94 protein-coding genes and 2 tRNA genes (2 of these 96 running past the window's edge) are annotated in these 115343 nt (G+C 60.5%); 54 read left to right on the top strand and 42 right to left on the bottom strand.

What is annotated here, in order from left to right:
• Window positions 1–4, bottom strand: the beginning of a protein-coding gene (locus QRX40_RS00895; protein WP_313835686.1) for a nucleotide pyrophosphohydrolase. The gene continues 329 nt to the left of window position 1, outside the view; the window shows 4 of its 333 coding nt (coding positions 1–4); its start codon is at window positions 2–4; the stop codon falls past the left edge of the window.
• On the opposite strand from QRX40_RS00895, the gene QRX40_RS00890 reads away from it, so the two are divergent.
• From QRX40_RS00890 to QRX40_RS00870, 5 genes are all read left to right on the top strand, one after another.
• Window positions 1–2221 carry the 3' portion of a DUF2075 domain-containing protein gene (locus tag QRX40_RS00890; RefSeq protein ID WP_313835685.1) on the top strand. Its footprint begins 41 nt before the window's first position, so the window shows 2221 of its 2262 coding nt (coding positions 42–2262); its start codon lies beyond the left edge, outside the window; it ends in the stop codon at window positions 2219–2221. The two genes, QRX40_RS00895 and QRX40_RS00890, sit on opposite strands and share 45 nt — an antisense overlap.
• A 105-nt stretch (window positions 2222–2326) precedes the next feature.
• The gene (locus tag QRX40_RS00885; protein ID WP_313835683.1) at window positions 2327–3271 is read left to right on the top strand and encodes a nucleoside hydrolase; all 945 of its coding nucleotides are present in this window, start codon (window positions 2327–2329) and stop codon (window positions 3269–3271) included.
• Window positions 3272–3363: 92 nt separating this feature from the next.
• On the top strand, window positions 3364–4725 hold the full coding sequence (locus QRX40_RS00880; protein WP_313836337.1) for an MFS transporter: 1362 nt from the start codon (window positions 3364–3366) through the stop codon (window positions 4723–4725).
• A 243-nt stretch (window positions 4726–4968) separates the two neighbouring features.
• Window positions 4969–6150: an SLC13 family permease gene (locus QRX40_RS00875; RefSeq protein ID WP_313835681.1), complete on the top strand. Its 1182-nt coding sequence runs from the start codon at window positions 4969–4971 to the stop codon at window positions 6148–6150.
• Window positions 6151–6286: 136 nt separating this feature from the next.
• The gene (locus QRX40_RS00870; protein WP_313835680.1) at window positions 6287–7456 is read left to right on the top strand and encodes an MFS transporter; all 1170 of its coding nucleotides are present in this window, start codon (window positions 6287–6289) and stop codon (window positions 7454–7456) included.
• Window positions 7457–7502: 46 nt separating this feature from the next.
• Here QRX40_RS00870 and QRX40_RS00865 read toward each other — a convergent pair whose 3' ends face one another.
• From QRX40_RS00865 to QRX40_RS00855, 3 genes are read right to left on the bottom strand one after another with little or no spacing between them, the layout of a single operon-like run.
• Window positions 7503–8108 carry a DNA-3-methyladenine glycosylase gene (locus tag QRX40_RS00865; protein WP_313835679.1) on the bottom strand — a complete coding sequence of 202 codons (606 nt, stop codon included), beginning with the start codon at window positions 8106–8108 and terminating at the stop codon, window positions 7503–7505.
• The gene (fdxA, locus tag QRX40_RS00860; RefSeq protein WP_313835678.1) at window positions 8105–8491 is read right to left on the bottom strand and encodes a ferredoxin; all 387 of its coding nucleotides are present in this window, start codon (window positions 8489–8491) and stop codon (window positions 8105–8107) included. The genes QRX40_RS00865 and fdxA overlap by 4 nt, the downstream gene beginning before the upstream one ends.
• Complete coding sequence (locus tag QRX40_RS00855) at window positions 8488–9240, bottom strand: helix-turn-helix domain-containing protein (protein ID WP_313835676.1); 753 nt, start codon at window positions 9238–9240, stop codon at window positions 8488–8490. Before QRX40_RS00855 ends, fdxA begins: the two co-directional genes overlap by 4 nt.
• Window positions 9241–9298: 58 nt before the next feature.
• On the opposite strand from QRX40_RS00855, the gene QRX40_RS00850 reads away from it, so the two are divergent.
• The gene (locus QRX40_RS00850; RefSeq protein ID WP_313835674.1) at window positions 9299–11962 is read left to right on the top strand and encodes a multicopper oxidase domain-containing protein; all 2664 of its coding nucleotides are present in this window, start codon (window positions 9299–9301) and stop codon (window positions 11960–11962) included.
• A 123-nt stretch (window positions 11963–12085) separates the two neighbouring features.
• On the opposite strand, the gene QRX40_RS08720 is transcribed toward QRX40_RS00850, so the two are convergent.
• Window positions 12086–12286, bottom strand: coding sequence for an NINE protein (locus tag QRX40_RS08720; RefSeq protein WP_396184240.1), 201 nt, complete (start codon window positions 12284–12286; stop codon window positions 12086–12088).
• 810 nt (window positions 12287–13096) lie between these two features.
• On the opposite strand from QRX40_RS08720, the gene QRX40_RS00845 reads away from it, so the two are divergent.
• Window positions 13097–14647: a hypothetical protein gene (locus tag QRX40_RS00845; protein ID WP_313835673.1), complete on the top strand. Its 1551-nt coding sequence runs from the start codon at window positions 13097–13099 to the stop codon at window positions 14645–14647.
• Window positions 14648–14668: 21 nt separating this feature from the next.
• A complete protein-coding gene (locus tag QRX40_RS00840; protein ID WP_313835672.1) occupies window positions 14669–15289 on the top strand; it encodes an NUDIX hydrolase in 621 nt (206 codons plus the stop codon).
• A gap of 213 nt (window positions 15290–15502) precedes the next feature.
• On the opposite strand, the gene QRX40_RS00835 is transcribed toward QRX40_RS00840, so the two are convergent.
• Window positions 15503–15579, bottom strand: a tRNA-Arg gene (locus QRX40_RS00835).
• A gap of 38 nt (window positions 15580–15617) precedes the next feature.
• Window positions 15618–17498 (bottom strand): 1-deoxy-D-xylulose-5-phosphate synthase, encoded by a 1881-nt coding sequence (locus QRX40_RS00830; protein ID WP_313835671.1) that lies wholly within the window; start codon window positions 17496–17498, stop codon window positions 15618–15620.
• A gap of 181 nt (window positions 17499–17679) precedes the next feature.
• Here QRX40_RS00830 and purE point away from each other — a divergent pair, with 181 nt between their 5' ends.
• The 3 genes from purE to QRX40_RS00815 all read left to right on the top strand — a co-directional run bounded on the left by purE (window position 17680) and on the right by QRX40_RS00815 (window position 19849).
• Window positions 17680–18186, top strand: coding sequence for a 5-(carboxyamino)imidazole ribonucleotide mutase (gene purE / locus QRX40_RS00825; RefSeq protein WP_313835669.1), 507 nt, complete (start codon window positions 17680–17682; stop codon window positions 18184–18186).
• Window positions 18170–19336 carry a 5-(carboxyamino)imidazole ribonucleotide synthase gene (gene purK, locus QRX40_RS00820; protein WP_313835667.1) on the top strand — a complete coding sequence of 389 codons (1167 nt, stop codon included), beginning with the start codon at window positions 18170–18172 and terminating at the stop codon, window positions 19334–19336. Before purE ends, purK begins: the two co-directional genes overlap by 17 nt.
• A 69-nt stretch (window positions 19337–19405) precedes the next feature.
• Window positions 19406–19849, top strand: coding sequence for a Fur family transcriptional regulator (locus QRX40_RS00815; RefSeq protein ID WP_198199983.1), 444 nt, complete (start codon window positions 19406–19408; stop codon window positions 19847–19849).
• Here the strand turns inward: QRX40_RS00815 and QRX40_RS00810 are convergent.
• A complete protein-coding gene (locus tag QRX40_RS00810) occupies window positions 19821–22430 on the bottom strand; it encodes a DUF2156 domain-containing protein (RefSeq protein WP_313835666.1) in 2610 nt (869 codons plus the stop codon). The genes QRX40_RS00815 and QRX40_RS00810 overlap by 29 nt on opposite strands.
• A gap of 54 nt (window positions 22431–22484) precedes the next feature.
• On the bottom strand, window positions 22485–23849 hold the full coding sequence (locus QRX40_RS00805; RefSeq protein ID WP_313835664.1) for an alpha/beta hydrolase-fold protein: 1365 nt from the start codon (window positions 23847–23849) through the stop codon (window positions 22485–22487).
• A gap of 220 nt (window positions 23850–24069) precedes the next feature.
• Between QRX40_RS00805 and QRX40_RS00800 the strand changes: the two genes are divergently transcribed.
• Both QRX40_RS00800 and QRX40_RS00795 read left to right on the top strand, forming a co-directional pair.
• On the top strand, window positions 24070–24990 hold the full coding sequence (locus QRX40_RS00800) for a metal ABC transporter solute-binding protein, Zn/Mn family (RefSeq protein WP_313835662.1): 921 nt from the start codon (window positions 24070–24072) through the stop codon (window positions 24988–24990).
• A 125-nt stretch (window positions 24991–25115) separates the two neighbouring features.
• On the top strand, window positions 25116–27293 hold the full coding sequence (locus QRX40_RS00795; protein WP_313835661.1) for a sulfatase-like hydrolase/transferase: 2178 nt from the start codon (window positions 25116–25118) through the stop codon (window positions 27291–27293).
• Here the strand turns inward: QRX40_RS00795 and purD are convergent.
• The 6 genes from purD to purT all read right to left on the bottom strand — a co-directional run bounded on the left by purD (window position 27290) and on the right by purT (window position 37194).
• Window positions 27290–28561 (bottom strand): phosphoribosylamine--glycine ligase, encoded by a 1272-nt coding sequence (gene purD / locus QRX40_RS00790; RefSeq protein WP_313835660.1) that lies wholly within the window; start codon window positions 28559–28561, stop codon window positions 27290–27292. The two genes, QRX40_RS00795 and purD, sit on opposite strands and share 4 nt — an antisense overlap.
• 15 nt (window positions 28562–28576) lie before the next feature.
• Window positions 28577–29629 carry a phosphoribosylformylglycinamidine cyclo-ligase gene (gene purM / locus QRX40_RS00785; RefSeq protein ID WP_313835659.1) on the bottom strand — a complete coding sequence of 351 codons (1053 nt, stop codon included), beginning with the start codon at window positions 29627–29629 and terminating at the stop codon, window positions 28577–28579.
• Between the two features lie 45 nt (window positions 29630–29674).
• Entirely contained in the window at window positions 29675–31180 is a 1506-nt protein-coding gene (purF, locus tag QRX40_RS00780) for an amidophosphoribosyltransferase (protein WP_045924674.1), read from the bottom strand.
• Window positions 31181–31197: 17 nt separating this feature from the next.
• Window positions 31198–34977, bottom strand: coding sequence for a phosphoribosylformylglycinamidine synthase (locus tag QRX40_RS00775; RefSeq protein WP_313835657.1), 3780 nt, complete (start codon window positions 34975–34977; stop codon window positions 31198–31200).
• A gap of 79 nt (window positions 34978–35056) precedes the next feature.
• Window positions 35057–35809 (bottom strand): phosphoribosylaminoimidazolesuccinocarboxamide synthase, encoded by a 753-nt coding sequence (gene purC / locus QRX40_RS00770; RefSeq protein WP_045924672.1) that lies wholly within the window; start codon window positions 35807–35809, stop codon window positions 35057–35059.
• Between the two features lie 77 nt (window positions 35810–35886).
• Window positions 35887–37194 carry a formate-dependent phosphoribosylglycinamide formyltransferase gene (gene purT, locus QRX40_RS00765; RefSeq protein ID WP_396184079.1) on the bottom strand — a complete coding sequence of 436 codons (1308 nt, stop codon included), beginning with the start codon at window positions 37192–37194 and terminating at the stop codon, window positions 35887–35889.
• A gap of 135 nt (window positions 37195–37329) precedes the next feature.
• Between purT and QRX40_RS00760 the strand changes: the two genes are divergently transcribed.
• The 5 genes from QRX40_RS00760 (at window position 37330) to QRX40_RS00740 (ending at window position 42119) form a co-directional block, all read left to right on the top strand.
• On the top strand, window positions 37330–38382 hold the full coding sequence (locus QRX40_RS00760; protein WP_313835652.1) for an ATP-binding cassette domain-containing protein: 1053 nt from the start codon (window positions 37330–37332) through the stop codon (window positions 38380–38382).
• Window positions 38379–39059: a methionine ABC transporter permease gene (locus tag QRX40_RS00755; RefSeq protein ID WP_045924669.1), complete on the top strand. Its 681-nt coding sequence runs from the start codon at window positions 38379–38381 to the stop codon at window positions 39057–39059. Before QRX40_RS00760 ends, QRX40_RS00755 begins: the two co-directional genes overlap by 4 nt.
• Before the next feature lie 25 nt (window positions 39060–39084).
• The gene (locus QRX40_RS00750; protein WP_313835649.1) at window positions 39085–39966 is read left to right on the top strand and encodes a MetQ/NlpA family ABC transporter substrate-binding protein; all 882 of its coding nucleotides are present in this window, start codon (window positions 39085–39087) and stop codon (window positions 39964–39966) included.
• 33 nt (window positions 39967–39999) lie between these two features.
• Entirely contained in the window at window positions 40000–40863 is an 864-nt protein-coding gene (locus QRX40_RS00745) for a MetQ/NlpA family ABC transporter substrate-binding protein (protein ID WP_313835647.1), read from the top strand.
• Window positions 40864–40940: 77 nt separating this feature from the next.
• Entirely contained in the window at window positions 40941–42119 is a 1179-nt protein-coding gene (locus QRX40_RS00740; protein WP_313835645.1) for a glycosyltransferase, read from the top strand.
• Between the two features lie 6 nt (window positions 42120–42125).
• On the opposite strand, the gene QRX40_RS00735 is transcribed toward QRX40_RS00740, so the two are convergent.
• Together QRX40_RS00735 and QRX40_RS00730 are read right to left on the bottom strand one after the other, a co-directional pair.
• Entirely contained in the window at window positions 42126–42902 is a 777-nt protein-coding gene (locus tag QRX40_RS00735) for an ABC transporter permease (RefSeq protein ID WP_313835644.1), read from the bottom strand.
• On the bottom strand, window positions 42899–43831 hold the full coding sequence (locus tag QRX40_RS00730) for an ABC transporter ATP-binding protein (protein WP_313835642.1): 933 nt from the start codon (window positions 43829–43831) through the stop codon (window positions 42899–42901). Before QRX40_RS00730 ends, QRX40_RS00735 begins: the two co-directional genes overlap by 4 nt.
• 157 nt (window positions 43832–43988) lie before the next feature.
• Here QRX40_RS00730 and QRX40_RS00725 point away from each other — a divergent pair, with 157 nt between their 5' ends.
• Window positions 43989–44681, top strand: coding sequence for a response regulator transcription factor (locus QRX40_RS00725; protein WP_313835640.1), 693 nt, complete (start codon window positions 43989–43991; stop codon window positions 44679–44681).
• Between the two features lie 110 nt (window positions 44682–44791).
• Complete coding sequence (locus QRX40_RS00720; RefSeq protein ID WP_313835638.1) at window positions 44792–45637, top strand: HAMP domain-containing sensor histidine kinase; 846 nt, start codon at window positions 44792–44794, stop codon at window positions 45635–45637.
• 190 nt (window positions 45638–45827) lie between these two features.
• On the opposite strand, the gene QRX40_RS00715 is transcribed toward QRX40_RS00720, so the two are convergent.
• From QRX40_RS00715 to QRX40_RS00670, 10 genes are all read right to left on the bottom strand, one after another.
• Window positions 45828–46877 (bottom strand): NAD(P)-dependent alcohol dehydrogenase, encoded by a 1050-nt coding sequence (locus tag QRX40_RS00715; RefSeq protein WP_101432632.1) that lies wholly within the window; start codon window positions 46875–46877, stop codon window positions 45828–45830.
• 267 nt (window positions 46878–47144) lie between these two features.
• A complete protein-coding gene (locus QRX40_RS00710; RefSeq protein ID WP_313835635.1) occupies window positions 47145–48170 on the bottom strand; it encodes an aminotransferase class I/II-fold pyridoxal phosphate-dependent enzyme in 1026 nt (341 codons plus the stop codon).
• Between the two features lie 81 nt (window positions 48171–48251).
• Window positions 48252–49661 (bottom strand): NAD(P)(+) transhydrogenase (Re/Si-specific) subunit beta, encoded by a 1410-nt coding sequence (locus QRX40_RS00705; RefSeq protein WP_313835633.1) that lies wholly within the window; start codon window positions 49659–49661, stop codon window positions 48252–48254.
• Entirely contained in the window at window positions 49658–50026 is a 369-nt protein-coding gene (locus tag QRX40_RS00700) for an NAD(P) transhydrogenase subunit alpha (protein WP_045924660.1), read from the bottom strand. Before QRX40_RS00700 ends, QRX40_RS00705 begins: the two co-directional genes overlap by 4 nt.
• A complete protein-coding gene (locus QRX40_RS00695; protein ID WP_313835630.1) occupies window positions 50023–51213 on the bottom strand; it encodes an NAD(P) transhydrogenase subunit alpha in 1191 nt (396 codons plus the stop codon). Before QRX40_RS00695 ends, QRX40_RS00700 begins: the two co-directional genes overlap by 4 nt.
• Window positions 51214–51770: 557 nt before the next feature.
• Entirely contained in the window at window positions 51771–52676 is a 906-nt protein-coding gene (locus QRX40_RS00690) for a hypothetical protein (RefSeq protein ID WP_313835628.1), read from the bottom strand.
• Window positions 52677–53311: 635 nt separating this feature from the next.
• Complete coding sequence (locus tag QRX40_RS00685) at window positions 53312–54730, bottom strand: hypothetical protein (protein ID WP_313835626.1); 1419 nt, start codon at window positions 54728–54730, stop codon at window positions 53312–53314.
• A 334-nt stretch (window positions 54731–55064) separates the two neighbouring features.
• Window positions 55065–55137: transfer RNA gene (locus tag QRX40_RS00680), tRNA-His, on the bottom strand.
• Between the two features lie 576 nt (window positions 55138–55713).
• Window positions 55714–56298 (bottom strand): DNA-deoxyinosine glycosylase, encoded by a 585-nt coding sequence (locus tag QRX40_RS00675; protein ID WP_313835624.1) that lies wholly within the window; start codon window positions 56296–56298, stop codon window positions 55714–55716.
• Window positions 56295–57293 (bottom strand): YwiC-like family protein, encoded by a 999-nt coding sequence (locus QRX40_RS00670; RefSeq protein WP_313835622.1) that lies wholly within the window; start codon window positions 57291–57293, stop codon window positions 56295–56297. The genes QRX40_RS00675 and QRX40_RS00670 overlap by 4 nt, the downstream gene beginning before the upstream one ends.
• Window positions 57294–57405: 112 nt before the next feature.
• Between QRX40_RS00670 and QRX40_RS00665 the strand changes: the two genes are divergently transcribed.
• The 10 genes from QRX40_RS00665 to gmk all read left to right on the top strand — a co-directional run bounded on the left by QRX40_RS00665 (window position 57406) and on the right by gmk (window position 69750).
• Complete coding sequence (locus QRX40_RS00665) at window positions 57406–57774, top strand: DUF488 domain-containing protein (RefSeq protein ID WP_045925111.1); 369 nt, start codon at window positions 57406–57408, stop codon at window positions 57772–57774.
• 540 nt (window positions 57775–58314) lie between these two features.
• Window positions 58315–58686, top strand: coding sequence for a 30S ribosomal protein S12 (rpsL, locus tag QRX40_RS00660; RefSeq protein ID WP_015022141.1), 372 nt, complete (start codon window positions 58315–58317; stop codon window positions 58684–58686).
• A gap of 3 nt (window positions 58687–58689) precedes the next feature.
• Window positions 58690–59160 carry a 30S ribosomal protein S7 gene (rpsG, locus tag QRX40_RS00655; RefSeq protein WP_015022140.1) on the top strand — a complete coding sequence of 157 codons (471 nt, stop codon included), beginning with the start codon at window positions 58690–58692 and terminating at the stop codon, window positions 59158–59160.
• Window positions 59161–59186: 26 nt separating this feature from the next.
• Entirely contained in the window at window positions 59187–61313 is a 2127-nt protein-coding gene (fusA, locus tag QRX40_RS00650; protein WP_045924656.1) for an elongation factor G, read from the top strand.
• Window positions 61314–61508: 195 nt separating this feature from the next.
• Window positions 61509–62708: an elongation factor Tu gene (gene tuf / locus QRX40_RS00645; protein WP_015022138.1), complete on the top strand. Its 1200-nt coding sequence runs from the start codon at window positions 61509–61511 to the stop codon at window positions 62706–62708.
• 236 nt (window positions 62709–62944) lie between these two features.
• On the top strand, window positions 62945–63508 hold the full coding sequence (efp, locus tag QRX40_RS00640; protein ID WP_045935559.1) for an elongation factor P: 564 nt from the start codon (window positions 62945–62947) through the stop codon (window positions 63506–63508).
• Window positions 63509–63530: 22 nt separating this feature from the next.
• Window positions 63531–64235 carry a transcription antitermination factor NusB gene (nusB, locus tag QRX40_RS00635; RefSeq protein ID WP_313835616.1) on the top strand — a complete coding sequence of 235 codons (705 nt, stop codon included), beginning with the start codon at window positions 63531–63533 and terminating at the stop codon, window positions 64233–64235.
• A gap of 196 nt (window positions 64236–64431) precedes the next feature.
• Window positions 64432–65661 carry a glutamine-hydrolyzing carbamoyl-phosphate synthase small subunit gene (gene carA / locus QRX40_RS00630; RefSeq protein ID WP_313835614.1) on the top strand — a complete coding sequence of 410 codons (1230 nt, stop codon included), beginning with the start codon at window positions 64432–64434 and terminating at the stop codon, window positions 65659–65661.
• The gene (gene carB, locus QRX40_RS00625) at window positions 65654–69028 is read left to right on the top strand and encodes a carbamoyl-phosphate synthase large subunit (protein ID WP_313835613.1); all 3375 of its coding nucleotides are present in this window, start codon (window positions 65654–65656) and stop codon (window positions 69026–69028) included. Before carA ends, carB begins: the two co-directional genes overlap by 8 nt.
• Before the next feature lie 98 nt (window positions 69029–69126).
• Complete coding sequence (gene gmk, locus QRX40_RS00620) at window positions 69127–69750, top strand: guanylate kinase (RefSeq protein ID WP_306222257.1); 624 nt, start codon at window positions 69127–69129, stop codon at window positions 69748–69750.
• Window positions 69751–69826: 76 nt separating this feature from the next.
• Here the strand turns inward: gmk and ilvD are convergent, their stop codons facing one another.
• Window positions 69827–71686 (bottom strand): dihydroxy-acid dehydratase, encoded by a 1860-nt coding sequence (ilvD, locus tag QRX40_RS00615; protein WP_313835611.1) that lies wholly within the window; start codon window positions 71684–71686, stop codon window positions 69827–69829.
• Between the two features lie 178 nt (window positions 71687–71864).
• Here ilvD and rpoZ point away from each other — a divergent pair, with 178 nt between their 5' ends.
• From rpoZ to QRX40_RS00565, 10 genes are all read left to right on the top strand, one after another.
• Window positions 71865–72149, top strand: coding sequence for a DNA-directed RNA polymerase subunit omega (gene rpoZ, locus QRX40_RS00610; RefSeq protein ID WP_015022131.1), 285 nt, complete (start codon window positions 71865–71867; stop codon window positions 72147–72149).
• Between the two features lie 61 nt (window positions 72150–72210).
• On the top strand, window positions 72211–73431 hold the full coding sequence (gene metK, locus QRX40_RS00605; RefSeq protein WP_313835609.1) for a methionine adenosyltransferase: 1221 nt from the start codon (window positions 72211–72213) through the stop codon (window positions 73429–73431).
• Between the two features lie 92 nt (window positions 73432–73523).
• Window positions 73524–75827 (top strand): primosomal protein N', encoded by a 2304-nt coding sequence (locus tag QRX40_RS00600; protein WP_313835607.1) that lies wholly within the window; start codon window positions 73524–73526, stop codon window positions 75825–75827.
• Between the two features lie 101 nt (window positions 75828–75928).
• Entirely contained in the window at window positions 75929–76633 is a 705-nt protein-coding gene (locus QRX40_RS00595; protein WP_313835605.1) for an HAD family phosphatase, read from the top strand.
• Window positions 76634–76678: 45 nt separating this feature from the next.
• Entirely contained in the window at window positions 76679–77653 is a 975-nt protein-coding gene (fmt, locus tag QRX40_RS00590) for a methionyl-tRNA formyltransferase (protein WP_313835604.1), read from the top strand.
• Between the two features lie 65 nt (window positions 77654–77718).
• A complete protein-coding gene (gene arc / locus QRX40_RS00585; RefSeq protein WP_313835602.1) occupies window positions 77719–79269 on the top strand; it encodes a proteasome ATPase in 1551 nt (516 codons plus the stop codon).
• Window positions 79266–80774 (top strand): depupylase/deamidase Dop, encoded by a 1509-nt coding sequence (dop, locus tag QRX40_RS00580; RefSeq protein ID WP_313835600.1) that lies wholly within the window; start codon window positions 79266–79268, stop codon window positions 80772–80774. Before arc ends, dop begins: the two co-directional genes overlap by 4 nt.
• Before the next feature lie 90 nt (window positions 80775–80864).
• The gene (locus QRX40_RS00575; RefSeq protein ID WP_045924645.1) at window positions 80865–81701 is read left to right on the top strand and encodes an inositol monophosphatase family protein; all 837 of its coding nucleotides are present in this window, start codon (window positions 80865–80867) and stop codon (window positions 81699–81701) included.
• 24 nt (window positions 81702–81725) lie between these two features.
• The gene (locus QRX40_RS00570; RefSeq protein WP_144085749.1) at window positions 81726–81929 is read left to right on the top strand and encodes a ubiquitin-like protein Pup; all 204 of its coding nucleotides are present in this window, start codon (window positions 81726–81728) and stop codon (window positions 81927–81929) included.
• Between the two features lie 3 nt (window positions 81930–81932).
• Window positions 81933–83360: a proteasome accessory factor PafA2 family protein gene (locus QRX40_RS00565; protein ID WP_313835598.1), complete on the top strand. Its 1428-nt coding sequence runs from the start codon at window positions 81933–81935 to the stop codon at window positions 83358–83360.
• A 100-nt stretch (window positions 83361–83460) separates the two neighbouring features.
• Here QRX40_RS00565 and QRX40_RS00560 read toward each other — a convergent pair whose 3' ends face one another.
• The 12 genes from QRX40_RS00560 to QRX40_RS00505 form a co-directional block, all read right to left on the bottom strand.
• Complete coding sequence (locus QRX40_RS00560; protein WP_015022121.1) at window positions 83461–83748, bottom strand: HU family DNA-binding protein; 288 nt, start codon at window positions 83746–83748, stop codon at window positions 83461–83463.
• Window positions 83749–83917: 169 nt separating this feature from the next.
• Window positions 83918–86389 (bottom strand): lysylphosphatidylglycerol synthase transmembrane domain-containing protein, encoded by a 2472-nt coding sequence (locus QRX40_RS00555; protein WP_313835597.1) that lies wholly within the window; start codon window positions 86387–86389, stop codon window positions 83918–83920.
• 2 nt (window positions 86390–86391) lie between these two features.
• Window positions 86392–87837, bottom strand: a complete 1446-nt coding sequence (purB, locus tag QRX40_RS00550; protein ID WP_313835596.1) for an adenylosuccinate lyase — start codon at window positions 87835–87837, stop codon at window positions 86392–86394.
• Window positions 87838–87909: 72 nt separating this feature from the next.
• Window positions 87910–89337 (bottom strand): alpha/beta hydrolase, encoded by a 1428-nt coding sequence (locus QRX40_RS00545; protein WP_313835594.1) that lies wholly within the window; start codon window positions 89335–89337, stop codon window positions 87910–87912.
• A complete protein-coding gene (locus tag QRX40_RS00540; protein ID WP_101432606.1) occupies window positions 89334–89663 on the bottom strand; it encodes a hypothetical protein in 330 nt (109 codons plus the stop codon). Before QRX40_RS00540 ends, QRX40_RS00545 begins: the two co-directional genes overlap by 4 nt.
• A gap of 127 nt (window positions 89664–89790) precedes the next feature.
• A complete protein-coding gene (locus tag QRX40_RS00535; protein ID WP_313835591.1) occupies window positions 89791–90324 on the bottom strand; it encodes a DUF6466 family protein in 534 nt (177 codons plus the stop codon).
• Window positions 90321–91349 carry a VWA domain-containing protein gene (locus QRX40_RS00530; protein ID WP_313835589.1) on the bottom strand — a complete coding sequence of 343 codons (1029 nt, stop codon included), beginning with the start codon at window positions 91347–91349 and terminating at the stop codon, window positions 90321–90323. Before QRX40_RS00530 ends, QRX40_RS00535 begins: the two co-directional genes overlap by 4 nt.
• On the bottom strand, window positions 91346–92422 hold the full coding sequence (locus QRX40_RS00525; protein ID WP_313835588.1) for a VWA domain-containing protein: 1077 nt from the start codon (window positions 92420–92422) through the stop codon (window positions 91346–91348). The genes QRX40_RS00530 and QRX40_RS00525 overlap by 4 nt, the downstream gene beginning before the upstream one ends.
• Entirely contained in the window at window positions 92419–92952 is a 534-nt protein-coding gene (locus QRX40_RS00520) for a hypothetical protein (RefSeq protein ID WP_313835586.1), read from the bottom strand. Before QRX40_RS00520 ends, QRX40_RS00525 begins: the two co-directional genes overlap by 4 nt.
• The gene (locus QRX40_RS00515) at window positions 92949–93881 is read right to left on the bottom strand and encodes a DUF58 domain-containing protein (protein WP_313835585.1); all 933 of its coding nucleotides are present in this window, start codon (window positions 93879–93881) and stop codon (window positions 92949–92951) included. The genes QRX40_RS00520 and QRX40_RS00515 overlap by 4 nt, the downstream gene beginning before the upstream one ends.
• A complete protein-coding gene (locus QRX40_RS00510) occupies window positions 93878–94933 on the bottom strand; it encodes a MoxR family ATPase (RefSeq protein ID WP_045925106.1) in 1056 nt (351 codons plus the stop codon). The genes QRX40_RS00515 and QRX40_RS00510 overlap by 4 nt, the downstream gene beginning before the upstream one ends.
• A gap of 45 nt (window positions 94934–94978) precedes the next feature.
• Window positions 94979–95767, bottom strand: a complete 789-nt coding sequence (locus QRX40_RS00505) for a uracil-DNA glycosylase (protein ID WP_231575791.1) — start codon at window positions 95765–95767, stop codon at window positions 94979–94981.
• A gap of 149 nt (window positions 95768–95916) precedes the next feature.
• Between QRX40_RS00505 and QRX40_RS00500 the strand changes: the two genes are divergently transcribed.
• The 3 genes from QRX40_RS00500 (at window position 95917) to groL (ending at window position 98874) form a co-directional block, all read left to right on the top strand.
• The gene (locus QRX40_RS00500) at window positions 95917–96561 is read left to right on the top strand and encodes a LytR C-terminal domain-containing protein (RefSeq protein ID WP_313835580.1); all 645 of its coding nucleotides are present in this window, start codon (window positions 95917–95919) and stop codon (window positions 96559–96561) included.
• Between the two features lie 169 nt (window positions 96562–96730).
• Window positions 96731–96934 (top strand): cold-shock protein, encoded by a 204-nt coding sequence (locus QRX40_RS00495; RefSeq protein WP_045924634.1) that lies wholly within the window; start codon window positions 96731–96733, stop codon window positions 96932–96934.
• 320 nt (window positions 96935–97254) lie between these two features.
• Complete coding sequence (groL, locus tag QRX40_RS00490; RefSeq protein WP_101432598.1) at window positions 97255–98874, top strand: chaperonin GroEL; 1620 nt, start codon at window positions 97255–97257, stop codon at window positions 98872–98874.
• 203 nt (window positions 98875–99077) lie between these two features.
• Here the strand turns inward: groL and QRX40_RS00485 are convergent, their stop codons facing one another.
• Window positions 99078–99371 carry a WXG100 family type VII secretion target gene (locus QRX40_RS00485; protein WP_313835577.1) on the bottom strand — a complete coding sequence of 98 codons (294 nt, stop codon included), beginning with the start codon at window positions 99369–99371 and terminating at the stop codon, window positions 99078–99080.
• Window positions 99372–99440: 69 nt separating this feature from the next.
• Between QRX40_RS00485 and QRX40_RS00480 the strand changes: the two genes are divergently transcribed.
• From QRX40_RS00480 to QRX40_RS00455, 6 genes are all read left to right on the top strand, one after another.
• Window positions 99441–100232: a TPM domain-containing protein gene (locus QRX40_RS00480; RefSeq protein ID WP_313835575.1), complete on the top strand. Its 792-nt coding sequence runs from the start codon at window positions 99441–99443 to the stop codon at window positions 100230–100232.
• Between the two features lie 4 nt (window positions 100233–100236).
• Window positions 100237–100995: a response regulator transcription factor gene (locus tag QRX40_RS00475; protein ID WP_306221060.1), complete on the top strand. Its 759-nt coding sequence runs from the start codon at window positions 100237–100239 to the stop codon at window positions 100993–100995.
• Window positions 100996–101014: 19 nt separating this feature from the next.
• Window positions 101015–102919, top strand: a complete 1905-nt coding sequence (locus QRX40_RS00470) for a HAMP domain-containing sensor histidine kinase (RefSeq protein WP_313835571.1) — start codon at window positions 101015–101017, stop codon at window positions 102917–102919.
• 86 nt (window positions 102920–103005) lie between these two features.
• Window positions 103006–103395 carry a cold-shock protein gene (locus QRX40_RS00465; RefSeq protein ID WP_015022102.1) on the top strand — a complete coding sequence of 130 codons (390 nt, stop codon included), beginning with the start codon at window positions 103006–103008 and terminating at the stop codon, window positions 103393–103395.
• 68 nt (window positions 103396–103463) lie between these two features.
• On the top strand, window positions 103464–104483 hold the full coding sequence (locus tag QRX40_RS00460; protein ID WP_313835567.1) for a DUF3027 domain-containing protein: 1020 nt from the start codon (window positions 103464–103466) through the stop codon (window positions 104481–104483).
• Window positions 104484–104585: 102 nt separating this feature from the next.
• On the top strand, window positions 104586–107228 hold the full coding sequence (locus QRX40_RS00455; protein ID WP_313835565.1) for an ATP-dependent Clp protease ATP-binding subunit: 2643 nt from the start codon (window positions 104586–104588) through the stop codon (window positions 107226–107228).
• A 183-nt stretch (window positions 107229–107411) separates the two neighbouring features.
• On the opposite strand, the gene iolD is transcribed toward QRX40_RS00455, so the two are convergent.
• The gene (gene iolD / locus QRX40_RS00450; protein WP_313835563.1) at window positions 107412–109286 is read right to left on the bottom strand and encodes a 3D-(3,5/4)-trihydroxycyclohexane-1,2-dione acylhydrolase (decyclizing); all 1875 of its coding nucleotides are present in this window, start codon (window positions 109284–109286) and stop codon (window positions 107412–107414) included.
• A gap of 255 nt (window positions 109287–109541) precedes the next feature.
• On the opposite strand from iolD, the gene QRX40_RS00445 reads away from it, so the two are divergent.
• The 5 genes from QRX40_RS00445 (at window position 109542) to QRX40_RS00425 (ending at window position 115320) form a co-directional block, all read left to right on the top strand.
• On the top strand, window positions 109542–111002 hold the full coding sequence (locus QRX40_RS00445) for an NAD-dependent succinate-semialdehyde dehydrogenase (RefSeq protein WP_313835562.1): 1461 nt from the start codon (window positions 109542–109544) through the stop codon (window positions 111000–111002).
• A gap of 170 nt (window positions 111003–111172) precedes the next feature.
• A complete protein-coding gene (locus QRX40_RS00440) occupies window positions 111173–112006 on the top strand; it encodes a helix-turn-helix domain-containing protein (RefSeq protein ID WP_313835560.1) in 834 nt (277 codons plus the stop codon).
• Window positions 111987–112787: an IclR family transcriptional regulator gene (locus QRX40_RS00435; RefSeq protein ID WP_313835558.1), complete on the top strand. Its 801-nt coding sequence runs from the start codon at window positions 111987–111989 to the stop codon at window positions 112785–112787. The genes QRX40_RS00440 and QRX40_RS00435 overlap by 20 nt, the downstream gene beginning before the upstream one ends.
• Window positions 112788–113038: 251 nt before the next feature.
• Window positions 113039–114466: a sugar porter family MFS transporter gene (locus QRX40_RS00430; protein ID WP_313835557.1), complete on the top strand. Its 1428-nt coding sequence runs from the start codon at window positions 113039–113041 to the stop codon at window positions 114464–114466.
• Between the two features lie 68 nt (window positions 114467–114534).
• A complete protein-coding gene (locus tag QRX40_RS00425) occupies window positions 114535–115320 on the top strand; it encodes a TIM barrel protein (protein ID WP_046323111.1) in 786 nt (261 codons plus the stop codon).
• Window positions 115321–115343: the final 23 nt, after the last annotated feature.

Raw genomic sequence — 115343 nt, 5'->3', positions numbered from 1 at the left:
TCATGATTTCGAGCCTATCAGTCGGCCCTCCTGCATTCAGATTGGTGTGGGTTCGTGGCATAGTGAAACCATGGATTCATCAAGCGCGCCGCAGCCTGTGGTGATGACGCTGCCCTATGGCGATTTCAGCGATGAGGATTTTTCCAAGGCTATTGCAGAGTACAAGCAGGCGAAAGTTGTTGGCAGTCAGGGCAGTAAGGTGGAGGGGAGGCTGCTTGAGGAGCTGTTCCTACGCTATCCCACTGTATATATTGTCTCTGCCGACGAAAGGGACAGCGGCAAGAAGCATGGCGGTGGACCTCCTTATGTGGTTTACGTCGGGGAAACCAACGACATTCGTTCTCGAACCAGGCAGCACATTGAGCTGGACCCACGGACCCGGACGGATTGGGAACGCCTGGTGCGATTCATGCGCAATCATCAGGACAGGGTTTGTCAATACATCATCGGCGATCGCCACTTCAATAAGTCCTTGACCTTGGATATGGAAAATCGGCTGATGGGGTATATGCAGAGCGTCGACGCGGTCAAACTGGTTATGAACCGTAGAACCAACGCTCAGGACATGTACTACACCAGCGATGAATTCGACAGCATCTTTTCCAAGGCTTGGCAGACTCTGCATGAAATGGAGCCCGATCTGTTCCCGGAAGAGAAGGCTATTCTGGACTCTGCCCTGTTCAAAGCCTCTCCCTTCCGCAAACTCACCGACGAACAACGGCGGGCTGAAGAGGCTGTTCTGCATGTGTTGGAGTCAGTGATCATTCAAAACCCCAGCGAGGGTTTCCACTCTATGACAGAATCGATAGGCCCGGTTCAGATCAACAATAAAGCCCATACCCAGGTCATTGTCGTTCAGGGTATGTCAGGCACTGGCAAGACCGTTTTGCTCAGTCATCTCTTCTATCAAATATGTGCTAGATATGGCATCTATGGAAACTTGAACGACAAGGACGATAACCATTCGTCAAAGGCCAGGCAGCGTTCCTACATTATTGTCAACCAGACCGAGCAGGCTAATGTCTACAACCAGATGGCTCTGAAGCTGGGATTGCAGAAGAAACGCGGTCAGTGTGTGGTTGGGGCTGTCCAGTTCATCAACCGGTTCAGCAAGCACACCAATCGAAATGGCCGGTCCACAGGCAGGGCAGCTGACCCCATGAATAGCGTAGATGCCAAGGCAGATGTCGTGCTGATTGACGAGGCGCACCTGCTGCTGACGCAAGGGTCGCAGAGCTACTCCGGAAGCAACCAGCTCTACGACATACTACGGCGGGCAAAAGTAGCCATCGTGGTCTTCGATCCCGAACAAGTCTTGCGTGGGTCTCAGTTCGTGGATGCCCAGGAAAGTCGGCTTCTGGGATTGACTGGTTCTGAGCATGATAAGACCTTCTCGCAACCTATGCTCATCCACGAAAAGTCACGGGACGGTCAGGCGCACGAGGATACCTTCCAGGTCAGTCATGTTCGTTTGGATCAACAGATGCGTATTCAGGCTGACCCTGCAACCTGCGCCTGGCTGGATCGGATGACAGCCAAAGATGGTGTCATTGAACCACTGCATCCGGATCCTTGGGAGCATCCTTATGAGATTAAGGTTTTTGATTCGCCCAAGGATTTAAGGGAGTTTATTCGTTATAAAGACAGGGAGCAAAGGGGAGAGGGCTCCTTGGGCCTTTGCCGACTCCTGGCCACCTATGACTGGCCTTACAGCAGCAAGAAGCACCCGGATCCACTGGATTCCTCCCGTCACTGGCAGGTTGTACTGCGCCAAGGGGATTCAGGCCAGTGGGTGTGGGCCGAAGAGGGTCAGGAAGGGGATGGTGAATTCGCCATGCCTTGGAATTACGAGCTATATGAGGCCCAGGGAAACTCTGCTGCAAATCACCGGATTGCCTGGGCCGAGCTGCCCTTCACCATCGATGAGGTGGGCTCCATATTCACCATCCAAGGTTTTGACCTCAACTACGCGGGGGTCATCATTGGACCATCAGTCACTTATAGGAATGGAAAGATCAAATTCGAACCGAAGTTCAGTTGCAACACACTGGCGACTAATCATCGGTCGGAGCCAGAGATGAATCCTGTGGATAACCTTCGTCATGAGTTCAATGTGTTGCTCAAACGAGGGGTGCACGGATTGGGGCTATTCGCAGTCGATCCCGAGCTTCGGAATCGACTGGCCTGGGCAGTGGGTGGGTTCGCCAGCGTCCAGGACTGACCAGCTTAACGCGCCTACAGGGGTTGAATGCCGATCAGGGGTATCATGTCCTGGGCCATGATCCATGGCCCAGGACATATTCATGAGAAAGGCGCAGGCGAGTATATGACGACGCGCAAGATCATCCTGGACTGCGATCCAGGTCATGACGATGCGGTGGCTATCCTTCTGGCAGTAGGCGATCCGCGGATCGACCTGATCGGAGTGACTACGGTTGGCGGCAACCAGAGTCTGGACAAGGTTACCTACAACGCGAGGGCTGTGCTGGAAAAGGCTCATGCGCGCCAGGTGCCGGTCCATGCCGGATGTGATAGGCCCTTGGTGCGTCCTCAGGAAGTAGCCGCCTCCATCCATGGCCAGACGGGTCTGGACGGGGTCGAGCTCCCCGAGCCTACCCGGCCCCTGGATCCTGGCCACGCTGTCGATTGGATCATCGAGACCATCATGCGCGAGGAGCCGGGCACGGTGACCCTGGTTCCCACAGGACCCCTGACCAACATCGCTATGGCCGTTCGCAAGGAACCCCGCATTGTCGATCGCGTTCAAGAGGTTGTGCTCATGGGTGGCGGCTACCATGTGGGCAACTGGAGCGCTGTTGCTGAATTCAACATCAAGGTGGATCCCGAGGCCGCGCATATCGTCTTCAACGAGCCCTGGCCGGTCACCATGGTGGGGCTGGATCTGACTCATCAGGCCCTGTGCACCCCGGAGGTCCAGCAGCGCATTGAGGGCATCGGCACTGATCTGGCCCATTTCGTCAGCGGGTTGATGGACTTCTTCCGCAAGTCCTACCAGGACAACCAGGACTTCGTGGATCCGCCTGTGCATGATCCCTGCACTGTGGCCTATCTGATCGACCCCTCTATTGTGAGCACCCGTCGTTGCCCGGTTGATGTGGAGCTGCGCGGGGACCTGACCTGCGGGATGACCGTGGCCGATCTGCGCGGCCCTGAGCCCTCTGCTGAGGACTGCCACACCCAGGTGGCTGTCAAGCTGGACTTCCAGGGATTCTGGGACCTGGTGGTCAAGGCCATCACCGCGATTGGATGAAATCAATGAAGACTTCGAACGCAGCCGCACCCAAGACCGACAAGCCCGCTGCCACGACCGCTGGTGGCTCTGGTGCTTCTATTGTCGCCTTGATGACGGCCCTGATGGCCGCCGTCTTCGCCTTCCAGCTCAACGCCTCCATGCTCTCGCCGGCCCTAACGACCATGGAAACCGAGCTCAATGCCAGCAGCTCCAGCATTGGTCTGACACAAACGGTGTTCTTCACCTCCTGTGCCGTCTTCTCCCTCTTCCTGCCTCGGCTGGGCGATTTGGCCGGCCGCAAGAAGGTGCTGCTGGGTATGCTGAGCCTGACGGCGCTGGGATGCGTGGTCTCCGCTCTGGCTCCCAATGTGACGATGCTGATGATTGGGCGCGTCATTCAAGGAGTGGCCGGTCCGGTCGTACCCATGACCCTGATCATGCTGCATGCCGAAGTGACCGATGAGGCCCGCTACGCCAAGCTCATGGCCGTTTTGACGGCGGTCAACGGCGGCATCGGAGGCGTGGATGCCATCCTAGGCGGTTGGCTGGCCGGCACCTTCGGCTTCCGGTCGGTCTTCTGGTTCATGGTGGCCATTGCAGTGATTGCTGTCCTCCTAGTAGCAGTTTTCGCCCGCGAGAGCTATGCAGACGATCGTCCCCGCATGGACTGGGCCGGCGTGGTCTTCCTCTGCATAGCCTTCCTGGCGGCCTACCTGGCTATCAACGAGGTCGAGAAGCTGGCTCAGGCGCGCTGGATCCTGGTGGTCGTCGAGATCCTGGTTGCTGCGGTCTTCTTCATGATCTTCTGGAAAGTCGAAAGCACCACGTCGGCACCCATGGTCACTACCACCTATCTCAAGCAGCGGCGCACCTGGGGCCTTCTGCTGACGACTCTGACCACCATGGTCGGCGTCTTCGCCATCATGAACGGGATCGTTCCGGCGCTTGCTCAGGATGGCGAGGTCGGCGTCGGCTTGAAGGCCAGCATCGTCTCCTTTGCGACGCTGACCCCATATGCCCTGGTCGGTCTGGTCTTTGGCCCTGTGGCTGGGATGCTGGCCTCGCGCTTCGGCTATCTCAAGGTTCTGAGAGTCGGTCAGCTTGTCAGCGTTCTGGGACTGGTCTTTGGCATCTACGTCTGCCTGGTTCCCAGCATCTGGAGCCTGGTGGCGCTCTCCCTGATCCTGGGCGTCTCCTATGCGGGGACAGCCAACATTATGCTCAATGGGCTGGGCGTGGTTCTGTCTCCTGCGGACAACACCGGCTATCTGCCGGGACTCAACGCCGGAGCCTTCAACCTGGGCTCAGGCCTGAGCTATGCGGTCCTCTATGCATGCATGAGCGGCTTGGCGGCATCCGGCGGAGCCCGTACTGGATACATTGCGGCTATGATCGGCGGCGGCGTGCTGGTGCTGATCGCCCTGGCTCTGTCCTATCTGATTCCCGATCCGGAACGAATGAATGACAAGTAATATTCCGGTCTGATAGGGGTCCTGCGGATGTACTGATTCGCAGGACCCCTTTCCATGTCTCATAGGCATCCGACTCTATGCGTATCCGACAAGGGTCAAAAGTCGGGACTAGACAGGCCAGCAGCCAGTAGCGCCGAGTGTCCCGACCTTGGGCTTAGTGGCGGAAAATAGCGCCAGGAGAGTTCCTGTAAGCCGTGGGCGGGCGCGTAAACTAAGTGAGGAATTCGTTCGCCGGAGGTGACCATGCAACATCGGGTGATCGGACTGCTGAAGAACGAAACCGTCCTGGTCGTCGCGGCAGTCATCGCTCTCGTATCCTGCATCCTCATTCCTCCCGACCGGCAGTATATTGGCTACATCCACGTCAATACCCTTACCCAGTTGGGATCCCTCATGATGGTGGTCTGCGGATTTCAGCGCATCGGGGTCTTCCATGCCATTGGTGCCGGCCTGCTGAGTCGTGTCCGCTCGGTGCGGGGCCTGGCCTTGGTGCTGGTTTCCCTGCCTTTCTTCTCCAGCATGTTCATCACGAACGATGTAGCCCTGGTCACCTTCGTGCCCTTCGCCATTGCTGTTCTCATCATGGCCGGCCTGGAAAACCATGCCCTGCTGATTGTCACTCTGATGACCCTGGGTGCCAATGTGGGCAGCATGCTGACGCCCATCGGCAATGCTCACAACTTATACCTCAAGGCCCGATCCGAGATGCCTGCCGGGGAGTTCCTCCTCCTCATGGCACCTTACGCTTTGGTCGCAGCCCTGATGCTCTTCCTGTGCTGCTGGTTCGTCTTCAGGAATCAGCATCTGAATAAGTTCGAGGGCATGGATGCGCAAGAGATCCGCCGCAGCATACTAGCGCCCAGGGAGGAGGGGATACAGCCTCAGGTCAAGGAGATGCAGCAGTCCAGCGGATGGCGCATCACCGTCTACCTCCTGCTCTTTCTTGTCTGCCTGCTTGGTGTGGCCAAGCTGATTCCCCAGTGGGCCATGGTTCTGGTGGTGGCGGTGACCTTTCTGATCTGCGACAGGCGGGTCTTTCTGCATGTGGATTGGGGACTGCTCCTGACCTTCGTGGCTTTCTTCATCTTTATAGGCAATGCCAGACGGATCCCCCAGCTCTACAGCCTGGTCAGCAGCCTGGTCAATATCCACCCTTTGATTACCTCGGTCCTGTGCAGCCAGGTCATCAGTAATGTGCCCACAGCCCTGCTGGTCTCAGGTTTTTCGACAGCCTGGCGCCCGATCATTCTGGGTACCAACCTGGGCGGGCTCGGCACCCTGGTTGCTTCGATGGCCTCGCTGATTTCCTACAAGGCTGTGGTCAAGCAGTATCCGGGCAAGAAAGGCGATTACCTGAAAATCTATACCGCTTTTAATCTGCTCTTCCTCGTCGTGTTGGTTGGCATGGCCCTGCTGCTGGAGTAGACTACCCCCATCAACCAGGAATGGTGCCGCTGATATTGAGAGGGAGGCAGCAACGGTGGAACCGGACCCGTGCGCGTCTAAGCCTAAGAACACAGGGATACTGACCAGACGGAATCTTGGGATTCTGCTCGGAATCATGGCCTTGGCCATCATGTCGCGGTTTGACTCCATCATCTCTCCTTCCGTTGCAGCCATCCAGGCATCTTTTCCTCATGCTGATCCCTCCACCGTTGAATCAGTGGTCTCTATCGGCTCTTCGGCAGCCATCGTTTCGGCTCTTTTATTTGGCCAACTCTTGACCACAGTGAGGTTCAGAACTGCTGCCTGCATCAGCTGTCTGTGTATTGCCCTGGGTGGTTTGATGCCCTTGGTTGTGCATAGCAGCGTAAGCCAGCTTCTCCTTTTTGCTTTGGTTGTCGGGTTTGGCGTGGGCATCGCCACTACAGTTCTCCCCAGCCTGTCGGCCAGGTTCTTCCGCGGGAAGCAGCTGGCTGCGCTGATGGGGTTGGTCCTGGCTGTTCAGGATGGCTCTTCCATGCTGGTCCTTGCCCTGGGCGGTGTTCTGGCCAAGGGAGGTTGGCTGCACAACTATTGGCTCTATTTTCTGGCCTTGCCTGCCTTGGTCTTGGTCATCTTCATGGTCCCCGGAGTCGGTGCCGTCGAGGAGGAGTCGGAAAAGGCCGTAAGATCTGAGGCATCGTCTTCTTCTCAAAAAAGCGGACAATGCTGGTGGGCTACCATTTCCTGTATCCTCATCGGGTTCCTGAGCATTTTCCTGGTCGCGGTCCTGTACAACAAGCTCGCTGTCTACATAGCTAAATACGGTTTGGGTGGCACCAGCGCAGCCGGGGTGGCCCTGATGTTCAACACGGGTTCCTCGGTCGTGATCGGGCTTGGCATCAACGGCATCAAGCGGATTTGCCGGCAATGGACCATTCCGGCCGCCTTCCTTCTGATGGCCCTGGGCGCCCTGCTTTTCCTGACCACCCGCTCCTTCCCGCTGGTTTGTTTATCGGCATTTCTGATTGGGTCGGGCAGTGCCATCAATATGGCCACCTGCCCCTTCCTCCTGTCCAACCTGACTCCGCCCAGACGCTATCCGCTGGTCATGGGGGTCTTTTCGGCCACCACCAGCCTCGGTTTTACGGCATCTACCTGGGCCTTCAAGGCTTTCTCAAAAATGTTTGGACTGGATCCGGTAACAGGCAGTTTCATAGGCATGCTGATCATCGCTTTGCTGGCTGCTGTCATGCTTGCGCTTGTTCGTTTCCAGAGCTGTGTCGAATCCCGCTACATTGAGCAATAAGCCACCCTTGAGGCTGTAGAAGTCAGAAGTGAAGGATTCTGCCCTTTCATTGCGACAGGTAGGGGTTGCCGGTGATGACAAACCTTCGTAGGGCCCCTTTGGCGTGGGATATGCCTATTCGAGGGGTTGCCGTGATGGTCTCGTCCTGGGCCAGCCCCGCGGTCGCCAGGCGTATGGGTGGTTTTCTAAGATCGTGGCCATAGTTGTGCTTGTCAATGTCCAATGCCTGGCAGAGCTTGGCGGGACCGTTGGTCAGCTCCCGGTCCGGGTGACGGCCGTGTCTGTGATTGCGCAGAAGGCCCAGACCCTGCACTGGCTGGCAGGCTCGAATCAGCACCCCGGCGCCGAATCCGTCCTCCTGGCAGGAGATGTTCAGGCAGTAGTGCATTCCATAGGTGAAGTAGACGTACATGTGTCCGCTGGGGCCGAAGAGGGCAGCGTTGCGCGCCGACCGGCCGTGATAGGCATGGCTGGCCGGATCATTCTGATCGTAGGCTTCGGTTTCCACGATCCGAACCCTGGCCTGTTCGCCTTCCGGATCGTAGTCCCGAATGATCAGGCAGCCCAGAAGCAGGCGGGCGGCCTGATCCACAGGGCGGTCCAGAAAGTCCGGGAAGGCCAGATGATCGTCCTGGCTTGAACCGGCTTTCATTCCGCCTGGTCCTTGCGGACCCAGACCGCGCGCTGGCCGCGTGATTCGGGCTGAACGCAGACGAAGCTATCCTGGTGGGGCAGGGCGGCGACCTGTGGATGGTCGTGATCGTAGGGTCCCTGGGCCTGGGCGCCGCCGGCATCACCGACCTGGGCAAAGAAGTCCTCGGAGGCATCCTTGAACCAGGTCCATTCCTCTGGCAGGTCTTCTTCATAGAAGATCGCCTCCACAGGGCAGACCGGCTCGCAGGCGCCGCAGTCGATGCATTCGTTGGGGTTGATATACAGGTTCCTGGGGCCCTCGTAGATGCAATCCACCGGGCACTCATCTACGCAGGCCTTGTCCTTGACGTCCACGCAAGGTTGGGCAATCACGTAGGTCATTGCTTTGCTCTCCTTTTTGATTGGTTGTCCGCTTTTGCTGCTTTCAGGAAGCATCCCTTTGGCGACGACAGAGGTTCCAGCGATACCCGGGCTCTTTTATTCCTGGCCGCTTTGCTGCTCCCTTCCACGATTCCTTGGACCATCCCCAGATGGATCGTGCAGATAATGGGATGGGCGTTGACACTGTCCAAGAAGGGGCATGCGGTCAGAAACAGGCTCGATGAATCCGGTTCTGCCATAACCGGAGCAAAACCCAGGGTGGCCAGAGTGTTCAACAGCGTCTGTGACATGCTCGAGGACACGTCCTTCTCGGCATTCGCCCCGCTTTGTCTGGCCAGGGTACGACCCCAGACCTGACCTGCTTTCAGCGCAGCCCTATCTCTGCTGTCAGCATCGGGACAAGCAGTTTCCAGTGCGGAGCAGAGCGAGGAGATCATATCCTCCCTGGCATGGTTTGTGGATATAGGGGAGTAGATGACAGACGGTCTGCCTCGACCGGCCGATCGACCTTCCCTGTCTCTTGTCTGACGGACAGCCTCGCCCTGTTCGACCAGGCGTTCAAGATGGAAACGAGCGGTCGTCGGATGGATGCCGAAGGCTGCTCCGATCTGCTGCGCAGTTAGGCCTGCACCGGTCTGTTCGGCTGCCGTATGCAGATGATCCAAAATTGCAGAGCGGATCTCCTCCCCGCTTCTGCGCCCAGAGGGGGCATGGATCCCTTGCTTAGAGGGTTGAATTTTCTGACTCATCGATTAAATTGTATAACTATCCAATCAATTATCAACCCAGGATAAGGCGGACAGACCCATGCAGGATGACCCAAAGATGCGCAAGTCCGGCGGCAGGACGGCCTTGCCCAGGTCCAGGATGGCCCTCCTCATCGGCGCAGGTCTGGCTGCATTGCTTGGCCTTGTTGCGGCGCTGATTCGCGCGGATCTGATTCACCCTTCAGGCAGGGTGCCGCTGGCTGACCTGCACGGCGGGCTCATGGTCTATGGGTTTTTGGGCGCAGCCATTGGCCTGGAGAGGGCAGTGGCCTACCGCAGCGGCGGATCCAGCAAACCCTCCTGGGGATTTTTTGCTCCTGCCTTGGGCTTGCTGGGGTCTCTGCTCTGCCTGCTGTCGTTGATGGTTTCAAGCCATGGTGATGCCCCAGCATGGGTCAGGGTGGAGCTTTTTGGCGGCATTCCGTGGACTTTGTCCATGTTGGTCCTTACAGCCATGTACTTGGCCATCTGGCGTCGGCAGCCTTCTGCAGAGGTGCTCATACAGGTCCTCGGATCCCTGGTTGGTCTGGTCGGAGCTGCTGCATGGGTTGCAGGGTTGGACGCCTCGGTTCTGGCCCCAACCTGGCTCTTCTTTCTTATTCTGACCATCGTGGGGGAACGGGTGGAGCTGGCCAGGGCGGTCTTTTCGGATATTCGTCTTGAATCGGGAATCCTGGGTCTGAGCCTCCTGACAGTCCTGATGCTGCCGATCCAAGCCATGGCGCCTTCGGTCGGCTATCCGCTTCTGGGGCTGTCGCTGGGACTGCTCCTCCTGGTCATGGCCAGTCATGATGTGGCCAAGGGCACCTTCCGTCATGGCGGTCTGCCAGGATTCATGGGCACCTGCATGCTGTCGGCCTACGCCTGGGGACTTCTGGCTGCCCTTATCTGGATGGCGGCGCCCTTGGATTCCAGCACCTACTGGGGGGATATGGCGCTACATGCCTTGGCTATCGGATTCATCATGACCATGGTCATCGCCCATGTCTGCATGATCGTCCCCTCGGTCATTCGCAGGCCCCTGCCCTTTCACCCGCTCCTCTGGGTTGCCTGGGCGCTTATGCAGGTTGGCTTGCTGATCAGGCTCCTTGGAACCATCCGGCTCTACACGCCCTTATGGAAGGCGGGGAACCTGCTGAATGTCCTGGGAATCCTCTCCATGATGCTGACCGTGGTGTACCTGGCCGCTCGCGGCAAACAGGTCCTGGCATCCAAACGCTACCGTCGTCGCCAGCCTGAGGGCTCGCAAAACGAACAAGTGGGAACCCTGGCCCTAAGAACAGATCTCGTTGCCACTTCCGCTACCGTGCTGGTCCTGGTGGCTGCCATGGTCTTGATGGTCCTGCGGCCGACGCTGGCTGTCTCGGTCGGGGCGGCACCTAGTGCCGGAGGCGTCCAGGAGGCATCGCCAATGAGCGTCCAGCCGACGGGTCACACCAGCAGAGCAACGATCAAGGTAAAAGGGATGGCCTTTGTGCCGGATACCATCACCATCGATGCAGGAGACCGGCTGATTGTAGATTTTAGGAACACCGGAGATCAGCGGCACGACTTGGTTTTCGCCAATGGCAAGAGCACAGGGTCAGTTCCGGTAGGCCAGAGCGTCTCGGTCGACGTGGGGGTCCTAGGCGGGGACACATTGGGATGGTGCTCGCTGGCAGGACACCGCCAGATGGGCATGGAGCTCAAGATCAAAGCCAGGGGTGGAATCGTTGCCGGGCAAGGACGGTCCTCAGCTGGCAAGGTGGCCCTAAGCCATGTCCCATCAGCCGCCAAGCTCAAGTCTCAGGCTGAGAAGAGCGACCCCGCCAAGGCCGCTCTTCCGCCACTGGATGATCAGGGGAGGGCTGGAACCAGAAAATACACACTGGATATCAAGGAACGCAAGGAAAAGGTGGCTGCGGGGCTTGAGCGCACAGTCTGGAGCTTCGACGACGCGAACGATTCGCGGGATAGTGGATCGCGCCCTTTGGCTCAGGGTCCGGTGTTAAGGGGCCGTGTGGGAGACACTTTTGAAGTCACCATCAGGAACAAGGGAAGCATGAGCCATTCCATCGACTTTCATGCCGGTCCGGCCGTCCCTCAGACCATGATGCGCAATATTGAGCCGGGCAAGGAGCTCCTGTACACCTTCACCGCTGATCGGGCTGGCATTTGGATGTACCACTGCAGCAGCGACCCCATGTCAAACCACATAGCCAACGGCATGTATGGGGCTGTGGTTGTCGATGACGGCACGCTGCCGCCCGTGGCTGCTGAATATGTTCTGGTCCAGTCCGAAATTTATCTGGGGTCCAATGAAGGGGCTGCCGATGCGGAAAAGGTAGCGGCCATGAACCCGGATATTATGACCTTCAACGGACGGGCCTTTCAATATGACGCTCATCCCCTCAAGCTGGAAAAGGGGCAAAGGGTCCGCATCTGGGTTCTGGACGCCGGACCCAACCAGCCGCTGTCCTTCCACATTGTGGGAACCCAGTTCGATACGGTCTGGACTGAGGGACGCTATCTGATAGGCGGAGGCGCAGGAGGGAATTCCGCTGCTGCCTCATCCTCATCAGCGGGAGCCCAGGTCCTGCCCCTGCTGCCGGCCCAAGGCGGGTTTGTGGAGCTCAAGGTCGATCAGCCTGGCGACTATTCCATAGTCAACCACGTCATGAGCCTGGCTGAGAAGGGCGCCCATGGCATCCTTCGGGTGTCGTGACGCGAACAATCGCCGTCTGTGCCGTGCTCTGTGATTGTCTGGCGTCTTCAATCCTGCTGCTGGAGTCCCTTCTCGTTCATGTGGTAAGGCAAACCTGAATGTGAACCAAGAATCTGCGAACCTTCAACGTTGGCCTAAATCGAAGAGATGAAAAGGCCAGTGAAGAGAACGAAAATGGTGAATCGGCAGCTGTGCGACCCCACCCCCGGTCTTACCAAGATAAAAGTTGCGTATGCCGGAGCCGACCAAGAAAAAAGCCATGATGGCTGCTGTGTCCTTCGACTTGTTTGAACTGTCCGGTCCATTGACATATTGGGCCTGAATCTGCCAAGGCTCAATTTGGGCCGGGCCGCTGGTGCCATTGGATTGAGGTGTATATGCGGTTTGGCCATAGGGATTCTGTGGCCTTCCTTGGTCCTCCGAAACCTGCCAAGACTGATCCGCGTTAGGGTAGCCATTGGCAGCTGCTGAGGGATTTCCCTGCCGGAAGCGGACTCGTAGTTGCTGTTGAAAGACTCTTGTGTATTCCTTGTAGCCAGAGTAATTCTGGCTTGCCTGAACCGCCGGGTCTTGGTTGGTACCAATCGTTCATGCCTACTCTTCCTGTGGATTCCATTGTGGAAATGTTTCATTATATTTCCGGTAGAACCTGATTAGGGGGAGGGCCTGGCACTGAAAACTGTCAGACGAGTCTTGAAAAATAGAGCAAAGACATATGTGGCCATTGTTGGGCCATGGATATGTGCTTTGCGCCGGTGGCGTCGGCTGTTCTGTGGATCTATGGAAAACGGCTGATCCTAGGTCCGGATGTTGAATCGAATAGATGTGAGTTTATTCAACAAGTGGCTTTGATATGTGTCTTAAATAGGATTTGCGAGAGCAGAGCGTGAGCTTGCAGACAGCCAGAGAGGGTCAGTGAGCAAGGTTCTCGTTCACGGCTACAGGCATATTCGAGTTTCTGCCAATATGCAGATAATTGCCAAGGGCAGCGGCAACTGCGCTATCGAGTATTCTGAGTCTCAATGACCAGCAATCGGTCTTTTTGGCATTTTCTTTGATGGCTCAGTTGCTTTTACTGGCTTTAAGGGGGAACCTGCTGAACGAGCAGGCAAACACGAGGTCTAGCATATAGACATGAGTCAGAGCGTATGTCCATATGCCATCATGCTGACCAATTTCGATTCAGAGGAACAGCTGAATGATTGGAATCAGGTCAGGCATCAATGTAACAGCAGTCAAAAGTGCGATCAAGAGCGCATTCCAGAGGTGAATTCGAAGTTCTGGTCAGATGGTCCTGACGGCGTGAGCATCTGCGAGAGAACTATTCAGCAGTATCCGGAGTTTCTTGAACGATTCGCCGGCATTCTCAGAACGGCATTCCTCTATAGCCCCCATGTTCTTGTCACTGATGCGGAAATCTTCGATGGTATCTATTTTCTGGCATTTGGTCCTGATGTTGTTCTTGATCTTCTGGGGCAGAATGGTTATGAGGAGTCCTTCCTCACCGTATCAGGCAGGCAACCGACCTTGGAGCAGTGCCTGCTGCGGTTCACTACAGTGCCGCCTGATAGTCAGCATCAACATTCGGCTGAAGAAGAGACGGTTACCCTGCCGGATATAGGTACACTGCGTCCGTTGGAGTATCAAGTTTTACAGGAGACCGTCACTACTGAAGAAAGTCAACGATTTGCTTCACGGGCCAGAGCTGGATTGAATGAGCATGCAGGTGATCATTGGTCTATAGCTCAAGAAATCGCATACTTGTACGCTGCATACTGCCAGCAAGACCGATCTGATGGTACCTGTCAATTGCTGGCTCAGCGCTGGCAGGAATGGATAGATGCTGAACGGAAGGGTCTCATTAGGTATGAGCAACAAGGTTCTCAAACTGAGTCCAATTCTGGCATCGTCCGCAGCTTCAATGATGCCTTTCTTCCTGTTGTCAGTGAAAACGCCGATTGCCTGCGTTCTTGGTGTTCCGCATCCAAGGCGGACGAGGCAGCAAAGACGGCATTTTGGGATGTTTTGGACAAAATAAGTCATGAGCCGAGACGGTCCAAGGCCTTTGCGCTCATAAGACATTCTACTTTGCCCTTAGGTACGACTGATTGCAATAGGATCATGGAATGCGATCAGCAAACGCTGGTGGATTGGTATCAGTTCGTCTACCGCTTAGCAATGGCGGATTACCTGGGCTGCTGCCTTATGGCTGTACAAAGCAAACCGAATTCGTATGAGCGCTATGCTGGCCGGACAGGTGGGCGCTCATTGATGCTGTCGGGCAAGGTCACAGAATTGTTGGGGCAGATGCCTTCCAACTGTTTTGTACAGTTCTGTTATCAGTCAAGAAACGCCATAAAACAGTGGCGTAATTGTCGACCGAACGCCCCGGACTCTGACCAGCAGCGGCATATTCGCAACATTGCCTATTGTGTGCAGAAGTCTGCATCGCAGCTTGACCGAAAGCAGGACAACTTAAAAATTATTAAACAGTTTATTGCGACCCTGATCATCGCATCCATATCCGTTTTTTGTGACAAGATCATTTTTTCAAGTTCAATATCCATTATCGTAATATTGGCCGGAGCTTGGTTCATTGAAGTATTTCCCGAGTTGCTGACGATGATGGAGTGGATGCACGACCAGCATACGGCAGTACAAACTATGGTATTCGCTCAACGGTAATCATCGACCAGGAAGGTGACTGTGAAAAACGCTGATGGGCTGAGGTCTAGGGGTCCTTTGCAGGAAATAAGACGCAGAAAAATTTTTGAGGAAGCCGGGGGAGCCGATTTTACCGTGACTGCTGTAGATGTCAAGGTGAGGGACACGGGTGCAGGCATGACCTTGCACGTAGCGTCTGTCAAGCAGGGTCAACCAGGCGTGATTTGCGTGACGGTCATTGAACGAGGGGGAGAGGACTTCTATCTGATAGCGCGCCACTGGCGGGTTGCTGTAGAAGACTGGCTGTGGGAATTTCCGCGAGGAATGGGGGAGCAAGGCGAGAATCCCCAGACCACAGCCATTCGTGAACTGTATGAAGAGACCGGATTGCAGGCTCAGCCTGACGCCGTCCGTCAGTTGCACAGGCTTCATGCCGATGCCGGGGTGCTTCAAGACGACGTACGGGTGATGGAAATACGGCTTGATGACGTTTCATCTTTTCCTGTACTCGATAGCGTCAATCAGGGACGTGATTGGGAACTAGAGGATCTCCAATGGCTGCGGTCAGCTGATATAGCCAATATGATTCGTGATGGACGACTGATTGATGGGCCTACCATAGCCGCATTCTCAATACGAGAGATTAATAAGCACAGGCAGTGAGTTCGTAGTGTGATTTGTGTAATTGCGGTCTGCCGTGCAAAGTCCGGACTGCTTGCACGCTTGATATAGCAAATTGCCGACAAAGAACAGACCAGTGTCCGTAGTCGTCAACTACCGCAAATTGTCTTACTTGTTGTTTCGGCTGCTCATCATTGTAGAAGACGTGAACACAAGCCGATTCCCCGCTTCTAGTGAAGGAGCAGGAAACACTATTGGTGACCCCGGAGAGATTCGAACTCTCGACCTACAGATTAGAAGTCAGTTGCTCTATCCAGCTGAGCTACGGGGCCAAACCCTTTCATTGTACCCGCCTGGGTCCACCGGCGGGTCAGATCCATGAAGCCTGGTCGGCAAGGGCATCCGATATGGCACGGGTCATTGCAGGAACGGTCATGCCATACCTTTCCAGCAGGGCGGCCTGGGGAACTCGGTCCTTGAACTCCTTAGCCGCTCCGAAGGCCAGGGTGCGAACCCGACTCGGTCCGTAGTAGGCAGCCACCGCCTGTCCCCAGCCGCCATCCAGCTGACCATCCTCGAGGGTGGCCACCAGGGAGTGGGTGCTGGCCAGGGCATCCAGGGTCTGCTCGTCCAAGCGGTCATAGCGATGCGGATCCACCAGTGTGGGTTTCAGCCCCAGGGATGCCTTCAAGGAATCAGCCAGGTCACGACCCAGGGGCAGGGCATCGCCGAGAGCTAGCAGGGCCACTGTCCTGCCTTGCTGCAGGATACGGTAACGGTCCCATGGCTGGCCTGCGGTCGTGGAATCGGATTTTACCGGCGCTATCGGCTTACCTGCGCGTTCTGTCGCCAGCGTGCGCTCGCCGGGCACCCTGATGACCACCGGCTGCCGGGCCGGGCCAGTGGCCCAGGCCAGCATGTCCAAGAACTCAGTCCCGCTGGTCGGAGCCAGGCAGGTCAGTCCGGGGATGCCTCGCATCATGACCATGTCGGCCGTGCCTGAGTGTGTGGCATCGGTTTTGGCAACGCCAGTGGAAAAGACCAGCAGGGTCACCGCACTGCCGTTCAAGGCCATCTCTTGCTCGATCTGGTCGTAGGCCCTCTGGAAGAAGGTGGCTGAGGTGGCGACTACAGGCGTGCCTCCAGCCTTGGCGATGCCCGCGGCATAGGCTATCGCATGAGATTCGGCGATACCCACGTCTCGGTAGTGATTACCGGCCCGCTGACGGAAGTCGGGATCGATGCCGTTGGACAGCGGTGTAGCGGGGGAGATGACCGTCAGACCCGGCTCTTGCGAGAACCTGGCCTCCAGGGCCTGCATGGCCATTCTTCCGTAGGTCTTTCGTGAGTTGGGCAGACGGTTAAGGGAGTCCAAGCCGTCCTGCCAGTGGTTCGCCTCCACCGGACCCTCGGCGGGCAAATCCGGCAGGGAAGTCATATAAGCTTGCCCATCGCTCTGGGCCATCGAAGTCGATCCTATCTGTCCTCGGCTGCCCTGGCCCAGTCCCAGGCCCTTGCGGGTATGGATATGAACCACCACCGGATGATCAGTGTCTTTGACCTGGCGGAAGGCCTCGATCAGATCCTCGATTCGGTTGCCCTCCTCCACGTAGCGGTAGTCCAGTCCAAGGGCGCGGAAGGGATTGTCTGAGCTGCGTCCCCCGCTGGCACGCAGGGCCGCCAGGCTCTTGTATAGCCCCCCGTGGTTCTCGGCGATGGACATTTCGTTGTCATTGACCACAATGATCAGGTTGCCGCCCTGCTCAGCAGCCCAGTCCAGCCCCTCGAAGGCTGGCCCGCTGCTCAGGGAGCCGTCCCCGATCAAGGCGATGATGTTGGCCTTGCCTCCGGTCGCATCCCGCTGGGCGGCCATTCCGCAGGCCAGGCCGATGGAGGTGCCGGTGTGCCCCAGCATGAAGTCGTCGTAGGGGCTCTCCTTGGGCGAGGTGAATCCGGAAAGATCCTTCTGAGACTCAGGGTCCGTGTAGAACCGGCGCCGGCCGGTCAGGATCTTGTGTGTGTAGGCCTGATGGGAGACGTCAAAGATCAGATGATCATGAGGCATATCGAAGACGTAGTGCAGGGCGATGATGGGCTCGATGGTGGCCAGGTTGGAACCCAGGTGGCCGCCGTGACGTCGACAGAAGCTGATCAGCAGCTGACGGATCTCGTCGGCCAGTCGATTCAGCTCTTCCAAGGAGAGAACCTTCAGATCCTTTGGGGAGTCGATGCTGTCCAGAAGCTTGCCCATAACCCTCCTGTCTGTTTTGCTGTCGTGCAATCCAATGATTCTAGGTCTGGGGCGGCGGTTTGGAACCGCTGTAAGCCCGATGTTCACCAGGCCCGGCCCTTACATCCATAGGACCGTCACGATTGGCCGGCTTCTCCCCGGCCTTGCGTAGTATCGGATATGCATGAACATTGGAGGGCCGATGGCTGACAATACACATGAAGGGGCACGCGTCGCAGTGATCATGGGATCATCGAGCGACTGGGAGACGATGAAGGAAGCCTGTCGGATGCTGGACCGGTTCGCTATCGTCTACACCAAGGAGGTCATCTCCGCCCATCGCACACCTGGGCGCATGGCGGAGTTCGCGCATCAGGCCCGGAGCCAGGGCATAGGGGTCATCATCGCCGGGGCCGGGGGAGCAGCCCATCTGCCTGGGATGGTGGCGGCCCAGACCACGCTGCCGGTCATCGGAGTGCCAGTGAAGTCCCATGCATTGAGCGGGGTTGATTCACTCCTGTCCATCGTGCAGATGCCTGCCGGCATTCCTGTAGCGACTACGGCTATTGGGGCGTCCGGGGCTACCAACGCCGGCCTGCTGGCGGCTTCGATTCTCTCCATCAATGATCCGAGGCTGGCTCAGGCCCTGGATGACTACCGTGCCGGGCTGGCCCGATCCGTGGAGGCTTCCAATGCCAAGCTTGTCTGAGGAGACCAAGGGAAGAATCGATCACCTGGAGCCGGGATCCGTCATCGGGATCGTCGGCGGCGGCCAGCTGGGACGGATGATGGCTCTGAGTGCCCGCTACCACGGATTCCGCATCGGTGTGCTGGATCCCACGCCCGATGCTCCCGCGGCCCAGGTGGCCGATTTTCAGGAGACGGCCGACTATGGCGACCTCGAGGCCCTCAAGCGGCTTGCCGAACGCAGCGATGTGCTCACCTACGAATTCGAAAATGTGGATGCCGACGCACTGGACCAGGTGAGGGATCGTGTGGCCATCCCCCAGGGGACCGACCTGCTCAGGGTCACCCAGGACCGCGTTCACGAGAAGACCTTTATCAACCGCCATGGCATCGATACCGCCCCTTGGAGGCAGGTTGACAGTCTTGATCAGCTTGACGCAGCCCTGAAGGAGCTGGGAATGCCCGCTGTGCTCAAGACACGAACCGGCGGCTATGATGGTCATGGCCAGGCGGTCCTGCGCACGAAGGAGGATCTGCAGGCCTTGCAGGCGCGTATGAAGGGTCGGGACTTCCCGCCCTCCGTGCTGGAGGGGTTCGTGGACTTCGCCTTTGAGGCCTCCATTTTGGTCTCAGGCAACGGGAAGGACTATGTCACCTTCCCCATGGTGCGCAACGAACACCGTCACAACATCCTGCACATGACTCTGGCTCCGGCAAAGGTCGAGCCTGAGATGGCCGACCGGGCGCGTGACATGGCCCTGACTCTGGCTGACGGCTTCAAGCTGGCCGGGACTTTGGCCCTTGAGCTCTTTGTCATGCCCGATGGCGGTCTGGTGGTCAACGAGTTGGCCCCGCGCCCCCATAATTCCGGTCACTACACTATCGAGGCCTGCTCCATGGACCAGTTCGATGCCCATGTCCGGGGCATCGCCGGTTGGCCACTGCCTAAGCCTCGCCTGCTCAGTCCCGCGGTCATGGTCAACGTTCTGGGTCAGCATGTGGCTCCGGTCAGGAGGCTGCTGGGTGAACATCCCGAATGGTTCCTGCATGATTACGGCAAGGCCGAAGTGCGCACCGACCGCAAGATGGGGCATCTGACGGTGCTGACCGATGATCCTGAGCGTACTGCCCGGGATCTGGAGGCCACAGGCTGCTGGTCCGACCTGGACTGAACCGAATCCTCACATCTGTCCCGGCAATCCGGATGTAGGCTTGGTGGAGCCCAAGGAGTGTGTCTAATCATGAACGCTGGCTCATCCGTCGGCCGCCGGACGCGGCAGAAGAACGCCATCTGGAAGGTTCTTCAGGCCCAGAATGACTTTGTCTCAGCCAAGGAGCTGCACAGGCTCCTTGGCGATTCGGGCCAGCGAATCGGCCTGGCCACGGTCTATCGGCAGCTGGCTTCCCTGCATATGTCCGGCAGCCTGGACTGCATTGAGCACGGAGGCATCCGCCTCTACCGGGTCTGCTTGGCCCAGCGTAGGCACCACCATCATCTGGTCTGTGAACGCTGCGGCAGGACCGTGGAGATCAGCCCGCCGGACGATGGCTGGCTGAAGGCCGTGGCTTCTGAACATGGCTTTACGGTCTCCTCGCACACCTTGGAGGTCTACGGCCTGTGCAGCAGCTGTCGAGACCGCTCCGGTCAGGCAGACGTCAGTGATCCTCCCGGCCCTTGGGCATGATGGTCCTGATGGCATCCCAGGCCTGAGAAGCCTTGAGATTGGGCAGGTAGGCCTGGACTACAGCCAGTCCGATCTGGGCCAGCTGAGCCGGGTCGGGATAGCAGATATAGACTGGGTGCTCGCTGGGCTGGAACTTCTTCTTAAAGAAGAAGAGCGAGCGGAAGCCATAGGCCGGCTCCATCAGGTCGGCCACCAGGTGAAGAGCGTGCTGCAGGAAGGCGGTCCGATCTTCGCCCTGACCATCGTCATCGTCTTCGCTGCTGTCCATGCCGGCCAGGGGAGCGGCCGATAGGCTCATGAATTCCGCCGTGCCCTGGTCGCGCAGCCGTTCGGCCATCCGTGCTATCAGGAACTCCATGATCCCGTTGGGACTGTCGGTCCTGTGCCGCATGAAGTCCAGGGTCCATCCAATTACCTGGCCCTGGCGGTAGGTGGGCATCCAGCTGGTCACGGCCAGCACCTTGCCCTGGTCGTCTACGGCGTAGAGGATGGCCATGCGCGGGTCCCTCAGCTCATCCAGGCCGCCCAGGGTGAACTTCATCTCGGGCAGGGCCTTGAGTTCGGCCCACTGCTCGGAGATATCCACGATCTGCGATTGGACATCCCAGGAGGCATCGTTGAATGTGGTCAGCACGTCCGTGATCTTGTCGCGCTTGGCCTTGTTGATGGCTGTGCGAATGTCCTGCCACTTCTTGCCCTTGGTCTGCCAAAGACTGGGGGTGACCACCATCTCCGAGCCAACTGTCAGGGTGGACCAGCCGCGGGAGGCGAGCAGATCGCGTTGGGGCTTGTGGACGCTGTAGAAGACCGGTGACCAGGAGTGGGCACTGCAGAAGCGTGCGAATCCGTCCAGATCATCCGCATACTCGTCAGGGTCGCCGAATGGTCCAGTGGTGGTCAGGGCTATGCCGTGCAGGAGCCGGTAGGCAATGGCTGAGCGGCCGCTGGGAGAGAACCAGTAGCTGTTGCCCTCCCAGGTGGTCATGAAGGACATGCTCTCGCCCCCATACTCGACCAGACGATCGGCCTCCTGGCGCTCGCTGCCGTTCTGGATGACCGAGCTGCGCATCCAGGAGAGCAGAACTACTAGGACCGCCAGCCAGAAGATCAGCCCCACCCCATGGCTGACGATCATCCCGGTGGGCGTGCGTGGGACCAGGGCTGGGCGGAAGCGCGAGGCCACCCCATTGGGCAGGTAGAGTTCGGGCAGCTGGGAGAGGGCCCTGCCGGTGGTGGGCCAGGGGTGGAAGGACCCGGGGCTTGCGGCAGTGAAGGCCAGATAGCCCATGGCTGTGGCCAGGAAGGCCAGGACGATGGCTGCCCAGCCCACCTGCAAGCGCGAGGCCTTGGTCCGTACCAGGAAGATGCGCAGGTTGCGTGCCAGGAACCAGTTGAGAATCAGCGGCGGCAGGGTGATGATCAGCAGGGAGGGCAGGGCGCCGTGGTGGATGACCCGTGGCAGGCCGTCTCCGATGGTCAGGGGGAAGACCAGGAAATAGAGTATGGCCAGGATGATGGTCAGGGTGTTGAGGACCAGACCGGTGACAGCGGCAACCCGGCGGCCATGATAGATGCCCCAGGCCACCACCAGCAGTACCAGGGTGGGCATGATCAGGGACGAGATGCCGGTGGGTGCTCGGCCGGCGACCAGACCGTACTGGGCGTAGCAGCTGGCCTGGTTGTTCTCGGCCAGGCAGCGGGACAGGGCAGCGCTGCCGCCAGGGTCCGAACCCAGGAACATGCCCAGCGGGGTGAAGAATCCTGCGCGGATCCTGGAGGAGACGGTGACCAGGGGGCCGAGAGCCAGAACCGTGGAAATGGCCCCCAGCAGGTGGCGGGTCTCATAGGAGCCGCTGTGGCCATGCGGATTGGCGTCCTGGACCGGTCCGTGCCAGAGGTGGCCGGTCAAGTGGCCGATCAGCGCTGCAGCCAGGGCGCAATAGTAGCCGGGGTTGCCGGTATACAGCACCATCAGTATCAAGGCCGTGTAGCCTATGGTGGCGATCCTGCGTCGCCAGAGGAAGTCGCTGAAGGGGATGGAGGCCATCAGGGATCCGACCACCAGGATGATGGGGCTGAGCGTCATGGGCACTCGGATGAACCAGGCCCAATGGTCCTGGAGTGCATTGATCAGGGTGCAGATGATCAGCCCGACAGCCGCGCCGCCTATGGCGCTGATGACCGCCGCAAGGACGGTGCGTCTGCGGCCCAGTCGGGTCTCGGCGATGCACAGCATGACCAGCACCAGGGCCACATCTATGATCAGTTGCAGGGGGCCAGGGGTGATGATCAAGGATACCAGCAGCCGTGCGAACTGGACCAGAAGCGAGGGGCGGCCCTGGCCGTGGACCGGATGCGGAACCTGGTGAATGATCAGGTCTGACAGCGGCATGCCCAGCCGTGTCCTGCCGGGGATGCGCAGCAGCCAGATCAGCAGCCAGGTGATCAGGTTGAGCAGGACCAGCGCAAGGCTGAAAGCCAGTGCAAGAGCGTGACGTCTGACCCATCTGGTCAGGTCCCGCAGAAGCACGGTCTTGGCCGAAGGCTCCATCAGCCCGGATCCTTTATTTGTTGTCTCCATGATTGCGGCGGCTCTTTCTGCTTATCGGTTTGGACGCTCTGATCTGTCAGCGGTTCAGCCGAGGTGTGTTTCGATAATGTTCGGGAAATCTTCAACTGGTCGGGACATGGGTCCTAGTCCCATGGATTCGCCCACCCACTCCAGCCCGGGTTTCCAAGCCGTCTTGACTGTATGCCAGTCATGGCCCGATCCCTGGGTGATGACGGCCCGCACCTTCATGCCCGCCTGGTTGGCGGCCTTGGCGATGACCATCATATTGTGCTGTGACTCTTTATCGTTGGACCCGGCTGCGGTGAACAGAAGCTGGCGGGATGGCGCCCGCTCCAGCATGGCCCTGGCCGGAACCTGGGCCAGGAAGCGCTTTTGGTCGCCGCCGAAGTAGTCGCGGATCATCTGTTCCTGCCGACCCTGGGTCGGTTCCAGCTCCCCATCAGCCGGTAGCATGCTTCCATAGACGTCTGGATGCCGTGCCCCAAGCTGGGTGGAGCAGGTCCCGCCCTGGGAGAATCCGCCGATGGCCCATTGCTGGGGCTGGCTGGCGACGGGCAGTTCAGCGCGGATCCAGGCGGGAACGTCACTGCTCAGGTAGGTTTCAGCCTTCCCGTAGACCGGGGAGTCCACGCACAGGCTGTTGTGAGAGGATGCACCGTTCTGGTCGGGGGAGACCACCACTGGTGCCAGGCCGTCGTGCTGGGAGGCGTAGGCATCCATCATGGCCGGAATGGCTCCGGCGGTGAAGAGCCGGTCGGGGCTTCCGGGCTGGCCGGCCAGAAGCACGAACACAGGAAGCGCGGGCGGTTTGTCGCTCAAGGCGGCAGGCGGCAGGTAGATATCAGCTGGCCGTGCTGCGAATCGGGAGCGGCTGTTGGGGATGCGCATGCTGTAGGAGCGGCCGACGCTGGGATGCGAGGGCAGTTCGCCCCGTGAGGCCAAGGATCGCCATTGTGTCACGCTCATGGCCGGTCTGGCTGTCTTATGGTCTTTGTAGTCGGGGTAGAGGGAGACGCTGAACAGGGACCCCAGAGTGGTGAACTCCCCGTAGATGATATCCACTCGAAGCCCGGTGGAAAGCAGGCAGAGCAGGACGGTCAGGGCGGCAAGGACGCGGCGCCAGCCCCGGGCAGTGATCAGGATGCAGACGGCAAACCCCGCTGCCAGGAATCCCAAGGCCACGCTGATGATGACCATCCAGCCCAGGGAGACGCCGAAGAGCATGAAGACGTCGGAGACCAGCCAGGTGGCCAACAGCCCTAGGCCTCCTATGCCTAGGGCAATGGCCGCTTGGCGCAGCAGGGTCCGCCAGCGTCCATGCGTCAGTCCGGTCAGCGCCAGCACGATCAGGGCCAGGGCCGTCAGCGAAAATATTGACGCAGGCAGCCACCCCTGGGTCAGATGGACCTTTGCCAGCCATGCACCCATGCCATTCCTTCCAACCAAAATACATCCGCAGTTCAGTATAGGGAGTGTCCGGTCACACGGCTGCCATTTGAGCAGTCATTCATTCTCGCCAGGACCGCATCTTCAGATTCCGGTCATGGGTTCGTCTATGGTAGATTTATTGATAATCAATCTCAGTAACGGTCGGCGAGCCTGGCGACAGGTCCGTCCCGTGCCGTCGCCAGGAAGGAACCACCCATTCATGCATGCCAGCAGCCCACGCCTCCGCCGGACCCGTACCTTGGTCGCCGCCCTCCTGGCCGTACTGACCCTGCTGACCTGTCTGACAGGTTGCGGCAAGAGCGAATCATCCTCGTCGCCCACAGGATCCGGCCCCCTGAAGGTGGTTGCCAGCATCAACCAATGGCAGTCCCTGGCCGTGGACCTGGGCGGCGACCAGGCCCGGGTGGACACCATTCTGAGCAACACCTCGACTGATGCCCACGACTATGAGCCGACGACGGCGGACATCGCCCGGATCAGTCGTGCAGATCTGGTCATCGTCAACGGGGCCGGCATCGACGACTGGGCTGCCAAGGCCGCGGAAACCGGGCAGGCCAGGCTGGTGGACGTATCCAAGGCATCAGGGCGCAAGACCGGCGACAACCCCCATCTCTGGTTTTCCTCCCAGGGCAGGAGAGCAGCTGCCAAGGCCGTGCATGAGGCCTACAGGCAGTTGCGTCCAGACCGAGCGGCTGGCTTCGACAAGGCCTACCAGGACTGGCAGGGTCGGCAGGCCCGGCTGGACGATCTTATTGCCGATGCGCGCAAGCACACCCAGGGACGGCACTACGCGGCCACGGAATCGGCTGCCTACTACCTTTGCCATGATCTGGGCATGGAGGATCTGACCCCAGAGGGGTACCTGCGGGCGGCCGCCAACGAGAGCGAGCCCTCGCCTGAGGACCTTGTGGCCTTCCGTCATTTGCTGGCATCCGGACGCTTGGACATGCTGGTCCTCAACACCCAAGAAGTCAATCGAACCTCCAAGGAGCTGGCTGCTGAGGCTCGCAAGGCCCATGTGCCGGTGTTCGAGGTCAGCGAGCAGCGCCCCGATAAGTACCGGAACCTGGAGGATTGGATCAGCGCCTTGGTCCAGCAGGTGCCGGGCGCCAAGGCCTGAGAGCCCACTTGCGCTTCATGTTCGCCAAGGGATGTTTTCGTGGGGCTTGTCGTCCTTGATGGGAACAATGGCACAGGTATCGGTAAAGGCCCAGCGGGCCCAATCGCCAAAGTCAGGAGTATGCGGTGAACGATCGTAAGCATCAGCCCGGCCGGTGGAGATCCTGGATGCAGAACATGACCGGACGTCTTCAAGTACGCGGGTGGGTCTACCTGCTTACCTTCATCCTGATTGACTTCCTGTCAGTGGGCATCCTGCAGTGGGGGGTCTCCCTGAACAGCTCCCGCGTCGAGCTGTCCAACCCGCTGATCGGATTCTGGGGCTTCATCTCGGCCATGTGGACCCAGCGTCGGTTCGTCCTGGTGCTCAACATGCTGGCTGTGGCCCTGGTCTACCTGGCCCTGACCTACCTGACCAACCGCTTCTGGGCGGCATCAGGGCTGATCCTGGCCATCTGCGCGGTCATAGCGGTTATCGAACGCTTCAAGGTGCGTGCACGGTATGAGGCCGTCCTGCCCTCGGACCTGGATTTCCTCCATGCTGATGCGGCCAACCTGGTCTCCTTCCTGCCGGCCCGGTCCCTGATCATGATCGGGCTAGGCGTCGTGGCCCTGATCGTCCTCGGCGCGCTTTGCTGGGTGGTGACGCGGATGGATGCCCGTCGCGGCCGTCCGGTGGCCACTGGCAACAAGCCTTTGGGTGCGGGACTCCGTACAGCAGGTGTTCTTGTTCCGGTTCTGGTGGTGGCGGTGTTCATGTCCACTGTGGGCACCTACGGCAGTCCCGCCTATCGTTTCTCGCAGTTCATGGGCGACAAACCCTCCATGTGGGACTCGGTCTATGACGCCCAGCGCAACGGGGTCTTCGTGTCCTTCTCCCGGCAGCTGCGGCCCAAGGTCATGGACCAGCCCGCAGGATACAGTCGTGCCACCATGCAGTCTCTGGCCCATCGCTATCAGCTTTCGGCGGACCGCATCAACCATGACCGCAAGGCCTATATGAATGAGTCGAGCCTGGTCTACATCCTCTCTGAGTCGTTCTCGGATCCCACACGGGTGCCGGGCGTCGCGCTCAACCAGGACCCCATGCCTCATATCAGATCCATCAAGGAGGGCACCACCAGCGGGCTCATGCTCTCCTCCGGCTATGGCGGGGGAACGGCCAATCTGGAGTTCCAGGCCATGACCGGCCTGTCCATGGCCAACTTCGATCCCTCGCTGACCTCCCCCTATCAGCAGGTCATCCCTCACCTGAACTGGATACCCACGGTCAATCAGGCATGGGGGACGCCATCCAGGTCCCTGGCCTTCCACCCCTACGAGTCCTCCATGTATTCCAGGGCCGAGAACTACAAGAAGTTCGGCTTCTCGCATTTCTACTCGCTGACCGGTCCTGACCAGATAGCCCACCAGGACCGCATCGACCGCAGTCAGTATGTGGGGGATCGCTCCGCCTACGACTCCGCCTTGGAGCAGATGGGCGACGACAGGGGCAACCAGTTCGTCGAGGTCATCACCATGCAGAATCACATGCCCTACAACGACTGGTATGACAACAACGGCTTCTCGGTCAGTTCATCCGACCCCAACAGGCCCCTGGGCGACGATGAGATGCAGTCCATACGCACCTACGCCAAGGGGGTCAGCCTGAGCGATCAGGCCACTGCCGATTTCCTGAACAGCCTTGACTCCCAGAGCAAGCCGGTCACCGTGGTCTTCTATGGGGATCATCTGCCCGGCATCTACGGCACGGCAAGCTGGGACGAGCGCAACTCCCTGGCCCTGCATCTGACCGACTACTTCATCTGGTCAAACAAGGCCTCGGATGCTTCGGGAACGCAGGTAAGCAACAGTGCCTATTCCTCGCCAAACTTCTTCCAAGCCCAGGCGGCCGAGCACATGGATGCCAAGGTCTCGCCCTTTACGGCCTTCCTGACCGAGCTACACGACAAGATCAGCGCCATCGAGCCTCCGGTGGCCAACCAGATCCAGGACTGGAACAGAATACCGGCAGGGCAGACCAACTATCTGAATGCCCAGGGCCAGCCCATGAATGCCCGAGACTTCGACAAAGCCACTCGACAGCTCCTGAACGACTACAAGCTGATTCAGTACGACATCATGGCCGGCAAGCACTACCTGCAGGGGACTGGCTTCAACACCACGCCTACCCGCCGTTCCGATGCTGCCCGACAGAAGGCTGAAAAGAAGCGCCAGGCCAAAGAGCAGGCCAAGGAGCAAGTCCGCCAGGAAGAGCAGAACCGGGACAAGGACCGGGAGAGCTCGACCAGTTCGGCCAACTAGGCTTCCAGTCCGCGGTGGCCGATGTCGTGTCGATAGAAGAGTCCGGGCATCGACAATCCGTCCAGCCGGTCATAGACTCGCCGGGCGGCCTGGTCCAGGTCGTCGCCTTGGGCCACGACCAGGGCTGTCCTTCCTGAGGAGGACGTCAGACCAGTGGAAGCCGAGCCGGACACTCCGGCGTAGTAGGCTCTGAGATCCTGCTCTGGGGCGATCAGCGGCACGGGCACCCCGGTCTTGGGATTGCCGGGATAGCCCTGGGCTGCCAGAACCACCCCCAAGCGGCTGTGGGAGTCGTCCCAGGTGAACTGCGGCTCTTCGCCCTCCATCAGCGTGCGGATGGCCGTGCCCAAGTCGCTGGTCAGCGCAGGCAGCACCACCTCGGTCTCCGGGTCCCCCAGTCGCGCATTGAATTCGATGACCTGGGGGCCTTGGTCGGTGACCATCAATCCTGTGTACAGGACTCCGGTGAAGGGGCTGCCTTCCTGAACCAGGGCACGGACGGTGGGTGCAACGATGGTATCCAGGGCCTTTTGGGTCAGTTCCGGGCCGAACTGTGGCAGAGGGGAGTAGGCCCCCATGCCGCCGGTGTTGGGACCCCGATCCCCGTCATAGGCGGGCTTGTGGTCCTGGGACAGGGGCATGGGCCAGAACTGCTCGCCCCGGACGAAGCACATGAGCGAGCACTCCTGACCCGCCAGCCGATCCTCGATGACCACCCGGGCTCCGGCCTGCCCGAACTTATGATCGATGAAGATGGCATCCAGGGCCTGCATGGCCTGGTCAAGGTCGACGGCGACCGTCACGCCCTTGCCTGCAGCCAGCCCGTCAGCCTTGATGACTACGGGTGCGCCGTGCGAGCGCACATAGGACTTGGCTGTCTCGAGGTCATGGAAGACCGCATAGTCGGCGGTCGGAATTCCATGCCTGCGCATCAGGTCCTTGGCAAAGCCCTTGGATCCCTCGATGCGGGCCGCAGCCTTGGTAGGACCAAAGGCGGGGATGCCGGCAGCCTGCAGGTCGTCGACCAATCCAGCCGTCAAAGGGGCCTCGGGTCCGACGAAGACCCAGTCGATCCCCAGCTCGCGTATTGCAGCGATCAGCTTTGCAGGTTCCGAGGAATCCAATTGCAGCAGGCTGATGCCGTCAGGCTCCATGCCGGGGTTGCCCGGGGCGCACCAGACATGATCCACTCCTGGCCCAGACAGCAGGGTGGTGGCGATGACGTGCTCCCTGGCTCCCGATCCTATGACCACTACCTTGTCCGCCATGATGGGCTCCTCTCGCTATTGCTGACGATCGTTTTCATTGAGGATGACCTGCTGGCCGTTTTGAGCACCCGTCACCCGTCCGATCAGGGCGTAGGGCTCCTGCTCCTCATCCAGGACTGCGCGGGCCTGGTCCAGTTGATCAGGGGAAACGACCAGAACCATCCCAATACCCATGTTGAAGATGTTGTACATCTCCAGATGGTCGACCTTGCCCATTGCTTCGATCATCGTAAAGATGGGCGGCACCCGCCAGGCATCCAGATTGAAGCTGGCAGCCAGTCCTTCGGGCAGGATCCTGGGCACTTTTTCCACGAAGCCGCCGCCGGTGATGTGGGCGGCGCCCCTGAGCAGGCCGGAGGCGAAGAGCGGGCGCAGGGCCTTGACATAGATGCGGGTGGGGGTCAAGAGTTCCTCTCCCAGGGTCCGTCCGCCAAGCTGGTAGGGCCGATCCTCCAGCTTCATGCCCCCCTGGTCCAGCAGGACCTGTCGGATCAGCGAGAAGCCATTGGAGTGGACGCCCGAGGAGGGCAGGCCGATCAGCTGGTCGCCTTCTCTGATGGCCGAACCGTCCACCAGGGACTCACGCTCGACCACACCCACGGTGAATCCGGCCAGGTCGTACTCGTCGGGCTGGTACATGTCGGGCATCTCAGCGGTCTCGCCGCCTACCAGGGCGGCCCCGGCCTGGACGCAGCCGTCGGCCACACCCTTGACCACCTGCTCCAGCAGAGCCGGGTCATTGTGTCCGCAGGCGATGTAGTCCAGGAAGATCAGCGGCTCGGCCCCCTGGGCGATGATGTCATTGACGCACATGGCCACGCAGTCCTGGCCGATGGTGTCATGGCGGCCGGCTTCCCGGGCCACCATCAGCTTGGTGCCCACGCCGTCAGTGCCCGAGACCAGGACTGGGTGGCGGTAATTGAGCGCAGACAGATCGAAGTCGCCGCCGAAGCCGCCGATGTCGCCGGCGCCCGGCCTGCGGGTCCTGGCCGTGTGGGAGCGGATCCTGTCGATCAATTCGTATCCGGCCTCCACCGATACCCCAGCCTGCTCATATGCCTTCGGCATGGCTGCCCCTTTCTCTGCGCTGTCTGTTCTGCTCTTCGCTAGTGCTCATTGGTCTGTCTTCTGCCCCGACCCCGCAGGCATGTCAAGCCCGTAGGATCCCTTGGAGGCTTCCAGCCGGGCCCGGTCCTCTGGGGTCAGCGAGGCCAGGAAGCCCTGCTCGTAGTCGTCAAGCCGCGTTGGGTAGTCTCCGTTAAAGTAGGCCACGCAGAGTCCCTGGTAGGGTGCATCACGACCCAGGCCGATGGAATCCACCAGACCGTCAAGACTCAGGTAGGCCAGGGAATCGGCCTCGATGGCTTCTCTGATCTGCTCCACGGACTTCTTGGCGGCAATCAGTTCGGAGGTCCGTTGGATGTCGATGCCGTAGTAGCAGGGGTAGCGCAGGGGAGGGGAGGCGATGCGCATGTGCACCTCGCTGGCCCCAGCCTCCCGGAGCAGGCGGACGATTCTGCGCGAGGTGGTGCCTCGGACGATGGAATCGTCGATAACCACCACTCGTTTGCCGGCTACAACGCCGCGCACAGCGGCCAGTTTCATTCTGACGCCCTGCTCGCGCATGGCCTGGCTGGGCTGGATGAAAGTGCGGGCCACATACTGGTTCTTGATCAGCCCCATCTCGTTGGGCAGCCCGGCCGCCTCGGCATAGCCTGAAGCGGCGGACAGGGAGGAGTTGGGCACCCCGATGACCATGTCGGCGTCCACCGGGGCCTCACGGGCCAGCCTCGCGCCCATTCTCTTGCGGGCCGAGTGGACGTTGACCCCATAAATATTGGAGTCGGGCCTGGCGAAGTAGATGAACTCCATGGAGCAGATGGACAGGCAGGTCTGATCGGTATAGCTCTCGATGCTGTAGCCCGAGTCGTCCACCCGGACGATTTCGCCGGGACCGATGTCCCGCACCAGCCTGGCGCCGACCAGGTCCAAGGCGCAGGTCTCAGAGGCCAGGACATAGGCCCCTCCCGGCAATTGGCCCAGGGAGAGGGGGCGGAAGCCGTTGGGATCCATGGCGCCGATCATGGCGTCCTCGGTCATGAGCAGGTAGGCGAAGCCGCCATGGACCTGGCGCAGGGCCTGTTTGAGCGCCGCCATGAAGTCCTTTTCAGGGCTGCGCCGAATCAGGTGCATGAGCACCTCGGTGTCGGAGTTGGAGTGGAAGATGGCCCCCTGATCCTCCAGCTGCGCCTTGAGGCTGTTGCAGTTGGTCAGGTTGCCGTTGTGAGCCAGGGCTATGTCCCCGTCATGGAAGCGGAAGACGAAGGGCTGGATGTTCTCGATGGACCCTGAGCCGGTTGTGGCGTAACGAACGTGGCCGATGGCCCGGTCACCGGTCAGCGGTGCCAGGCTGGACTCGTCCGGGAAGACCTGAGTCAGCAGGCCCAGGCCCCGCCGTCCTATCAGGTGCCCCTGGTCGTTGGAAACGATGCCGGCGCCCTCCTGGCCGCGGTGCTGCAGGGCATGCAGGCCGAAGTAGGTCAGCCGGGCAGCGTCGGGGTGCCCCCAGACACCGAAAATCCCGCACTCCTCGTGGATGCCTTCAAGCTCCAACGACATGGTCTATGTCCTTTCCCCTAGGCGGCAAAGTAGTCCACTCCCGACTGGAAGAGCGGCTGCGTGCGGTTTCCGGGCACGTTGAGATACAGGTCGGGGCCGCTGCGCTCCGTGTGGCCCATCTTGCCCAGCACCCGGCCGTCCGGGCTGGTGATGGCCTCGACGGCCATGTCGGATCCATTGGGGTTGACCAGCGGATCCATGGAGGGACGGCCCTGCTCATCTACATACTGGGCTGCCACCTGTCCTTGGTCGATCAGGGTGCGCAGGAGGCCGGGCTCGGACACGAACCGTCCTTCCCCGTGGCTGATGGGCATGGTGTGGATGTCGCCCACCCGGCAGGCGCTCAGCCAGGGGGAGCGTGTGGAGCTGATCCGGGTGTGGACCAGACGGCTCTGATGGCGACCGATGGTGTTGACGGCCAGGGTGGGATCCTCGGGCGAGCCGGTGACGATTTTGCCATAGGGAACCAGGCCCAGCTTGATCAGCGCCTGGAAGCCGTTGCAAACGCCCAGAACCAGCCCGTCCCGGTCCTGCAAAAGCTCCTGGAGGGCGTCGGCTACCTGGTTGGAACGCAGGAAGGATGCCACCAGTTTGGCCGAACCGTCTGGCTCATCGCCGCCGGAGAAGCCTCCGGGCAGCATCAGTATCTGGCTGCTGCGGATGGCCCGGGCCAGGCGGCTGGAGCTTTCGGTCACGTCCTCGGCATTCAGGTTGCGGATGACCACGGTATCCACCTGGGCTCCAGCGTCCTGGAAGGCCCGTGCAGAGTCGAACTCGCAGTTGGTGCCGGGGAAGACAGGCATGACCACCCTGGGGCGTGCGGTCTTGGCAGTCCCCCTGGTTCTGCGCGCCGCTGGCCTGCCGGGCTCACGGTCGGTGCGGCCGATGGTCGGCACCTGGTCGCCTTGGCCCCGGTACGGGAAGATGCCTTCCAATCCCCTGGCACGGATTTCCTCAAGCTCAGCCAGGTCCAGATCCTCGCCGCCGCAGCGCAGACGATAATCCTCGCGAGTGTGTCCAAGGAGGCGCAAATGCAGGCCGGAATTCTGAATGAACTGGGGCTCCGGACCCGAGGTCTCCAGGATGAAGCTTCCATAGGCGGGGCGGAAGAACGCAGATATAGCAGTGTCTGATGCCAGATCCAGCCCGATTTTGTTGCCTATGCACATTTCCATCAGGGACTGCGCCATGCATCCGTAGCCCGGAGTGGCTGCAGCATCCACCAGGCCCTGGCTGATCATCGATTCCACCTGGTCCATGACGGTCCGCAGGCTCTCCGGATCGGGCAGCAAACCGTCCTCTTGGTATTCGGGCGCCAAGAGATAGACATGACGGTCAGCCGCCTTGAATTCGGGGGAGACTGCATCCTTGGCCTGCCCCAGGGCCACAGCAAAGCTGATCAGTGTGGGCGGCACATCCAGGTCCTCGAAGCTGCCGGACATGGAGTCCTTGCCGCCTATGGCCCCCACCGCCAGGTCCAGTTGGGCCTGGAGGGCGCCAAGGACGCCGGCCACTGGCAGGCCCCATCGCCGGGGGTCGCCGCCGGGCTTGGGATAGTACTCCTGCAGGCTCAGATGGGCCCGGGAACGGCTGAAGCCGCTGGCCACCAGCTTGGCCAGGCTCTCGACCACGGCCAGGTAGGCGCCGGTGTACGGGTCCTGGCTGCTGATCCAGGGGTTGAATCCCCAGGCCATGGCCGAGGCGGTGGTAGTGTGCCCATCCACGGGCAGCTTGGCCACCATGGCCTGGGCCGGTGTCAGTTGTCGGGCTCCGCCGAAGGGCATGAGGACAGTGCCTGCGCCGATGGTGGAGTCGAACTGTTCGGCCAGACCCTGCTGGGAGCAGACGTTGATATCTGCAAGCAGGGCCTTCATGCGCGCGTCCAGGTTGCCTTGGACCTCGAAGGGGGCATGGTAGGGAGCAGGGACCGCCACCTGGGCATCGGCCTTATGAGGGGCGCCGTTGGAAGCCAGGAAGGATCGGGGGATGTCCACGATGGTCTCTGATCGCCAGGTCATCCGCAGCCGGGGTTCTTCGGTGACCTCGGCGATGACGGTGGCCTCGAGGTCCTCCTGCTGGGCGTACTCGATGAAGGCGGGCGCGTCTTCGGCAGCCAGGGCCACGGCCATGCGCTCCTGGCTCTCGGAAATGGCGATTTCGGTACCGTCCAGCCCCTGGTACTTGAGCGGCACCCGGTCCAGGTCCACGTTCAGCCCGTCCGCCAGTTCGCCCACAGCCACGGCAACGCCGCCGGCTCCGAAGTCATTGCAGCGCTCAATCAGCCTGGCCGCCTCCTGACGGCGGAAGAGGCGCTGGAGCTTGCGCTCCTCAGGGGCATCGCCCTTCTGCACCTCGGCTCCGCAACGTTCCAGACTTTCTTCATTCTGGGACTTGGAAGCCCCGGTGGCGCCGCCGATTCCGTCGCGGCCGGTCCTGCCGCCCACCAGGATGATCAGATCGCCGGGTGCAGGCCGCCGGCGGATCACATGGTCGGCCGGTGTGGCAGCCACCACAGCGCCCACTTCCATCCGCTTGGCCGCATAGCCTGGGTGGTAGATCTCCCGGACCTGCCCGGTGGCCAGCCCGATCTGGTTGCCATAGGAGGAGTAGCCATCGGCTGCCTGACGGACGATCCGGCTCTGGGGCAGCTTGCCGGGCAGGGTCTGATCCAGCGGTTGACGGGGATCTGCTGCCCCGCTGACCCTCATGGCCTGGTAGACGTAGCCCCTTCCGGACAGGGGATCACGGATGGCTCCGCCGATGCAGGTGGCTGCACCACCGAAGGGCTCGATCTCGGTGGGATGGTTATGGGTCTCGTTTTTGAACAGGAAGAGCCAGTCTTGATCCTGGCCGTCCACGTCGACCTTGGTCCGGATAGTGCAGGCGTTGACCTCCTCGGACTGGTCCACGTCGTTCAGGATGCCGCGCTTCTGCAGGTACTTGGCTCCGATGGTGGCCATGTCCATCAGGCATTCAGGTCGGTCCTGACGGCCCAGTTCTTCTCGGATTGCCCGATACCGTTCCAGCGTGGTCCGTACTCGGGGGTTGTCCGCCTCGATCCGCTCCAGCCTGGTGTTGAAGGTGGTGTGCCGGCAGTGGTCCGACCAATAGGTGTCGATCACCTTGAGCTCGGTCAGGGTCGGGTCGCGCTTTTCCTGGCGGTAGTGATCCCGGCAGAAGCGGGCATCCGGCAGATCCATGGCCAGGTCCAGCTTGTCGATCAATGCTTCCAGTCCAGGATCATCCAGATCGCGGAACCCGTCCAATACGGGCACTGGATCCGGATCGTCGTCAGGCATGGCCAGGGTCTTGGGCTGCTCCAGCCCTACCACCCGTGAGTCGACCGGATTGACCAGGTAATTGCGGATGGCCTCTATTTGCTCGGCATCCAGGTCGCCCTGGAGCAGGTAGACGGTGGCTGTGGCCACCAAGGGGCGGGCGCCCTGGCCGATCAGCTGGACACACTGGGCTGCGGAGTCGGCTCGCTGATCGAACTGGCCGGGCAGGGGGGCCACGGCGAAGAGCATGGGGGAGTCCAGCGGCGGCAGGTCCTCGTCGCCCTTCATGCGCAGGGCCTGCTCCAATTGGGTGGCCACCAGGTCGGTCTGGGGCTGGGCGAAGACCGTGGGCAGGCAGCGTTTGAAGAGGTCTTCGTCGATGCCTTCCAGATCGTAGCGGTTGAACATGCGCAGGCCGGTCAGCCCTTGCACGCCCGGCAGGGTGCGCAGCTGTTCGGCAAGCCTGTCGGCGGCCTGGTCGAAGCCCCGCTTTTTCTCGGTATAGACACGGAAGAGCACAATGGATCCTTTCGCGATGGACTGGTTGGGGACCAATGAAAAACCCGGAGGCGATATGCTCGCTTCCGGGTCGACCGATTCAGCTGTTCGATTGGCTTTCGCGCTCCTCCAATTCGGTCAGCCCATCCAGAATGGTTTGATAAGCCGGAATGATGCTGCCCAGGTCCCTGCGGAAGATGTCCTTGTCCAAGTGGGTGACCTGGCCGTCATTATTGTTGCCGATCGCCCAGAGCCGGCAGGTGTCGGGGGTGATCTCGTCGCCGAGAAGGATGATGCCCGATCCGGTCTTGCCCATTTCGATCTTGAAGTCCACCAGCTCCACGTTGATGGCGCGGAAGATGCTGGTGAGGGCCCCGTTGATTTCCCGGGTCTTCGCGGCGATGATGTCCAGATCCTGCTCAGTGGCCAGTCCCAGGGCCAGGATGTCGTCCCGGTTGATAAACGGATCATCCAGGGGATCGGACTTGTAGAAGAACTCCAGCACCGGCTGCTTCAGGGCGGTGCCTTCCTCAACCCCGTACCGCTGGGCGAAGGAGCCTGCGGCCCGGTTGCGCATGACGATCTCCAGCGGGAACATGTCCAGCCGGCGGTTGAGTTGTTCGGTATCCGAGATGCTGCGTACGAAGTGGCTGGGGATCCCCCGGCGGGCCAGCAGGGAGAATATCACCGTGGTGATCCTGTTGTTCAGTCTGGCCTTGCCTTCGATATTGGCCTTCTTGGCCCCGTTCCCCGCGGTGGCCTGGTCGGTGTACTCAACCCAGAGTATGTCCGGGTCATCCGTCTCGTACAGTTTCTTGGCCTTGCCTTGATAGCGCATTCCCAACTTTTCCACTGTTCGCCTTCCTCGAGTTTGTTGCGAATTGGAAACTTCTGCACTGCTTGGGACACGACCACCATAGCAAGCCCGGGTTACATCCCCGTGCCCACCCGGGGTTTCAGATCGTGGACCACGGCTTCGGCACGCTTGGTGGCAGTCTGCAGGTCAGGGCCCAGGGCCAGGGCCACGCCCATGCGGCGCAGGCCATGCACTTCCGGCTTGGAGAAGATGCGCAGATCGGTGCCTGGGTGGTCCAGGGCCTGCGGCAAGCCTTGGAAGCTGACCGGTCCCTGGCCCCTGACCAGGATGGGCCGGCTGACCGCGCATGCGCCTTCCGGCAGACTCAGGGCCAGATCCTCCTGGTGGACGGGAATGCCCAGGATGGCCCGGGCGTGAAGGTCGAACTCGCTCAGCCGTTGGGAGATCATGGTCACCATGCCGGTGTCATGGGGGCGCGGCGCCACCTCGTTGAAGAGCAAGGAGCCGTCGCGCAGGACGAAGATCTCCACACCGTAGATCCCCCAACCGGTCTCGCCGCTCTGGCGGGCCAGGGAGGTCATGGCCTCAACCAACCGGGTGGCCATGCTCCGGGCCTGCTGCAGGATGTCAGGATTCAGATCCGCCGGTTGCCAGGAGAGGCGGTAGTCCCCGTCCTCCTGACGCTGGCCGATGGGCGTGCAGGTGGCCACGCCGGCGCAGGAGGCCACGGTCAGAACCGTCAGCTCATGGGCCAGGGGGGCCAGGGCCTCCACGATGACCTCGGCCTTGCCCTGGTGCCTGGTGGCTGCCCGGCCTTGGGTCAGTGCCGAATTCCAGGCTTGAGACAAACCCTCCCTGCTTCGCACCAGAGTCTGTCCGTGGCCGGAGGAGCTCATCAGAGGTTTGACCATGCAGGGGTAGCCCACCTGGTCCGCCGCGCTGGCCAGCTCTTCGGGGGAGTCGGCGAATCGGTAGGGGGTAGTGGGCAGGCCTACCTGTTCGTGGGCGAAGACGCGCAGGGCCCTGCGATCCATGCACATGGCCGCCAGGGGGGCGGCAGGCACTACCTGGATGCCCCGGGCCGCGGCATCGACCAGGCGGTCTGTGGCAATGGCCTCCACTTCAGGCACGATCAAATCGGGGTGGACCTTGTCGATCAGGTCCTCCAAAGCCTGCGGATCGCTCATTTTCACCTGGTAGCCGGCATGGGCCACCTGGGTGGCCGGTGCGCCAGGGTAGGAGTCCGCCGCGCCAACCCAGGCACCCAGCCGCATCAGACTGATGGCTATCTCGCGGCCGAGTTCGCCGGCTCCTAGGAGAAGGACTCGTGTAGGTCTTGGCCCCAGAGGAGAGCCGTACGGTCGCTCCCCGGGATTGATGGTGTTGATAATCCGCTGCTGACCGGATGCGCTCATACCCATATTCTGCCACCGACCCATCGACCAAGCAGACGGTTTATCGATACATGCCTATAAGCGACATCTATAGAGGCCTTCTTGTCCGCTGGCCGCCGGGACGATTACCATGTCATGCAGTCGACCAGGGAAGGCGGGAACGTGAGCGAGCGGACACCGGCGGTGCGGATGGAGCACCTGACCAAGACCTATCACAGCGACGACGACGAAGACAAGACGGCACTGGCCGACATTGATCTGACCGTCGAGACTGGGGATATTTTTGGCATCATTGGTCTGAGCGGGGCGGGCAAGTCCACGCTGGTCCGCTGCATCAACGGGCTGGAAGATTACGACTCGGGCAGCGTCAAGGTCCGCGGCCGCGAGGTCAAGGATCTGGCTCCGGCCGAGCTGAGGGACCTGAGGCGTCGCACCGGCATGATCTTCCAGCACTTCAACCTGATGCCCTCCAGAACGGTGGCCGACAATGTGGGCCTGCCTCTGCGGGGGAGCGGCCGCGACCGTGCATCTCGACGGGCCCGGGTGTCCGAGCTTCTGGAACTGGTAGGGCTGACCGAGCTGGCCGACCACTATCCCGCCGAGCTCTCCGGCGGCCAGCAGCAGCGGGTGGCCATCGCCCGAGCCCTGGCCAACGAACCGGATATCCTGCTCAGCGACGAGGCCACCAGCGCACTGGATCCGACCACCACGCGCTCCATTCTTCAGCTGCTCCGCGACCTGCACGACCAGCTGGGCATCACCGTGGTCATGATCACCCATGAGATGTCGGTCATCCGGCAGATCTGCAACCGGGTGGCGGTCATCGACCAGGGCGTCATCGTGGAGCAGGGCAGGGTCTTCGATGTCTTTGCAGACCCCAAGGCCCAGCTGACCAAATCCTTCGTGGCCACCACCTCCAACCTGGACAAGGTCAAGGATCTGATGGCCGCCGATTCGCCCCTGGTGGCCCTGGAGCCCGGGCAGATCCTCATGCGCATGTCCTATGTCTCCAAGGAGGTCTCCGAGGCCCTGGTCTCCACCATCAGCCGTCGCTACAACCTGGACGTCAACATCATCTTCGGCGACATCGATGTGGTGGAGGATGCGCCCCTGGGCGGTCTGGTGGTCAGAGTGGGCGGCGACGCTGAAAACATCCGCCAGTCCATGGAATACCTGCGCTCGCGCAACATCGGAATCGAGGTTCTCAAGTCATGACGTCCCTGCTTACCGCCTGGTTCCCCAACGTCATGAGCCGGCTGCCGGAGTTTTTCAGCAGCATGGTTCAGACCCTGGTCATGGTCGGCGTCTCCGGGGTGATCTCCTTCCTGCTGGCCCTGGTCATCGGGGTGGGGCTGATCATCAGCCGACGTGACGGCATCCGCCACAACGGCCTGGTCTTCACTATCCTGGACAAGCTGATCGACCTTTTCCGCTCCATCCCCTTCATCATCCTGGCGGCGGCCCTGGTGCCGGTGACCAGGATGCTCATGGGCACGGCCATCGGGCCCAAGGGGGCGATCTTCCCCCTGGTCGTGGGCATCACGCCTTTCTTCTCCCGACAGATCGAGTCGGCCCTTGCCGGTCTGGATCCTGGGTATGTCGAGGCGGCGGAGTCCATGGGCATGACCACCTGGCAGATCATCTGGCATGTCTACCTGCGTGAGGGCATCCCCTCCATCATCCGGGTGACCACCATCACCATCGTCAGTCTGGTGGGCGAGACCGCCACCGTGGGCATCGTGGGCGGCGGAGGTCTGGGCGACTTCGCCATCCGTCTGGGCTACCAGCGGTCCATGAATGACGTGACCATCGCCACCATCATCGTGCTGGTCATTTTCATCGCCCTGATCGAACTGTTCGGCCGGCTTCTGGCCGAGGTCGTCGAACACTGAGCAACCCGGGAAAGGTCAGATTATCGTGGTCGGTCGCAGTCACGTCGGCAAAAAGAACAGAGCCAAGGTCCAGCTGGCGGCGCTCAGCCTGGTCATCGTCCTCCTGCTGGCGCTGGTGGTCGGCACCGATGTCCGCCTGAACCAGGTGGGTGCCGATGTCAAGGTCGTCAGGGTCGGCGTCATCGGCAGCTCGGACGACCAGATCTGGAAGGCCGTCCAGGCAGAGCTGGATCGGCGTGGCGAACGCATCAGGATCGAACTCAAGCCCTTCCAGGACGCCATCTACGTCAACCAGGCCACATCCAACCGCGAGGTGGACTTCAACGCAGCCCAGCATTACGCCTACCTGGAGGACGACGTGAAAACCAACCACTACCAGCTGGCCGTGCTTGGCAATACCTACATCTCGCCCATGAACCTCTACTCGCAGCGCTATGCCAAGCCTTCGCAGTTCCGGGACGGCGACCGGGTGGCCATCCCCAACAACGCCACCAACATGGGCCGGGCCTTGAAGGTCCTGGCCGATGCCAAGCTGATCGGTCTGCGCGACCCCAAGGCCACCAACCCGCTGCCCGAGGATGTGGTGGACAACCCCAAGCATCTGAGTATCGAGCAGGTGGATCCGGCCGGCATCCTCAACCTGCTGCCCGACTATGCGGGCGGGGTCACCAATGCCAACTTCGTGGTCGATGCAGGTCGCAGCGTGCACGATGCCATCCACGAGGTTCCCTACGATCTGCAGAACCCGGCCAACAAGCCTTATATCAACATCATCGTCACCACCAGGGATCAGCGGGACAACCCCACCTACGCCGCGGTGGTGCGCGCCTATCATTCCAAGCCCGTGGCCGACACCATCGTCCGTGTCTACAAGGGCGCCTGTCTGCCGGCCTTCAAGGTTTCCTGATGCGATAGGTTCCATCGATGAAGGAGAACGGATATGAGCACCAGAAGAACCAGAGCCAAGCGAGAGCTGGCGGCTGTCTCGGTCGTCATCCTGGTGGTCGCCGTCCTGATGGGCGTGGCCTATGTCAAGGTCAACCAGCCCGAACGCGGCCAGCGGGAGATCAGCATCGGCCTGGTGGGCGATGCCGATGAGGAGATCTGGAAGGCCGTGCAGCACGAACTGGACCAGCGCCGGGCCGGCATAACAATCAAGCTCCGCTCCTTCCAATACGGGCGTTACGCCAATCAGGCACTGTCCAACGGTGAGATCGACCTGAACGCCTTCCAGCATTATGCCTTTCTGGAGCAGGAGACCAAGCAGCATGGGTACCAGTTTGCTGCTATTGGCGACACCTACATTTCACCGCTCAACCTTTACTCGAAGAAGTACCGGAGCGTTGACCAGATAGGGCATGGCGAGCGGCTGGCCATTCCCAGCGATCCCATCGACCTGGGACGGTCCCTGAAGGTGCTTGCCAGCGCCGGGCTGATCGGTCTGCGCGACCCCAAGGCCACCACGCCGGTTCCCGAAGACATCGTCGACAATCCGCGCGGGTTGGTCCTGGACCAGGTCGATCCACCGGGAATCGTCAAGGTCCTGCCCGACTATGCGGCCGGCATCACCAACACCAATTTCATCCTGGATGCCGGCATGAAGATCCAGGATGCCATCTACCAGGTGCCCGGCGATCTCAAATCGCCAGCCAATCACCCCTATGTCAACATCATCGTGGCCAGGCAGGCCGACAAAAATGATGCCGCCTACAAGGCTCTGGTCTCTGCCTATCACAGCCGCTATGTGGCTGATGCCATCAACCGCTACTACCGTGGGGCGGCAGTCCCGGCCTTCTCCTACTAATAGTGGGTGCAATCGGGTCGTCTACCTGTCTTAATCCGGCCCAAGTCTGCTAATGATGAACAGCGGAGGGAAGGCCGATGAGGGATCATGATCGCCTGACGCTGGCCCTGGTCCTGGATTCCTTCGGCAACAGGGGCAACGGGACCTCCAATTCCGCCATCCAATACGCCCAGGGTCTGGAGGCGCTGGGGCACCGGGTTCGGCTGGTAGGGGTGGGCTCGACAGATTATCCGGCGCGGGTGCATCGAATTCCTCTGGTTTCCCGTGTGGCGGCCAGGCAGCAGATGAGCTTCGCCCGTGCCGATCCGGAACTCTTCCGAAGGGCCTTTGCCGGTGTGGATCTGGTCCATATCTACGAACCATTCGTCTTCGGCCGTGCCGCCCTGGCACAGGCCAGTTCTATGGGCATACCGGTGACTGCTGGGTTTCACATTCAGCCTGAGAACATCACCTATTCCGCAGGCCCATTGCGCTGGCTGCCCGGAGTGGACTCGGCCGTCTACCGGCTCTTTCGGTTCTGGCTCTACGATCATGTCAGGCACATCCACGTTCCCACCCAGCTGACGGCCGACCTGCTGCGCTCGCATGGGTACAAGGCCCGCCTGCATGTCATATCCAACGGGTACCAGCCTAGGTTCAACCCCGGGAACCGATATGAGCGTGACCGATACGAGCGTCAGCGATCAGACCGGCTGATCCAAGTCGCGGCCTCCGGCAGGCTGGCCCGGGAAAAGGACCATCTGACCCTGATCCGAGCCTTGGCTCTGTGCAGGAACAGGCGCAGGATCAGCCTGACCATAGCAGGCACAGGGCCCATGGAGCGCCGTCTGAAGGCGGAAGCCGCCCGGCAGTTGGACGGCATGCGGGTCTCGATTGGATTCCACCAGAACGCGACTATGCCCGACCTGCTCAGGCGGGCCGATCTGCTGGTCCATCCGTCAATCGCGGATCTGGAATCGGTCAGCGTCCTGGAGGGGATGGCCTGTGGCGCAGTCCCGATCATTGCCCGATCCGACCTGAGCGCCGCAGGACACTTCGCCCTGACGCAGCATTCGCTCTTCCCGGTTGGCAAGGCCTGGGCGCTGGCTGAGCAAATCGACTGGTGGATAGACCATCCTGATGCCCTTGCAGTCTGGTCCGGACGCTACGCCGAACATGCCAAGGAACATTATTCCCTGGATGCCTCCGTCAAGGCCTTTGCCCATATGGCCATGCAGGCCGTCAGCGATCAAAGAGCCGGAGCAGGTATAGCCTGACCTGGCTTAGATCTCCTGCTTGGATATGATCAGAGCCGATCCGATGATGGCCGCCAGGACCACGCCCACGGATGCTCCGGCATAGATCCAGGCCTGATCGGCCTTCAGAGTGTTCAGAACGATCTGTTCGCCGAACCCGACGAAGTCGAAGTATTTCAGCCACTGCCATTTTGCTGTCAACTCTACGAGGCCGATCAGCACGGGCCATATCACGATCACCACCGCTGGGGCTACCAGGGATTTGGCAATGATCAAGAGGACAATGCCCAGACTGATGATGACGGAAATGCAGAAGCTCACCAGTAGGGTCATGACGGCCACATCCTTGCCCAAGACGCCCCAGTCGGCCCCCGGCTTCCTTCCTAGAGCCAGACCGGTGATCAGGATGGTGATGAAGTAGCACAGGGTCAGGAGGATGATGTCAATCAGGATGGTCACGTACTTGCCTAGGATGAACTGTATTCGTGAGATGCCTGATGTCAGCGTGTTCTTCAAAGTGTGCTGGCTGTATTCCGAACCAATGACGATAACGAAGACCGCGATGTAAAAGTAAACCAGGGACGAGGCGGAGGCGACACCTGCTTGCAGGCCTGTTCTGACTGTCCAGCCCTGGCGTTCGATTTCCGACAGTTTATGAGCGTATTCTTCGCCTCCGGTGGTGATTCCTATGGTCGTCTTGCCCCATGTGGTCACTATGCCGAGTGCCACAGTGGCAATCAGCAGAATCAGCATGCCGATGGATCGCCGCTGCCTGTAAAAGTCGGCCCTGATCTGGTTAATCATTGTTGTCTCCTAAGCTCTTGAGGGTCCTTGTTCAGCAGATCCGCGAAATATTCCTCCAGCGATCCCTTCTGCTGGCCGATCTGATTGACCAAGATGCCTTCCTGAACCAGAAGACTGTTGATGGGTCCCGGTTCCAGATTCCCTTGCTTGATCAGAATTTGATGGTCGTCAAGGACTTGGAAGGGGCCGATTCCCTTGCGATCCAGGAGCATAGCGGCCTTGGAGCTCTGGTCCACGTCGATCAACAGTCCATTCTGATTGATCCGATCCAGTTCATCCTTGTCTACCTCCTTGATCAGGCGACCGTGGCTGATGAATCCGAACCGGGAGGAGACCAGGTAGAGTTCGCTCAGAATGTGACTGGAGATGAGAAGGGTCGTCTGGCGCTCCTTGTTGAGCCTGTCCAGGAGTGTTCTGAATTCCATGATTCCTGCCGGATCCAGGCCGTTGATGGGCTCGTCCAGAATCAGGAAATCGGGTCGGGTGAGGATGGCCATGGCCAGCCCCAAGCGCTGACGCTGGCCCAGAGAGAGGTGACCGGCCCGAGTCTTGGCCTTTTCGCTCAGGCCGACGAAGTCGATGGTCTGATCGATGGCCTTGTCGTCGGCCAGCCCGTGCTGGATGGCTGTCAGCTTCATGTTCTGGCTGACGGTCAGTTTTTTGAAGGCGGCTGGTGCCTCAATGACCGAGCCTATTCTGCTCAGTATCCGGCTGTCCTTGCCAATTGTGTGCCCCATCAGCCTTATGCTTCCCTCCTGTATGGGGGACAGTCCGGTGATCAGACGCATCAGGGTGGTTTTGCCAGCGCCGTTCTCGCCGATCAGCCCGTAGATCTCGCCCTTGTTTATGGAGAGGCTGAGATCGTCCAGTGCCTGGAAGCGGCCGAACCGTTTGCTGACATGGTTAATATCCAGAATGGTATCGTCCATGGAATTCCTTTCCCTGTGTCGCTATCAGAGAATCTAAAGTGCCTTTCTTAATTGCATGGCTAAGAAATCATTAAGAATTTCATAAATCCGATTGGGCGAGATCGGCATCGTTAGGCGGCTTCAGTAACATGAGAGTGACCTGCGAAAGGAAGAAAGTATGCCGACGATTCTGGTCGTGGAGGATCAGGAGGACATCCAGTCCCTGCTCAAGGATGTGTTGGGAGGGACCTACCGAATCATCCAAGCGACGACTGGCGCCCAGGCCTTGGCCCGCTTCCAGCAGGAGGAACCCGACCTGATTCTTCTGGATCTGATGCTCCCCGTAGTCACCGGGGACAGCGTTCTCAAGTCCATTCGGCATATGTCGTCAGTGCCGGTCATCATCCTCACGGCCATTCAGGACAAGACCAGGACCGTCAGCCTCCTGGAGCAGGGCGCCAATGATTATGTAACCAAGCCGTTTGACATCGACGAGCTTCGCGCTCGCGTCCAGGTCCAGCTGCGCCAATCCGGGGCGCTGAAAGCGGATGCGGATGCAGCAGGTGGATCCGACTCCAAGATGTGTTTCGAAGGTATCGAGCTGGACCGGATGGAGCACACGGTCAGCGTTGATGGGCACCGGGTCGAACTGGCGCGCAAGGAATTTGCCATTCTTGAGCTTCTGATGGATCATCCGCATCGGGTTTTCGAGAAGGAGGATCTCTATCGGCAGGTTTGGAACCAGCCCTACATCAATGCCGAGAACACTCTCAATGTGCACCTGAGCACCTTGCGGACCAGCCTGAACAGATACGCCGGCAGTCAGCGCTACATCGTGTCGGTCTGGGGCATCGGTATTCGCCTGGTTTGAATCCACGTGGAAGGAAGAACGATGAATAAGGGGTCGTCGGAGGTGAATCCGTGAAGGTGGTTGCACTTGTTCTGGGTCTTGTCGCTCTCGCCTTAGCGATTGGCCTGATAATGCTGACTACCGACCTCAAACGGATCAGTGATGATCTGGACTTCATCAACCATGCCGACACCAACGCCTTGGTAACCACTGGGTCTAATATCGGGCTCATCTGCACTCTGGCGGATAGGATCAATGCCGTTCTGAACAAGACCAGACGGCTGCAGATCACTCAGGCTGAGCAGAACAAGCAAGTCCGGCAGATGCTGACCAACCTGACCCATGACATCAAGACCCCGCTGACCGTGGCCAGGGGATACGCCCAGCTGCTCAAGGAGGGATCGGCTGATCAGGAGCAATTGGGCAAGATTCTCAACAACCTGCAGTCGGTGGACCACTATCTGCATTACCTGATGGATTTCAATCTGATGCAGGAGAAAAGCGTGAGCCTGGATCTGACTAGGGTGAATCTGTCTGCACTGGTTCAGCAGGAGCTCTTCAACGCCTTCGATTCGCTGACTGCGCGGTCCGTCACGGTGGAGCCCAGAATCCAAACTGGTGTGGAAATTACGACGGACCAGACCATGGTGTGTCGAATAATTCAGAACCTGATCGGCAACTGGCTCAAGTATGCGGATGCATCAGCCTGGGTTGACCTGCGCCAGGGCGAAGATGGGCGGATTCATCTGGACTTCGGCAACAAAACCAAGGGCGAAGCCGTTGATGTGGACAGGCTGATGGCACGGTTCCAGACCGATGACCAATCACGGACCAAGATCAGCAGCACAGGCCTGGGTCTCAGTATTGTTGATTCCCTGGTGGATTCGCTCGGCGGCTCCATGAGCCTAGAATCCACTAACGGTATTTTCCTCGTCCACTTGCTGCTAAGCGATGCCACGCAAACGAGCGAACTGTAAATAATGCGGGTCTGAGCCGCTTAGTGAGATGACAGTGGCCTGTCATGGCCTTATAGCAAGACCATGACAGGCCATCAGCGCATGTAGGCGGAGAATGGTGTCAGCACATGAATCTGACAGTACTTAAATCTGATGGTGCTTAATTTCGACCGACAGATGGGCGGCTTCTCCGTCTACAATCAGGGGAAAATCAAGCCTTGGTGTGGGGGACTATGACGGCCCTGGCTGAGAGCTTGTTGTCGACCAGCTTGTGGTAGGCATCCAGAGCGTTGTCCAGCGAGTAGGTTTCAATCTCGGTCTGGATCTGGCCGTGGCGATACATGTTGGCCACATCGTAGAGCTCAGGAATGGAGCCCCAATACACGCCCAGCAGCTCCTGCTCCCAGGGCTTGGAATACCAGTCGTATTCCGCCTTGCCGCCGGCGATGCCGACCACGGTCACCCGGGATCCCGGGCCGCCCGAGGCCTGTGCGGCAGCAATGGTCGGGGCCACACCCACGAAATCGAAGGCAGCATCCACGCCCTCGCCATGGGTGATCTTCCTGATGTTCTCCACCTGGTGCTCGTCGCTCATAACGGGGATGGCACCCTTGGCCTCAGCCTTGGCCAGAGCCTCCGGCTTGGTGTCAGTGGCGATCACGGTAGCGCCGGTCAGCGCGTGCAGAATCTGAATGGCGATCTGGCCCAGCCCGCCCAGGCCAATGACCAGAGCATACTTTCCACCACCGTTCAGGTGGGGCATGGCAGCCCGGATGGCATGGTAGGGAGTCAGAGCCGCATCAGCCAGGGGTGCTGCGCCGATTGGATCTGCATCTCCCAGCGGCACCAGGTTGCGGGCGGGGACGGTCATGTATTCAGCCATGCCGCCATCGCGGCCCAGTCCCAGGGCCAGGGATTTATTGGTTGCGGCGCTGGAGCAGTAGTTCTCCTGGCCCGCCACGCAGTGAGGGCAGTGGCCGCATCCGGTGGGTCCGTAGACGATGTAGGCATCGCCCTTCTTGAAGCCCGTGACATCGGGTCCTACCTCTTCGACCCAGCCGGTGGTCTCGTGCCCCAGAATGAATGGCGGCTTGGTGTGGCTCCCGGTTTCTGGGGTGTAGTCCTGGAAGACGGAGACGTCGGAATGGCAGCAACCTGCTCCGGCCACCTTGAGCAGAACTTCGCCGCTCCCAGGGGTCGGCTCCGGCACTTCCTTGAGGGTGGGGAAGGTATTGAATTGTTCGAAAACAACGGCTTTCATAAGCTTCCTTTCATCGTTGAAACATTTCGACCCCCTATGCTCAGGGCGGGGGTGTGTGCATCAGCATTGTTGCAATAAAGATCTTACTGAACGAGAGCTTTGCACTCACCCGAACGAGTGTGATATGTCCAACAATGTGGGATCGGTCGTGTTTGCAGGGCGGATGAAAAGTTCACGTACATATGCGAATACCCCTCCCTAAGGAAGACCAGCAGGGGAGGGGTAGCAGGATGACCGTGGTTTGTCTTGGTTGAGCTCGGGGGGCCTTTACAGCAAATTGATCAGAGCCTGGGTGTCCTCAACAGTCGTCGCCCATGAGGTGGCCAGTCGGATCACGGTGTGGGTGGCATCGCTGCGTTCCCAGAAGTCGAAGGCGACCTGCTTGGATAGCGCTTCCAAGCGCTCATTGTCCAAGCGGACGAAGGTCTGATTGGTGGGGGAGTCCATGACAATCTGATACCCCTTCGCATGCAGGGCCTTCTTGATCATCGCTGCTGTCTGGATGGCGTTGCGGCTGATTCGTGAATAGAGGTCATCGGTGAAAAGAGCGTCGAACTGCACACCCAAGAGTCTTCCCTTGGCCAGAAGGGCACCTCTTCTTTTGACCATGGTGCTGAAATGCTCGGGAGCGTTCCCCCTGGGGAAGACCACCGCTTCCCCACAGAGTGCTCCGACCTTGGTCCCGCCGATGTAGAAGACGTCGCAAAGACGGGCTATGTCCGTCAGGTCAACGTCGGTTCCGGGGGCCACCAGTCCGTACCCAAGCCTGGCCCCGTCCAGGTAGAGCGGAATCTTGTGTTCCCGACAGGTCTGCGAAAGGTCTTCCAGCTCCTCGCGGGTATAGAGGGTTCCATACTCGGTGGGATGGGAGATGTAGACCATGCCGGGGAAGACCATCTGCTCATGGTTTTCGTCGGCGTAGAAGCCTTCCAGGAAGGCCTTAAGGTCCTCGGCGCGAATCTTGCCCTGTTCGCCGGGAATGGTCAGGACCTTATGGCCTACGGCTTCGATGGCGCCGGCCTCGTGGACGTTGACATGGCCGGTATCTGCAGCGACTACTCCCTGGTAGGACTTCAGCAGGCAGGAAGCGACGACCTGGTTGGTCTGGGTCCCTCCGGCCATGAAATAGACCTGAGCCTGGGGGCAGTCGCAGGCCTGAGCGATCTTCTGAGCGGCGGAGGAACAGTACCGATCCTTGCCATAGCCGGGAAGGTGCTCCATGTTGGTGTCGATCAGCCGCTGCAGGACTGCGGGGTGGGCGCCCTCGGAATAGTCGTTGACGAATGACAGCATGTGGGTCCTTCCGGTTCGACGATTATTGGCTCCGGACCAGCCAAGCCGATACGGAGCCAGGGTACTCACTACAGCATATGCTCAGGCGATGAGTTCCTTGACGGAGGCGATGATCGCCTGAAGGCTGACCTTGGCGTCGTTGAAGAGCATCTGCGTGTTCGGGTTGAAGTAGAGCTCGTTTTCGATGCCGGCGTACCCCTTGCCTCTGCCTCTCTTGAGGACAACAACATGCTGGGCCTTGTCAACATCCAGAATGGGCATGCCGGATACCGCGGTCCCCGGTCGGCGGGCTGCCGGGTTGGTCACGTCATTGGCGCCGACCACCAAGGCGACGTTGGCTGAGGGGAACTGGGGATTGATGTCGTCGAGGTCGATCAATTCCTCATAGGGGACGTTGGCTTCGGCCAAGAGGACGTTCATATGTCCGGGCATACGGCCAGCCACGGGATGGATGGCATAGGCGACCTCCACGCCACGGCTCTTGAGCAGCTCGCCAAGGTCGGCCAGTTCGCGCTGGGCCTGGGCTTGCGCCAGACCGAAGCCGGGGACGAAGATGACCTTGTCCGCATAGACCAGCTGGACGGCCACATCGTCGGGCGTGGTCTCCTTCATGGTCCCCTGGGTACCTTGATCCTGGCTGGCGCTGACAGAGGAACCGCCGAACCCTCCAGCTAGGACGCTCAGGAGCGGCCTGTTCATGGCCTGGGCCATCAGGACGGACAGAGTGGCGCCTGCTGCACCAACTAAAGCGCCTGCCACGATCAGAGCCACGTTGTCGATGGCCAGGCCGTTCATGGCCACAGCTGTGCCGGTGCAGGCGTTCAAGACGGAGATGACCACGGGCATGTCGGCACCGCCAATGGGGATGACGAAGACCAGTCCATAGCCCAGGGCGAAAATAGCCGTGAGGATGGCCCATAGGGTCCGATTGCCCGGATTCAGGCAGAGCATGACCAGGCTGAGAACCGTCAACAGGGCGAAGAGCACATTCCAGACAGCCTTGGCCGGCAGCTTCAGGTTTTTGATCATGCTGATGCCCTGGAGTTTGCCGGCAGCTATCAGGGAGCCGGTGAAGGTGATGGAACCGATGACCACGCCCAGGCCGGCGGTGATCAGCACCACCAGAGTCGGGGTGCCCTCGGAAGTCAGTATGTCGTTCAGGGCGACCAGGGCTGCAGCGCCGCCGCCGACCGTGTTGAAGACGGAAACCAGCTGAGGCATGTCCGTCATTTTGACTTTCCTGGCCGAGTAGACCCCCGCTGCCGATCCGATCAGGATGCCGAGCACGAGCAGAATGATGGCCAGGGAGGAGTTGAAACCGGTGGCGAACAGATGGATGAAGGCCATGGCTACGGCGATGACCATGCCCGCTGCAGAAATCCTGTTGCCCGTACGGGCCGTCTTGGGGGAGTTCATGTAGTGCAGGCCCATGACGAACATGACCGAGGAAAGGAGGTAGACGAACCAGGTAATGATATCGAGGGTATTCACTTGTCGGCTCCCTGATCCTTAGCGCTCTCGGTCGTGAGGGACGAAGCCTGTTCGTCCTGGCTGGCCTTATCCTTTCCCTTGTCGGGTTTGGAGGACTTGAACATCTCCAGCATCCTGTCGGTCACCACGTAGCCGCCTACCACATTCATGGCGCCGAGGACGGCAGCCAGGAATATGAGTACATAGGAAAGCGGGGAATGGGCCTCCGCCGCGATGATGACCACTCCGACGATCACAATGCCATGAATGGAGTTGGCGCCTGACATGAGCGGTGTGTGAAGCGTGGCCGGAACCTTGCCGATCACCTCCACGCCGATCAGCAGGGCCAGAATGAAAAGCGTAATTGCTATGACCACAGAATTCATTGCTCTTGACCTTTCTCTTCGGTCTCTTCGGCATCTGGGGCATCAGCGCTTCCATGTGTGCCGGATTTGGTTGCATTAAATACAACCAGTGCTTGATCGATCTCGTCGTCTGCTTTGATGCTGAGCGCGCCATCACGAAGGAAGTGCACCAATACGTCCGCTACATTTCTGGACAGGAGGTTGGAGGCCGTCGTGGCTACACCGCTGGCCAGGTATGGTGCCCCGATCATGATGACCCCCTTGTCGGTGGTCCTGGTTCCCACCTGTGATCCCTCGACATTGCCGCCCAGGTCGCTGGCAGCGCAGTCCACGACCACAGCCCCGGGATGCAGGTTGGCCACACCCTTGGCGCTCAGGAGGCGAGGAGGCTTTCCGCCTGGAACCTTGGCCGTGGTGATGACCACATCGAAGCCTGCCGCTTTGGCATCCACCGCAGCCTGCTGCTGGGCCTGTTCCTGGTCGGTCAGCTGCCGTGCATAGCCGCCCTGGCCCTGTCCCTTGGAGAAGTCCAGCCCCAAGTCGAGGAACTTGGCTCCCAAGGATTCCACCTCCTGCCTGGAAGCGGGCCTGACATCATAGGCAGTGACCACGGCTCCCAGGCGTTTTGCGGTCCCGATGGCCTGCAGGCCTGCAATCCCCGCGCCCAGGACCAGGACCTTGGCTGGTCGGATGGTCCCCGCCGCAGTGGTCATCATGGGGAAGAAGGATCCATAGGCATCGGCAGCCACCAGAGCCGCCTTGTATCCCATGACCGAGTTCTGCGAGGTCATCTCATCCATGGACTGGGCCGAGCTGAGCTGTCGGGGGAGCCGCTCCATGGCGATTCCCGTAAGCCCGGCCGCTTCCAGGGATTTGATGTAGTCCCTGTCGCTCAAGGACCCCAGCATGCCGATGATCCATGTTCCGGCTGGAATCCTCTTCAGCAAGGAGCTATCCGGTCTGTTGACGAAACCCAGGACTTCTGATTTGGATAGGACGGTATCCCTGTCGGTGACTGTGGCTCCCGTCCGCTGGTAGTCCTCATCCCGGAAGCCGGCTCGAGCCCCGGCCCCGGACTCCAATAGGCAGGTGATGCCTTGCCTGGTCAGCCGGGTCGCGATGTCTGGCGTTAGGGCCACACGAGACTCTTCCTCGTTTGTCTCTTTGAGGACCCCGAAGGTTACGGGAGATTGTTCTGGTCCACTCATGTCTTTCCTTTTTCAAACACAACTGTGTGTGAGCAATTGCACCAATGATTCTAGTTGCTGATCGGTGCTGATGAGAGGTTAGTGCAGTCTGAATGTGATCGCGTTGATAAGTGTCGGTCGAGAAGGGACCGAGCTCAAGGTATTTTCCGAATGTGGACGAGAAATAGAAGGAGCATGAAGCTGTGCCCACATAGTTGCACCCGCGCAACCTATGCAATGTCTGAAGAGTTGTAACGTCCGAAAAATGGGCTCACGGTTTTTTTACCGAATTTTTGGGGAGCCGGTCGGCGTAGCGCATGGCATCGTAGCCTCTGTCCATCCGACAGTTTCCAGCTATGACCAGCTACGGTATGTGGGTTGATCATGCAAGGGTGCCGCGCGTCTTCAAGAATGATACGCGGCACCCTGAGACGCAAAACCTCAGTGGGCACGAGACCTTGGCGAACAGAACAACTAGGCGAGCTGATTTGTTCGTCTGCTGTGGCGGTCTCACATTGACGGCCAGTCCGCCTTTTTGGACTTGTGCGTCGTTTCTGATTTATGTGCGCTGTGGCGCCTTATTCCTTTCCCTCATGCTTGTCGTTTGCCGCGGAATCCTTGGGCTTGGACTGCAGGGGATTGTGATGGTAGATGAGCGCGAAGGCAGCCAGGGTCTCGATCATGCTGGCGATGATCCATGTGATCACGATGGCGTTCTGGTGTTTGCCGACTGTTCCCATTCGGGTGAAGATGAAGACATCCATGATGAAGGTTTGCAGCACCAGAAGGACCGTCGCCACAACTACGGTCCTGGTATGCCTGTCCGTCTCCGTTCCCTCTCCCTCCGGCTTGCCGGGAGACTTGAAGCTGGCATAGGAGAGGAGCCAGATGCCAATTCCGAAGAGGACGGCGGCAAGAGGCAGTGAGAAGAAGATCGGCATGGTGCTCAGGCTGAGCCCCAAAGCTGCGACTAGGACTGCCGAAGCCAGGCCCAGATAGAAGGAGTCATGGTTCTTCGCCTTGGGTGGTTTGGGTAAGTTGGCAACACTTGGTTGAGATGGTTTGCCGACAGGCTTACTGGGTTGGCTTGGCTTGTCATCGTGGAAGGAGTCATGCTCTCTGTCTGTGTGAGAGGCTTGCTCGCGGTCGGTGGGTATGGTCTGTTCCTGCTTATTTTCCGTTTCAGGCCTGCTATGATCAGCGTCCTTGTTGGATGAATCCCTGCCTTCCTTCTCGCCTGTTTGTTCAGGTGTAGGCTTCGGCTTGGGTGAATTTTCTACATGGTTATCTTTGCTGGCCTTGGGATTGTCCACCGGCTTTGGCATATGGTTCTTGGTGTTCATTGTTGGTTGTTGGGAACTTTCCCGGGTGTTATTGCTCTGTGTGGAATTGCTTTCATGCCTCTTCTGCTGGCTGTCGGGCACCCGCGATTCCTCATGCCTGCCTTGGTACTTATTCGCTCGTTCGTTTCGATTGTTGCTCATCTGACCCTCCAGGCTTGTTCTTCCTCGTAACTTGTGGCAGGTCATCTGGCGGCCTACCCATTTCCGGGAAGCAACCTCTGTTGAGGCCAGTGTATGTGCCATTTTCTCGTAAAAGTGGCATTGACCGGCACCAAACCGATATCGTTCCTCTATTGACTTTTAAAGGATGTAGCAACGATACTCTAGCGTTGGAAAGAGGGTTTATTTAGTGCTGGAGAGTAAACCGTAAAATTTAGTTAAATATGTAGTTTCATCAGGCATGAAGAATTTCCTATTCTTATCTTATAAGTGTCTGTCCTTAATCTTTTGCTATCCGTTCGCCCAGCAAACTTCGTGGTTTAGCCGTCTTTGTCATGTGAGAATTATGGATGGGATGCCTTCTCTACTCGTCACTGAAACGTTGAATAAACAAGGTAAACTTCGGATTTCCGATGCTCATTGATAGTGCTCATTGACGGATAAGTATGTGAGGGCGACCAGTTTAGTATATGTAATTGGTTTCTCAGAAGCTGGAATCACGAATTCAGATGTAAAGAATGCCAGCATCTAACTTTCGCAAAGATGAAGCCACCCCCGCTTTGTTTCTGCGGCTTTTAACAGCATGCGATGGGTGGCTTTAATGAAACTCGTGCTTACTACTCTATTCCTGCGAGAGCTAATTTGTAATCATCGAGGGCGTTCTGGTAGCTTCCAATCGATTTTCCGATTTTTTGTGGGTCATAGCCCCACGGTGTGAATATGGTTACGTATCGCTTGATGATGCTTGCCAGGTGCTGATCGAGCCAAGGTAAAGGATCTTGACTCCATACCACGCGTGGGTATTCGTTTTGCTTTTGAGGTTGTTCAACCGTCATCAGTGCGCGTAATCCATATACCAAGGGTGTGATGAACCCATCCGGACTCAGATATTCTACTTGTTCATGACCATATGGAGCTAAATGGCTGTTGTGGCGCCGATTGAGTGATTTTACAGCGTTGATTTTCCCGTAGCTTCCGCCGTTTTTGTTGTAAAGCCTAGGGAATGTCGCATAAATGTGGTCATACAGACGAGGAAGTTGCACAGCGATCTGAAATGCACTGTAGACGCTTGGATTGCTAAGCTCGCGCTGATATCCCTTACCTTGTGATGAAACGCTATCCAGACTCATGAACTGCTCGAATTTGTTCAGACAGACAGCCTTGCTCGAATAAAGTTGTACCGGATTTGGTGCCTCAAAGGGTTTTCCGGACTTGTTTGGTATCGAAGGCAACAATGATAGTGGTATCCATGCCAAAGCTATGACATCTGCGGCTTTGATGTCACCTCCATCATTGGTTTTCCACTCAATGCGCTTCTCAACGTCAGGATCCTGTTCGGACAGTAGTTTTTTGAAGGCATCAAAATAACCATGCTTGTTGGCCTTGGTGCTTACTGTCAACTGAACATTGTTGTTGCGTGCATTACAAATGTCCAAGAGATTTGAATTGAATTCATCGAGGCAATTGCTATCGTTTTGGTCTCTAGGAAGCAATAGCTCTATCGGGACTAAAACGTCCAATCGCGTTACGGATTCCGTATCGTCTTCATCTTTGCGGGTGTCTTTGAGGTACTGGTCAATCAGCTCATGGAACTTGTACCAAGCAGACTTGAAGTCGCTCCAAGTTTTTATGGATCGAGGGAAGGGGTGATTTGCTGCATCCATTGCTAGGCGCAGTACATACAAACCTATAGCCAGAGCATTGTGACCGCCGTCCAAAATACCCTCAGTCTGTCGGTCCTTGAAGTGCAGACGATAACGATGGCGTTCAAGCTGCTCATATTCGGAGGATGCCACGAGTAAACCTTTGGTTTTGAAAGGAAAGATGTCTGGGGTATTCTCGATTGAATCTTGAATGTCGTTGGTCACTGTGCCGACCTTTGATGAACGGGGATTCGCATCAAGATCTAGCACGTCGATAAGATTTATTAAACTTCGAATCTTTGCGTACCCGACGACACGGGTAATACATCCACTGTATTGCTCGTCGTATTGGATGAATTTAATTATCGCAACATCGTTCTTCAGATTATCCATAACTAATTCCTTACTTATAGCAATATGAAACATCAATATAAGGAAGGAGTAGGTTAAGCGTCATTGCGCAAGAAAAACACAAACTACCTAAACCTATCCAGGCTTATAACCAGATCTTATCCAAGATCTTTAATAAAAGAGTGTAGAGTTGCTCCGATGATTTGTCAAATTCAAGTTGGAGAGACGATGTGGTTATTGTTAATGGCATTTATGTGATAGAGAATCGCGCACTGTTTACGCGCAATGGAGCTTTTGTCAGGTATAGGGACCTTTATAGTCCAAGGAATTCGATTTAATCATTTGTAGGAAAACATGGAAGCCTACTAACAAAACGGGTGGCTAACGCGGCTCGAACGCGCGACCTCCTGAACCACAATCAGGTGCTCTACCAACTGAGCTATAGCCACCATGGTGAATCGACCCGCATGGCGGATCAATGCAACAGATGAAACTATACACGATGGCATGACATGGCACGCCGGTGAAGCGTGACCCATATGGCAAAGGTTGTGCTCTGTCTTTGGGCTTTCAGTTCATGACCATGGCTTCTACATAAAAATCCCCAGCACAACCGAGGTTTGGTTATTAACTTGAAGTCCGGACCATTCAGCACTTGTCGTACGCTCTTTGACGTCCAGAAGGACTTATGAGCCTCGCGCCAATCCATCCGGTTTTTATAGCCTTTTCCTTAATTTAGAGCATGCTGCCACGTGACCAAACTTGGTCGGGTTATCTTCACGGAAGCATATCTAAAAACGGCAACTGGCTGGTCATCTGAGTCCGCCAGAACTGGTCGTTGATCAGAACAGGGGAGTGTTCATGATCGTGGATAAATTCTGCTACCAGGCTGGTTATAGCAGTTTTTGCCCATCTAGAATTGCGGTTATTAGCCGATCACCTTTTACTGGGGAAGGGGAATTCTGTCTTAGGAAGGTTCTCAACATCTCTTAACATCTTGGGCTTTGACTGCTGGTATTTGTCTATTAGCCACAGTAAATGTGAGTGTCTTGCATATGATGCTCTTCTTCGTCGAGGGCTTTTCTTATGGGCTGGTAGGCCTTGATCAGATCGGTCAGGCTCAGAGCGGCATTGGCGGGGCTGGTGGATGGCAGATTGATCATCGTCGGTCGATACCCCTTCTCCTCCAGATTCGGCAGGCAGTAGCGACGGTAAAGCTGTCCGGCCTTGCGTCCTGTAGTAAATACGGTGCCGATGGGCGCACGGTCCAGCAGGCCGGCGATGTCGGTGGGCACGACATTGGTGATTGAAGCGTCAGAGGCACCATGGATGTCGCATTCCTGAATGACATCCCAAAGGGCAATGCGGTGATTGAGCGCGAACCGGGCACGGACGACCGGATCGGGCGCTGGAACAGACTGGTCGAAAAGTGCGGCCAGCACGGGCCAGAAGCGGTTGCGCGGAAACATGTAGTAGAAGCCAGCCTCGCGCGAACTCGGGCTGGGTATGGATCCAAGGATCAGTACACGGGACCGGTCATCCCAAACAGGCCCGAACCCGTGGGTGACGTGGGTGACATGGGTGACATGTGTGGCCAAACCTGCAGTCATGCGCCGAGCAAGCTTGTCAGAGCCGCGGTCATTACGTCAGCCTGAGCGATCACCAGGATGAAGACCAGCAGGCTGGTGGCGCATTCGACCAGGCCCACGTACAGAATGGGGATGCGGCGCCGACGGGAGATGGCAGGCAGCAGGGCCGCGCGCACCAGCAGAGCCAGGGCGGTCAATAATGGCCACCATCCTGCGGTGCGTATCATGGCGACCCCGATCAGGCAGAGGGCCAGGTTCCAAGCCAGCGAAAGCAGGTAGCACCAGGTCTTGCCGCGCTCGCGAATCATGGTCTTGACGAAGATGACCGAACCGAACTGGGTCACAGCGAAGACAGCAGCACTGATCACTCCAATCGATGGCAGGGCGGCGCTTGGCAGGAATCCACTGGCGAAGCAGTCCACAGCAGGATTCGGTTGGCATCCGAAGTAGCCGGCGTTGGCGCCTTCCAGTCCTGGTCCTGGCTTCTGGAATCGTGACCCTAGGGAGACGGCGATCAGACAGAGCGTGCAGGCCGCGATCACGGCCACGGTATCGTTCCACCAGGAGCGCTCTGCGCGCATCCAGGCGGCGGCAAAGTTCAGCACGCCCAGCACCAGGTAGAGCGGGGCCCATCGCAGGAGCCCAGGGGTGCTGACCAATAGGATCAGCCCGGTCACGGCCGTGAGCAGAGCGTATCCCAAAGCTGGTGGCGCAAATCTGGCAGCTCGGTGCGATACCATCCACCGTGAGCCGGTGAACTCAAAGCAGTAGCAGAAAGCCCAGGCGACCATGAGCAGCAGGCTCCTCCAGGTCGGGCCTCCGACCAGCAGCCCAGCCAAGCCCGGCATCAAGGCCATGGCCCAGCCGCCTATCTGGTCGGGTATCCATAGGCGCCGCCACTGTCGTCCCTTGGATCCTGGTCCGGTCGATTTTGCCGAATTGCGGGCTTGAGGGCTTGGTCTGCTGCCGTTTGATCCGGCTGCCTTGCCCTTGTCTGCGTCTGTAAGCATACTCATCAGCCTACGCCACGGTATGGCAGTCGCTGCCTCTTCCGTAATGCCGATTCCGTCAATATCATGGTTCAAGGAGACATGAATCACTCGGGTCCCTGGTTTCAGGAGGCAGATGATGGGTCAGGTGGATATCAAGCGCGTATACGAGCGGGCCGCTGACGAGGACGGGATCCGCATCCTGGTCGACAGGCTCTGGCCGCGCGGTGTCAGCAAGGAGCGGGCAGCCCTGTCCGGCTGGCTCAAAGACGTCGCTCCCAGTCCGGACCTGCGGCGCTGGTGGCACCATGATCCGGACCGTTTCGAGGATTTCGCCCGCCGCTACCGTACCGAGCTGGATGACAATCCCGCCCTGGGGGATCTACTGAGCATTGTGCGCGAACACGATCGGACGACACTGGTCTATGCGGCCAAGGATCCCGCCGTCAACCATGCCCTAATTCTGCGCGACTACATTCGCCAGGCTCTTGAGAAGGACACCAAGTAGACGGCCGGCCACCCACAAATCCCAGGGCATCCCCGCACGCTGACGCTTACGTGACCGAACGCAGGCATTGATGTTTCTGGCATCTCTATTTGCTGATACAGATATGCTATGTCCTTTCCGACACCTATAAATTAGGAAGCTGTTATAGGCGGGCGCCCGTTCCTTTATTGGAATCTGTGAGCGGTGCATGCAAAAGCCCGCCAAAGGTCTCTTGCAAGGGGCTTCCTATCGACGGTTCCAGTGCGGCATCACAGTGAGCAAAGCTCAGAGCATACTTCCGAGTGCTAGACGTGGCCGTGTCTGCCCCGGTGATATACTTTTCGTCGTGTGTGCCGACAGCATGCCTTATGTTACAGGTGAGCTTGTCGGGATATCCCCGAATCCGAAGAATGCAGGCAGCAATGCCCGGCAGGAGGATCAGGGGCCATCGGGCCGGTGGACAGTGGCTGATCTCTCCTCCTGGGAGCGACTGCGGCTGCGGTGCGGCGGTCTCGCAGTGCAAACGAAGACAAGTTCATCGAAGGAATCGGAGAGAGTCAGTTGCCAACAATTGAACAGCTCGTCCGCAAAGGGCGCAAGGCCAAGCCTCGCAAGTCGAAGACTTTGGCACTCAAGGGCAGCCCGCTGCGTCGCGGCGTGTGCACCCGTGTCTACACCACCACCCCCAAGAAGCCGAATTCGGCTCTGCGGAAGGTCGCCCGTGTCCGTCTGAGCTCCGGCATCGAGGTATCCGCCTACATCCCCGGCGAGGGCCACAACCTGCAGGAGCACTCCATCGTGCTGGTGCGCGGCGGACGTGTCAAGGATCTGCCCGGCGTGCGCTACCACATCGTGCGCGGTGCGCTGGATACCCAGGGAGTCAAGGATCGCAAGCAGGGCCGTTCCCTGTACGGAGCAAAGAAGGCCAAGTAACACATGTCACGCAAAGGACCAGCTAAAAAGCACCAGCTCCTGCCCGATCCCATCTACGGTTCCACCGTGGTGGCCCAGCTGATCAACAAGATCCTGCTGGACGGCAAGAAGTCCATCGCCGAGAACATCGTCTACACTGCTCTGGAGCAGGTCAAGGAGAAGACCGACCAGGAGCCTGTGGCCGTGCTCAAGCGCGCCTTGGACAACATTCGTCCCAGCCTGGAGGTCCGCAGCCGTCGTGTCGGCGGCGCCACCTACCAGGTCCCCGTCGAGGTCAAGCCGAACCGCGCCAATACGCTCTCGTTGCGGTGGCTGACCGATTACAGCCGCGCCCGTCGTGAGAAGACCATGTCGGAGCGGTTGGCCAACGAGATCCTTGATGCCTCCAACGGCCTGGGTGCCGCGGTCAAGCGCCGCGAGGACACCCACAAGATGGCCGAGGCCAACAAGGCGTTCGCCCACTATCGCTGGTAATCCCAAGAGAGCGAGAACAAGGAATTATGGCACAAGACGTGCTCACGGACCTGACCAAGGTCCGCAACATCGGCATCATGGCCCACATCGATGCCGGCAAGACAACGACGACCGAGCGTATTCTCTACTACACCGGCGTCAACTACAAGATCGGCGAGACCCACGACGGCGCCTCCACCATGGACTGGATGGATCAGGAGAAGGAACGTGGCATCACGATCACCTCAGCCGCCATCACGGCCTTCTGGAACCGCCAGTCCCACGATCCTGAGGACCGCTACCAGATCAACATCATCGACACCCCCGGCCACGTGGACTTCACCGCCGAGGTGGAGCGCTCCCTGCGTGTGCTCGATGGCGCTGTGGCGGTGTTCGACGGCAAGGAGGGCGTGGAGCCCCAGTCCGAGACCGTCTGGCGTCAGGCCGACAAGTACGGCGTGCCCCGCATCTGCTTCATCAACAAGATGGACAAGCTGGGCGCCGACTTCTACTACTCGGTGGACACCATCAAGGACAAGCTGGGCGTCAAGCCGCTGGTCATGCAGCTGCCTATCGGCGCTGAGAGCGACTTCCACGGCGTGGTCGACCTGGTGCGCATGGTGGCCTACTACTGGAAGGACGAGGCCGACCTGGGCGCCAAGTACGAGACCATCGACATCCCCGATGATCTCAAGGACAAGGCCGAGCAGTACCACACCGAGCTGCTCGAGGCCGTGGCCGAGTCGGACGAGGACCTGCTCGAGAAGTACCTGGGCGGCGAGGAGATCTCCCAGCAAGAGATCCGCACCGCTGTGCGCAAGATGACCATCGAGCAGTCGGCCTTCCCGGTCTTCTGCGGATCCGCCTTCAAGGACAAGGGCGTGCAGCCCATGCTGGACGCGGTCGTGGACTACCTGCCCAGCCCCGAGGACGTGCCGGCCATCAAGGGCTACAAGATCGGCGACGAGTCCGTCGAGATCGACCGCAAGCCCACCGTGGACGAGCCCTTCTCGGCTCTGGCCTTCAAGGTGGCCACCCACCCCTTCTACGGCAAGCTGATCTACGTGCGTGTCTACTCCGGCAAGGTGGCCCAGGGCGAAACGGTTCTGGACTCCACCAAGGACAAGAAGGAGCGCGTCGGCAAGCTCTTCCAGATGCACTCCAACAAGGAGAATCCGGTCGACGAGGCCATCGCCGGCAACATCTACGCCTTCGTCGGGCTCAAGAACGTCACCACTGGTGACACCCTGTGCGACGAGAAGGCGCCGCTGGTGCTGGAATCCATGACCTTCCCCGATCCTGTGATCGAGGTGGCCGTGGAGCCCAAGACCAAGGCCGACCAGGAGAAGATGGGCATCGCCCTGCAGAAGCTCTCCGAGGAGGATCCCACCTTCCAGGTCAAGACCGACGAGGAGTCCGGCCAGACCCTGATCTCCGGCATGGGCGAGCTCCAGCTGGACATCCTGGTGGACCGCATGCGCCGCGAGTTCCATGTGGAATGCAACGTGGGCAAGCCCCAGGTGGCTTACCGCGAGACCATCCGCAAGCCCGTCATGAACCAGGAGTACACCCACAAGAAGCAGACCGGCGGTTCCGGCCAGTTCGCCAAGGTGCTCATGAACTTCGAGCCCCTGGACACTTCAGAGGGCGAATCCTACATCTTCGAGAACAAGGTCACCGGCGGCCACATCACCAAGGAGTTCATCCCCTCGGTCGACGCGGGCGTGCAGGAGGCCATGGAGTCCGGCGTGCTGGCAGGCTTCCCGGTCGTGGGCGTCAAGGCGACCCTGACCGACGGCCAGATCCACGAGGTCGACTCCTCGGAGATGGCCTTCAAGATCGCTGGCTCCATGTGCTTCAAGGAGGCTGCTCCCAAGGCCAAGCCCGTCATCCTCGAGCCCATCATGGCCGTCGAGGTCCGTACTCCCGAGGAGTACATGGGCGACGTCATGGGCGACATCAACTCCCGTCGTGGCTCCATCCAGTCCATGACCGACGCCACCGGCGTCAAGGTCATCGACGCCAAGGTGCCCCTGTCGGAGATGTTCGGCTACATTGGCGACCTCCGGTCCAAGACCCAGGGGCGCGCCATGTTCACCATGCAGATGGACTCCTACGCTGAGGTTCCCAAGGCTGTCAGCGACGAGATCATCAAGGCCCAGCGAGGCGAGTAATGCCGGTCCGGTCCGCCGCCATGGCGGGCCGCCGCCAAAAGGCTCTTCTGTCACAAGTCGGCGTTACACTCTTGTAGCGCTGACTGGGCGGAGGGCAAAAGTGGCAAAGAACCCGATAACCCAGTAATATGTAGCGAGTGCTCTGTGCGTGGTTCGCGCAGGCAACCTACGAGACGTCCAGGAGGACAAAACACAATGGCAAAGGAAAAGTACGAGCGGACCAAGCCGCACGTTAACATTGGCACCATCGGCCACGTCGATCACGGCAAGACCACCCTGACCGCGGCCATCTCCAAGGTGCTGCATGAGGAGTACCCGGACGTCAACCCCGAGTACGATTTCGCTCAGATCGACGCTGCTCCTGAGGAGAAGGAGCGCGGCATCACCATCAACATCGCGCACATCGAGTACCAGACCGCCAAGCGCCATTACGCCCACGTGGACTGCCCCGGGCACGCCGACTTCGTCAAGAACATGATCACCGGCGCTGCTCAGATGGATGGCGCCATCCTGGTGGTCGCCGCCACCGACGGCCCCATGGCCCAGACTCGCGAGCACGTTCTGCTGGCCCGCCAGGTCGGCGTGCCGAAGATCCTGGTCGCCCTGAACAAGTGCGACATGGTCGACGACGAAGAGCTGATCGAGCTGGTCGAGGAGGAAGTCCGCGATCTGCTGGACGAGAACGGCTTCGACCGCGATTGCCCCGTCATCCGCACCTCCGCCTACGGCGCCCTGCATGACGATGCCCCTGACCACGACAAGTGGGTCCAGACCATCAAGGACCTCATGGATGCCGTCGACGACTACATCCCCACCCCGGTCCACGACCTGGACAAGCCCTTCCTGATGCCCATCGAGGATGTCTTCACCATCTCCGGCCGCGGCACCGTGGTGACCGGCCGTGTCGAGCGCGGCAAGCTGCCCGTGAACACCAACGTGGAGATCGTCGGCCTGCGCGACACCCAGTCCACCACCGTCACCTCCATCGAGACCTTCCACAAGCAGATGGACGAGGCCGAGGCTGGCGACAACACCGGTCTGCTGCTGCGCGGCATCGGCCGCGAGGACGTCGAGCGCGGCCAGGTCGTGGCTGCTCCCGGCACCGTGACCCCTCACCACAAGTTCGAGGGCGAGGTCTACGTGCTGACCAAGGACGAGGGCGGACGCCACTCGCCGTTCTTCTCCAACTACCGTCCGCAGTTCTACTTCCGGACCACCGACGTCACCGGCGTCATCACCCTGCCCGAGGGCGTGGAGATGGTTCAGCCCGGCGATCACGCCACCTTCTCCGTCGAGCTGATCCAGCCCGTCGCCATGGAGGAGGGTCTGACCTTCGCTGTTCGTGAAGGCGGCCACACGGTCGGCTCAGGTCGAGTCACCAAGATCATCGAGTAGGATTGCCTGTCGCTTGTCGACGCGATCCAATGACGGGGCCCGGAATCCTTCCTGTGATTCCGGGCCCCGCCCATTTCCGGCCGGCCTCGCCGCCGGACCAGCTTCGGTGTTCATGCGCCGTGGCATAATAGGCGAGGATTTATCGCGAGCGGGCCGGATCCTGTAAGGCCCGGTGCTTTCGGCAGATGGCCAGGAGCCCTCCGAAGGAACATTCATCAGAATGAGGTGGTATCAAGGTGGCACAGACTTCCAACGACATCAAGAACGGATCGGTCATCAACCTGGACGGCAAGCTTTGGACCGTCATCAAGTTCCAGCACGTCAAGCCCGGCAAGGGACCGGCCTTTGTGCGCACGACCATCAAGGACGTCCTCACAGGTAAGATTGTGGACCGCACTTTCAACGCGGGTATGAAGATGGACTTCGAGACCGTGGACAACCGGACCATGCAGTACTCCTACCGCGACGGGGACTCCTTCGTCTTCATGGACATGAACACCTACGAGCAGGTCAACATCCCCGAGGCCCTTGTTGGCGATCAGGAGCGCTTCCTGCTTGAGGGCACCGACTGCATCATCAGCTTCCATGACGGCAACCCTCTGTCCGTGGAACTGCCTGCATCCGTGGTGCTGACCGTGACGGCAACCGAGCCCGGCGTGCAGGGCAACCGCTCCAATGCCGGCACCAAGCCCGCTACTGTGGAGACCGGGGCCGAGATTCAGGTGCCCCTCTTCGTGGGCGAGGGCGAGAAGGTCAAGGTGGACACCCGCGACGGCTCCTACCTGGGCCGCGAGAACTGAGTCAGGCAGAAACCACACATCCATGGCACGTTCCACAGCCCGCAAGCGGGCCTTGAACACCCTGTATGAGGCCGATGAGAAGAGCCAGGATTTCCTCTCCCTGCTGGAGGAGCGCAAGGCTCGGCCGGGGGCTCAGACACCTCTGCCCGCCTATGCCGTGACCATCGTTGAGGGTGTGGCAGGGCACCGTCGGGATATCGATGAGGCTCTGCAGGCCCACTCCACCCGGTGGCCGCTGAGCCGTATGCACGCCATCGACCGCAACATTCTGCGCATCGCCACCTGGGAGATGCTCTACAACCCTGACGTTCCGGACAAGGTGGCCATCGATGAGGCCCTGTCCTTGGCCAAGACCCTCTCGGATGCCGATGCCCCCTCCTTCATTCACGGCGTTCTCAGTGCCCTGGAGGAGGAGAAGGATGAGCATGAGGCTCGTCGTGAACAAGCCGATCGGATCGCTGCCTTGGCTGATGCCGAGGCCGATGCGGACGTTTCGGATGATGAATCCGATAAGGCAAAAGCGGTGGTTGCAGTCTCCGAGCCTGCTTCCTCTGAGGATGCCCATGTTGGCAGCGAGTCGGAATCGGCAGCGAGTGGATCTGAAGGAGGGGAATCCGGTCATGTTCCTGACCATACTGTCGATCAGTCGGCCCCCAGCTTGGACCAGCTGAAACTGACCCTGCCGGAGGAACTGACCTCCGATGTGGATCGTCCTTTGGACAACTGAGCAATGATTCGGATAAAGGCCGACCGATGCCCGCTAACTATCTGGGCATCAGGTCGGCCTTTTGCCCTATTCGGACTGGTTGACCAGCGGTCTATCCTGCAAGATTTGACCAACCATTTTTTGGCTGGGTCTGCCGGCATAATCCATGGGGGTCATTAATATGGGTGCGAATATCCGCGGTAATCAAGGGGGTTCGGTGAACCTGAAAGACACCAACACCATCACCTCCGATAGCCGTTTCTCCAATCGTGCCTTGCTCATCCTTGAGGATGGGGAAGTGTATGTGGGGAGAGCCTTCGGAGCGGTGGGCACTACCATAGGTGAAATTGTTTTCTCGACCGGAATGACTGGGTATCAAGAAACCCTGACGGATCCTAGCTATGCTCGGCAGATCGTTGTGCAGACCTTCCCCCACATCGGTAATACCGGCGTCAATGACCAGGACGGGGAGTCAGACAGGATCTGGGTGGCAGGGTATGTAGTCCGGGAACCCAGCCCCAACGTCAGCAACTGGCGGGCCCGGGGCAGTCTCCATGACCAGCTGGTCGATCAGGGCATCGTCGGTATCAGTCACATAGACACCCGCCGGCTCGTGCGACACTTGCGTTCTGCAGGTGTCATGCGGGCCGGTATTTTTTCAGGCCCGGACCCAATGCTCAACGACGGCGGTAGGCCCAGAACCATGCAGGAACTCCTCAATCAGGTCCGTTCGGCCCCCAAGATGACCGGGTCCCACCTGACCGGCGAGGTCAGCACAGACAGGTCCTATATCGTCGAACCAGTCGGAGACCGTCAGGCGAAAGAGCCTGTCTGCACGGTGGCGGCGGTGGATTTGGGAATCAAGTCCATGACCCCTCACAGGCTGGCTGAGCGCGGGTGCAGGGTCCACGTACTTCCCGTCGACACCACCATCGAGCAGATACAGGCCCTGGGGCCTGACGGGGTTTTCTTCTCCAACGGTCCAGGCGACCCATCGACCGCAGACGAGGAGGTGTCGCTCCTCAGGCAGGTCCTGGATGCCGGACTACCATTCTTCGGAATCTGCCTGGGCAACCAGCTTTTGGGCCGCGCCCTGGGCTTCGAGACCTATAAGCTGAAATTCGGTCATCGCGGCATCAATCAGCCGGTAATGGATCTCAGCACTGGCAAGGTTGAGATTACCGCCCATAATCACGGATTCGCAGTCAAGGCACCCAAGGGAGACCCAGTGCCCTCACCCTATGGTGAAGGCCGATATGGCCGTGTCCGAGTCTCTCATGTCGATCTCAACGACGGCGTGGTCGAGGGTTTGGAGTGTCTGGACATTCCAGCCTTCTCCGTTCAATACCATCCGGAGGCGGCGGCTGGTCCGCATGATGCCTCCTACCTGTTCGACAGGTTCGTCACTTTGATGCAGGACGCCAAGGAAGGGAAGGCACATGCCTAAGCGGCAGGACATCCATTCGGTCATGGTCATCGGCTCGGGACCCATCGTCATCGGGCAAGCGGCCGAGTTCGACTATTCGGGGACCCAGGCCTGCCGGGTGCTGCGCGAAGAGGGGATTCGTGTCATCCTGGTCAATTCCAATCCCGCCACCATCATGACGGACCCCGAGATGGCCGATGCCACCTACATCGAGCCCATCGCCCTGCCCTTCCTGGAGCGGATCATTGCCAAGGAGCGGCCGGATGCGCTGCTGCCCACCCTGGGCGGTCAGACCGCTCTGAACGCTGCCGTGGAGCTGGGCAAGGCCGGCGTGCTGGAGCGCTACGGGGTTGAGCTGATCGGTGCTTCGCTGGACGCCATCGACAGGGGAGAGGACCGCGAGCTCTTCAAGCAGGTGGTGGACCAGGCCGGTGCCGAGTCGGCCAAGTCCCGCATCGCCCACAGCCTGGATGAGGCCGAAGCAGTAGCCGCCGAACTGGGTTACCCACTCGTGGTTCGTCCCTCCTTCACCATGGGCGGCCTGGGCTCTGGAATCGCCCATGATCGCGAGGAGCTGAGGCGGATCGCCGGCGCCGGCATCCATTATTCGCCCACCGATGAGATCCTTCTGGAGGAGGGCATCGAGGGGTGGAAGGAGTATGAGCTGGAGCTCATGCGCGACCGCCTGGATAATGTGGTTGTGGTCTGCCCCATCGAGAACGTGGACCCGGTCGGCGTGCACACTGGTGACTCCATCACTGTGGCCCCGGTGTTCACCCTGACCGACCGTGAGTATCAGCGCATGCGTGACATCGGCATCGCCATCATCCGCGGCGTGGGGGTGGACACTGGCGGCTGCAACATCCAGTTCGCCGTCAACCCGAAGAACGGACGGATCATCGTCATCGAAATGAATCCGCGTGTTTCGCGCTCCTCGGCACTGGCCTCCAAGGCCACCGGCTTCCCCATCGCCAAGATTGCGGTCAAGCTGGCCCTTGGATACACCTTGGATGAGATCGAGAACGACATCACCCGCTCAACGCCTGCCTCCTTCGAGCCGACCATCGACTATGTGGTCACCAAGATCCCCCGTTTCACCTTCGAGAAATTCCCCGGGGCGGACACGACCCTGACCACCTCGATGAAGTCCGTGGGCGAGGCCATGGCCCTAGCCGGCAACTTCCGCGAGTCCCTGGGCAAGGCCATGCGCTCCATCGACAAGCGGCACATGACCTTCTCCTGGGATGGTCCCCGGCCCGACCAGGCCGAGACCGGCCGGCTGCTGGAGGCCATGCACACTCCCACCGAGCACCGCTATTTGCAGATTCAGCGGTCCTTCTGGGGAGGGGCTACCGTAGAGCAGGTCCACCAGGCCACCAGGATCGACCCCTGGTTCCTGGAGCAGATCAGCATGATCAACGAGCTGGCCCTTCAGGTGCGCCAGGCCGAGGTCCTGGACGAGGACCTGCTGCGCCGGGCCAAGCAATCGGGACTGAGCGACCTGCAGATCGCCCACCTGCGCGGCATGGGCGACCAGGGCGAGGCAGTCGTTAGGGAGCTTCGCTGGGCCTTCGGTCTTCATCCTGTCTACAAGACTGTGGACACCTGCGCAGCCGAGTTCGATGCCGTCACGCCCTACTACTACTCCTGCTATGCCGACGAGTCCGAGCTGCGACCCCGCCAACGCGAGGCAGTCATCATCCTGGGCTCGGGGCCCAACCGGATAGGCCAGGGGGTGGAGTTCGACTACACCTGCGTGCACGCTGTCCAGGAGCTGGGCAAGGACTATGACACCATCATGGTCAACTGCAATCCCGAGACGGTCTCCACCGACTATGACATGTCGGACAGGCTCTATTTCGAGCCGCTGACCTTCGAGGACGTTCTGGAGATCTACCGGGCTGAGAAAGCCATGGGACCGGTCAAGGGGGTCATCGTCCAGCTGGGCGGTCAGACACCCCTCTCTCTGGCTGCCAGGCTCAAGGCGGCCGGGGTGCCCATTCTGGGAACCAGTCCCGAGTCCATCGACCTGGCCGAGAACCGCGAACTCTTCGGCCAGGTGCTCAGCAAGGAGCATTTGAACGCCCCCCGGTACGGCACTGCTCTTTCCCTGGATGAGGCCAGAGATGCGGCACATGCCATCGGCTACCCGGTTCTGGTCAGGCCCTCCTACGTGCTGGGCGGACGAGGCATGGAGATCGTCTATGACGACCAGCAGCTGGGCACCTACGTGGATCGCGCCCTGGATGAGGCCAAGGCCGATACGGTGGTCTCTGGCCGTCTGCCCTCGCCCCTGTTGATTGACAAGTTCCTTCAGGACGCCATCGAGATCGATGTGGATGCCCTCTATGACGGGCAGGAGCTCTACATCGGCGGGATCATGGAGCATGTGGAAGAGGCCGGAGTCCACTCCGGTGATGCCGCCTGCACCCTGCCGCCCTCGACTCTCTCCGATGACCAGATCAACCGGCTGCGGCAGGCAACCCTGGCAATAGCCCAAGGATGCGGGGTCAGGGGGCTGATCAATGTTCAGTATGCCTTCATGGCCAACACCCTCTATGTGATCGAGGCCAACCCCCGCGCATCCCGGACCGTCCCCTTCGCATCCAAGGCCACGGGTACTGCGCTGGCCAAGGCCGCGGCGCGGATCATGGTGGGGGAGTCCATCGCACAGCAACGAGCCAATGGCCTGCTCCTGCCTGTCGGCGACGGCGGCATGGTCCGTGTCGGCCAGCCTGTGGCGGTCAAGGAGTCCGTTCTGCCCTTCAAGCGCTTCCGCACTCCAGTGGGTCGTACCGTGGACATTCTGCTGGGCCCGGAGATGCGTTCCACGGGAGAGGTCATGGGCTTCGATCGGGACTTCCCCCACGCCTTCGCCAAGAGCCAGCTGGCCGCCTACCAAGGAGGTCTGCCCACCAGCGGGGTCGTCTTCCTGTCGGTCAATGACGCGGACAAGCGGCAGCTGCCCATGCTGGCAGCGCGTCTGCTGGAGCAGGGCTTCAGCATCTGCGCCACCCGTGGCACGGCCTCTGTCCTGCGTCGGTACGGTTTTGATGTGGCCGTTGTCGACAAGATCAGCGATGCTGAAGAGCCGGGTCAGGCCTTCACAGATGCCGACGGAGTAAGGCATATGGGCCGAAATCCTGTCCAGTTGATTGAGGATGGGGCCATTGACATGATCCTCAACACGCCTAGCTCAAGAGGTTCGCGCTCCGACGGCTATCTGATCCGAGTTGCCGCCATTGCCGCCGATCTGCCGCAGTTCACTACCATCACCGAATTCTCAGCCGCTCTGATGGCCATTGATGTGGTCAAAAAGGACGACTACGAGGTCATGAGCATACAGGAGCACGCGGCCCGGCTGCTGGAGCTGGAGAAGGCCAGGTAGGTGCTCGCTATATGATTGACCCATGTTCCGGTCCAGCTAGGCCGGAGGGTGACCTTTAAGGAAAGGAAGTGGCCGTGTCAGCGATCAACGGTGCCGACATGTCGAGTCAGGACTCTTCGGGAGCACAGACCGGGGGGCCGGGGGAGACGGGCGGCCGGTTGATTGTGTTGACGGGTCCCACGGCAGTTGGCAAGGGCACTGTGGAGGCGGCCCTGCGTCATGCCCACCCGGAGGTCTGGGTCTCCGTCTCGGCCACCACCCGCGCTCCGCGTCCGGGCGAAAAGAACGGCATCACCTACTGGTTCATGGACGAGCAGGAGTTTGCCCGCAGGGAGGCAGCCGGAGATTTTCTGGAGACCGCCCTGGTCCATGGCATGTCCCACTATGGCACCCCGCTGCAGCCGGTCCTGGACCATCTGGCAGCAGGGGTGCCCACCATTCTGGAGATCGACCTGCAGGGGGCGCATCGTGTCCGCCAACGGGCGGGAGAGCTGGGTCTGGAAGTGTTTTACGTCTTCCTGGCACCGCCGTCATTCCAGGACCTGGTCACCAGGCTGAACATGCGGGGAACCGAGAATGAGGAGCAGCGGGCCCGAAGGCTGGAGACCGCCAAGGTGGAGCTGGCCTCAGAGGATCAGTTCGATCAGGTCATAGTCAACGACAGTGTGGATAAAGCCGCTCAGGCGCTCTGGTCGGTAATCGCCAAGGAATACGGTCTCTGAGCATCTGCCCTTTACTCCAGAAGAGTCAAAAAAATCCCCCAATCGAGTGAAAGCCCGATTGGGGGATTTTGGTCTGTCAGTCCAGCCCCGACAGTCGGTTGATCAGGTCGGGGTCGCGGGTGGCGCCCTTGTCTGCTGAGCGGGCGAAGGCGGCGTAGGCCTTCAGTGCCAGGGAGACCTTGCGGTCCCTGTGGGCCACATAGCCTTCGCCGGCCTCCAGTTCAGCGCGGCGCTGGGCGAGTTCCTCATCGCTCAGCTCGACGTCCACCCGCCGGTTGGGGATGTCGATGCGGATCATGTCGCCGTTGCGGATCAGGGCGATGGGGCCCTTGTTGGCTGCTTCAGGAGCGATATGGCCGATGGCCAGGCCTGATGAGCCGCCGGAGTAGCGGCCGTCGGTCAGCAGGGCCACGTCCTTGCCGATGCCCTTGCCCTTGACGAATGAGGTGGGGTAGAGCATCTCCTGCATGCCCGGGCCGCCCTTGGGTCCCTCGTAACGGATGACCAGGGCCTGACCCTTGTGCAGGGTGCCATTGAGTATGACCTCCACAGCCTGCTCCTGCGATTCGACCACCAGGGCTGGTCCGCGGAAGTTCCAGATTTCCTTGGGCACGCCGGCGGTCTTGACCACGCAGCCATCGGGGGCCAGATTGCCGCGAAGTATGGCCAGGCCACCTTCGGAGACGGCCGGGTGATCCAGGTCGTGGATGGCGCCGTTGACGCGGTCGGTGTCCAGGTCCTTCCATTCCTTGGACTGGTTGAAGGGCTCGGGGGAGGCGATGTGCCCGGGCGCTGCATGGTAGAGTTCCTTGGCCTGGTCCAGGCAGGTGGGACGCATGATGTCCCAGTCGTTGAGCTTGGACTCCAGATCCGGATAGTCGATGGAATGCGTGTCCTTGTGCAGTACTCCGCCACGGTCCAGCTCACCCAGAATGCCGCAGATGCCGCCGGCCCGGTGGACGTCCGATATCTCCCAGTCTCCGGAGGGGGAGGCCTTGCAGATGCAGGGGACCGTGTGTGAGATGCGCTCGATGTCGTCCAGGGTGAAGTCCACATCCGCCGACTGTGCGGCGGCAAGGATGTGCAGGACGGTGTTGGTTGATCCGCCCATGGCCACATCCATGGTCATGGCGTTTTCGAAGGCCTTCTTGGTGGCGATGGAACGCGGCAGGACCGAGTCGTCGTCATCCTGGTAGTACCGGTTGGCGATCTCGACGACCAGCTTGCCGGCCCGCTCGAAGAGCATCTTCCTCGCTGTGTGCGAGGCCAAGGTGGTGCCATTGCCGGGCAGGGCCAGACCCATGGCCTCGGTCAGGCAGTTCATGGAGTTGGCAGTGAACATGCCGGCGCAGGACCCGCAGGTGGGGCAGACCGTCTTCTCCAGGGCCAGCAGACCCGCATCATCGATGCTGTCATCCGCTGAAGCGTACATGACGTCGATCAGATCCGTGCTCTCCTGGACTGTCCCGTCGGGCATGACCGTACGTCCAGCCTCCATGGGGCCGCCGGAGACGAAGACCGTGGGAATGTTCAGACGCAGAGCAGCCATGAGCATGCCGGGGGTGATCTTGTCGCAGTTGGAAATGCAGATCAGGGCATCGGCGCAGTGGGCGTTGACCGAGTACTCCACAGCGTCCGCAATCAGGTCACGGCTGGGCAGAGAGTAAAGCATGCCTGTATGGCCCATGGCGATGCCGTCGTCCACGGCGATGGTGTTGAACTCGCGGGGGATGCCGCCCGCTTCCTTGACGGCCTTGGAGACCAGGCGCCCCACCTTGTTCAGGTGGACGTGGCCGGGCACGAACTCGGAGAAGGAATTGGCGATGGCCACGATGGGCTTGCCGAAGTCCTCACCCTTGACGCCAGCGGCACGATAGAGAGCACGGGCGCCGGCGAACTCTCGTTCCTTCATCAATTTGGCTGATCGCATCTGCATAGTTTTATTCAAGTGAACGTGGGCATCAGCGGTTTGAACATGACCACATGTTGGAATTCTCGGCCTTTTCGCCCTGCTTTTTCCGGCAGAGAAGTATCCCAGGCTAAAATCGAGCCCGGGCGGTAAAATCATTCAGATTGAATGAATGGTTCATCCAGTTGAATTGGAGAAACATCTTATGGCATTCGGTACCGAGCCCCATCCGCAGGGATTTGCGAATCCTCCCATCGACGACCTCATGAAGCACGCCGATTCGAAGTATGCGCTCTCTATCTTCGCGGCCAAGAGGGCCCGCCAGATCAATTCCTATTTCACACAGCTCAATGAGGGCCTGTTGCAGAACGTCGGCCCGCTGGTTGAGTACCAGAACCAGGAGAAGCCCCTGTCCATCGCCTTCCGGGAGATCAACGAGGGCCTGCTTGAAGAGACCCTGGGCGAGGACGATCTGAGCGAAGGCAACTGAGCTTTCGACTCTCAGCGCAGGGTCCCCGGACGGTGACGGTTTCTAGACAAAGGTGAATGAAATGACAGAGCGACGGCTGATTTCGGCTGAATCAGTAACCGAGGGCCATCCAGACAAGGTCTGCGACCAGATTTCCGATGCCATTCTGGACGATCTGATCGCCCAGGATCCGCACTCCCATGTGGCTGTGGAGACCTCGGCGGCCACTGGCCTCTTCTTCGTCTTCGGAGAGGTCTCGTCCCAGGGCTACACGGATATTCAGTCCCAGGTCCGGTCGGTGCTGCGCAGGATCGGCTACACCTCATCCGAAATCGGGCTGGACGCGGATTCCTGCGGCGTGACCGTGGCTCTGAGCGAGCAGAGCAAGGAGATCAACCAGGGCGTGGAACGGCTGTCGGCCAGCCAGGAGAGCGCCGCCACCCGCGAGGAGCGTTACCAGTCCCAGGGGGCCGGCGACCAGGGAGTCATGTTCGGGTACGCCTGCGATGAGACCGACACGCTCATGCCCCTGCCCATCTATCTGGCCCACCAGCTGGCCTTCCGGCTGGCACAGGTCCGCAAGGAGGGAATCATCCCCCACCTGCGCCCCGACGGCAAGACCCAGGTCACCATCGAATACGACCAGGATGACCGGCCCCGCCGGGTGGACACGGTCCTCATCTCCACCCAGCACGATCCCGAGGTGGGGCATGACTGGCTGCAGGAGCAGTTGATGGAGCACGTCATCACGCCTGTGCTGGATCGCGTCTGCGGCAAGGCCGTCGAGCACCAGGGCTATCGGGTGCTGGTCAATCCGACCGGCTCCTTTGTTCTGGGCGGCCCTGCGGCTGACGCAGGACTGACCGGGCGCAAGATCATCGTGGACACCTACGGAGGTGCGGCCCATCATGGAGGCGGCGCCTTCTCCGGCAAGGATCCCAGCAAGGTCGACCGGTCCGCCGCCTACGCCGCGCGTTGGGTAGCCAAGAACATCGTGGCCGCTGGACTGGCGCACAAGGTCGAGGTCCAGGTGGCCTATGCCATTGGCGTGGCCGAACCGGTCAGCGTCAACGTGGAGACCTACGGCACCGAGCAGGGGGTCAGCCGGGAGCAGATCCAGGAGGCTGTGCGCGAGGTCTTCGACCTGCGGCCTGCTGCCATCATCGATGAGCTGGACCTGTTGAGGCCCATTTACGCCAAGACTGCAGCCTATGGGCACTTCGGCCGGGAGGATCCCGACTTCACCTGGGAGCAGGTGGACAAGGTGGGCGAGCTCAAGGCCGCCATCGGCATGACCAGGTAGCAGCTGTTCATCAAGAGCCACGGCGGATTCCCGGGTCATCGACTGGGGAATCCGCCGTGGCTCTCTTCATTGTGAAAGCGAGGGGAGGAGCCATGGATTCGCAGGACGTCAGTCAGCCCGCCCTGGACGGTCTCGCTCCGCGCCGTCGTTCGAGCAGCAGTCGAAAGAAACCTCCGCGCAGACCGGCCGATGAACTCCCTGTGGCACGGGTGGTGCTGGACGTGCAGGCCACTCACCTAGGCGGGACCTTCGATTATCTGGTGGATGCCGACCAGGACGATCATGCACAGCCGGGATGTCTGGTTCGCGTCCGGTTCGGGGCGCGCAGGGTCAACGGCATCATCTGGGAACGCGTGGCCGACAGCCAGGTTCCCCGCGCCTCCTTGCGCTACCTGGAACGGGTGGTGCTGGATCGCAGCCTGATCTCATCTTCCCTGCGCGCGGACATCACTGCCATTGCCAGAGCCTATGGGGGCACTGAGGCCAACATTCTGCGGCTGGCCCTGCCCCCTCGCGTGGCCCGCATCGACAAGGAACAGCAGCTGGTTCCCGGTCAGCCTCGATTGGCGTCCGACCCCGCCTGGGTGGCAGGACTGGCCCATCGGCAGAAGGATCTTAAACAGAGCATTGATCCGGGCTATCGGGGGTTGGAGAAACTGGATCAGTCGCTGGAAGATGATGACTTCGGCTCCTTTTTGACCGACATTCTGCCCGGCATGGACCAGGCCGCCCTGCTGGCTGCCAGGGTGCTGATAGGCGCCCTGCTGGCCGGCCGGTCGGCGGTTATGGTGTTGCCGGGCACCCGTCAGATGACCCACCTGTCCGCAGTCCTTCAGCAGCTGGGGTTGCGCCCCTTCGGCCCATCTGTTGCCGCCGGTCCTGGTCAACAGGAGGCTCACGGCTGGTCTGGTGATTTCGCCATTCTGGACAGCGGCATGGCTCCTGCCGAGCGCTACAGGGCCTACCTTGCGCTGGCCTCCGGTCAAGTCCGCTGCGCCATCGGGCTGCGGGCTGCCATGTACGCCCCGGTGGAGGGTCCTGCCCTCTTCGCTCTGATGGACGATGCCAGCTACCAGTACGCCGATGGGATGATGCCCTACGCCAACGCCCGCGGAGTGCTGAGGCTGCGGGCGCGTGCCCACGGCGGCGTCTTCCTGGCCATGGCCCGTGCCAGAAGCGTGCGTTCCCACTGGGAGAGTCTGCCCGAGGCCACCGAAGCGGACTCTGGCGTGACCGGTCCAGGCACTGCCCTGACGCTTGACCGGCCTGTGGTGACCACTCTGCTGCCTTGGATCCGCTGGCTGAACCGGGAGGAGCTGAGCCATCTGGCCGACCCGACCATCGGCGCCCGGGTTCCCCATACCGCAGTCGCCGTTATCAACAAGGCCTTGGAGCGTGGTCCGGTTCTGCTGTCCATACCGCAGGACGGCATCTACGAAAGCCTGAGTTGCGCTCGCTGTCATCATCAGGCTCGTTGCCCCCGCTGCACTGGGCCTCTGCGGGCACGGCGGCCTGGTGCGCCCCGATGCGCCTGGTGCGGGGCAGCGGCTACGGACTGGTCCTGTCCGGATTGCGGGGGTTCACGGCTTCGGGTAGTCAGGGTAGGCGCCGCTGGGACGGCCCAGGAGCTGCGCATGCTCTTCAGGAATGTGCCCATCGTCATCTCTTCGCCCAGCCAGCCCCGCGGGGTGGTCGAGCGTGTACAGGATCGCCCCAGTCTGGTCATCGCCACACCAGGCGCCGAGCCCAGAGTGGTCGCCTCGAGCATGGATGGCAGCAATAAGGACACTGGCGATTCGGATCTGCCCCGGCTGTCGCGGGGATACCGGGCCGTGGCCATTCTGGACGCCTGGACCAGCCTGTATGCCCCTGGCGTCGATGCGCGTATGGACACCCTGGGAGCCTGGATGCGCGTGGCCTCCTTCTGCCGCTCCCGGGCCCAGGGAGGTCAGGTGCTCCTGCTGGGGGAATGCGATCCCCAGCTGGCCCAGGCGCTGATGACCTGGCAGGGGCCGGTACTGGCCGCTGCCGATCTGGAGGATCGTCGGCTGACGGCCATGCCCCCTGCGGTCGGTATGGCTGCAATATGGGGTGAAAGGGAGGCCGTCGTCTCGATGCTGGACGCCGTCGGGATTGCACCGGGTCAGGAGGCTGTAACCGATGCCGGTCCTGAGTCTGTTCCTGCCCTGCTTGGGCCTGTGCCCATACCGGCGCCATCCACACTGAAAGCCGGCTATTTGGAGGGAACCCAGGATAGGGTCCAAGCTCTGGTTCGGGTACCCATCAGCTCCAGGGATAAGCTGGCTGACGATCTCAAGCAGGCTCAGGCCCGGTACGTGGCCGGCCGCGGGCGAGGGGAGCTGCGCTTCCGGATGGATCCCAAGGATCTGACCTGATTGTCGCTCCAAGCGAATATCTGCAGGGTCTATGCGGCGTGGTTTCATGAGGGGGCGTAGGCAGAGGCGCAGATGAACGAATTCAGGAAAGGCGGAGAGCCATGAAGGGCTGGCCGGGCGAAGTCCAGATTGAAGCAGATGTGATCCAGGCTGAGCAGGAAGCAGCTCGGTGCCAGGGTCAGCCCATTGAACAGGTCATCTTCGACTTCGGCAACGTCCTGATTCGTTGGCAGCCCGAGATGGCCATGGTGGCCCGGTACGGGCGCAAGAGCATCGAAGCCATGCTGGATGACAGCCGTTCCGGCTTTTACCGGGCCAATGACATGATGGACGGCGGAGCCACCTGCGCCCAGGCCCGTGACTGGGTAGCCGCCAACTGCGGATCCCCCTGGGATGCCATGTTCGCCTACTACTGTGACCACTTCGTCGATTCGCTGGCCGGCCCGGTGCCTGGTGCCCGCATGCTGGTGGAGGATCTGAAGGCGGCAGGCCTGGGTGTCTGGGGGTTGACCAACTGGGGTGCCGAGCTCTTCCATCACGCCTGGGACGGCGACTCCTTCCTGCATAGGCTGGACGGGGTGGTGGTCTCCGGGCCCATCCATATGCGCAAGCCTGACCCGGCCATCTACCGGTACGCCCTGGATCAGTTCGGAATCCAGGCTGGCAGTACCCTCTTCGTGGATGACAAGGGTATGAATGTAGTCGGCGCCAACAAGGCCGGCATCCGCAGCCTGCGATTCAGCAACCCCTACGGGCTGCGCACCGCCCTGATCGAGGCCGGGGTGAACATTCCTCAGGTGCAGTGAACGTGCAGAGGTCCGAAGCCGTCAGATGAAAAGGAGATTGCCGATATGGTCATGACATTGCTGTTTGCAGGCACACCCCAGGTCGCCTTGCCATCGCTGAGACTGCTGGCGGCCGATCAGGAGCATTTCCGGGTTGCTGCCGTGCTCACCAGACCCGACGCCCCCCAGGGGCGTGGAAGGCATCTGCATCCCAGTCCGGTCAAAGCCGAGGCCCTCAGGCTGGGGATCCCCGTTCTTGAGAACAATCCATCCGATCCGGATTTTCCGGCGCGGCTGCAGGATACAGGCGCCAGCTGTGCGGCCGTCGTGGCCTACGGACGGATCCTGCGTCAGCCGGTCCTGGACGCCTTTGATGGTGGATGGTACAACCTGCACTTTTCCCTGCTGCCGCAGTGGCGGGGGGCAGCTCCGGTCCAACGGGCCATCTGGGCCGGGGATACCATCACTGGCGCCACGGTCTTCAGGCTGACGGCCGGCATGGATGAGGGGCCCGTCCTGGCCCAGTCAACGGTGGAAATCGGGCCGCACGAGACATCGGGCGAGCTGCTGGATCGCCTGGCCGAGGACGGGTCCCATCTGCTGGCTGCCAGCCTGGAGGCCCTTGCGGAAGGTCGGATTCAACCCAAGGAGCAGACGCAGGGCGCCTACCAGGTGGCCGCCAAAATCACCCACCAGGATGCCCACATGCGTTTCGATGTGCCCGTCTTTGCCCTGGATCGGCAGGTTCGGGCCTGCAGCCCGGAACCGGGAGCCTGGTGTCTGTATCGGCAAGGCGATGACCCGCAGGACAGGCAGACAGGGCTGACCGTGCTCAGGGCGGCTCCGGCCCGAGGGGATGAGCCTGGTCTTCCCTCGCATCTGGAGCCGGGTCGGCTGGCAATGGATCGTCGCCACCTCTGGGTGGGCACCAAGACCCTGCCTCTGGAGCTGCAGGTGGTCAAGGCTGCCGGCAAACGCGCCATGCAGGCCATGGACTGGGCCCGTGGCGCTCGCTTGGAAGACGGGGCCCGCTGCAGCTGAATTCTTCCACCAGCTAGCTGTCCAGGCCATGCGGGGATTCCAGGGGCGAATGAAGGAGGAAAGCCATGCAGTCTGATGATGCTGACCAGGCCGACAAGGAGCAGGCCGAGGATCGGCGCAACCGTGCCCTGGCTGCGGCGCTGACCAGGGCTGCGAAAGAGCTGTCCAAGGCCAAGAGCCAGTTGGCCCAGTTGGCTCAGCCGCCCTTGACGGCTGCCCTGGCCTTGGGAGTGGATTCCGTCGCCTATGACAGCCAGGGGGTGCAGCAGGCCCGCCTGCTGATCCTGAACGGTTCGCGTCGGATGGTGGTGCCCCTGGCGCCCAATATCCGCGCCGAACGGATCAGGGCCGGCCAGGAGGTTCTGCTCAACGCCGATATGGTGGTGGTGCGTGTGGGCGATCAGCCGGTGACTGGGCAGGTCCGCACGCTGCGAGAGACCTTGGAATCCGGTGCTCTGTTGGTGGAAGACCCCTCCGGGCAGACTCGCGTCGTTGCGCGTGCAGGCTCTCTGCAGGATCAGCCCATCGAGGCGGGCAGCGCCTTGCTCATGGACGAAAGCTGTTCGCTGGCCCTGGCTGTTCTGCCTGAGTCGGATCAGTCCGACATGCTGCTGGAGGAGACTCCTGATGTGGACTTCTCGAATATTGGCGGCCTGGACAGGCAGATCGAGCGGATCCGGGATGCGGTCCAGCTGCCCTTCCAGCATGCCGATCTGATGCGTCGTTATGGGCTCCAGGCCCCCAAGGGTGTCCTGCTCTACGGTCCGCCCGGCAATGGCAAGACCATGATCGCCAAGGCCTTGGCCCGCGCCCTGGCCCAGGAGAGCGACGGTCACGGGGTCTTCCTGTCGGTCAAGGGCCCCGAGGTGCTCAACAAGTTCGTGGGCGAGTCCGAACGGCTGATCCGCCGCCTGTTCGCCCGGGCCCGCAGCCTTGCAGGCCAGGGTGGACCAGTGGTGGTCTTCATCGACGAGATGGATGCCCTGCTCCGCACCCGGGGATCGGGCATCTCATCGGATGTGGAGACCACCATCGTCCCCCAGTTCCTGACCGAGCTGGACGGTGTCGAGTCCCTGGACCAGGTCATGGTCATCGGCGCCTCCAACCGCATCGACATGATCGACCCGGCGGTTCTGCGCCCGGGGAGACTCGATGTCAAGATCCGCATCGATCGGCCCGACAGGGCCAGGTCGGCCGCCATTCTGGGCAAGTATCTGGGCTCCGATATGCCCATGGAGGATGATGCCAGGCCGGAGGAGCTGATCCAGGTGTTGGTCGATGGACTCTTCGCTCGGGATGATGACCACTTGCTGGGCAAGGTCATGGATGCCTCGGGCCGCTGGCAGCCGCTCTACCTGGAGTCTGTGGTCTCCGGCGCCATGCTGCATAACCTGGTTGATCGGGTCAAGACCATGGCGGTCAAGGCCTCCATCGAACAGGGCCGACAGGTGGGCCTGGACCGCGAGCTCTGCACCAGGGCGGTCCGTGGGCAGTATGAGGACACTCTGGAGGAGCTCCGCGGCCAGGACCCGGACCGCTGGGCAGATCTGGCAGGACTGCGCCCAGGGCAGGTCCAGGAGGTTCGCCCGGTCGACGGGCAAGGGGAGCGGTCATGAGTGCCGGGCGGGTCATGGGCACCGAGACGGAGTATGCCATTGCCGACCCCCAGGATCCCGGCGCTGATCCACGCACTTTGGCCCTGCGTCTGGTAAGGGCCGCTGCTCAGCCGGCCTTGGCGCACATCCGCTGGGACTACGGGAGCGAGGATCCGGTCAATGATGCCAGGGGAGGTCGGCTGCCGCGTTCCGTTGCTGCTCCGAGCATGCTCACTGATGCGCCCGGCGCCCGGCTGATCGATGTGGCAGCTCCCAACGGCGCTCGGATTTACGTGGATCATGCCCACCCCGAGTATGCCTCGGCGGAAACGGTGGATGCCTTCGATGCGCTGGTCCAGGATCGTGCGGGTGACCGGATGATGGCCCAGGCCGCAGAAAAGGCTGGAGGTCTGGCTCTCTACAAGAACAACGTGGACGGCAAGGGCGCCGCCTGGGGATCCCATGAGAACTATCTGATGGACAGGGCGGTGCCCTTCGCCAGGGTGGCGGCCCTGATGACCATTCATTTCGTCACCCGCCAGATCTACACCGGCTCGGGCAGAGTGGGCCTGGGGCCCAGGAGCGAGGAGGCCGGCTTCCAGCTCAGCCAGCGCGCCGACTATCTGACCAGCCGGATTGGACTGCAGACCACCTTCGGGCGGCCGATCATCAATACCCGGGACGAGTCCCATGCTGGGCCGGGCAGCCGCCGCCTCCACGTGATCGTGGGTGATGCCAACCGGCTGGATGCGCCCCTGGTCCTCAAGCTTGGGACCACCGATCTGCTGCTCGGGCTCTTGGAGTCCGAGGATGATTCGACCAGTCAGGTCGATGAACTGCTGGATCGCTGGACGCTGGATGACCCGGTGTCAGCCCTGCACACGGTTTCCCGTGATGTCGCTCTGACCAAGCCGCTGGCCTTGGCAAACGGGGGGTTCGCCGATGCGCTGACCATCCAAAAGGCATTGCTGGATGCGGCCCGCCAGGCCAGAAGGGGTATCGACCGGCCAGGTTGTGCCGACGACCGGGTTCTGAACCTCTGGGACCAGGTGCTCGCGGATCTGGCTGCCGTGCGTTCTGGCGACGAGGAGGCTCGTCTGGCCATGCACGATCAGGCAGGCAGGTTGGAATGGCTGCTCAAGTGGCAGCTCTTGGAGCGACTGCGCCGCCGCCGTGCCATGCCCGACTGGTCGGATCCCCGTCTGGCGGCGCTGGATCTGGCCTGGGCACGGGTGGACCCCGGCCGTGACCTGCCATGGCGACTGCAAGGATCTATCCAGCGACTGGCTGATCCCGACCAGATCACCAGGGCCATGGACCAGGGGCCGGAGCAGACTCGTGCCTGGTGCCGTTCCCAGCTGCTGCACCGCTGCCCTGATGCGGTCAAAGCCGTCTCCTGGAGTCGTGTCATTCTTGAGGAGCAGGGACCGGAGGGGGAGCCTGAAACCAGGATCGTGGATCTGTCCGATCCGCTGGGTCATACAAGGTCTTCCTGCCGGGATGGCCGCGACATATACTGCAGGTAGCGCAGAAAACAGTCCGATATCCGACCGGACGACCACCGGTGGATCACGGTCGGCAATGTCTCGACCACCCGTTTGAAAGAGAAGAGAAGTATGGAATTGCGCGATTTGGCCATGCAGGCCGCCACTATTGCTGTGGAGGCTGGCCGTCATGCCCTCCAGGACCAGATCAACCCCCACGACCCCCGCTCCACCTCGGCCATCGGCCAGGGCACCCAGTTCTCGCCGGGCATTGACACGCGCCTGATCCGTTACTGCCGGACCAAGATCGCTGCTCTGGATCCTATGGACGGCTTCTGGGAGGAGGAGGCCGGCAATCGCCGTCCAGGCGGCCGCTACTGGTGCCTGGGCCACATCGACGGTCCGGTCAACTATGTGCGCAACATGGCCGAATGGACGCTGACCATCTCCCTCTTCGCCGTGGACGAGAAGGGCCACGCTTCACCGGTCCTGGGCATCGTGCACGCGCCGGTCCTGGGCCTGACCTATCTGGCCGCCAAGGGCCAGGGCGCCATCAGGATCCGACGGACCATTGTGGGCGACAAGCGGGAGAAGATCATTCCTTCCACGATGACCACCCTGAACGGGTCAGTGATCAGCTTCGGCATGTCCTACTTCCCCAACGAGTCCGAAAAGGTCCTGCAGATCGTCTCGCGCATGGCCGGCAAGCCTGCCGACATCAAGCGCGTGGGTCCGGTCTCGCTGGATCTGTGCCGGGTGGCGGACGGCAGCTACGATGCCTACTTCGAACCGGCCCTGCACTCCTGGGACATCCCTGCGGTCTCTGCGGCGGCTGTCGTGGTCCGGGAGGCCAAGGGTACCCTCTGGCGCTGGGACGGCGGGCACGTGCGCTGGGAGGGCAGCAACGACGTGGTGGCCACCAACGGGCTTATCGCCGAGGATTTGAACACGTATCTGAGCGGGCGCTGATCCGCGCCGGAAAGGAGGGCGACCATGGCTGAGGCATCCCAGCAGGGACGGCATGTGGCAGCCGGGCAGCGGCAGGAGCAGGAAGAGAATCTGCCGCAGACCGGGGCGCATAAACAGGGTCAGACGGCTGAGTCCGACCTGGATGCGGTCCTTGATGACATCGAGACCACCCTGGAGACCAACGCCAAGGAGTATGTGCAGGGCTTTGTCCAGAAGGGCGGCCAGTGATCCATGGCGGACGGGCAGGGGGCTGACTCGGACTTTTGCAGGATATTCGGCATCGAGACCGAATACGGACTGAGCCTGACCGGCGCCAGTGGACCCTACGCTGCCGGCCGGGTCGCCATGGCCATGTTCCGCCCTCTGATTGAGAAGCACGGGTCAACCAACATCTATCTGCCCAATGGCGCCCGACTCTACCTGGACGTGGGCTCCCACCCGGAGTATGCCACGGCGGAGGCCCGCGATCCGCTGACAGCACTGACCCAGGTGCTGGCCGGTGAGCGGATCGTGACCGACCTTGCGGAGCGCGCCGGGAAACGCCTGGCGGAGGACCTGGGCAGGCCGGTGAAGGTTCACCTCTTTGCCAACAATGTGGATGCCCAAGGCCATGCCTTCGGCTGCCATGAGAACTATTTGCTGGACCGGCGAGTCCCCCTGGACATGATCGGAGCCTGCCTGGTCCCCTTTCTGGTCACCCGACAGCTGATCACCGGGGCGGGTCGTCTGAGCCCAGACGGGTTCCAGCTCAGCCAGCGGGCCGATTTTCTGGACGAAGGGGTCTCCTCGGCCACAACCCGTGCCCGTCCTATGGTCAACACCCGTGACGAGCCTCTGGCTGATCCCGAACGATGGCGGCGTCTGCATGTGATCGTGGGTGATACCAACCGGTCGCCGCTGGCCACCTGGTTCAAGATGGCCAGCACCCACCTGATCCTGAACTTGATCGAGCAGGCCTGCCGCCGGGGCCGACGGCCAGAGCTGGCCGACTGGGCCTTGGCTGATCCCGGTGCAGCGGTCCGAGCCGTCAGCCGGGATCGGACCGGCCGGGTAACCCTCGAGCTGCAGGCTTCCACGAAGACCGGCAGCATCAGCGCTCTGGGTCTGCAAGAGGCCTATTGGTCGGCCTGCAAGGCCTTGGTGGACCAGCAGGAGGATATAGGCATCGACCGGCCCCAGGCTTTGCGTGCCCTGCGACTTTGGAGAGCGGCCTTGGATGCGCTGGACGCCGGGCGTTGGCTGGATCTGGCTGACTGGGTGGATTGGGCTGCCAAGTTGCGGCTGCTCCAAGGGCTGAGTCGACGAGGCGCCGGACGTGATCTGGACGAGGCCCTGGACCTGGACTATCACGATCTGAGCGCGGGAAGGTCCTTCCCTGGCCTGATCAGTCATGGACTCATGCGCTCGCCGGTCGACGATTCCGAGGTGCAGCGCGCCATGGATCAGCCCCCGCAGGATACCCGTGCTCGTTTGCGTGGCGACTTCGTTCGTGCTGCAGACCGGGGAACACGCACATGGTCATGCGACTGGAGCCAGCTGGTCCTAGGGGGTTCCCGCCGAGTCGAGGTAGACCTGCCTGACCCCTTCGACCATCTGGGCCCGTCCCGATACCGCTCCCTGATGGATTTTCTGAAGAGTGCCGCAGAGCCTGGTGCCTAGAAGCCTGGTTTGCGCTGCGGGACTTCAATGAGGTCTGTTCTAGCAAGAAGGGCCCTGGCATCCGTGGATGGATGTCAGGGCCCTTGCAGAAAGGCTTGTTTCACTTCTTGTTGGTGACGGCCTTCTTCAGCAGCGAGCCGGCAGAGATACGCACGCCATAGCTGGCCGGAATCTTGATGGTCTCACCTGTGCGGGGGTTGCGGCCGGTGCGGGCGGCGCGCTTGACGCGCTCAGCTGAGAACAGACCGGTCAGCTTCAGACCCTCGCCGGACTTCATGGCCTCGACGAAGACATCCTGGAAGGCGTTGACAGCAGCTTCCGCCTGAGCCTTGGTCAGGTTGGACTTCTGCGCAATCTTCGAAACGAGATCCGACTTGTTGTATGCCATAGAACATCCTTCTTTCGGGGGCCTCCCATTGCTTGATTTGGGGAAAGCCCAACGGTCAATGACTGATATTACCGCAGATTAGGCCCAAACACCGCATTTTCCGGGGGTTTCCGACATTTCATCAAGCGATTTTTGAGGCCCTTGGGAATGAAAGTGTCCGAGGGGCCCTTTAGATGCGATTATGGTTGCTCAGCCAGCGCATGGCCAAGGCTCCCAAGGGGATGCGCAGCCAATAGGTGGCCACCCGGAAGACCAGAGTGGCCGAGATGGCTACGCCCGAGGGAACGCCTGCCAGGCGGAAGGCGGAGAAGAGCACCGCCTCTATGGCTCCCAGGCCGCCGGGTGTGGGGACAGCCGAACCCAGCGTATTGGCCAGGAGGAAGACGAAGGTGGTCTCGAAAACGTTGGTCCGGCAGCCGAAGGCCATCAGGGCGGCCCAGAAACTCATGCCCAGGGCGGCTGACTGCATCACAGCCCCAAGCACGGCCACCACCAGCTGCCTGGGCTGAGTCAGAATCTCTATAAGGTGGCGGGCGTAGGAGGCCACGATGGGCATCAGGCGTTCCATGACCAGTCGCCGTGTGTAAGGCACGGCCATGATCAGGGCTGCGATGATGGCCACTGTCCCGATGACGATGACCAGGGTGTTGGTGGGGATCATCCCGGATAGGGTGTTGCGCCCGGTGAACAGCCCGATGCCGATCAGCAGACAGAAGGTGGTAGCGAACTGGACGGCCACCACGGCGCTCATGATGGCCGTGGCCATGGTGTTGTCATAACCGTCCCGCCGCAGGAACTGCAGGTTGACGAAGGCCGGCCCCACCCCGGCGGGCATGGAGACCGAGGTGAACGAGGAGGCCACCTGGGATAGGAAAATGCCCTTGAAATCGCGCTTGGCCGGGTCGATGAAGACTCCTAGGGTAATGGCGCAGCCCACCCAGGACAGTGATCCCAGCAGGAAGGAGAGGCCAGCCATCCAAGGGTTGGCATTGCGGACGGCGCTGATGACCTGGGGCAGATTGAACTGGGTGACGATGACGGCGACAGCTACTACCAGCAAGGCCAGGGCCACGAAGCTGCGCAGACTGAAACGTGAGAGGGTTACCTGGCCGGTCTCAGCCACCGACTCAGGAGGAGCCAAGGTCTGCAGCTGTTTGCGCAGATCAGTCAGAATCTGTCTATCCCAGCCAGGCAGGGCCTGGGTCTGTGAGGGAATGGCCACCATCTGGCAGAATGGCGATAGCCCCGCCAGGGTCTTGACCCCCCAGGAGGCGCGGGCGGCCGTGATGGCTTGGTCCACGCCGATCATCGCGGCGATCAGGGCGAGAAGCTGGACCCGGTCCAGGGCGATGTTGGCCTGGGAGCTGGCGCTGTCGCCGTTCTCCCAGCCGGCGATGACCGCGGAGCCTGACTGGTCCACGGCCAGAGTCTCTGGGCGTATGCGGCGGTGTGTGAAGCCGCGCTCGTTGGCCCGGCGAAGATAGTCCATCAGCTGCTTGGCCCTGTCGGCGTCCAGGTTCTCAGGTTCCAAGGGCCCAAGATGGACATCATCCTCAAGGACCAGAATTGAGGATTCGGCGCTCTCCGCCAGACCATAGGGGTGCAGGGTGGTCAGTCCCAGGTCCCGCAATTCAGTCAGCATGGCCATATGGTGTTGCATGGAGTTTCTGACCGACCGGTCCCGGCGCATGGAGACTCCGGACAGTTTGATCCACTGCCAGAGCTGCATCAGATAGCCCATGGTGTGCAGCTGGCCGTCCATGACCGAAACCGTGTAGGTGCGGCCATCCCTGTCACGGGCCCTGTAGATGCGGGAGGCCTCGATAAGGTCGTCGTCGAGGGCGGGCAGGGGCTGACCATCGTTGTCTAGACTGGGATCCTGACGCTCCAGGCTGGCGGCATGGATGCCGATGGAGGCTATGGCCTGCACCACGCCCTGCCCCCAAGCGCCCTTGTTCTGCGTGCCCGCCAGGTATCGGACGACCATGCCCATGATTCGGCCAAGGATCAGCGAGACCAGAACTCCGCTGGCCGAATTGGAGGATATGGCGACCATGATGATGGCCACGACGTATAGAGCGTTCCATCCCCACTTGACCGAGCTGCGTAGTCGACGGGGTCCTGCTGCACTCAGGAAGGCAGCCAGACCGGCATAGAAGTCAGGCAGCAGGACGGGAGACCCTATGGCGTTCTGGGAGTTGAATGAGGCGATCAGGGTCGGGTTGCCCGCCTTCAGGATCAGGTTGGAGGTCAGCATGACCAGCCCGAAGCCCAGGAACATGGCCAAGGGGGCAGTGATGGCCTGGATCCATTCCCTGTTGACCAGCAGATGGACAAGCACCGCCAGGACCACGGTCACGGTCACTGCTTGCTGAAGGAAGGCCGTGGGCACGTCCATGAGCCAGTCCATGGCATTGCCGGCCTGGCGCATGTCCGACTCGACCCCGGCGGCTATGCCCTTCAGATAGACAGCTGCCAGAGTGACCAGGATTCCCAGGATCAGTGCTGCCAGGGCTCGAAGCAGGTCTTCGGCATCATGAACCCGCTGGGGTGGGGTATCCCGAATGACGATCTGGTCTTCCTGCACAGGGTCGGCGGAATCGGTGTCCTCGGGGGTAATGGTCGACTGGGACGGGGTCATGGTCAGTCGCGATCGAAGTCCACCAAGGTTCCGGCTGCACCGGTGTAGGTTGCCGGCGTCAAGGCCTTGAGCCGGCTCGCCGTGTCCTGGTCCAGGTCCAAGCCGTCGATGAAGTGCTCGACATCCTCCCGGCCGATCCTCTTGCCCCGCATCAGCTCCTTGACCTGCTCGTAGGGGTGATCCATGCCTGAGCGTCCAGCCAGCCCGGCGGCCCGCATGGCCGTCTGTATGGGCTCGCCCAGGACCTCCCAGTTGCTGTCCAGTTCGCGGGCCATCTGTGTCTTGTCTGGGTGGATGGTCTGCAGACCGCCGTCCAGGTTGTCCAGAGCCAGCAGGCTGTAGCCCAGGGCCGAACCGATGTTGCGCTGTGTGGTGGAGTCAGTCAGGTCCCGCTGCCAGCGGGTTTCGGTCAGGGTTGTGGCCAGGGTGTCCAGCAGGGCTCCTGAGATCTCCAGATTGGCTTCGGCGTTCTCGAAGCGTATGGGGTTGACCTTGTGGGGCATGGTGCTGGAGCCGGTGGCGCCTTTGACGGGTTCCTGGGCGAAGACGCCGCGGGAGATGTACATCCAGACATCCACGGCCAGGTTGTGCAGGATCCGGCCCAGGTGGGCGATGTTGCCGAAGAGCTCGGCCTGCCAGTCGTGGGACTCGATCTGAGTGGTCAGTGGGTTCCAAACCAGGCCCATCCGTTCTGTGACGAAGGCCCGGGTCAGATCGATCCAATCCACCTGCGGCAGGGCGGCCAGATGGGCACCAAAGGTTCCAGTGGCGCCATTCATCTTGCCCATGTAGTCCTGATGGCGGATCCGATCCAGCTGCCGGTGCAGCCGGTGGACGTAGACCGCCATCTCCTTGCCCAGGGTGGTGGGTGTGGCCGGCTGGCCGTGGGTCAGGGCAAGCATGGGCAGATCCCGGTATTGCTCCGCCATGGTCGCCAGATGGCTCTCGATTCGGGTGGCCTTGGGGAGCCAGACCTGTTCGACCCCGCCTCGGATGCAGCGGGCATAGGCCAGATTGTTGATGTCTTCGCTGGTGCAGGCGAAGTGGACCAGGGGTGTCAACCCGGGAAGTTGGGACTCAGGGCCAAGGGCTGTGGCTGCAGCTTCCAGACGGCGGTCGATGTAGTATTCCACGGCTTTGACATCGTGGTGGGTCTGGGCTTCGATGCCAGCCAGTTCAGCGATGCCGTCGGCGTCGAAATCCTCGGGGATGGCTCGCAGATAAGCCTGCTCAGCTTTGGTCAGGGGCTCTACGCCCGGCAGGACCGGGTGCTGGCCGTTGCCCGGGTAGCCGTTGGCCAGCATGATCACCCATTCGACCTCGACCCGCATACGCTCGCGGTTCAAGGCAGGTTCGCTCAGATAGTCCACCAGATCGGCGGTCTGCCTGCGGTAACGTCCGTCCAAGGGATTGAGGGGGATGACTGGGGTGATTCGGCTCAGGTTCATGCCTCCAGCCTAGACGACCGGGTCAACCAGTAGGAATCGACATGGGCGCTTCTGGTGGACCGCGTGTCCTGCTCATCGCTGCAGCCTGCCGCGGTAATATCGGGTCTCCTGCAGATCGCCCTCGATGGCATGGGCGAAGTGGTCGTCCTGATGTCGTACTGCTGGTGAGTTCTGATCTCGGGCATCGGCCCAGGCCGCCCGCTGGTAGGCCATGCCATGGGTGGATTCCTTGCCGGGTCCGGCAGTGGTCACTGTCCGGCCAGTCCGGCTGCCACCTGGAGGGGGAGGTCCTCCCGCTCTTCCCCTCACGGTCAGCTGATTGGGCCGGGAGGGGTTGTCGGCTCCATCAAGACTGGAGACCAGCTCTTCGCGCATCTCCACGCTGGTGACCCAGGTGTCTGACCCTATCTGGCGATGGGCGATGGGTGATCCGACGGTCACGATGTGATCGAAGTGGTAGCGGTTGGAAAGATCCGAGGCCATGGTGGCGGCCACGATACCGCCCTGGGAATGACCCACCAGGCTGACCGGATCGTCCGGGCGCACCCCGGCATCCCGCATGGCCTGGTCCACCAGACGCAGGGAGGCCGCCCTTTCGCGTACTGAAGCCTTGTCGCTCATGAGCTGGATGTTTTGGCACCAGCCGATGGGCGAATCGAGATGGGAGCTGGTGCCGGGTATGTAGACCAGCCAACGGTCCTTGCCGTCCGCCTCCCGATATCGTTGTACAGCGATGGTTGCGTAAGGAATGCCGTCCTGGCAGGATCCCAAGCTCTCCAGATTTCGCAGAGCGGTGGCGATGTCATGAGCCTCGCCCAACCCCTTGCCCTGAGGCTGGACAGGATCCATCGCGAGCCTGTCACCCTGAAGATGGGCGAGCACGAAGGGCACCAGCAGGCCTGGACCGGTGACCAATCTGCCAATAGGATCATGGTGGTCTGAAGTCAGGTCGGATGCGGTGGCGGCCAGCAGAGGCTGATGGATGCCGGCCGTAGTTTCCAGAAATTCCTGGAATTGCGAGGCATCCAGTTTGCCGGTCAGTTTAGCTGCTCCCAAGCTCAGACCGATGGTTCCCAGCATGAACGGGGCAATAGGCTGAAACAGGGTCAAGGCCTTGGACATCAGGGATTCTATCAGCCTTTCCATGAATGATTCCGCCTGCGAGTACAACCCGTAGGCCTTGGTCAGCCGATCGGCCACAGACTGGAGCCTGGTGCGGAGATCTTCGCAGGCCTGAGCTTGGCCACTGCAGAAGGTCACCATCAGGTCCAGGGGCAGACGGGCGTGACCTGGCGGCGGCACGGCAGCCTGGGTGCAGGGGAGGGCGGGCAACCCTGGCATGGTTCTGCGGATGGCCTGATTGGTGAGAATCCATTGCGTCTGCAGGGTGGCCAGGGCTCCGCCTGCCTGGTTGAGCCGGTCCGCCATGCCGGTCAGGTGGTCCAATTCTGTGTTGGTGTAACCGTTGGCATCGGGTGCGGCGGTGACCGTCCGCTTCATGGTCGGCTCTCTTGATCGATCAGGTTCAGGGTGCGTCCTGCCTGGACACGCTGATCCTGGCAGAGGGCATCCATGGCCCGTACCTGGGACCGGTAGGCCTGAGCGGCCTTTCCCTGCCAGTCGACCCTCAGAGCCTGGTCGGCTAGTTCGCTCAGGTGGACCAGGGTTGTTCGCGACTGCCGAGCCATATCGGCCAGCATGGTCCGGCAACGGGCCACCCGTGCGTGGCAGGGGCAGGCTCCGGCCGCCTCAGGATCGGACAGGTAGGAGGGCTGCTCGAGGAAGGGGCCCAGGGTGGGTAGTGACGATGGTGATGACTTGTCCATGCGTCTACTTCATCACTGCAGTCATGCTTGCATGGCGTCGATTGGGCCATGTGGTCGAATGTTGCCTGATCCGTTTTGATGGGGACGGGTCTTCGAAAAATGATCGAGCAATGCCTGGTGAGGCCGGTCACCAGGGTTTGACGTTCTTTTCCCGATCCTGGTGGCCGCCCGTATTGCCTGTTGGGCTGGGGGATGAGGAGGGATCGCTCTGTTCTTGGTTGCGCCTGAGCAGATCCTCTACCTCAGCTTCCTGCTGCTTGGTCAACCCAGAGGATGCGCCCTTGCCTGATCCGCTCTTTCCGCCCTGCTCGTGCTTGGTTGTGTCTGCTTGTTGTTTTTTGAGTATCTGTTCCGTACGTTTGGTCAGCGCAGTGCTGGTCGCTTGGTTGGCCTGCGCGGCCTGCCTGGTCTTCGGCAGAAGCAAAGGGCCCGGCCGCGCCGCTTGGGCGAAAAGGCGGTCTGCCTGATCTTGCAGTGCCTTGATTGCCGCCGGGTCTGCCTGTGGGTTTCGGGCCTGCCGGATGCTGGTATTCAGTGTGCGAGTGGCCTCGTTGTAAGTGGCGATGGCTCTGACGTTGATCAGGCCCCATGTCCCGGCCAGCGCTGCTATCAGGGCTAAACCGATAAGGACCAGACGCGTTCGAAGGGTGTTCCTGCTCATAGCAATCTCCTCGAAGTACGGACCCATTGCCCTGCCTCAACCAGGATCAGGACCAGTTCCACCAGTGCCAAGGGCCAGACCAGCGGGGTGACATGTCGGCGCACCTGGTCGACCGTGGTCACCCGGTAGCGCTTGGAGACCGAAGCTGTAGCGCCCTCGCGGACAGTGACCCCCTTGGCCAGGGCCTGATAGTGGCCGCTCATCTCGTCGGCCATGGCCTTGAGGGTGTCCGGATCCATGGCCGAGATGCCCGGCTGGCCGGTCTGCGGATCCGTCACCCAGCTCCCGGCGCCGCTGCCGCCGACGTCCGAGGTCAACGGCACCGTGCCTCCCTTGGCTGAGCCGGTTCCCAGGACAAAGGCCTCGTCCAGCCCTTCCCTGAGTACGCTGAAGGATCGCCGTTCGTCTCTGCCGGTCTGCTCTCCATCGCTGATCAGATAGAGCATGATCCGGTCGTTGGGATGCTGGTCCTTGGTCTGCTTCAATGCCAGAGTCAGCCGATCCAGAGGAGCATCCAAGCTGGAGCCGGAGGAACGGGAGGTGGGCTCTGTGGCCAGCCCGCGGGCCCAGTTGTCCACAGCTCGTACGTCGGGGGTCAGGGGCAGATCGACGCTGGCCGAGGCGCCGAAACTCAGGGCCGAGAAGGATGCATCCGGATAGGTGTCGACCAGGTCGCGGACGGCTGCTTTGGCTGCCTCCAACCGGCTTATGCCGTCCTGGGCCCCATATCCGGCATCCTTGACTGCCATGGATCCGGTCACGTCGACCGCAATGAAGACATCAGTGGCGTTGACGGCCTTGTTGGTGGTTTTACTGACGGTGCTGGGGGTCAGGACCATGAGGGCCAGGATCAGGACCATGGCGGTGCGCCGGGCCAAGGCCCAGCGATCGGCATCCGTATCCCGGCCCTTGCGCAGTCCATGGATGACCAGCGCAATGGCCAGGAGCAGCAGCAGGCCCGACAATAGGCCGCCGGCCACCCAGCCCAAGGCAGGCTCAAAGGTCAGGGACTTGAGTATGTTCATCGCTTCAGCCTCCAGGCCAGGAGCAGATATCCGGACAGCGCCAGGGCCAGGGCCAGGGTCCACCAGCCGGGTGCATCCACCAGGCTGGACTGCTCCTGCTGGCGTGGGTCGGCTCCATGGCGATGTTCGATCCGGCGGACCAGCGCGTTGATGGAGTTCCCGTCCTGCCGTCTAAGGAAGATGCCGCCGCGGGCTTCGATCAGCCGCTGCATCTGCCGTGTGCTCTCCGCCTCGGTGCCTTGGTCCGGTCCCGAATAGAGTCCGTCCACCGCGATTCCTGCGGCCGAGGTCAGCTTGAGCGCCTCCTCCAGGGTGTATGTGGGTTTGCCGGAGACCACGTTATCGGTGGCCAGGACCAGGGAGCTCGAACGTTGGTCGGCCTTTGCCGGTCCGGGTTGGCCCTTGGGAGCGAATTGCGGCAGGAGCGCAGCGCAACCCACCAGCCCGTCGCCGATCAGTGAGGTGGTGTCCCGGCGGTTCTGCGTGCCCTCCAGCCAGTCGCTGATGTCCTGGTACTGTCGTCCGCTCATGGCATCGATGCGGTCCTGGGACTGCACCCCGTCTAGGATCCGCCGTGCCTTGCTCAATTCGGCGGTGATCATGCCGTAGTCATCGGTAAGGGGGAAGACGGTGCGCGAGGTGGAGTTGAAGATGCTCAGAGCCATGCGTTCGCTCCGGAAGCTGCGGACCAGATCGAGGTAGGAGGCGATTACCTGCCTGTCGTAGGGCAAGGTGGAGCCGGACACATCCAGACATAGCACGATATCGCGGTTATGACCCTGCTCCAATGTCCGATCGACCCGGGCGGGCCTGGCAGCCAGGCTCAAAACCATCAGCAGGGCCAGAGAGAGCAGGATTGCGGCGCAACGGTTCAATCGTCGCCAGCGCCTCAGCGCCTCATGGCCCTCATCGGTGTCCAGATCGCTCTTCAAGGTCCAGACCCGTGCCCCTGTTTGCTGATCAGGCTTGCCACGACCTGCCATACGGTAGGCCAGCAGGCCGAACGTCAGAGCCAGGGCCAAAGCCAGAATCGGCAGCCATGGCCACCGCCAGGACAGATTGCCTATGCTCATCGCGGCCACCGTTCAATCAAATCCCGTACCCACTCGGCTGCCTGATTCACCGTGGCGTCAGTTCCCTCGCTGTCCTTGGGAAGGGCGAATTCGGGCGGGTAGAGGGCATCTATGGTCTGTCGAAGCAGGTCCAGACCCTGCCGCGTACTCGGCGTACGGGGCTGAGCCTGGATTTCGGCCAAAGTCTTGGACTTCATGTCGCTGTTCCAGGAACGGGAGGCAAATCCACGAGCGATAGCGGCCAGTGCCGTCATGGCCTGGTCACGGTCCAGATGGCCCTTGTCGTACTGGGCCACCACCTGATCGATCCTCTGACGCCATGCATCGAGGGAGTCAGGGCTCGCTTGGATCGGGTGCCCTTCCTGCTGACGGCGGAACCTGGGCAGGAGAATGGCCGCTCCGGCTAGGGCCAGGGCCAGTACGATGGCGGTCGTCGTCAGAGCCAGCAGCCATGTGGGCTGGGTCATGGTGGGCATGATCTTGATTCGACCATGACCGGACGCAAGACGAATCAGGACGACAGCATTCATGCCGCCATCACCGTCCGTCGCATGGGAATGCCTGGTCGGCCGGCTGAGAGCAGGTGGATGAACCTGTTGAACATGGCTGTGCTGGAGTCGGCCCGGATCAGCGAGGCCCCGATTCTGGCCAGTTCCCGGCTAAAGGCCTCGATCTGATAGCGCCTGTGCAGGTCCACAGCTCGCGTCCCGTTTGCGGTACGCAGGAAAGCCGGGATCCTGCTTCCGCTGGGCGCATCCGTCACCGAGCCCATAGGGGGCTGCTGGCGCAGGGGATTCATGGTCTCCACTCCAATGAAATTCAGGGGGTGGGTGGTTGCCAACTGTCGGATGGTCGGCATCAGGTCAACGTGCAATGCCGACTGGTCGGTGGCGATGACCAGCATGGCCTGCCGGTCCTGGATGCCGGCAGCGTAGCCCAGCAGTGCCTCAAGGTTGCGTGGCTGATCCAGCGGTGACTCCAGAGCCCGGTCCAGGGTCTGTTCGAATCGGGCGAAGCCCCCCTGGCAGGGTATGCGGCGGATGGCGGATGAATCGACCAGGACCAGGTCCACCTCATCGCTGCGGCGCAGGCAGAGGGAGGCGAACATGCACAGGGCGTTGGCGGCCACCTGGATGGCCTGCTCCCCGTCAGGGCACGTTCCAGACATCTCGCGGCCGACATCCAGCAGCAGCCAGACCTTGCTGGTAACCAGGCGCTCGCGCTCCACCACCATGGGCCGACCCATCCGTGCGCTGGCATGCCAGTCGATCATGCGGGTTTCGTCTCCGAACTCATAGGCGCGCAGGTTGGCACGTTCGTCGTCGCCGCCGCGTCGGCCAGAGGAATGCTCGCCCTCCAGCAGCCCAAGGGCCCTGCGCACCGTGGGAAGCCGCAGACTGGTGTCCAAGGACTCGATCCGTCTGCGGACCGGGTCGCGATTCGAGCGTCGACGGCTCATGGCACCGGCACCGTGTCCACGATCTGGTCGATGATGTCGTCGCTGCTGATGCCGTCGGCCTGCGCCTCGAAAGTCAGCAGGATCCGGTGGCGGAGCACCGAATGGGCCCAGTCCTTCAGATCCTCGGGAATGACGTAATCCCTGCCAGTCAGCAGGGCTCTGGCCTGGCCAATGCGCACCAGGGCGATGGAGGCACGCGGGCTGGCTCCCAGCCTCACCTGCTCGGCCAACCCTTGGATGGGCCGCGATCCAGCCCCCCTGCTGGTGGCTGCCAGATCGACTGCATATCGCATGATGGGCTGTGCCACGTGGACCTGCCGGGCCTTCTGCCTCAGGAAGTCCACATCGGCGATGGTCAAGGCGTCCCGATCGTCCTTGCCGGGCATATCGGTGCCTCGGCTGGTCAGCATCTGCAGCATTCGGGTCTCCTGGTCGGCATCAGGATATGTCATGACGGCCTTGAGCATGAACCGGTCCATCTGGGCCTCGGGCAGGTTGTAAGTGCCTTCCTCCTCAATGGGGTTCTGGGTGGCGATCACCATGAAGGGCCGGGGCAGGGCTATGCGCTCGCCGCCGATGGTGGTGGCGCCCTCGGCCATGGCCTCAAGCATGGCTGACTGGGTCTTGGCGTTGGAACGGTTGATCTCGTCCAGGAGAACGAAGTTGGCGTGGATAGGGCCCAGCTGCGTCGAGAAGCGCTGTGTGGAGAAGTCGTAGACCTGGGTGCCTACCAGATCCGAGGGCATCAGGTCGGGCGTGCACTGAATCCGCTTGAAGCTGCCAGAGACCGAGGTGGCCAGGGTCTGAGCGGCGGTGGTCTTGGCCAGGCCGGGCACGGATTCGATCAGGATGTGTCCTGAGGCCACCAGCGTCAGGATCAGCGCCTCCCGCAGGTTCTCCTGGCCTACCAGAGTCCTGGAAAAGCGGGTCCTGATCCGGTCGGCCAACTGACGGCAACGTTGCAGGTCGTCCTGGCTGATTGGCGGAACCTGCCGGTCCTGAGCAGGCTGAACAGATGGGGACTGACTGGGTCGAGGTGGGAATAATGCCATAGCAGACATGGTAACGGCATTTCCTGACGATTCAGCCAGCTGGAATCAGGTCAGGGACCAATCCACCGGCTGGGCGCCCATGGCCTCCAGGGCATGGTTGGCCTTGGAGAATGGACGTGATCCGAAGAAGCCGTATCGGGCCGACATGGGGCTGGGATGCGGGGATTTGATGATGGCCGCATTGGTCAGCAGGGGCTCCAGGCTCTGGGCCTGCCTTCCCCAAAGAATGGCCACCAGGGGCCGGACCCTGCCCTCCTGGTCGCGTCGGTCGTTCAGAGCTCGGATGGCGGCGTCGGTGATCTCCTCCCAGCCCTTGTTCCGGTGGCTGGCCGGCTTGCCCACCCGTACAGTCAGGCAGCGGTTGAGCAGCATGACCCCTCGCCTGGTCCAAGGCGTCAGATCGCCGTTGGAGGGCGTGGGCAAGCCCAGGTCGGAGCTGAGCTCGGTGTAAATATTGCGCAGGGAGCCGGGGATGGGGCTGACGGCAGGGTCCACGCAGAAGCTCAGGCCCACCGGATGCCCGGGCGTCGGATAGGGATCCTGGCCCACGATCAGGACCTTGATGGAGTCGAAGGGGATGGTAAAGGCACGAAGGATGTTCTTGCTGGCAGGCAGATAGCGGTGGCCCTGGGCCAGCTCGGATCTGAGGAAGTCGCCCATCCGGTGGATGTTGGGCTCGACAGGAGCGAGAGCCTTGGCCCAGCCAGGATCCACCAAGGCGCTCAGAGGTTTGCGATGGGTTCGGCCCTGGCCTCCTGCTATGGTCGGAGGGTTGGTACCGGTTCCGTTCGTCGGCGCGGGGGAGGTTGCGGCAATAGGCTGGCTGCTGTTCATAAGGTCACTATATCGCTTGGTGATATGAGCCGGTCAGGGTTGTCATGGCTTTCCCGGGCTTACGGGGAACGTCGGATGGTCAGCGGGATGCTGCTCCGGCGTCCCATTACATATAATGGTTCAGGATCCGGTGGAGCGGAGGAGAGTTCATGGCTAGCACGCGCGACAATGGGACGCAGGCGCGCCCTCAGGTTCATGATGCGTTCGACAACCCTCCCAAGGGGCCGGTCGGTGTGCATCGGGGGCCCCGTTCCCTGCCGGTCAGGACTCTGCCCTACCTGCTGGTGGTTGTCCTGGCCGTGCTGTGCGGACTGGGCTTATGGGCTGCAGTCAGCGGCTCCCTGCCCTGGCAGCAGACGCACACTGATGCCTCCCGGGTCATCAGCAGCCATCTGCCCAAGCGGTCTGCATCCCCCTCCGCCTCAGACAGCAAGACCTCTGCTGAAAAATCCTCCCAGGAGCAGGCTTCGCAGCCGCCCTCGCAATCGCCTTCGACGAGTGCATCCAGCAGCAGCCCGGCACCTGTGGTCAACAGGGGCACACAGGTGGCCATCATCAACGGAACCAGGATCACCGGGCATGCGGGCAGCAAGCGCCAGGTCCTGGTCAATGCCGGTTACACTGCGGTCACGGCAACCAACCCGCAGGGCGCTCTGCCTGGTGTAAGCACGGTCCGCTACCGTGATGAGGCCGACAAGGCTACCGCCCAGGAGGTGGCCAGCCTGCTGGGCATCACCCAGGTTGAGCAGTCCTCCGTGGCCTCCACTCCGGTGGAAGCCATCCTCATGCAGTGAGGTTCAGCCAGCCGGACGACAAAGGGAATTCGATGGCAAAAGTTCCCGAATTTCGGCTCGGCGTTTTGCAATTGCCCTGTCGATAGGCCTAAACTGACCTTGCCGACCAGGCAGATGCGGTCAGTCTCGTATCTGTTGTGACGCGGCACCTATGTTAAGGAAGTTAGTTATGGCACAAGGCACTGTGAAATTCTTCAGCGCTGGCAAGGGTTACGGATTCATCAATCCCGACGATGGCGGCGAGGACGTGTTCGTGCACTACTCAGCCATTCAGTCCGACGGGTTCAAGACCCTTGATGAGGGAGATAAGGTCGAATATCAGGTGGAAGAGGGCCCCAAGGGTCTGCAGGCAACCAAGGTCACTAAGCTCTGATTGTCATCTTCTGTATTCGTCATGGTGGATCCCGGTTATTCCGGGGTCCATTTTTTTGTAGCATGTGTTTCGAATTGCAGTGCTGAGCCGGGACTGTGCAGGGTGCGGATTGCCTGTGGGCGCGGCCGATGGGTCAGGGGCGATATGGCATACAGCCTGCAGCGTATTTTCCCCTGGGGTTGGCACTCGGCTCCATCGAGTGCTAATCTGCTGAATTAGCACTCGAGGTGCGGGAGTGATAACACGACAGCTGACGGTCGGGTTCCGTTCCACGCCGACGGTGGGTCATGAAACCTCAAGCCATGACGGAGGAAGCAACAATGGCAAAAATCATCGAGTATGACGAGGAAGCTCGTCAGGGCATGCTTGCCGGCCTGGACAAGCTGGCCGACACAGTCAAGGTCACCTTGGGCCCCAAGGGTCGCAATGTGGTGCTGGACAAGTCCTACGGGGCCCCGACCATCACCAACGACGGCGTCTCCATCGCCAAGGAGATCGACCTGGAGGATCCTTACGAGCGCATCGGCGCCGAGCTGGTCAAGGAAGTCGCCAAGAAGACTGACGACGTAGCCGGAGACGGCACCACCACCGCCACCGTACTGGCCCAGTCCCTGGTGCATGAGGGCCTGAAGAACGTGGCTGCCGGGTCCAACCCCATCGCCCTGCGTCGCGGCATCGAGAAGGCCGCCGACGCCATCGTCAAGGAGCTCGTGGCTCAGTCCAAGGAAGTCGAGACCAAGGACCAGATCGCTGCCACCGCCACCATTTCTGCGGGCGACCCCGAGATCGGCAATGAGATCGCCGAGGCCCTGGACAAGGTCGGCCAGGACGGCGTGGTCACCGTCGAGGACAACAACCGCTTCGGCCTGGACCTGGAGTTCACCGAGGGCATGCGCTTCGACAAGGGCTACATCGCCCCCTACTTCGTCACCAACAACGACGACCAGACCGCCGTTCTGGATGATCCTTACATTCTGCTGACCTCGGGCAAGGTCTCCAGCCAGCAGGACGTGGTCCACATCGCCGAGCTGGTCATGAAGACCGGCAAGCCGCTGCTGATCGTCGCTGAGGATGTGGATGGCGAGGCGCTGCCCACTCTGATCCTCAACAAGATCCGCGGCACCTTCAACTCCTGCGCCGTCAAGGCTCCTGGCTTTGGCGACCGCCGCAAGGCCATGCTGCAGGATATGGCCATTCTGACCGGCGCACAGGTGGTCTCCGACGAGCTCGGCCTCAAGCTGGACTCCATCGACATGAGCGTGCTGGGCACCGCCAAGAAGGTCATCGTCTCCAAGGACGAGACCACTATCGTCTCCGGTGGCGGCTCCAAGGATGAGGTTTCCGCACGCGTGGGCCAGATCCGCACCGAGATTGAGAACACTGACTCCGACTACGACCGCGAGAAGCTGCAGGAGCGGCTGGCCAAGCTGGCCGGCGGCGTGGCCGTCATCAAGGTCGGCGCAGCCACCGAGGTCGAAGCCAAGGAGCGCAAGCACCGCATCGAGGATGCTGTCCGCAACGCCAAGGCCGCCATTGAAGAGGGTCTGCTGCCCGGAGGCGGCGTGGCTCTGGTTCAGGCCGCTGCCAAGGCCGAGAAGGATGTCAAGCTGGATGGCGACGAGTCCACCGGTGCCTCCATCGTCTTCCGCGCCATTGAGGCCCCCATCAAGCAGATCGCCGAGAACAGCGGCATCTCCGGTGACGTGGTCATCAACAAGGTCCGTTCGCTGCCTGCCGGCCAGGGCTTCAACGCCGCCAACAACGAGTACCAGGACCTGCTGGAGGCCGGTGTGGCCGACCCCGTCAAGGTGACCCGCTCTGCCCTGCAGAACGCAGCCTCCATCGCCGGGCTCTTCCTGACCACCGAGGCCGTCGTGGCCAACAAGCCTGAGCCTCCGGCACCTGCTGCCGCTCAGCCTCAGGGCGACATGGGCTACTGATCCCCTCGAGGTTCGGCCGGGCTTTTCGGCTGGACTGATTGATCGCCAAGGACAGGGGCCTGCGCACCGGATAATGGTGCGCAGGCCCCTGTCTCTTTTCTTGCGCTCGTTCACCGCCGGTTCCGTTTTCCGCATATGCTTGCCGGGTCTGGGGCCGATCCGCCATGATCGAATGGCTCCGGGTTGCCTGCATCAACCAGGCGTCAGGCTCCGGTGAAGAGACGGGTGGCTTGGGCCTCGGTGTCCGCATAGAGCGACGATGCCTGTGTCAGAGCTGCCTGAATGCCTTCAAGCGCCTGTTCCATCTGAGCCTGCGAGGCGCGCCACTGCTGGGCCACTGTGGCGAATTGGCTGGCCGCCGAGCCCTGCCAGACGCTTTGCAGATTGTCCAGATTAGTGTACATTCCCGCCACGGCATCTCTGATGGCCCCTATCGAGCCGCTGACCGCGCCGGAGGCCGTCTGTATCTGATCCGAATCAACTTGGTACCGTGTCATGATTGTCCTTTCCGTGAATGGCGGTGATGGTGGGGGAGTCCAATGCCGTCAACCGCTACTGTGGACACTATGACAGTGTTCACGCAGTTGCCCCGTCCGCGGACCCATGTGGTCGAACGAGTCCCCTTCCACAAGACGAATCCGGTCGGCGTTTCACCCATAAAGCGGGTGCTGGCTTTTCTGCTCTTGATGATTTTGACGGTCGGGGTTATGGGGCCGACCAAGGCTTGTGCCGATGAGCCTCAGGCTGGGGCCGGAACCATGACCGACGCGATCACTGATCCGCAGAATTTGCTGGGTTCGGACGTAGGATCCGTCAAGGATGCTATCCAGGAAACCGCAGAGCAAACAGGAGTATCGGTCCGGCTGCTCTACCTTCCGCATTTCTATCAGGGCGTTAAGCCTGAGACCTGGGCATCCAGGGTGCTCGAATCAATGAAGCCCACCCACGACACGGTTCTACTGGCTGTGGCCTCTCAGGACGGCAAATTGGTCGTGGCGGTCTCCAGCAACTCGCAGGCTTGGCTCAAGGACCAATCCAGCGTAGATCAGCTCTCGCAGGCTGCTTTGGAGCCGGTCACCAAGGGCCGCAATCCCGACTGGGTGGGCTCGGCCAAGGCCATGATGGACCAGGTTGAGACTCTTGACCAAAACCATCGGCATCGCCGGGTGATGATCATTGCCCTTTCGGTGACGGTTGTCGTCCTGGTCATGCTGGGCGTAGCCGTTGCGATTTGGTGGCGTCGCAGTAGCCGAACCGGGGCTCATCATCGCAAGTCCGGTGCTCCGAAGAAGCAATTACGCCCGACAGAGACGGTCAGCGAACTCTCAGATAATACCCAGAAAGACGCGGCAAGCTGAGACCATGAGCAAACCGACGCAAGCACAACTGGTCGTGGTCGACGACGAACCGTCCATCAGGGATCTGCTGGTGGCCTCCCTGCACTTCGCAGGCTTTGCGGTCGAGACCGCGGCGTCCGGCTCCGAGGCCATTCAGGTCATTGAGCGCATCCAGCCCGATCTGATCGTCCTGGATGTCATGCTGCCTGATATCGATGGATTCACGGTCACCTCCCGTATCCGTCAGGAGGGAATCGAGGCGCCGGTGCTCTTCCTGACGGCCAGAGATGATACCCAGGACAAGGTCATGGGGCTGACTGTGGGCGGCGACGACTACGTGACCAAACCCTTCAGCCTGGAGGAGGTTGTGGCCAGGATCAAGGCCATATTGCGCAGGACGCGTGAGCATCAGGAGGACGATCCGATCATCCGCGTAGGGGATCTGGAGATCAACGAGGATTCGCACGACGTCACCAGGGCCGGGCGACCCATCGACCTGAGTCCGACCGAATACAAGCTGCTGCGCTACCTGATGGACAATGAGGGCCGCGTGCTCAGCAAGGCGCAGATTCTGGATCATGTCTGGCAGTACGACTGGGGCGGGGATGCGGCCATTGTGGAGTCCTACATCTCCTACCTGCGCAAGAAGGTGGACGGCATCACCATCAGTGACGGACATGGCGGGGAGCGCAAGGTCACCCCGCTGATCGAGACCAAGCGGGGCATCGGCTACATGATTCGGGCCCCTAGGCAGAACGCATCGGATGGCGGCGATGGCGACTAGTCCCTTGGGCTCGACTCCCATGGCAGAACCGTCGGCTGACGGGGCCAACTCCGTCATGGGTTCGGATTCCGGCAAGGGAAAGGGCTCCGGCAGGCCGAGGGGTCGGTTCATGCACAGGTCGCCGCTGGCTGCCATTCCCTTAAGCACCAAACTTGTGGCCAGCATGCTCATCCTGCTCATCGTGGGCACGGTGGGTGTCTCTGTGGCCATCTGCCAGATGGCCGATGACTATCTGATGAAGCGCACGGACTCCCAGTTGATACGCCAGGCCAACCTGGGCATCCGCAACGCCACCCTTCTGCGCCAGGAGGATCTGAGCAAGAATGGCCTTGGCCCCACTGACTATTTCCTGCAGATCCGCGACGACAAGCTGCACATTATTTCGGACGATCTGAATCCTATGCAGGTCAACGGGGTCATTTCCCGCCCTCGTCTGCCCGCCGACGGCAGCCTGGACTCGATACCCCTGGGCAAGCCGACCACGGTACCGGCCTATGTGCGCGTCTCGCGACAGGCCTCGCCAGACCGGGACACCATGAAGCGAGCCCGGGCCTCCTGGCGAGTGGTGGCCATGCAGTGGAAGCTGCGCAACGAACTGGACGGCTCCGAAATCAGCGGCATCCTCTTCATCGGTCTGTCCATGAGCGACCAGGACGAGGCCGTGCACGATCTGACGGCTTTCTGCATGATCATTGCCGTTGTTGTGGTCCTTCTGGGCGGAGTCATCTCGGTTCTGCTGATCCAGTCCACCCTGGTTCCCCTCAAACGCATCGAGAAGACTGCTGCCAAGATAGCGGCCGGTGACCTATCCCAACGCATTCCCAGCTTCCCGGAGAACACCGAGGTGGGTTCCCTGGCAGCATCCCTGAATGCCATGCTGACGCGAATCGAGCATTCCTTCGACGAGCAGCGCCAGACCACCGAAAAGATGAAACAGTTTGTTTCGGATGCCAGCCATGAGCTTCGTACCCCTCTGGCCGCCATCCACGGCTATGCAGAGCTCTACAGGATGCAGCGCGACTATCCCGGGGCTCTGGAGCGTGCCGACAAGTCCATCCAGCACATCGAAGACTCTTCGACCAGGATGACGGTCCTGGTCACGGATCTGCTCTCGCTTGCACGTCTGGATGAGGGCAGGGGGATCGACCCGACCCTGCCGGTCGATCTGACCGGACTGGTGCGAGACGGGGTGGACGACCTGCATGCCTTGGACCCGGGCAGAGAAGTGGCTACAGGAAGGGTTTGCCTGCATACCGAAGACCAGCCCGCCCCCCAGGAGAAGCCGGTCACGCCCAACAAGGGTCTGCCGGGCCTCAAGGGACGCAACAAGGAAAAGATCACCGTGGGCGGGCACCTTGGCCCGGCCGTCAGCCTGGACATCCAGGAGGGTCCCCTGCCCTCGGTACCGGTGACTGGCGATCCCAGCCGCCTGCGTCAGGTGATTACCAATATCGTGGGCAATATCCACCGCTACACCCCAGCCGATTCGCCGGTCCAGGTGGGATTGGGCCTGGTCAAGGCGACCATCGCTCCAGCGGATCTGACCAGGTTGGAGGCCACTGAGTCCTCGCTGGGACACCTGACTGAGGCGATCCAGGTGGCAGAGAACAGCCATGTGGGCACCGACTATGCCATCATCCGGGTGGTTGACCACGGGCCAGGCGTTCCGGAGGAATCCAGGTCCAGGCTCTTCGAGCGCTTCTACACGGCCGACCCGTCCAGGGCTCGGGAGAAAGGCGGCACGGGGCTTGGACTGGCCATTGTCCAGTCCATTGTCAAGGCTCATCAGGGATTCATATGTGCCTCGCAGACCCCGGGAGGCGGCTTGACCTTCACCATCGTCATACCCCAGGGCGTCATCCGGGATCAGGGGCGCCTTGGGGACCAGGCCAATTCTGCCCCCAGCCGTCCCGTACGCCCATGACAAGATGGGTCGTCCTGCCCGTTGCGTTCAGGTAGACTGAGTTCGGATATATCAGTTCAAGAAGCAACGTAAGGAAGTGGCAGAGCATGCCCAGCGGGAGAGTACGGTGGTACGACGCCAAGCGGGGGTTCGGGTTCATCACGGATGAACAAGGCGGGGATGTCTTCCTGCCCTCATCGGCCCTGCCCGCCGGGGTGTCCACCATACGCAAGGGATCCCGGGTGGAGTTCTCAGTGGCTGAGGGCCGCAAGGGCCCCCAGGCCCTGGATCTGAAGCTGGTGGGGCCGACCCCCTCCATTCTGCGTGCCAAGCGACCTGATCCGGACGACATGGCCGCCATCGTGGAGGACTTGATCAAGCTGCTGGACTCCGCGGGCAATGGCCTGCGTAGACACCACTATCCAGGTCGGGCTGAATCCGCCAAGCTGGCCACCCTCTTAAGGGCTGTGGCCGATGACTTCGACGTGCCGGACTGAGCAGACGGCGATAACAATCCCACGTGGATCGGTCTGATCCGGTCCCACTGATGATGAAGGTGTGATAGATGGTTCAAGAGGACCTGGATCCTGAGGAACTGGCTAGGCGAGTGGCTCTGAGCGTGGCCGCCGACAGCGATGAGGTCGGTGGGCTGGTCGGCCGCACCCTGATTGGTGACGGAGTCTGGGACTACCGGTTCGCCTCGGCCATCAAGGGCTATGAGGGCTGGCAGTGGTCGGTCACCCTCTACCGTGATGAGGATGCCGATACCTGGACTGTGGATGAATCCTCTCTGGTGCCTACAGATGCGGCCCTGCAGCCGCCCGCTTGGGTTCCCTGGAAGGACCGCCTGCTGCCCTCGGATCTGAGCGTGACCGATGCCATGGGAACCGAGCCTGACGACCCCAGGCTGACAGCCGGATACAAGCCAGCGCAAGCTAGCCATCAGAATTCTCAAGTACAGCAGAACCCCGAAGATGATAACCCCGAAGATGATGAAGAAGGCCAGCAAGAATCGAGTCCCCTTGTTGGTGATGGGTCCGATCAGGAGACTGACGGCGTGGTCTTCCGCCTGGCAGACCGCCCAAGTGGAGAAAAAGACGTTCACGAGCAGGAATCGAATGATCATATTCCCCTCGGCGCACAGACCTCTTCCGATGACCTGGATGAGGCCGTCGACCGTTTCGCTCTGACCCGCCGACACGTGATGACGGCCGAGGCCAGGACGGCGACCGCCAAACGTTGGTACGAGGGTCAGCACGGTCCCAAGTCCCTGTCGACCAGGACGGCCAAGGGCAAGGCCTGCGAGACCTGTGGCTTCATGATTCCCCTGGCAGGCGATCTGGGGACCATGTTTGGCGTCTGCGCCAACCGATGGAGCCCGGACGACGGGCGCGTGGTCTCCCTGGATCATGGCTGCGGCGAGCATTCCGAGATCGAGCCCCAGGAGGAGTCCCATCTCTGGGTCCAGTCCCAGCCGGCCTATGACGATCTTCATATTGACGTGGTCAGGCAGAAGCCCCGTGAGGAGCGCCCAGAGGTGGAACTCATGGAGCAGATGCAGTCAGAAGACGGCTCAGAGGACTGATTCCAAGGCCTCGTTGCGTTCAGAGCGCAATCACCGGCGGGCCGAGAATAAACGTCACCGTAAATCTGTAGAGTGAATTACGGATCAAAGGGAAGGACAAGTATGTTCGAACGGTTTACCGACCGTGCGCGGCGGGTGATTGTGCTGGCGCAGGAAGAGGCCCGCACCCTGCAGCACAATTACATCGGCACCGAGCACCTCCTCCTGGGCCTGATCAGGGAGGGTGACGGTGTTGCCGCCAAGGCCCTGGCCTCCAAGGGCGTGGAACTGGATGCCACCCGCAAACAGGTTGAGGAGATGATCGGTAAGGGCAATGCGGTTCCCAATGGGCATATCCCATTCACCCCGCACGCCCGTCAGGTCCTGGAGCTGTCGCTGCGCGAAGCGCTTCAGCTGGGCCACTCTTACATTGGCACTGAGCACATTCTGCTGGGACTCATTCGCGAGGGTGAGGGTGTCGGCACCCAGGTGCTGATCAAGATGGGCGTGGATCTGGGCGATCTGCGGACCGCCACTATTGACATGATTCGCGGCAACCACGAGGGCGGCGATGCCGGCAAGGGCGATCTGGCCAATGCCGGCGGCGTTTCCAACAAGGGCGGACAGACCGGTTCGGCCATTCTGGACCAGTTCGGCAGGAACCTGACTCAGGAGGCCGCTGAAGGCAAGCTGGATCCGGTCATCGGCCGGGCCAACGAGATCGAGCGGGTCATGGTCGTCCTTTCCAGGAGGACCAAGAACAACCCCGTGCTGATCGGAGAGCCCGGTGTAGGCAAGACCGCTGTGGTCGAGGGCCTGGCGCAGAAGATTCATGAGGGCGATGTTCCCGAGACCCTCAAGGGCAAGCAGGTCTACTCGCTGGATCTGGGTTCCATGGTGGCCGGTTCACGCTACCGGGGCGACTTCGAGGAGCGCCTGAAGAAGGTGCTCAAGGAGATCAAGACCCGCGGCGACATCATCCTCTTCATCGATGAGATTCACACCATCGTCGGCGCAGGTTCGGCTGACGGGGCCCTGGGCGCCTCTGACATGCTCAAGCCCCTGCTGGCCCGCGGCGAGCTGCAGACCATCGGAGCGACCACTACCGACGAGTACCGCAAGTACATCGAGAAGGATGCGGCCCTGGAGCGGCGCTTCCAGCCCATTCAGGTCTCCGAGCCCACCATCGCCCAGACCATCGAGATCCTCAAGGGTCTGCGTGGCCGTTATGAGCATCACCACCATGTCACTATCACTGACAAGGCCCTGCAGTCGGCGGCTGAGCTCTCTGCGCGCTACATCCAGGACAGGAACCTGCCTGACAAGGCTATCGATCTGATCGATGAGGCCGGCGCACGCCTGCGCATCAAGCGGCTGACCGCCCCGCCGGAGCTCAAGGAGCTGGACGCCAAGGTGGATCGCATCTCCGCCCAGAAGGATCAGGCCATCAAGGACCAGGACTTCGAGAAGGCCGCTCAGCTGCGCGACAGCCAGGAGAAGCTGGAGGCCGAGCGCAAGGAGAAGGAACAGGCCTGGCACGAGGGCGAGTCCGACGTCAAGATGGTTGTCGATGAGGATGTGATCGCCGAGGTGGTCTCTTCGACCACCGGCATCCCGGTCTTCAAGCTGACCCAGGCCGAATCCAAGAAGCTCTTGGGCATGGAGAAGGAGCTGCACAAGCGGATCATCGGCCAGGACGAGGCCGTCTCCGCCCTGTCCCGCTCCATCCGCCGCACCCGTGTGGGTCTCAAGGATCCCAAGCGTCCCGCAGGTTCCTTCATCTTCGCCGGCCCCACCGGCGTGGGCAAGACCGAGCTGGCCAAGGCTCTGGCCCAGTTCCTCTTTGACGATGAGAATGCCCTGATCCGGGTGGATATGTCCGAGTTCTCGGAGAAGTACTCCACCTCTCGTCTCTTCGGCGCCCCTCCGGGGTACGTGGGCTACGAAGAGGGCGGCGAGCTGACCGAGAAGGTCAGGCGCAAGCCGTTCTCTGTAGTCCTCTTCGACGAGATCGAGAAGGCTCACCCGGACATCTTCAACACCCTTCTGCAGGTGCTGGACGACGGCCACCTGACCGATGGGCAGGGTCGCATGGTGGACTTCAAGAACACCATCATCATCCTGACCACCAACCTGGGAACCCGCGACATCGCCAAGGCGGCCAATACCGGCTTCAACGTGAGCGGCAACACCGAAACCTCCTATCAGCGGATGAAGGACCAAGTGACCAGTGAGCTCAAGCAGCAGTTCAGGCCCGAGTTCCTGAACCGTCTGGATGACATCATCGTCTTCCAGCAGCTGACCGAGCCCCAGGTCCGTCAGATCGTCGATCTGGACATCGCTCAGCTCAACGATCGTCTCTTCGAGCGCCACATGTCCTTGGATCTGACCGACAAGGCCAAGGACCTGCTGGCCGAAAAGGGCTTCGATCCGCTCCTGGGTGCCCGGCCTCTGCGCCGCGTCATCCAGCGGGACATCGAGGATGCGGTCTCCGAGAAGATCCTCATGGGCGAACTTACGGACAACGAGTCCGTCCAGGTCGATGCCGAAGGCGAGGGCATCCTGGGCGAGTTCACCTTCACTGGCAAGCCCTTCGAAGGACCCCGTCATGCGGCCAGCTCCGCTGATAAACAGGATCAGAAGTCTGAACTGGTCGGAGCGCAGGTGTCTGCTGCCCCGGATGCCGACCTTTCCGAGGATGCCTCCCAGGTAGAGCGGGCAGAGCATCCCCTGGGCGATGAGCCATCAGAAGGTTCAGCTGAGTAAGCAGATCTGAATCGTCTCTGGAGATGTTCAGCGGCGAATCAAGGTTCAAACCACAGTGATGGGGTGGGAACACAAGCCGTGTTCCCACCCCATCACTGTTATTGTCGGGCTCTCCCGGTTCAATCCTGACATCCTGCAGGCTCTGCTGTGGCAGCAGGGCCTGGTCAGGGATGAGAGAAAAGTTTACAGGTAGAGCCTCTGCTCCTTGGTGCGTACCTCCTCATAAGTCTGGTGGGCCTGCTTGCTGGAATCTATATGGGCCACCTGGGGTGTCGCTACATCCCACCAGGCCTGGGAGGAGTCGTCACGGACAACAGGGTCTACAGTCACGTAGATGGCGGCTATGGTCTCGCTGTCGACGGCCTTCTTGACTGCATCTTTGAGTTCCTCAGCATTGGTGGGGCTATAGGTGGGTACACCATACCCCTCCAGTATCTTCGGAAAATCGATGGGCAGGTAGTGCTCCTTGTCCTCCAGTCCCTGCTCATTCTTCATGTAGAAGCGGGTTTCAAATCCCTGTGATCCCACCTGATGGGAGAGAGTGTTGATGGAACCGAATCCGTGATTGTCGACCAGGATGATGATGATTTTTTCATGTTCCTGGATGGCAGTGAGCACATCCTGGTGGTACATGAGGAAGGAGGCGTCCCCGATGAAGGTGAAAATCTCCCGATCCGGTGCCGCCATACGCATTCCCAGGCCAGCTGGTATTTCGTAGCCCATGCAGGAGTACCCGTATTCGACGGAATAGCCTAGGGGGGATCCTGGTCGCCAGAGCTTCTGCAGGTCACTGGGCATGGATCCGGCGGCGTTGACCACCACATCCTGAGGCTTGGCAAAACTGTTGACAATGCCGATCACCTCCTTTTGACCGAGCTTGTCGTCTCCGGGAATATGCTGCGTCTGCCGAACAACTTCCGCCCTTGCTTCATCTGCAGCCTCTTCTGCCTGCCTGCGGTAGTCAGCAGGTACTTGCCAGTCTTTCAAGGCCCGTCCCAGTTCACGAATTGCCTCCCTGGCATCCCCGACAACCGCGATGGCTGCTTCCTTGTTGGCATCAAAAGAGGCTACATTGATATTGACAAAGCGTACCGAGGGATCCTGGAACATGGTATTCGAGGCTGAAGTAAAGTCGGTGTACCTGGTTCCGATGCCGATGATCAGGTCGGCCTGGCGAGCTAGCTGATTGGCGTATTTGAGTCCGATGGAGCCGAGAGGTCCGACATTCAAGGGATGTTCATAGGCTACGGCGCCCTTGGCTGCCTGAGTGCTGCCCACTGGGATGCCGGTGCGCTCAATGAAGTCGGTCAGTTCCTGGCTGGCTGAAGAGTAGACTGTACCGCCGCCGGCAATAATGAAGGGACGTTTACTGGCACGTATGGCTTCGGCGGCTGCAGCCAAAGCGTCCGCATCCGCCCTGGGCCTGCCGATCCTCCAGGTGCGTTCCTTGAAGAGGGAGGTCGGGAAGTCATAGGCTTCGGCCTGAACGTCCTGGGGCAGACAGAGTGTTACCGCCCCTGTCTTGGCCGGGCTCGTCAGCGTTTCCATGGCTGCCAAGAGCGCAGCTGGCAGCTGTTCGGGACGATTGATCCTATCCCAGTAACGACTGACGGGGCGCAGGGAATCGTTGCCGGAAACGTCATAGGAGCGCTCATCCTCAATCTGTTGCAGGACTGAACCGGCACGACGGGTAGAGAAAATATCGCTGGGCAGCAGGAGGACGGGAAGATGATTAACCGTTGCTGTGCCAGCAGCGGTCACTAGGTTGGCGGCTCCTGGACCAATGGAGGTGGTCACAGCCATGGCCCCCATGCGGTTTTTGAGTCGTGCATAGCCCACAGCTATGTGGCCCATGCCTTGTTCATTGCGCCCTTGGATGAAGCGCATTCGTTCTTTCTCCTCTAAAAAGGCCTGCCCAACGCCGCCGACATTGCCATGTCCCATGATGCCCAGGGCGCCTCCGAAGAAGGTGTTGGTCTGTCCGTCTCGAGTGACTTGTTGGGCCTCTAAGAACCGCACAATGGCCTGTCCGACCGTCAATCGTATCGTTGATACCATTTCGATGTATCCCTCGCTTTCGTATATACATACCCTCAAGTAGCCTCCGGCTCATGTCTACAGGCGTCCTTGCCCTGCCTGCCTTCTGCCTGGGACCTGAATGGGTCATTGTCTCAGATCAAATACTACTGACTACATATGCAAAAAATATCATTAAATGGACAAAATGTCTAAAATTTAGTATGTTGAAAGTGCTTATCCGCGCAGAGGAATATTTTTGCTGCAAAGAAGCGGTGAAAGGGAGGAATAGACGGTATGTGGAAATACAAGGTTGAGTCAGTGCTTCCCCAGTCAGGAAAGAGTTTGTTCATCGATGGACAGTGGAGGGCTGCCGACAGTGGCAAGGTATTTACTGTAGAAAACCCTGCCGATGGCTCTACGCTCTACCAGGCATCAGACGGGGACAAGCAGGAGGCGCTGGCTGCTTTGGACAGTGCTGACCGGGCCCAAGAGTCTTGGGGCCAGTCAACGCCGGAAGAGCGAAGGAACATTCTGCAAACAGCCTATGAGGCCCTGATGGACAATAAGGAGATTTTTGCAGAGCTGATGACCCGGGAAATGGGCAAGAGTTTCAAGCAGGCGCTGGGGGAGGTGGACTACGGTGGAGGCTTCCTCAAGTGGTTCTCAGAGGAGGCCATGCGTGAATATGGCAGGACTTTCCACCTGCCAGACGGCCGCAAGGGTCTGGTCACCCATGATCCGGTGGGCCCCTGCTACCTGATCACCCCCTGGAATTTCCCGCTAGCTATGGGAACCAGGAAGATTGGACCAGCCCTGGCTGCCGGCGATACCGTGGTGGTCAAGCCCGCCGAGCTGACCCCTCTTACCACGTTGGCGCTAGTGGAGATTCTTCGACAGGCAGGAGTGCCTAAGGGTGTGGTCAATGTCATCACAACCTCCCATTCCTCCCACATTTCAGATGCTCTCTTTGCCGACCAGCGGTTGCGTAAGGTGAGCTTTACGGGTTCCACCCCTGTGGGTGTCAAGCTGATGAAGCAGGCGGCCGACAATGTGCTGCGGACCTCCATGGAGTTGGGTGGCAACGCTCCCTTTGTGGTCTTCGATGATGCCGACATCGACGCGGCTGTCGACGGGGTCATGCTGGCCAAATTCCGCAACTATGGGGAGGCCTGCACCTCAGCCAACAGGATTCTGGTCCAGAACGGGGTTGCCGATGAGTTTGTGGCTAAGGTGAAGGAACGTATTGAGGCCTTGGTCGTGGGTGACGGCATGGATGAGGCAACCGATATCGGCCCCCTGATTGACGTCAAGGCCGTAGAGCGCATTGGCAGCCTGGTCGATGAGGCAGTCAGCCAAGGGGCGGAACTGATTGTCGGCGGTCACAGGGATGAGCATGGAGAACGCTATTTCCAGCCGACGCTCCTGGACCGGGTTCCCCGTCAAGCTCGGGTCTATGCCGAGGAAATCTTTGGGCCCGTCCTGGCGGTGAGCCGTTTTGGCAGTGACGAGGAAGGTATCCGGGCTGCTAACGACACGCCTTACGGGCTGGCGGCATATGCCTACACCAGTTCAATCAAGCGCAGTGAACTCATGCAGCGCCGTAGTGAGTCCGGTGTCCTGGCCATAAATTCCGGCGTGCTATCCGATGCCACGGTTCCCTTTGGAGGGGTCAAGCAATCAGGTGTTGGCAGAGAAGGTGGAGCCGAAGGCATCTTTGAATATATGACTACCAAGTACACCCTGCTGGTGCCCTGATGTTCTAAGCCTTTCGACCTGCGCAAACTCGAGAGGTGGAGGGGGGGGGGCAGCACCCCCTACTTTTGGATCTGGCGGCAGTGGGCTCTGCTGCTGCGCCATTAGACTGCTGACACCATATAATATGCACTGGGCATGAATGGCTGATCAAGGACAAGAAGGAGGGTGCCATGAGGCAGGGTACCGGATCTGACTCAGTGCATAGCGTTGGCACCCTGACCAAGGCCAAGGCAGTCCTGGATGCCTTGGAAGAGCTTGGACCCTCCGGTATCAATGAGATCAGCACGTATGTGCATGAACCTGCCAGCTCCACCTACCGCCTGCTGTCCAATCTTGTGACCTTGGGCTGGGTGGATCATGGCCTGCATCGCGGCGAATACCGATTGGGCATCGCCTGTGTGCGCATTGGAGGCCGTATTGAGGCAAGGCTGGATGTGCAAAGCATCGCCAGGCATGTCTTTAAGAGGCAGGAGGGCTCAAACGGCAGCTGGAGCCTTTTCGTTCGTCACTATGTGCGCTCGGTCTGTGTGCAGATGACCTTCCTGGGGCAGAGTCGATTGCGCTCGCCTCAAATTGGCTACTCGTTGCCGATCAGCCTGGGTGCCCCTTCAGACGTGCTCATGGCCTTTTTGGATCAAGCGCGCTTTGAGCGCCTGATCGAGCACTATCGCTACAACGCTGACCTGGGTGGGCTGCTGTCCACCTTCCGGGAACGCTCGGTGCAGATGGCTGAAAAGGTCGTCCAACGAGGATATGCCTACGATGTTGATCAGACAGTGCCGGGGGCGCTCACCCTGGCTGCCCCCATCTTCGATCACTCTGGTCAGATAAGGGCAGCGGCCTGTTATAGTGGGCTGTCTCGATCCAGCAAGGCTCTGGTTGAGTCAGGTGCCGATTTGTGCGAGGTGACCCGCCTGCTCCAGGCTGCCAGGCAGATATCACAGGGATTAGGCTACGTGGCTGATGGCGAAGAGGGAAGATCCGATGGTAAGAAAGAGCAGTAAGGCCAGCAATCGGGAGCCGACCGGAGCCCTTTCCAAGGCTGGAAAGATTATCGATGTCCTGGCTGACAACAACGGCATCGGGCCTGCGGAAGTGGCGGCTGCCTCTGGCATCCCCCGTTCTTCCGCCTATAGGATTCTGGATGGACTGGTTCAAGTCGGTCTGGTCAAGGCCAACCAGGATGATACCTATTCCCTGAGTTTGAGCTGGCTCAATCTCTCTGATGTGGCGCGCAGTTCCTTGACTGAATGGCCCAATGCCAATGAACTCTTGGCTGAGGTGACAACTCATACTGGGCAGACGACTTTCCTGACCGCCATCAGTGGTTTCGAAACCGTCTGTGTGGAATGCGCACAGGGGCCCAGCATTGATGCGCTGATCCTGCGGCCGGGTGGTACCTTGCCCTTCTTCGCCGGTGCCGCAGGCCGGGTTTGTCTGGCCTACTCCGATGAGCAGATCCAGTATGACTACCTGAAACAGGCGCCCTTTGCGGGCTATAACGAGAACTCATTGGTCACCGCTAGCGCCCTGCGCACGGATATCAAGCAGATTCAGGAGAGAGGATTTGCCATTTCCAACGAGGACATCACCATCGGTGTGGCCTCGATTGGTGTCCCTATCTTTTCCCAACAGGATGGCAGGGTGGTCGGAGCCTTGTCGACTGGAGGATTCGTGGACGCGATGATGCCGCGCTGCGAAGAACTGGCAGGACAGCTCACGGCCTATGTAGACCGTCTGGGATCAGGTCAGCTTTCGGGAACCTCATCCCATTTTTATGTCTGATGTCCAGTCCTGACGGGGCAGCGGAACAAGAAGGTCCGATCGGGCTGCTGACCGTCAATTGCAGGGATAAAATCACTTTCAGTCAGCTCATTATTCAGGTAATATTCCCGATTTATGGATAGTTTTCTGAAAAAACATCAGTTATTTGCCCTTTTGATTTTCTTTTTTGCAGTTTATTTCGTATAATGAACATGTTGACCGTAATTTGATAACGGTGTCAAATTTGGTGTTAATGGGAAGCAGGAATAAACATGGGATCATTTCAAGAGGCCTCCCAAGACATGGATGTCGAAGCCTTGGCCCGCAACCGCAAACGCTATGTCACCATGATGGTCGTGGTGGGAATTTTCGGCGGGGGACTGTATGGCTATACGCTAACCTTCCTGTCTGGGGCGCTCGTAACGATGAATTTTGACGGGTCCAATAATCAGCTCAGCGCTTGGAATCAGAGCATCATCACTGCGGTCATGCTCCTAGGTTGTGCTGTTGGTTCCTTCTGTGGCGGCAACTTGGCAGACCGCTTGGGGCGCAAGCGACTGATCCTTTATGGGGCTCTTCTCGCTCTGGTCGGGGCGCTAATGTGTGCTCTGGCGACCAACATCGCCTTCTTTGCCTTCTCCCGGATGATCGTAGGCTTTGCAGTGGGGACGACCTCCTGTGTGATCCCCATATATCTTGGTGAGATGGCGCCATCCGCGCAGCGTGGCCGACTGGTTTCGGTCAATTCGGTCATGATCAATATTTCCCAGCTGCTCGCCTCGCTGGTCAACGCTGTCCTGGCAGTCAAGGCAGACTGGCATGCCATGGTTTGGGCGGCTGTGGTTCCAGCGGTCCTGCTGGTCATAACGGCCATTTTTGTCCATGAAACACCAAGCTTCCTTGCCAGGCATGGTATGGAAACCGAGGCAGTCAAGCTCCTGCTGGAAACTCGTCCAAAGTCCGAGGCGGAGGAGACTTTCACCTCCTTCCAAGCGGCGGAAAAGAATGAGACGAAGGGGACCAAGGAGAATTTCTCTACCCCCTGGCTGCGTAGGGTCTTGATCGCAGGAGTTGGTGCAGCCCTGATAAACCAGCTGGTCGGATCCAACGCCATCAACTTCTTCGCTCCTACCATGTTCTCTTCCACATTGGGCATCGACCCCGATAACTCGATTATCGCCATGGTTCCGGTCATGATTGTTTCGTCTGTTGCTGCCGTCATCGGTGGCCTCGGCTTTATCGACAAGATAAACCGCCGCACTGCACTGATGGTCGGCCTGGGCGGGGTCTCTGTCTTCCTGGCCCTGGTGGGGGTCTGCTATCTCTTTATCGACCCCAACCATCCCTCCACCAGTATGTCCTGGCTCCTCATCGGTCTGGTCATGTTTGATCTCGCCTTCGCCCAGGGCATGGTCTCGCCGGTGACCTGGCTGCTCATTGCTGAGGTATTCCCGGCAAAGGTCCGCGGTAAGGGCGTGGGGTATGCCAATGTGGCCATGAATGCAGCAAACTTTATCATCTCCCTCCTCTTCCTTCCCCTGCTCAACGCGGTCGGGGGAGCGGTCACCTTCTTCATTTTCGCACTCATCAATGTAGGAGCCGTCTTCTTTACCAAGGCCTTCATTCCGGAGACCAGGGGGAAGAGCCTGGAGCAGATTGAACAGGAGGCGAGGGCCCGCACTGCAAAATCGGAAGCCTGAACAGGAACTCTGAATGAACGGGACTGCCTGCCGGCAGGTGGGCGGTCATAAGGAAAGGAAATAGTACGATGGCACACAATCAATTGACGATTTGCGCTGAAATGGTCTATCTGGATCTTCCTATCGAGGAGAGAATCAAGCGGATTGACCAGATGGGCTTCGGAGTGGATATCTGGACCCACTACAGTCATGATCTGAACAAGCTGAAGGCTACCGGGGTGCCCATCAACTGTGCTCAGGGCTACGTGCATGGCAACCTTGCCTATCCTGATGACAGCGAAGAGATGCTGCGGACCGCCAAAGAGATCCTGCCGGAATTGAAGGATCTTGGCATCGACAAGCTTGTAATCCACGGTGCTGAGTTGGTCGATGGCAAGGCAGCCAAGTGGATTGACCGGGTCACTCCCGATATGTGGCTCAACGCCTATGACACCCTGTCGAGGTTCGCCGAGCTGGGCCAGGAGAATCAGGTGACCTACCTGCTGGAAAATCTCAACTCGAGGGTTGACCATCCGCATGTCCCCTTCTGCCATAGCTATGAAACGCTGACCCTGGTCAAGCGTGTCGACAGCCCCAACCTCAAACTGATGCTGGACCTCTACCATGCCCAGGAGGATGATGGCCATCTCATTGAGACCGTCAAGGAGGCCAACACCTATATCGGTGAGCTCCAGGCGGCCGATGTCCCTGGCCGGTGCGAGCCGGGCACCGGGGAGGTGCGCTGGGAACAGGTGGCGGCAGCCGTCAATGAGACTGATTTCACTGGCCCAATCGGGATGGAGGGGTATGCGTCGGGCGACAGCGATAAGGCCCTCCAAGCCTTTGGGCAGGCCTTCGCCCAGTGCAGGGGATGAGGCCTCATAAGTAGTAGGTCCCG

Origin of the sequence: Bifidobacterium sp. H6bp9, assembly GCF_032193695.1 — a bacterium.
Classification (GTDB): Bacteria; Actinomycetota; Actinomycetes; order Actinomycetales; family Bifidobacteriaceae; genus Bombiscardovia; species Bombiscardovia kimbladii.
Note: the sequence above shows the minus strand (reverse complement) of the source record. Positions and strands in the feature narration are given on the sequence as shown.

What these genes read in the sequence shown, in the direction of transcription:
- QRX40_RS00885 (WP_313835683.1), top strand. Translation starts at nt 2,327, where the DNA reads ATGACGACGCGCAAGATCATCCTGGACTGCGATCCAGGTCATGACGAT.
- QRX40_RS00880 (WP_313836337.1), top strand. Translation starts at nt 3,364, where the DNA reads ATGACGGCCCTGATGGCCGCCGTCTTCGCCTTCCAGCTCAACGCCTCC.
- QRX40_RS00875 (WP_313835681.1), top strand. Translation starts at nt 4,969, where the DNA reads ATGCAACATCGGGTGATCGGACTGCTGAAGAACGAAACCGTCCTGGTC.
- QRX40_RS00870 (WP_313835680.1), top strand. Translation starts at nt 6,287, where the DNA reads ATGGCCTTGGCCATCATGTCGCGGTTTGACTCCATCATCTCTCCTTCC.
- QRX40_RS00865 (WP_313835679.1), bottom strand. Translation starts at nt 8,108, where the DNA reads ATGAAAGCCGGTTCAAGCCAGGACGATCATCTGGCCTTCCCGGACTTT.
- fdxA (WP_313835678.1), bottom strand. Translation starts at nt 8,491, where the DNA reads ATGACCTACGTGATTGCCCAACCTTGCGTGGACGTCAAGGACAAGGCC.
- QRX40_RS00855 (WP_313835676.1), bottom strand. Translation starts at nt 9,240, where the DNA reads ATGAGTCAGAAAATTCAACCCTCTAAGCAAGGGATCCATGCCCCCTCT.
- QRX40_RS00850 (WP_313835674.1), top strand. Translation starts at nt 9,299, where the DNA reads ATGCAGGATGACCCAAAGATGCGCAAGTCCGGCGGCAGGACGGCCTTG.
- QRX40_RS00845 (WP_313835673.1), top strand. Translation starts at nt 13,097, where the DNA reads ATGAGTCAGAGCGTATGTCCATATGCCATCATGCTGACCAATTTCGAT.
- QRX40_RS00830 (WP_313835671.1), bottom strand. Translation starts at nt 17,498, where the DNA reads ATGGGCAAGCTTCTGGACAGCATCGACTCCCCAAAGGATCTGAAGGTT.
- purE (WP_313835669.1), top strand. Translation starts at nt 17,680, where the DNA reads ATGGCTGACAATACACATGAAGGGGCACGCGTCGCAGTGATCATGGGA.
- purK (WP_313835667.1), top strand. Translation starts at nt 18,170, where the DNA reads ATGCCAAGCTTGTCTGAGGAGACCAAGGGAAGAATCGATCACCTGGAG.
- QRX40_RS00815 (WP_198199983.1), top strand. Translation starts at nt 19,406, where the DNA reads ATGAACGCTGGCTCATCCGTCGGCCGCCGGACGCGGCAGAAGAACGCC.
- QRX40_RS00810 (WP_313835666.1), bottom strand. Translation starts at nt 22,430, where the DNA reads ATGGAGACAACAAATAAAGGATCCGGGCTGATGGAGCCTTCGGCCAAG.
- QRX40_RS00805 (WP_313835664.1), bottom strand. Translation starts at nt 23,849, where the DNA reads ATGGGTGCATGGCTGGCAAAGGTCCATCTGACCCAGGGGTGGCTGCCT.
- QRX40_RS00800 (WP_313835662.1), top strand. Translation starts at nt 24,070, where the DNA reads ATGCATGCCAGCAGCCCACGCCTCCGCCGGACCCGTACCTTGGTCGCC.
- purD (WP_313835660.1), bottom strand. Translation starts at nt 28,561, where the DNA reads ATGGCGGACAAGGTAGTGGTCATAGGATCGGGAGCCAGGGAGCACGTC.
- purM (WP_313835659.1), bottom strand. Translation starts at nt 29,629, where the DNA reads ATGCCGAAGGCATATGAGCAGGCTGGGGTATCGGTGGAGGCCGGATAC.
- purF (WP_045924674.1), bottom strand. Translation starts at nt 31,180, where the DNA reads ATGTCGTTGGAGCTTGAAGGCATCCACGAGGAGTGCGGGATTTTCGGT.
- purT (WP_396184079.1), bottom strand. Translation starts at nt 37,194, where the DNA reads ATGGGTATGAGCGCATCCGGTCAGCAGCGGATTATCAACACCATCAAT.
- QRX40_RS00755 (WP_045924669.1), top strand. Translation starts at nt 38,379, where the DNA reads ATGACGTCCCTGCTTACCGCCTGGTTCCCCAACGTCATGAGCCGGCTG.
- QRX40_RS00745 (WP_313835647.1), top strand. Translation starts at nt 40,000, where the DNA reads ATGAGCACCAGAAGAACCAGAGCCAAGCGAGAGCTGGCGGCTGTCTCG.
- QRX40_RS00740 (WP_313835645.1), top strand. Translation starts at nt 40,941, where the DNA reads ATGAGGGATCATGATCGCCTGACGCTGGCCCTGGTCCTGGATTCCTTC.
- QRX40_RS00735 (WP_313835644.1), bottom strand. Translation starts at nt 42,902, where the DNA reads ATGATTAACCAGATCAGGGCCGACTTTTACAGGCAGCGGCGATCCATC.
- QRX40_RS00730 (WP_313835642.1), bottom strand. Translation starts at nt 43,831, where the DNA reads ATGGACGATACCATTCTGGATATTAACCATGTCAGCAAACGGTTCGGC.
- QRX40_RS00725 (WP_313835640.1), top strand. Translation starts at nt 43,989, where the DNA reads ATGCCGACGATTCTGGTCGTGGAGGATCAGGAGGACATCCAGTCCCTG.
- QRX40_RS00720 (WP_313835638.1), top strand. Translation starts at nt 44,792, where the DNA reads ATGCTGACTACCGACCTCAAACGGATCAGTGATGATCTGGACTTCATC.
- QRX40_RS00715 (WP_101432632.1), bottom strand. Translation starts at nt 46,877, where the DNA reads ATGAAAGCCGTTGTTTTCGAACAATTCAATACCTTCCCCACCCTCAAG.
- QRX40_RS00710 (WP_313835635.1), bottom strand. Translation starts at nt 48,170, where the DNA reads ATGCTGTCATTCGTCAACGACTATTCCGAGGGCGCCCACCCCGCAGTC.
- QRX40_RS00700 (WP_045924660.1), bottom strand. Translation starts at nt 50,026, where the DNA reads ATGAATTCTGTGGTCATAGCAATTACGCTTTTCATTCTGGCCCTGCTG.
- QRX40_RS00695 (WP_313835630.1), bottom strand. Translation starts at nt 51,213, where the DNA reads ATGAGTGGACCAGAACAATCTCCCGTAACCTTCGGGGTCCTCAAAGAG.
- QRX40_RS00690 (WP_313835628.1), bottom strand. Translation starts at nt 52,676, where the DNA reads ATGAGCAACAATCGAAACGAACGAGCGAATAAGTACCAAGGCAGGCAT.
- QRX40_RS00685 (WP_313835626.1), bottom strand. Translation starts at nt 54,730, where the DNA reads ATGGATAATCTGAAGAACGATGTTGCGATAATTAAATTCATCCAATAC.
- QRX40_RS00675 (WP_313835624.1), bottom strand. Translation starts at nt 56,298, where the DNA reads ATGACTGCAGGTTTGGCCACACATGTCACCCATGTCACCCACGTCACC.
- QRX40_RS00670 (WP_313835622.1), bottom strand. Translation starts at nt 57,293, where the DNA reads ATGAGTATGCTTACAGACGCAGACAAGGGCAAGGCAGCCGGATCAAAC.
- QRX40_RS00665 (WP_045925111.1), top strand. Translation starts at nt 57,406, where the DNA reads ATGGGTCAGGTGGATATCAAGCGCGTATACGAGCGGGCCGCTGACGAG.
- rpsG (WP_015022140.1), top strand. Translation starts at nt 58,690, where the DNA reads ATGTCACGCAAAGGACCAGCTAAAAAGCACCAGCTCCTGCCCGATCCC.
- fusA (WP_045924656.1), top strand. Translation starts at nt 59,187, where the DNA reads ATGGCACAAGACGTGCTCACGGACCTGACCAAGGTCCGCAACATCGGC.
- tuf (WP_015022138.1), top strand. Translation starts at nt 61,509, where the DNA reads ATGGCAAAGGAAAAGTACGAGCGGACCAAGCCGCACGTTAACATTGGC.
- nusB (WP_313835616.1), top strand. Translation starts at nt 63,531, where the DNA reads ATGGCACGTTCCACAGCCCGCAAGCGGGCCTTGAACACCCTGTATGAG.
- carB (WP_313835613.1), top strand. Translation starts at nt 65,654, where the DNA reads ATGCCTAAGCGGCAGGACATCCATTCGGTCATGGTCATCGGCTCGGGA.
- gmk (WP_306222257.1), top strand. Translation starts at nt 69,127, where the DNA reads ATGTCGAGTCAGGACTCTTCGGGAGCACAGACCGGGGGGCCGGGGGAG.
- ilvD (WP_313835611.1), bottom strand. Translation starts at nt 71,686, where the DNA reads ATGCAGATGCGATCAGCCAAATTGATGAAGGAACGAGAGTTCGCCGGC.
- rpoZ (WP_015022131.1), top strand. Translation starts at nt 71,865, where the DNA reads ATGGCATTCGGTACCGAGCCCCATCCGCAGGGATTTGCGAATCCTCCC.
- metK (WP_313835609.1), top strand. Translation starts at nt 72,211, where the DNA reads ATGACAGAGCGACGGCTGATTTCGGCTGAATCAGTAACCGAGGGCCAT.
- QRX40_RS00600 (WP_313835607.1), top strand. Translation starts at nt 73,524, where the DNA reads ATGGATTCGCAGGACGTCAGTCAGCCCGCCCTGGACGGTCTCGCTCCG.
- QRX40_RS00595 (WP_313835605.1), top strand. Translation starts at nt 75,929, where the DNA reads ATGAAGGGCTGGCCGGGCGAAGTCCAGATTGAAGCAGATGTGATCCAG.
- fmt (WP_313835604.1), top strand. Translation starts at nt 76,679, where the DNA reads ATGGTCATGACATTGCTGTTTGCAGGCACACCCCAGGTCGCCTTGCCA.
- arc (WP_313835602.1), top strand. Translation starts at nt 77,719, where the DNA reads ATGCAGTCTGATGATGCTGACCAGGCCGACAAGGAGCAGGCCGAGGAT.
- dop (WP_313835600.1), top strand. Translation starts at nt 79,266, where the DNA reads ATGAGTGCCGGGCGGGTCATGGGCACCGAGACGGAGTATGCCATTGCC.
- QRX40_RS00575 (WP_045924645.1), top strand. Translation starts at nt 80,865, where the DNA reads ATGGAATTGCGCGATTTGGCCATGCAGGCCGCCACTATTGCTGTGGAG.
- QRX40_RS00570 (WP_144085749.1), top strand. Translation starts at nt 81,726, where the DNA reads ATGGCTGAGGCATCCCAGCAGGGACGGCATGTGGCAGCCGGGCAGCGG.
- QRX40_RS00565 (WP_313835598.1), top strand. Translation starts at nt 81,933, where the DNA reads ATGGCGGACGGGCAGGGGGCTGACTCGGACTTTTGCAGGATATTCGGC.
- QRX40_RS00560 (WP_015022121.1), bottom strand. Translation starts at nt 83,748, where the DNA reads ATGGCATACAACAAGTCGGATCTCGTTTCGAAGATTGCGCAGAAGTCC.
- QRX40_RS00555 (WP_313835597.1), bottom strand. Translation starts at nt 86,389, where the DNA reads ATGACCCCGTCCCAGTCGACCATTACCCCCGAGGACACCGATTCCGCC.
- purB (WP_313835596.1), bottom strand. Translation starts at nt 87,837, where the DNA reads ATGAACCTGAGCCGAATCACCCCAGTCATCCCCCTCAATCCCTTGGAC.
- QRX40_RS00545 (WP_313835594.1), bottom strand. Translation starts at nt 89,337, where the DNA reads ATGAAGCGGACGGTCACCGCCGCACCCGATGCCAACGGTTACACCAAC.
- QRX40_RS00540 (WP_101432606.1), bottom strand. Translation starts at nt 89,663, where the DNA reads ATGGACAAGTCATCACCATCGTCACTACCCACCCTGGGCCCCTTCCTC.
- QRX40_RS00535 (WP_313835591.1), bottom strand. Translation starts at nt 90,324, where the DNA reads ATGAGCAGGAACACCCTTCGAACGCGTCTGGTCCTTATCGGTTTAGCC.
- QRX40_RS00530 (WP_313835589.1), bottom strand. Translation starts at nt 91,349, where the DNA reads ATGAACATACTCAAGTCCCTGACCTTTGAGCCTGCCTTGGGCTGGGTG.
- QRX40_RS00525 (WP_313835588.1), bottom strand. Translation starts at nt 92,422, where the DNA reads ATGAGCATAGGCAATCTGTCCTGGCGGTGGCCATGGCTGCCGATTCTG.
- QRX40_RS00520 (WP_313835586.1), bottom strand. Translation starts at nt 92,952, where the DNA reads ATGAATGCTGTCGTCCTGATTCGTCTTGCGTCCGGTCATGGTCGAATC.
- QRX40_RS00515 (WP_313835585.1), bottom strand. Translation starts at nt 93,881, where the DNA reads ATGAGCCGTCGACGCTCGAATCGCGACCCGGTCCGCAGACGGATCGAG.
- QRX40_RS00510 (WP_045925106.1), bottom strand. Translation starts at nt 94,933, where the DNA reads ATGGCATTATTCCCACCTCGACCCAGTCAGTCCCCATCTGTTCAGCCT.
- QRX40_RS00505 (WP_231575791.1), bottom strand. Translation starts at nt 95,767, where the DNA reads ATGAACAGCAGCCAGCCTATTGCCGCAACCTCCCCCGCGCCGACGAAC.
- QRX40_RS00500 (WP_313835580.1), top strand. Translation starts at nt 95,917, where the DNA reads ATGGCTAGCACGCGCGACAATGGGACGCAGGCGCGCCCTCAGGTTCAT.
- QRX40_RS00495 (WP_045924634.1), top strand. Translation starts at nt 96,731, where the DNA reads ATGGCACAAGGCACTGTGAAATTCTTCAGCGCTGGCAAGGGTTACGGA.
- groL (WP_101432598.1), top strand. Translation starts at nt 97,255, where the DNA reads ATGGCAAAAATCATCGAGTATGACGAGGAAGCTCGTCAGGGCATGCTT.
- QRX40_RS00485 (WP_313835577.1), bottom strand. Translation starts at nt 99,371, where the DNA reads ATGACACGGTACCAAGTTGATTCGGATCAGATACAGACGGCCTCCGGC.
- QRX40_RS00480 (WP_313835575.1), top strand. Translation starts at nt 99,441, where the DNA reads ATGACAGTGTTCACGCAGTTGCCCCGTCCGCGGACCCATGTGGTCGAA.
- QRX40_RS00475 (WP_306221060.1), top strand. Translation starts at nt 100,237, where the DNA reads ATGAGCAAACCGACGCAAGCACAACTGGTCGTGGTCGACGACGAACCG.
- QRX40_RS00470 (WP_313835571.1), top strand. Translation starts at nt 101,015, where the DNA reads ATGGCAGAACCGTCGGCTGACGGGGCCAACTCCGTCATGGGTTCGGAT.
- QRX40_RS00465 (WP_015022102.1), top strand. Translation starts at nt 103,006, where the DNA reads ATGCCCAGCGGGAGAGTACGGTGGTACGACGCCAAGCGGGGGTTCGGG.
- QRX40_RS00460 (WP_313835567.1), top strand. Translation starts at nt 103,464, where the DNA reads ATGGTTCAAGAGGACCTGGATCCTGAGGAACTGGCTAGGCGAGTGGCT.
- QRX40_RS00455 (WP_313835565.1), top strand. Translation starts at nt 104,586, where the DNA reads ATGTTCGAACGGTTTACCGACCGTGCGCGGCGGGTGATTGTGCTGGCG.
- iolD (WP_313835563.1), bottom strand. Translation starts at nt 109,286, where the DNA reads ATGGTATCAACGATACGATTGACGGTCGGACAGGCCATTGTGCGGTTC.
- QRX40_RS00445 (WP_313835562.1), top strand. Translation starts at nt 109,542, where the DNA reads ATGTGGAAATACAAGGTTGAGTCAGTGCTTCCCCAGTCAGGAAAGAGT.
- QRX40_RS00440 (WP_313835560.1), top strand. Translation starts at nt 111,173, where the DNA reads ATGAGGCAGGGTACCGGATCTGACTCAGTGCATAGCGTTGGCACCCTG.
- QRX40_RS00435 (WP_313835558.1), top strand. Translation starts at nt 111,987, where the DNA reads ATGGTAAGAAAGAGCAGTAAGGCCAGCAATCGGGAGCCGACCGGAGCC.
- QRX40_RS00430 (WP_313835557.1), top strand. Translation starts at nt 113,039, where the DNA reads ATGGGATCATTTCAAGAGGCCTCCCAAGACATGGATGTCGAAGCCTTG.
- QRX40_RS00425 (WP_046323111.1), top strand. Translation starts at nt 114,535, where the DNA reads ATGGCACACAATCAATTGACGATTTGCGCTGAAATGGTCTATCTGGAT.